General features: G+C 63.2%; 132 protein-coding genes (1 of these 132 running past the window's edge). 87 read left to right on the top strand and 45 right to left on the bottom strand.

Annotated elements, in window-relative coordinates:
- The 4 genes from RFM41_RS24950 to RFM41_RS24935 form a co-directional block, all read right to left on the bottom strand.
- On the bottom strand, positions 1-284 hold the 5' portion of the coding sequence (locus tag RFM41_RS24950) for an NIPSNAP family protein (RefSeq protein ID WP_320251850.1). The gene continues 13 nt to the left of window position 1, outside the view; the window shows 284 of its 297 coding nt (coding positions 1-284); its start codon is at positions 282-284; the stop codon falls past the left edge of the window.
- Between the two features lie 12 nt (positions 285-296).
- A complete protein-coding gene (locus RFM41_RS24945) occupies positions 297-611 on the bottom strand; it encodes a GYD domain-containing protein (RefSeq protein ID WP_320251849.1) in 315 nt (104 codons plus the stop codon).
- A gap of 209 nt (positions 612-820) precedes the next feature.
- Positions 821-1,561 carry a sulfotransferase family protein gene (locus tag RFM41_RS24940; RefSeq protein WP_320251848.1) on the bottom strand — a complete coding sequence of 247 codons (741 nt, stop codon included), beginning with the start codon at positions 1,559-1,561 and terminating at the stop codon, positions 821-823.
- Positions 1,562-1,738: 177 nt separating this feature from the next.
- Positions 1,739-2,014, bottom strand: coding sequence for a hypothetical protein (locus RFM41_RS24935; protein WP_320251847.1), 276 nt, complete (start codon positions 2,012-2,014; stop codon positions 1,739-1,741).
- Positions 2,015-2,314: 300 nt separating this feature from the next.
- On the opposite strand from RFM41_RS24935, the gene RFM41_RS24930 reads away from it, so the two are divergent.
- Positions 2,315-3,484: an aminotransferase-like domain-containing protein gene (locus RFM41_RS24930; protein ID WP_320251995.1), complete on the top strand. Its 1,170-nt coding sequence runs from the start codon at positions 2,315-2,317 to the stop codon at positions 3,482-3,484.
- 290 nt (positions 3,485-3,774) lie between these two features.
- The gene (locus tag RFM41_RS24925; protein WP_320251845.1) at positions 3,775-4,320 is read left to right on the top strand and encodes a YbhB/YbcL family Raf kinase inhibitor-like protein; all 546 of its coding nucleotides are present in this window, start codon (positions 3,775-3,777) and stop codon (positions 4,318-4,320) included.
- A gap of 31 nt (positions 4,321-4,351) precedes the next feature.
- On the opposite strand, the gene yghU is transcribed toward RFM41_RS24925, so the two are convergent.
- A complete protein-coding gene (yghU, locus tag RFM41_RS24920) occupies positions 4,352-5,221 on the bottom strand; it encodes a glutathione-dependent disulfide-bond oxidoreductase (protein WP_320251843.1) in 870 nt (289 codons plus the stop codon).
- Positions 5,222-5,421: 200 nt separating this feature from the next.
- Here yghU and RFM41_RS24915 point away from each other — a divergent pair, with 200 nt between their 5' ends.
- Entirely contained in the window at positions 5,422-6,324 is a 903-nt protein-coding gene (locus RFM41_RS24915) for a S1C family serine protease (RefSeq protein ID WP_320251841.1), read from the top strand.
- Positions 6,325-6,337: 13 nt separating this feature from the next.
- Positions 6,338-7,279: a LysR family transcriptional regulator gene (locus tag RFM41_RS24910; protein WP_320251839.1), complete on the top strand. Its 942-nt coding sequence runs from the start codon at positions 6,338-6,340 to the stop codon at positions 7,277-7,279.
- On the opposite strand, the gene RFM41_RS24905 is transcribed toward RFM41_RS24910, so the two are convergent.
- Positions 7,230-7,952, bottom strand: a complete 723-nt coding sequence (locus RFM41_RS24905; protein WP_320251838.1) for an SDR family oxidoreductase — start codon at positions 7,950-7,952, stop codon at positions 7,230-7,232. The genes RFM41_RS24910 and RFM41_RS24905 overlap by 50 nt on opposite strands.
- A gap of 333 nt (positions 7,953-8,285) precedes the next feature.
- Here RFM41_RS24905 and RFM41_RS24900 point away from each other — a divergent pair, with 333 nt between their 5' ends.
- From RFM41_RS24900 to RFM41_RS24890, 3 genes are all read left to right on the top strand, one after another.
- Positions 8,286-9,101 (top strand): transporter substrate-binding domain-containing protein, encoded by an 816-nt coding sequence (locus RFM41_RS24900; protein ID WP_320251837.1) that lies wholly within the window; start codon positions 8,286-8,288, stop codon positions 9,099-9,101.
- Positions 9,102-9,228: 127 nt separating this feature from the next.
- A complete protein-coding gene (locus RFM41_RS24895) occupies positions 9,229-9,897 on the top strand; it encodes an amino acid ABC transporter permease (protein WP_140681658.1) in 669 nt (222 codons plus the stop codon).
- Positions 9,884-10,606, top strand: a complete 723-nt coding sequence (locus RFM41_RS24890) for an amino acid ABC transporter ATP-binding protein (RefSeq protein ID WP_320251836.1) — start codon at positions 9,884-9,886, stop codon at positions 10,604-10,606. The genes RFM41_RS24895 and RFM41_RS24890 overlap by 14 nt, the downstream gene beginning before the upstream one ends.
- Before the next feature lie 41 nt (positions 10,607-10,647).
- Here RFM41_RS24890 and RFM41_RS24885 read toward each other — a convergent pair whose 3' ends face one another.
- Positions 10,648-10,992 (bottom strand): VOC family protein, encoded by a 345-nt coding sequence (locus RFM41_RS24885; protein ID WP_320251835.1) that lies wholly within the window; start codon positions 10,990-10,992, stop codon positions 10,648-10,650.
- Between the two features lie 260 nt (positions 10,993-11,252).
- Here RFM41_RS24885 and RFM41_RS24880 point away from each other — a divergent pair, with 260 nt between their 5' ends.
- The gene (locus RFM41_RS24880) at positions 11,253-11,855 is read left to right on the top strand and encodes a YdeI/OmpD-associated family protein (RefSeq protein ID WP_320251833.1); all 603 of its coding nucleotides are present in this window, start codon (positions 11,253-11,255) and stop codon (positions 11,853-11,855) included.
- A 115-nt stretch (positions 11,856-11,970) separates the two neighbouring features.
- On the opposite strand, the gene RFM41_RS24875 is transcribed toward RFM41_RS24880, so the two are convergent.
- Positions 11,971-12,303 (bottom strand): hypothetical protein, encoded by a 333-nt coding sequence (locus RFM41_RS24875; protein WP_320251832.1) that lies wholly within the window; start codon positions 12,301-12,303, stop codon positions 11,971-11,973.
- 382 nt (positions 12,304-12,685) lie between these two features.
- Here RFM41_RS24875 and RFM41_RS24870 point away from each other — a divergent pair, with 382 nt between their 5' ends.
- The 6 genes from RFM41_RS24870 (at position 12,686) to RFM41_RS24845 (ending at position 18,561) form a co-directional block, all read left to right on the top strand.
- Positions 12,686-13,744, top strand: coding sequence for a GSU2403 family nucleotidyltransferase fold protein (locus RFM41_RS24870; protein WP_320251830.1), 1,059 nt, complete (start codon positions 12,686-12,688; stop codon positions 13,742-13,744).
- 237 nt (positions 13,745-13,981) lie between these two features.
- A complete protein-coding gene (locus RFM41_RS24865) occupies positions 13,982-15,190 on the top strand; it encodes an ABC transporter substrate-binding protein (protein ID WP_320251829.1) in 1,209 nt (402 codons plus the stop codon).
- The gene (locus RFM41_RS24860; RefSeq protein ID WP_320251828.1) at positions 15,187-16,002 is read left to right on the top strand and encodes an ABC transporter ATP-binding protein; all 816 of its coding nucleotides are present in this window, start codon (positions 15,187-15,189) and stop codon (positions 16,000-16,002) included. The genes RFM41_RS24865 and RFM41_RS24860 overlap by 4 nt, the downstream gene beginning before the upstream one ends.
- On the top strand, positions 15,995-16,699 hold the full coding sequence (locus RFM41_RS24855; RefSeq protein WP_320251826.1) for an ABC transporter ATP-binding protein: 705 nt from the start codon (positions 15,995-15,997) through the stop codon (positions 16,697-16,699). The genes RFM41_RS24860 and RFM41_RS24855 overlap by 8 nt, the downstream gene beginning before the upstream one ends.
- A 7-nt stretch (positions 16,700-16,706) precedes the next feature.
- A complete protein-coding gene (locus RFM41_RS24850) occupies positions 16,707-17,594 on the top strand; it encodes a branched-chain amino acid ABC transporter permease (RefSeq protein ID WP_320251824.1) in 888 nt (295 codons plus the stop codon).
- Position 17,595: 1 nt separating this feature from the next.
- A complete protein-coding gene (locus RFM41_RS24845; protein WP_320251822.1) occupies positions 17,596-18,561 on the top strand; it encodes a branched-chain amino acid ABC transporter permease in 966 nt (321 codons plus the stop codon).
- A gap of 242 nt (positions 18,562-18,803) precedes the next feature.
- On the opposite strand, the gene RFM41_RS24840 is transcribed toward RFM41_RS24845, so the two are convergent.
- Positions 18,804-19,277, bottom strand: a complete 474-nt coding sequence (locus tag RFM41_RS24840) for an Lrp/AsnC family transcriptional regulator (protein ID WP_320251820.1) — start codon at positions 19,275-19,277, stop codon at positions 18,804-18,806.
- Positions 19,278-19,379: 102 nt separating this feature from the next.
- On the opposite strand from RFM41_RS24840, the gene RFM41_RS24835 reads away from it, so the two are divergent.
- The 6 genes from RFM41_RS24835 (at position 19,380) to RFM41_RS24810 (ending at position 27,558) form a co-directional block, all read left to right on the top strand.
- A complete protein-coding gene (locus RFM41_RS24835) occupies positions 19,380-20,582 on the top strand; it encodes a diaminopropionate ammonia-lyase (RefSeq protein ID WP_320251818.1) in 1,203 nt (400 codons plus the stop codon).
- Positions 20,579-21,814, top strand: a complete 1,236-nt coding sequence (locus RFM41_RS24830; protein ID WP_320251816.1) for a Zn-dependent hydrolase — start codon at positions 20,579-20,581, stop codon at positions 21,812-21,814. Before RFM41_RS24835 ends, RFM41_RS24830 begins: the two co-directional genes overlap by 4 nt.
- A 215-nt stretch (positions 21,815-22,029) precedes the next feature.
- Positions 22,030-23,226: a diaminopropionate ammonia-lyase gene (locus tag RFM41_RS24825; protein WP_320251814.1), complete on the top strand. Its 1,197-nt coding sequence runs from the start codon at positions 22,030-22,032 to the stop codon at positions 23,224-23,226.
- 14 nt (positions 23,227-23,240) lie between these two features.
- Positions 23,241-24,398: a M20 aminoacylase family protein gene (locus RFM41_RS24820; protein ID WP_320251813.1), complete on the top strand. Its 1,158-nt coding sequence runs from the start codon at positions 23,241-23,243 to the stop codon at positions 24,396-24,398.
- Between the two features lie 287 nt (positions 24,399-24,685).
- Positions 24,686-26,782, top strand: coding sequence for an EAL domain-containing protein (locus RFM41_RS24815; RefSeq protein WP_320251812.1), 2,097 nt, complete (start codon positions 24,686-24,688; stop codon positions 26,780-26,782).
- 299 nt (positions 26,783-27,081) lie between these two features.
- Positions 27,082-27,558: a hypothetical protein gene (locus tag RFM41_RS24810; RefSeq protein ID WP_320251811.1), complete on the top strand. Its 477-nt coding sequence runs from the start codon at positions 27,082-27,084 to the stop codon at positions 27,556-27,558.
- Positions 27,559-27,564: 6 nt separating this feature from the next.
- On the opposite strand, the gene RFM41_RS24805 is transcribed toward RFM41_RS24810, so the two are convergent.
- Entirely contained in the window at positions 27,565-27,864 is a 300-nt protein-coding gene (locus tag RFM41_RS24805) for an AzlD family protein (protein WP_320251809.1), read from the bottom strand.
- A complete protein-coding gene (locus tag RFM41_RS24800; protein ID WP_320251808.1) occupies positions 27,861-28,604 on the bottom strand; it encodes an AzlC family ABC transporter permease in 744 nt (247 codons plus the stop codon). The genes RFM41_RS24805 and RFM41_RS24800 overlap by 4 nt, the downstream gene beginning before the upstream one ends.
- Positions 28,605-28,798: 194 nt before the next feature.
- Between RFM41_RS24800 and RFM41_RS24795 the strand changes: the two genes are divergently transcribed.
- A complete protein-coding gene (locus tag RFM41_RS24795; protein WP_320251807.1) occupies positions 28,799-29,257 on the top strand; it encodes an Lrp/AsnC family transcriptional regulator in 459 nt (152 codons plus the stop codon).
- Positions 29,258-29,513: 256 nt separating this feature from the next.
- On the opposite strand, the gene RFM41_RS24785 is transcribed toward RFM41_RS24795, so the two are convergent.
- From RFM41_RS24785 to RFM41_RS34140, 3 genes are all read right to left on the bottom strand, one after another.
- Positions 29,514-29,732: a hypothetical protein gene (locus RFM41_RS24785; protein ID WP_320251806.1), complete on the bottom strand. Its 219-nt coding sequence runs from the start codon at positions 29,730-29,732 to the stop codon at positions 29,514-29,516.
- Between the two features lie 27 nt (positions 29,733-29,759).
- A complete protein-coding gene (locus tag RFM41_RS24780) occupies positions 29,760-30,254 on the bottom strand; it encodes a hypothetical protein (RefSeq protein WP_320251805.1) in 495 nt (164 codons plus the stop codon).
- Between the two features lie 147 nt (positions 30,255-30,401).
- Positions 30,402-30,617 carry a KGG domain-containing protein gene (locus RFM41_RS34140; protein WP_347344041.1) on the bottom strand — a complete coding sequence of 72 codons (216 nt, stop codon included), beginning with the start codon at positions 30,615-30,617 and terminating at the stop codon, positions 30,402-30,404.
- 327 nt (positions 30,618-30,944) lie between these two features.
- On the opposite strand from RFM41_RS34140, the gene RFM41_RS24770 reads away from it, so the two are divergent.
- Positions 30,945-31,169: a hypothetical protein gene (locus tag RFM41_RS24770; RefSeq protein WP_320251802.1), complete on the top strand. Its 225-nt coding sequence runs from the start codon at positions 30,945-30,947 to the stop codon at positions 31,167-31,169.
- Between the two features lie 98 nt (positions 31,170-31,267).
- Here RFM41_RS24770 and RFM41_RS24765 read toward each other — a convergent pair whose 3' ends face one another.
- Positions 31,268-31,567, bottom strand: coding sequence for a DUF982 domain-containing protein (locus RFM41_RS24765; RefSeq protein WP_320251800.1), 300 nt, complete (start codon positions 31,565-31,567; stop codon positions 31,268-31,270).
- A 573-nt stretch (positions 31,568-32,140) separates the two neighbouring features.
- On the opposite strand from RFM41_RS24765, the gene RFM41_RS24760 reads away from it, so the two are divergent.
- Positions 32,141-32,458, top strand: coding sequence for a hypothetical protein (locus tag RFM41_RS24760; RefSeq protein WP_320251798.1), 318 nt, complete (start codon positions 32,141-32,143; stop codon positions 32,456-32,458).
- A 24-nt stretch (positions 32,459-32,482) separates the two neighbouring features.
- Here RFM41_RS24760 and RFM41_RS24755 read toward each other — a convergent pair whose 3' ends face one another.
- On the bottom strand, positions 32,483-32,668 hold the full coding sequence (locus RFM41_RS24755) for a hypothetical protein (protein ID WP_320251797.1): 186 nt from the start codon (positions 32,666-32,668) through the stop codon (positions 32,483-32,485).
- A gap of 274 nt (positions 32,669-32,942) precedes the next feature.
- On the opposite strand from RFM41_RS24755, the gene RFM41_RS24750 reads away from it, so the two are divergent.
- Positions 32,943-34,055: a YihY/virulence factor BrkB family protein gene (locus RFM41_RS24750; protein ID WP_320251796.1), complete on the top strand. Its 1,113-nt coding sequence runs from the start codon at positions 32,943-32,945 to the stop codon at positions 34,053-34,055.
- Positions 34,056-34,066: 11 nt separating this feature from the next.
- Here RFM41_RS24750 and RFM41_RS24745 read toward each other — a convergent pair whose 3' ends face one another.
- The 5 genes from RFM41_RS24745 to RFM41_RS24725 form a co-directional block, all read right to left on the bottom strand.
- On the bottom strand, positions 34,067-34,279 hold the full coding sequence (locus RFM41_RS24745; protein WP_320251794.1) for a hypothetical protein: 213 nt from the start codon (positions 34,277-34,279) through the stop codon (positions 34,067-34,069).
- Positions 34,280-34,417: 138 nt separating this feature from the next.
- Positions 34,418-34,615 carry a hypothetical protein gene (locus tag RFM41_RS24740; protein WP_320251792.1) on the bottom strand — a complete coding sequence of 66 codons (198 nt, stop codon included), beginning with the start codon at positions 34,613-34,615 and terminating at the stop codon, positions 34,418-34,420.
- 80 nt (positions 34,616-34,695) lie between these two features.
- Positions 34,696-34,983, bottom strand: coding sequence for a DUF982 domain-containing protein (locus RFM41_RS24735; RefSeq protein WP_320251790.1), 288 nt, complete (start codon positions 34,981-34,983; stop codon positions 34,696-34,698).
- A gap of 21 nt (positions 34,984-35,004) precedes the next feature.
- On the bottom strand, positions 35,005-35,307 hold the full coding sequence (locus tag RFM41_RS24730) for a DUF982 domain-containing protein (RefSeq protein ID WP_320251788.1): 303 nt from the start codon (positions 35,305-35,307) through the stop codon (positions 35,005-35,007).
- Between the two features lie 318 nt (positions 35,308-35,625).
- A complete protein-coding gene (locus RFM41_RS24725; protein WP_320251786.1) occupies positions 35,626-36,138 on the bottom strand; it encodes a YciE/YciF ferroxidase family protein in 513 nt (170 codons plus the stop codon).
- Positions 36,139-36,307: 169 nt separating this feature from the next.
- Here RFM41_RS24725 and RFM41_RS24720 point away from each other — a divergent pair, with 169 nt between their 5' ends.
- Positions 36,308-37,330: an NAD(P)-dependent oxidoreductase gene (locus tag RFM41_RS24720; RefSeq protein ID WP_320251785.1), complete on the top strand. Its 1,023-nt coding sequence runs from the start codon at positions 36,308-36,310 to the stop codon at positions 37,328-37,330.
- 29 nt (positions 37,331-37,359) lie between these two features.
- Here RFM41_RS24720 and RFM41_RS24715 read toward each other — a convergent pair whose 3' ends face one another.
- Positions 37,360-37,902 (bottom strand): inorganic diphosphatase, encoded by a 543-nt coding sequence (locus RFM41_RS24715; protein WP_320251784.1) that lies wholly within the window; start codon positions 37,900-37,902, stop codon positions 37,360-37,362.
- 226 nt (positions 37,903-38,128) lie between these two features.
- Between RFM41_RS24715 and RFM41_RS24710 the strand changes: the two genes are divergently transcribed.
- On the top strand, positions 38,129-38,422 hold the full coding sequence (locus RFM41_RS24710; protein ID WP_320251783.1) for a hypothetical protein: 294 nt from the start codon (positions 38,129-38,131) through the stop codon (positions 38,420-38,422).
- 98 nt (positions 38,423-38,520) lie between these two features.
- On the opposite strand, the gene RFM41_RS24705 is transcribed toward RFM41_RS24710, so the two are convergent.
- The gene (locus RFM41_RS24705) at positions 38,521-39,831 is read right to left on the bottom strand and encodes an Nramp family divalent metal transporter (RefSeq protein WP_320251782.1); all 1,311 of its coding nucleotides are present in this window, start codon (positions 39,829-39,831) and stop codon (positions 38,521-38,523) included.
- A gap of 125 nt (positions 39,832-39,956) precedes the next feature.
- Between RFM41_RS24705 and RFM41_RS24700 the strand changes: the two genes are divergently transcribed.
- Entirely contained in the window at positions 39,957-40,340 is a 384-nt protein-coding gene (locus tag RFM41_RS24700) for a hypothetical protein (RefSeq protein ID WP_320251781.1), read from the top strand.
- Here RFM41_RS24700 and RFM41_RS24695 read toward each other — a convergent pair.
- Positions 40,310-41,029, bottom strand: coding sequence for a Crp/Fnr family transcriptional regulator (locus RFM41_RS24695; protein WP_127237977.1), 720 nt, complete (start codon positions 41,027-41,029; stop codon positions 40,310-40,312). The two genes, RFM41_RS24700 and RFM41_RS24695, sit on opposite strands and share 31 nt — an antisense overlap.
- Positions 41,030-41,334: 305 nt before the next feature.
- Here RFM41_RS24695 and RFM41_RS24690 point away from each other — a divergent pair, with 305 nt between their 5' ends.
- The 4 genes from RFM41_RS24690 (at position 41,335) to RFM41_RS24675 (ending at position 44,073) form a co-directional block, all read left to right on the top strand.
- Entirely contained in the window at positions 41,335-42,585 is a 1,251-nt protein-coding gene (locus RFM41_RS24690) for a trimethylamine methyltransferase family protein (protein WP_320251778.1), read from the top strand.
- A gap of 295 nt (positions 42,586-42,880) precedes the next feature.
- Positions 42,881-43,279, top strand: a complete 399-nt coding sequence (locus tag RFM41_RS24685; RefSeq protein ID WP_320251776.1) for an HD domain-containing protein — start codon at positions 42,881-42,883, stop codon at positions 43,277-43,279.
- 255 nt (positions 43,280-43,534) lie between these two features.
- Positions 43,535-43,744: a cold-shock protein gene (locus RFM41_RS24680; protein WP_040980758.1), complete on the top strand. Its 210-nt coding sequence runs from the start codon at positions 43,535-43,537 to the stop codon at positions 43,742-43,744.
- A gap of 107 nt (positions 43,745-43,851) precedes the next feature.
- The gene (locus RFM41_RS24675; RefSeq protein ID WP_320251773.1) at positions 43,852-44,073 is read left to right on the top strand and encodes a hypothetical protein; all 222 of its coding nucleotides are present in this window, start codon (positions 43,852-43,854) and stop codon (positions 44,071-44,073) included.
- A gap of 35 nt (positions 44,074-44,108) precedes the next feature.
- Here RFM41_RS24675 and RFM41_RS24670 read toward each other — a convergent pair whose 3' ends face one another.
- Complete coding sequence (locus tag RFM41_RS24670; protein WP_320251771.1) at positions 44,109-44,444, bottom strand: hypothetical protein; 336 nt, start codon at positions 44,442-44,444, stop codon at positions 44,109-44,111.
- Positions 44,445-44,712: 268 nt separating this feature from the next.
- On the opposite strand from RFM41_RS24670, the gene RFM41_RS24665 reads away from it, so the two are divergent.
- From RFM41_RS24665 to RFM41_RS24635, 7 genes are all read left to right on the top strand, one after another.
- Positions 44,713-44,958, top strand: a complete 246-nt coding sequence (locus RFM41_RS24665) for a hypothetical protein (protein WP_320251770.1) — start codon at positions 44,713-44,715, stop codon at positions 44,956-44,958.
- A gap of 57 nt (positions 44,959-45,015) precedes the next feature.
- Positions 45,016-46,083 (top strand): sensor histidine kinase, encoded by a 1,068-nt coding sequence (locus RFM41_RS24660; RefSeq protein WP_430691557.1) that lies wholly within the window; start codon positions 45,016-45,018, stop codon positions 46,081-46,083.
- A 121-nt stretch (positions 46,084-46,204) separates the two neighbouring features.
- Positions 46,205-46,558 (top strand): SPW repeat protein, encoded by a 354-nt coding sequence (locus tag RFM41_RS24655; protein ID WP_320251767.1) that lies wholly within the window; start codon positions 46,205-46,207, stop codon positions 46,556-46,558.
- Positions 46,559-46,702: 144 nt separating this feature from the next.
- Positions 46,703-46,873: a hypothetical protein gene (locus tag RFM41_RS24650; protein WP_320251765.1), complete on the top strand. Its 171-nt coding sequence runs from the start codon at positions 46,703-46,705 to the stop codon at positions 46,871-46,873.
- Between the two features lie 183 nt (positions 46,874-47,056).
- A complete protein-coding gene (locus tag RFM41_RS24645; RefSeq protein ID WP_320251764.1) occupies positions 47,057-47,434 on the top strand; it encodes a hypothetical protein in 378 nt (125 codons plus the stop codon).
- Positions 47,418-48,323, top strand: coding sequence for an HTTM domain-containing protein (locus RFM41_RS24640; protein WP_320251762.1), 906 nt, complete (start codon positions 47,418-47,420; stop codon positions 48,321-48,323). Before RFM41_RS24645 ends, RFM41_RS24640 begins: the two co-directional genes overlap by 17 nt.
- Positions 48,320-49,492, top strand: a complete 1,173-nt coding sequence (locus tag RFM41_RS24635; RefSeq protein WP_320251760.1) for an SdrD B-like domain-containing protein — start codon at positions 48,320-48,322, stop codon at positions 49,490-49,492. The genes RFM41_RS24640 and RFM41_RS24635 overlap by 4 nt, the downstream gene beginning before the upstream one ends.
- A 100-nt stretch (positions 49,493-49,592) precedes the next feature.
- On the opposite strand, the gene RFM41_RS24630 is transcribed toward RFM41_RS24635, so the two are convergent.
- Positions 49,593-50,414, bottom strand: coding sequence for a hypothetical protein (locus RFM41_RS24630; protein WP_320251758.1), 822 nt, complete (start codon positions 50,412-50,414; stop codon positions 49,593-49,595).
- A 160-nt stretch (positions 50,415-50,574) separates the two neighbouring features.
- Positions 50,575-51,045, bottom strand: a complete 471-nt coding sequence (locus RFM41_RS24625) for an Lrp/AsnC family transcriptional regulator (RefSeq protein ID WP_320251756.1) — start codon at positions 51,043-51,045, stop codon at positions 50,575-50,577.
- A gap of 141 nt (positions 51,046-51,186) precedes the next feature.
- On the opposite strand from RFM41_RS24625, the gene RFM41_RS24620 reads away from it, so the two are divergent.
- Complete coding sequence (locus RFM41_RS24620; protein WP_320251754.1) at positions 51,187-51,942, top strand: tryptophan 2,3-dioxygenase family protein; 756 nt, start codon at positions 51,187-51,189, stop codon at positions 51,940-51,942.
- Between the two features lie 289 nt (positions 51,943-52,231).
- Positions 52,232-52,654 (top strand): DoxX family protein, encoded by a 423-nt coding sequence (locus tag RFM41_RS24615; protein ID WP_320251752.1) that lies wholly within the window; start codon positions 52,232-52,234, stop codon positions 52,652-52,654.
- Between the two features lie 312 nt (positions 52,655-52,966).
- On the opposite strand, the gene RFM41_RS24610 is transcribed toward RFM41_RS24615, so the two are convergent.
- From RFM41_RS24610 to RFM41_RS24595, 4 genes are all read right to left on the bottom strand, one after another.
- Positions 52,967-53,272: a hypothetical protein gene (locus tag RFM41_RS24610; RefSeq protein ID WP_320251750.1), complete on the bottom strand. Its 306-nt coding sequence runs from the start codon at positions 53,270-53,272 to the stop codon at positions 52,967-52,969.
- 74 nt (positions 53,273-53,346) lie between these two features.
- The gene (locus RFM41_RS24605) at positions 53,347-53,616 is read right to left on the bottom strand and encodes a hypothetical protein (RefSeq protein ID WP_320251748.1); all 270 of its coding nucleotides are present in this window, start codon (positions 53,614-53,616) and stop codon (positions 53,347-53,349) included.
- A 237-nt stretch (positions 53,617-53,853) separates the two neighbouring features.
- Positions 53,854-54,327, bottom strand: a complete 474-nt coding sequence (locus tag RFM41_RS24600; RefSeq protein ID WP_320251746.1) for a hypothetical protein — start codon at positions 54,325-54,327, stop codon at positions 53,854-53,856.
- Between the two features lie 139 nt (positions 54,328-54,466).
- On the bottom strand, positions 54,467-54,787 hold the full coding sequence (locus RFM41_RS24595) for a hypothetical protein (protein ID WP_320251744.1): 321 nt from the start codon (positions 54,785-54,787) through the stop codon (positions 54,467-54,469).
- A 353-nt stretch (positions 54,788-55,140) separates the two neighbouring features.
- On the opposite strand from RFM41_RS24595, the gene RFM41_RS24590 reads away from it, so the two are divergent.
- The 14 genes from RFM41_RS24590 (at position 55,141) to RFM41_RS24530 (ending at position 64,415) form a co-directional block, all read left to right on the top strand.
- Positions 55,141-55,509 (top strand): hypothetical protein, encoded by a 369-nt coding sequence (locus RFM41_RS24590; RefSeq protein WP_320251742.1) that lies wholly within the window; start codon positions 55,141-55,143, stop codon positions 55,507-55,509.
- On the top strand, positions 55,502-55,918 hold the full coding sequence (locus RFM41_RS24585) for a hypothetical protein (protein ID WP_320251740.1): 417 nt from the start codon (positions 55,502-55,504) through the stop codon (positions 55,916-55,918). The genes RFM41_RS24590 and RFM41_RS24585 overlap by 8 nt, the downstream gene beginning before the upstream one ends.
- Positions 55,866-56,552, top strand: coding sequence for a terminase large subunit domain-containing protein (locus tag RFM41_RS24580; RefSeq protein ID WP_320251738.1), 687 nt, complete (start codon positions 55,866-55,868; stop codon positions 56,550-56,552). Before RFM41_RS24585 ends, RFM41_RS24580 begins: the two co-directional genes overlap by 53 nt.
- 356 nt (positions 56,553-56,908) lie before the next feature.
- Complete coding sequence (locus RFM41_RS24575; RefSeq protein WP_320251737.1) at positions 56,909-57,385, top strand: hypothetical protein; 477 nt, start codon at positions 56,909-56,911, stop codon at positions 57,383-57,385.
- The gene (locus RFM41_RS24570; protein ID WP_320251735.1) at positions 57,375-57,788 is read left to right on the top strand and encodes a helix-turn-helix domain-containing protein; all 414 of its coding nucleotides are present in this window, start codon (positions 57,375-57,377) and stop codon (positions 57,786-57,788) included. The genes RFM41_RS24575 and RFM41_RS24570 overlap by 11 nt, the downstream gene beginning before the upstream one ends.
- Complete coding sequence (locus RFM41_RS24565) at positions 57,785-58,201, top strand: hypothetical protein (protein ID WP_320251733.1); 417 nt, start codon at positions 57,785-57,787, stop codon at positions 58,199-58,201. The genes RFM41_RS24570 and RFM41_RS24565 overlap by 4 nt, the downstream gene beginning before the upstream one ends.
- 255 nt (positions 58,202-58,456) lie before the next feature.
- Positions 58,457-58,810: a hypothetical protein gene (locus tag RFM41_RS24560; RefSeq protein WP_320251731.1), complete on the top strand. Its 354-nt coding sequence runs from the start codon at positions 58,457-58,459 to the stop codon at positions 58,808-58,810.
- A gap of 191 nt (positions 58,811-59,001) precedes the next feature.
- Positions 59,002-59,757: a phage terminase large subunit family protein gene (locus RFM41_RS24555; RefSeq protein ID WP_320251729.1), complete on the top strand. Its 756-nt coding sequence runs from the start codon at positions 59,002-59,004 to the stop codon at positions 59,755-59,757.
- Positions 59,758-60,120: 363 nt separating this feature from the next.
- Positions 60,121-62,463 (top strand): hypothetical protein, encoded by a 2,343-nt coding sequence (locus RFM41_RS24550; protein ID WP_320251727.1) that lies wholly within the window; start codon positions 60,121-60,123, stop codon positions 62,461-62,463.
- Entirely contained in the window at positions 62,463-62,891 is a 429-nt protein-coding gene (locus RFM41_RS24545; protein ID WP_320251725.1) for a hypothetical protein, read from the top strand. Before RFM41_RS24550 ends, RFM41_RS24545 begins: the two co-directional genes overlap by 1 nt.
- A 141-nt stretch (positions 62,892-63,032) precedes the next feature.
- The gene (locus RFM41_RS34215; RefSeq protein ID WP_430691556.1) at positions 63,033-63,185 is read left to right on the top strand and encodes an HNH endonuclease; all 153 of its coding nucleotides are present in this window, start codon (positions 63,033-63,035) and stop codon (positions 63,183-63,185) included.
- Between the two features lie 27 nt (positions 63,186-63,212).
- Complete coding sequence (locus RFM41_RS24540; RefSeq protein ID WP_320251723.1) at positions 63,213-63,467, top strand: hypothetical protein; 255 nt, start codon at positions 63,213-63,215, stop codon at positions 63,465-63,467.
- A 6-nt stretch (positions 63,468-63,473) separates the two neighbouring features.
- A complete protein-coding gene (locus RFM41_RS24535; protein ID WP_320251721.1) occupies positions 63,474-63,788 on the top strand; it encodes a hypothetical protein in 315 nt (104 codons plus the stop codon).
- Positions 63,789-63,848: 60 nt separating this feature from the next.
- A complete protein-coding gene (locus tag RFM41_RS24530; RefSeq protein ID WP_320251719.1) occupies positions 63,849-64,415 on the top strand; it encodes a hypothetical protein in 567 nt (188 codons plus the stop codon).
- 372 nt (positions 64,416-64,787) lie between these two features.
- Here RFM41_RS24530 and RFM41_RS24525 read toward each other — a convergent pair whose 3' ends face one another.
- Positions 64,788-65,408 (bottom strand): class I SAM-dependent methyltransferase, encoded by a 621-nt coding sequence (locus RFM41_RS24525; RefSeq protein WP_320251717.1) that lies wholly within the window; start codon positions 65,406-65,408, stop codon positions 64,788-64,790.
- A gap of 294 nt (positions 65,409-65,702) precedes the next feature.
- Between RFM41_RS24525 and RFM41_RS24520 the strand changes: the two genes are divergently transcribed.
- The 8 genes from RFM41_RS24520 to RFM41_RS24485 all read left to right on the top strand — a co-directional run bounded on the left by RFM41_RS24520 (position 65,703) and on the right by RFM41_RS24485 (position 73,112).
- The gene (locus tag RFM41_RS24520) at positions 65,703-67,514 is read left to right on the top strand and encodes a portal protein (protein WP_320251716.1); all 1,812 of its coding nucleotides are present in this window, start codon (positions 65,703-65,705) and stop codon (positions 67,512-67,514) included.
- The gene (locus RFM41_RS24515) at positions 67,511-67,834 is read left to right on the top strand and encodes a Bbp19 family protein (protein WP_320251714.1); all 324 of its coding nucleotides are present in this window, start codon (positions 67,511-67,513) and stop codon (positions 67,832-67,834) included. Before RFM41_RS24520 ends, RFM41_RS24515 begins: the two co-directional genes overlap by 4 nt.
- A gap of 312 nt (positions 67,835-68,146) precedes the next feature.
- Complete coding sequence (locus tag RFM41_RS24510) at positions 68,147-70,876, top strand: hypothetical protein (RefSeq protein ID WP_320251712.1); 2,730 nt, start codon at positions 68,147-68,149, stop codon at positions 70,874-70,876.
- A complete protein-coding gene (locus RFM41_RS24505) occupies positions 70,876-71,496 on the top strand; it encodes a T6SS immunity protein Tdi1 domain-containing protein (RefSeq protein WP_320251710.1) in 621 nt (206 codons plus the stop codon). Before RFM41_RS24510 ends, RFM41_RS24505 begins: the two co-directional genes overlap by 1 nt.
- Before the next feature lie 147 nt (positions 71,497-71,643).
- Positions 71,644-71,952, top strand: coding sequence for a hypothetical protein (locus RFM41_RS24500; RefSeq protein ID WP_320251708.1), 309 nt, complete (start codon positions 71,644-71,646; stop codon positions 71,950-71,952).
- A gap of 51 nt (positions 71,953-72,003) precedes the next feature.
- Entirely contained in the window at positions 72,004-72,480 is a 477-nt protein-coding gene (locus tag RFM41_RS24495) for a hypothetical protein (RefSeq protein WP_320251706.1), read from the top strand.
- Positions 72,481-72,528: 48 nt separating this feature from the next.
- Entirely contained in the window at positions 72,529-72,918 is a 390-nt protein-coding gene (locus RFM41_RS24490) for an SMI1/KNR4 family protein (protein WP_320251704.1), read from the top strand.
- Positions 72,919-72,920: 2 nt separating this feature from the next.
- On the top strand, positions 72,921-73,112 hold the full coding sequence (locus RFM41_RS24485) for a hypothetical protein (protein WP_320251702.1): 192 nt from the start codon (positions 72,921-72,923) through the stop codon (positions 73,110-73,112).
- A gap of 195 nt (positions 73,113-73,307) precedes the next feature.
- On the opposite strand, the gene RFM41_RS24480 is transcribed toward RFM41_RS24485, so the two are convergent.
- Positions 73,308-73,628: a YMGG-like glycine zipper-containing protein gene (locus RFM41_RS24480; RefSeq protein WP_320251700.1), complete on the bottom strand. Its 321-nt coding sequence runs from the start codon at positions 73,626-73,628 to the stop codon at positions 73,308-73,310.
- 361 nt (positions 73,629-73,989) lie between these two features.
- Here RFM41_RS24480 and RFM41_RS24475 point away from each other — a divergent pair, with 361 nt between their 5' ends.
- From RFM41_RS24475 to RFM41_RS24430, 10 genes are all read left to right on the top strand, one after another.
- Positions 73,990-74,562 carry a hypothetical protein gene (locus tag RFM41_RS24475; RefSeq protein WP_320251698.1) on the top strand — a complete coding sequence of 191 codons (573 nt, stop codon included), beginning with the start codon at positions 73,990-73,992 and terminating at the stop codon, positions 74,560-74,562.
- A 246-nt stretch (positions 74,563-74,808) separates the two neighbouring features.
- Complete coding sequence (locus RFM41_RS24470) at positions 74,809-75,714, top strand: hypothetical protein (protein ID WP_320251696.1); 906 nt, start codon at positions 74,809-74,811, stop codon at positions 75,712-75,714.
- 35 nt (positions 75,715-75,749) lie between these two features.
- Positions 75,750-76,739: a Coat protein gene (locus RFM41_RS24465; protein ID WP_320251694.1), complete on the top strand. Its 990-nt coding sequence runs from the start codon at positions 75,750-75,752 to the stop codon at positions 76,737-76,739.
- Positions 76,740-76,960: 221 nt separating this feature from the next.
- On the top strand, positions 76,961-77,560 hold the full coding sequence (locus tag RFM41_RS24460) for a phage connector family protein (protein ID WP_320251692.1): 600 nt from the start codon (positions 76,961-76,963) through the stop codon (positions 77,558-77,560).
- A complete protein-coding gene (locus RFM41_RS24455; RefSeq protein WP_320251690.1) occupies positions 77,560-80,040 on the top strand; it encodes a phage tail protein in 2,481 nt (826 codons plus the stop codon). Before RFM41_RS24460 ends, RFM41_RS24455 begins: the two co-directional genes overlap by 1 nt.
- A 179-nt stretch (positions 80,041-80,219) precedes the next feature.
- A complete protein-coding gene (locus RFM41_RS24450) occupies positions 80,220-80,864 on the top strand; it encodes a hypothetical protein (protein ID WP_320251689.1) in 645 nt (214 codons plus the stop codon).
- Between the two features lie 3 nt (positions 80,865-80,867).
- Positions 80,868-81,389, top strand: coding sequence for a hypothetical protein (locus RFM41_RS24445; protein ID WP_320251688.1), 522 nt, complete (start codon positions 80,868-80,870; stop codon positions 81,387-81,389).
- A 44-nt stretch (positions 81,390-81,433) separates the two neighbouring features.
- The gene (locus RFM41_RS24440; protein ID WP_320251687.1) at positions 81,434-81,652 is read left to right on the top strand and encodes a hypothetical protein; all 219 of its coding nucleotides are present in this window, start codon (positions 81,434-81,436) and stop codon (positions 81,650-81,652) included.
- Between the two features lie 130 nt (positions 81,653-81,782).
- Entirely contained in the window at positions 81,783-84,089 is a 2,307-nt protein-coding gene (locus RFM41_RS24435) for an autotransporter outer membrane beta-barrel domain-containing protein (RefSeq protein ID WP_320251685.1), read from the top strand.
- A 2-nt stretch (positions 84,090-84,091) separates the two neighbouring features.
- Positions 84,092-84,379, top strand: coding sequence for a hypothetical protein (locus RFM41_RS24430; RefSeq protein WP_320251683.1), 288 nt, complete (start codon positions 84,092-84,094; stop codon positions 84,377-84,379).
- Here the strand turns inward: RFM41_RS24430 and RFM41_RS24425 are convergent.
- A complete protein-coding gene (locus RFM41_RS24425; protein ID WP_320251681.1) occupies positions 84,368-85,123 on the bottom strand; it encodes a hypothetical protein in 756 nt (251 codons plus the stop codon). The two genes, RFM41_RS24430 and RFM41_RS24425, sit on opposite strands and share 12 nt — an antisense overlap.
- A 207-nt stretch (positions 85,124-85,330) precedes the next feature.
- Here RFM41_RS24425 and RFM41_RS24420 point away from each other — a divergent pair, with 207 nt between their 5' ends.
- From RFM41_RS24420 to msrA, 6 genes are all read left to right on the top strand, one after another.
- On the top strand, positions 85,331-86,056 hold the full coding sequence (locus tag RFM41_RS24420) for a glycoside hydrolase family 108 protein (RefSeq protein WP_320251680.1): 726 nt from the start codon (positions 85,331-85,333) through the stop codon (positions 86,054-86,056).
- On the top strand, positions 86,053-86,256 hold the full coding sequence (locus RFM41_RS24415; protein WP_320251678.1) for a Pam3-gp28 family putative phage holin: 204 nt from the start codon (positions 86,053-86,055) through the stop codon (positions 86,254-86,256). Before RFM41_RS24420 ends, RFM41_RS24415 begins: the two co-directional genes overlap by 4 nt.
- 108 nt (positions 86,257-86,364) lie before the next feature.
- Positions 86,365-86,604 carry an ABC transporter permease gene (locus RFM41_RS24410; RefSeq protein ID WP_320251676.1) on the top strand — a complete coding sequence of 80 codons (240 nt, stop codon included), beginning with the start codon at positions 86,365-86,367 and terminating at the stop codon, positions 86,602-86,604.
- Positions 86,589-86,783 carry a hypothetical protein gene (locus RFM41_RS24405; protein WP_320251674.1) on the top strand — a complete coding sequence of 65 codons (195 nt, stop codon included), beginning with the start codon at positions 86,589-86,591 and terminating at the stop codon, positions 86,781-86,783. Before RFM41_RS24410 ends, RFM41_RS24405 begins: the two co-directional genes overlap by 16 nt.
- Complete coding sequence (locus RFM41_RS24400) at positions 86,783-87,106, top strand: hypothetical protein (protein ID WP_320251672.1); 324 nt, start codon at positions 86,783-86,785, stop codon at positions 87,104-87,106. The genes RFM41_RS24405 and RFM41_RS24400 overlap by 1 nt, the downstream gene beginning before the upstream one ends.
- 126 nt (positions 87,107-87,232) lie before the next feature.
- Positions 87,233-87,754 (top strand): peptide-methionine (S)-S-oxide reductase MsrA, encoded by a 522-nt coding sequence (msrA, locus tag RFM41_RS24395; RefSeq protein ID WP_320251670.1) that lies wholly within the window; start codon positions 87,233-87,235, stop codon positions 87,752-87,754.
- Positions 87,755-87,859: 105 nt separating this feature from the next.
- On the opposite strand, the gene RFM41_RS24390 is transcribed toward msrA, so the two are convergent.
- A complete protein-coding gene (locus RFM41_RS24390) occupies positions 87,860-88,036 on the bottom strand; it encodes a hypothetical protein (RefSeq protein WP_320251668.1) in 177 nt (58 codons plus the stop codon).
- 187 nt (positions 88,037-88,223) lie between these two features.
- Between RFM41_RS24390 and RFM41_RS24385 the strand changes: the two genes are divergently transcribed.
- The gene (locus RFM41_RS24385; RefSeq protein WP_320251666.1) at positions 88,224-88,484 is read left to right on the top strand and encodes a hypothetical protein; all 261 of its coding nucleotides are present in this window, start codon (positions 88,224-88,226) and stop codon (positions 88,482-88,484) included.
- A 26-nt stretch (positions 88,485-88,510) separates the two neighbouring features.
- On the opposite strand, the gene RFM41_RS24380 is transcribed toward RFM41_RS24385, so the two are convergent.
- The 3 genes from RFM41_RS24380 to RFM41_RS24370 form a co-directional block, all read right to left on the bottom strand.
- Positions 88,511-89,149: a hypothetical protein gene (locus RFM41_RS24380; protein ID WP_320251665.1), complete on the bottom strand. Its 639-nt coding sequence runs from the start codon at positions 89,147-89,149 to the stop codon at positions 88,511-88,513.
- Positions 89,150-89,597: 448 nt separating this feature from the next.
- Positions 89,598-90,038: a GFA family protein gene (locus RFM41_RS24375; RefSeq protein WP_320251663.1), complete on the bottom strand. Its 441-nt coding sequence runs from the start codon at positions 90,036-90,038 to the stop codon at positions 89,598-89,600.
- Positions 90,039-90,158: 120 nt separating this feature from the next.
- The gene (locus RFM41_RS24370) at positions 90,159-90,590 is read right to left on the bottom strand and encodes a hypothetical protein (protein WP_320251661.1); all 432 of its coding nucleotides are present in this window, start codon (positions 90,588-90,590) and stop codon (positions 90,159-90,161) included.
- Between the two features lie 71 nt (positions 90,591-90,661).
- On the opposite strand from RFM41_RS24370, the gene RFM41_RS24365 reads away from it, so the two are divergent.
- Positions 90,662-90,826 carry a DUF3309 family protein gene (locus RFM41_RS24365; RefSeq protein WP_320251659.1) on the top strand — a complete coding sequence of 55 codons (165 nt, stop codon included), beginning with the start codon at positions 90,662-90,664 and terminating at the stop codon, positions 90,824-90,826.
- A gap of 22 nt (positions 90,827-90,848) precedes the next feature.
- Here RFM41_RS24365 and RFM41_RS24360 read toward each other — a convergent pair whose 3' ends face one another.
- Entirely contained in the window at positions 90,849-92,714 is a 1,866-nt protein-coding gene (locus RFM41_RS24360) for a CHASE3 domain-containing protein (protein ID WP_320251658.1), read from the bottom strand.
- 698 nt (positions 92,715-93,412) lie between these two features.
- Between RFM41_RS24360 and RFM41_RS24355 the strand changes: the two genes are divergently transcribed.
- The gene (locus RFM41_RS24355; RefSeq protein WP_320251657.1) at positions 93,413-94,636 is read left to right on the top strand and encodes an anion transporter; all 1,224 of its coding nucleotides are present in this window, start codon (positions 93,413-93,415) and stop codon (positions 94,634-94,636) included.
- 50 nt (positions 94,637-94,686) lie between these two features.
- On the opposite strand, the gene RFM41_RS24350 is transcribed toward RFM41_RS24355, so the two are convergent.
- Positions 94,687-95,277 carry a TetR/AcrR family transcriptional regulator gene (locus tag RFM41_RS24350; protein WP_320251993.1) on the bottom strand — a complete coding sequence of 197 codons (591 nt, stop codon included), beginning with the start codon at positions 95,275-95,277 and terminating at the stop codon, positions 94,687-94,689.
- Between the two features lie 83 nt (positions 95,278-95,360).
- Here RFM41_RS24350 and RFM41_RS24345 point away from each other — a divergent pair, with 83 nt between their 5' ends.
- On the top strand, positions 95,361-96,242 hold the full coding sequence (locus tag RFM41_RS24345) for a crotonase/enoyl-CoA hydratase family protein (RefSeq protein ID WP_320251655.1): 882 nt from the start codon (positions 95,361-95,363) through the stop codon (positions 96,240-96,242).
- Between the two features lie 2 nt (positions 96,243-96,244).
- On the opposite strand, the gene RFM41_RS24340 is transcribed toward RFM41_RS24345, so the two are convergent.
- From RFM41_RS24340 to RFM41_RS24320, 5 genes are all read right to left on the bottom strand, one after another.
- Positions 96,245-97,324: an HPP family protein gene (locus tag RFM41_RS24340; protein ID WP_320251653.1), complete on the bottom strand. Its 1,080-nt coding sequence runs from the start codon at positions 97,322-97,324 to the stop codon at positions 96,245-96,247.
- A 327-nt stretch (positions 97,325-97,651) separates the two neighbouring features.
- The gene (locus RFM41_RS24335) at positions 97,652-97,960 is read right to left on the bottom strand and encodes a cupredoxin domain-containing protein (protein ID WP_320251652.1); all 309 of its coding nucleotides are present in this window, start codon (positions 97,958-97,960) and stop codon (positions 97,652-97,654) included.
- Positions 97,957-98,481: a DUF4142 domain-containing protein gene (locus RFM41_RS24330; protein ID WP_320251650.1), complete on the bottom strand. Its 525-nt coding sequence runs from the start codon at positions 98,479-98,481 to the stop codon at positions 97,957-97,959. Before RFM41_RS24330 ends, RFM41_RS24335 begins: the two co-directional genes overlap by 4 nt.
- A 108-nt stretch (positions 98,482-98,589) precedes the next feature.
- Complete coding sequence (locus tag RFM41_RS24325) at positions 98,590-99,288, bottom strand: RNA polymerase sigma factor (RefSeq protein WP_320251648.1); 699 nt, start codon at positions 99,286-99,288, stop codon at positions 98,590-98,592.
- Between the two features lie 140 nt (positions 99,289-99,428).
- Positions 99,429-100,601 (bottom strand): cystathionine beta-lyase, encoded by a 1,173-nt coding sequence (locus RFM41_RS24320; RefSeq protein WP_320251646.1) that lies wholly within the window; start codon positions 100,599-100,601, stop codon positions 99,429-99,431.
- 486 nt (positions 100,602-101,087) lie between these two features.
- Between RFM41_RS24320 and RFM41_RS24315 the strand changes: the two genes are divergently transcribed.
- The 5 genes from RFM41_RS24315 to RFM41_RS24295 all read left to right on the top strand — a co-directional run bounded on the left by RFM41_RS24315 (position 101,088) and on the right by RFM41_RS24295 (position 106,177).
- Positions 101,088-102,116, top strand: coding sequence for an amino acid ABC transporter substrate-binding protein (locus RFM41_RS24315; RefSeq protein WP_320251644.1), 1,029 nt, complete (start codon positions 101,088-101,090; stop codon positions 102,114-102,116).
- Between the two features lie 62 nt (positions 102,117-102,178).
- Positions 102,179-103,366 (top strand): amino acid ABC transporter permease, encoded by a 1,188-nt coding sequence (locus tag RFM41_RS24310; RefSeq protein ID WP_320251643.1) that lies wholly within the window; start codon positions 102,179-102,181, stop codon positions 103,364-103,366.
- 4 nt (positions 103,367-103,370) lie between these two features.
- Positions 103,371-104,528 carry an amino acid ABC transporter permease gene (locus RFM41_RS24305; protein WP_320251641.1) on the top strand — a complete coding sequence of 386 codons (1,158 nt, stop codon included), beginning with the start codon at positions 103,371-103,373 and terminating at the stop codon, positions 104,526-104,528.
- Positions 104,529-104,602: 74 nt separating this feature from the next.
- Positions 104,603-105,406 (top strand): amino acid ABC transporter ATP-binding protein, encoded by an 804-nt coding sequence (locus tag RFM41_RS24300; protein WP_320251639.1) that lies wholly within the window; start codon positions 104,603-104,605, stop codon positions 105,404-105,406.
- 102 nt (positions 105,407-105,508) lie between these two features.
- Positions 105,509-106,177 carry a TIGR02117 family protein gene (locus RFM41_RS24295; RefSeq protein ID WP_320251637.1) on the top strand — a complete coding sequence of 223 codons (669 nt, stop codon included), beginning with the start codon at positions 105,509-105,511 and terminating at the stop codon, positions 106,175-106,177.
- The last annotated feature ends 265 nt before the right edge of the window (positions 106,178-106,442 follow it).

Here is a 106,442-nt window from a genome sequence, read left to right as displayed (position 1 = left end):
GCGACGACCGTCCCCGACACGGGATCGGTGACACCGAGATCGCCGCCGAGATCCTCGAGCATGTCGCGGAACGTGTCGAGAATGCCGATCATCATCGGACGCGCCGCGGCGAGACTGTCCATGCTGTTCCATTCGCCGACCATGCAGAATGTGCGCTCGCCGGTCTTGATCAGGGCGCCCTTGCGAAAGCCCTTGGCGTTCAGAGCGATCTTCTGATGCGCGTCGACGAAGTCCTTTTCCTTGCCGGGCTTGGTGCGAAAGCGGACGACGTTGTAGGCGGTCATGGCTTCCTCCTGTCAGCCGGCCGGCTTGTAGGCGCCGGCGGCTTTCTTGGCGGCCGCGATCACCGCCTTCATGTCGAGCTCTTCCAGGATGACGAGATCTCTCACCGAGCCGCTTGCCCGCACCGCGAGCGCCAGGCCCATCCCCGCGGCCTGATCCGGCACCTCGCCATGGACGATGACGTCATACTTGCCGCGCGTGAACATAAGTCCGGTCATCTTGCCGCCAACGCTTTCATAGAGCGCCTTGATCGCGGCCTCCCGGTCGGAGCCTTGCATCAATCCCCTGGCGGCGTGGGGTTCGTAATTCGCCAACACAGTGACTTTCATGAGATCCTCCTCCAGATATCATGCCTCGGGCTGCCCACTCCCGTGGGTCAGCGCGGACTTCTTCTGACATGACGTGGTATGCGGACCGCCTGGGCAATACGGCAAACGGGCGGTTCAGCCGGAGCACGGGCTACAGCTTCATATAATATGCGCTTTTTCTAATATAACGGCAATCCCGTGATATTCCGGGTCTGGCCGGCCGTCCTTCGTTACCCGAGCCACCACCAGAGTCCGCCGATCGCCAGCGCAACCGCCAGCGCCACGCCTGCCAGCACTACATAGGAGCCGATCATCATATTGCGGATGATCTTCTTGATGCTGGCACGGTCGTTGAGATTGGGGAAGGGCTCGTTGGGCAAGGCGACGCCGAGGAAATTGCAGAGCGGCGCCCAGCCGTCGCTGACCTTGAACACCAGGAGCTTTTCCGGCGGCACCGCCGCCTTCACCTCGTCGATATAGGCATTGTAGCGCGCCACCGCCTTGTCGCGGTCGTTCATCACGCCCTTCAGCGTGCGGCCCCAGACCAGCTTGCGCGACATGTCGCCGAACTTGCGGCCGAAGGGCGTCAGCCATTCCAGCACCTTGAACTGCCAGACGTTCTCGGTGAAGTAGATCGTGTCGATGGTGCTGTCATACCAGGCTTCTGCGCCGCGCGGGTGTAGCGTCAGAAGCACCTTGGCTTCCGGATAGGCGACCATCAGCTCGCGCCATACGCAGCAGCCCGGATTGTCGACGGTTGCGCGGTAATTGGCGAAGACACGGTTCCAGTCTTGCTGCGCACCGGGCGGGCTGTTCGCCACCTTTCGCCAGAAATCGAGATGGCCCTTATTGGCCTTGTTGATGATGACTTCCTGCATGTGATAGCTCGGAAAACCGAGCCGGTTCAGGGCGGCGAAAGTCGACCACGTGCCGGTGCGGCCGAAGCCGGCCCCGATGACCTCGAGTGTCATCGTCCCCTCCCATGTCCTGGGCCGGTGTTCTTCTTCTGGCCGGCCATCAGGAACGAGGTTGCATCCGCTCACGCTTTCGCGCAACGGCTTTCCATGCGTAATCGCTAAAATATTCAGATTGACCGGCTGGCCAGGTGGCGGTCCTCTCCGGTCCGCCACCCACGGTTGGAAACTATGTCAGGCGTGGCCGGCCAGCGCGTTCAGCTTGGCGCAGAACTCGGCATGCGGCTTGCTCATCGCCTTGTCCTGGCACTCCTTCATCATCGACGTTTGATGCTTCTTGGACATCTTGGCCCAAGCCTTCTTCATGTCGGCATCCGACTTCATCGTCTTCATGGTCTTGTCGGTGAAGAAGGGAGCCATCATCTTCGGCTCGTCGAGTATGCCGGCAAAAGCCGTGCCGGCGATGACCGATGCCGCCAATAGGCTCAGAAATGCGACCTTTGTTTTCATGGCCTTTATCTCCCATCGTTGCAGCCCCGTAGCAGGGGGCGCCCTTTATCAGTAGCACCGACGGGAAATGAATTAGAGGATGCTGATATTTGTGCGGTGTCACGTTTCGGTGAGCGGGGCAACCGATGGCGCCGGCCTGACCGGGACCGGGTTGGCCTGTGCGCGTTTTCGCGGCTGGGCTATTCAACTCGGCCAAAAAACCTGATAATAGGTCAGTAAAGTTGACCTAAATGCCCTGATTTGCCGCTCGGGAGGCGCGCCTTGACCCTGTTGAACCTTCTGGCCTCGCGCTCCTCGCGCATGAAGGCTTCGGAAATCCGCGAGCTGTTGAAGCTGCTCGACCAGCCGGACATCATCTCCTTCGCCGGCGGCATTCCCGACCCGTCGCTGTTTCCGGCCGAAGCGATCGGCGATGCCTACCAGGCGGTGCTCGGCGGCAGGGAGGCGGGGGCTGCGCTGCAGTACCAGGTCAGCGAAGGTTACCTGCCGCTGCGCCAATGGCTGGCCGCCTATATGGGCAAGCTCGGCGTCGCCTGCGACGAAGGCAACATCTTCATCACCTCCGGCTCGCAGCAGGCGCTCGACTATCTGGGCAAGCTGTTCCTGTCGCCTGGCGACACGGCCTTGGTCACCTGGCCGACCTATCTCGGCGCGCTGCAGGCCTTCAACGCCTATGAGCCGCGTTACGACCGGCTGAACACCGCAGGCGGCAACATGACACCGGAGGCTTACCGCGCCGCGGCGGGCGCGAACGGCGGCAAGGTGAAGTTCGCCTATCTCGTGCCGGATTTCGCCAATCCGACCGGCAACACGCTGGATACCAAGCAGCGCGAGGCGGTGCTCGACCTTGCCGGCGAGCTCGACATCGCCGTCATCGAGGACGCGGCTTATCGCGCGCTGCGCTATGACGGGGAAGGCGTGCCGCCGATCCTGGCGCTCGACTGCGCCCGCGCGGGCGGCATCGATCATGCGCGCACGCTCTATTGCGGCTCCTTCTCGAAGATCCTGTCGCCCGGTATGCGCGTCGGCTGGGTCTGCGCCCCGCGTCATGTGGTGGAAAAGCTGGTGCTGATGAAGCAGGCGTCCGACCTGCACAGCCCCTCGATCAATCAGATGGTCATGCACCGCGTCGCCGAGACCATCTTCGACGCCCAGGTGGACAAGCTGATCGGCGCCTACCGCAAGCGCCGCGATGCGCTGCTTGGCGCGCTGGAAGCCAACATGCCGGACGGTATTTCCTGGAGCCGTCCGGACGGCGGCATGTTCGTCTGGCTGACGCTGCCGGAAGGCACTGACGCCACCGAGCTCCTGGCGCGCTCGGTCAAGGAGGCGCGCGTCGCCTTCGTGCCGGGCAACGCCTTCTATGCCGACGGCACCGGCCGCAACACGCTGCGCATGTCGTTCACGCTTGCCGACGACCGCGCCGTGAACGAGGGCGTGCCGAGGCTGGCGAAATTGCTGCGGCGCTGATCGTCTTCGAGGAGGGAATCAGCAGCCTTCTATCACCTCCAATCGCGCAGGCGTGATTGGTAATGCGCAGGCGTGATTGTCCGCGCGGCCGATTCCTCGGCTAGTGTCGAGACTGATCCAACACCCCCTGGATCGACTCGACCGTGGGGTCCCACCTTCATGGTCCGAACGAAGAGCCCCGACGGCCTCCACCGGCGGGGCTTTTTCGCTGTCCAGGCAGGCAGTCGCGTCAGCTTGCCCTTTTTTCGGGCCGCTTTTCCGCTACGCTAATGTTGTCCAGGGAGGATCAAATGACCTTGCGCGCCTGCTTCACCATGCTTGCCCTAATCGCCTTAGCCACTCAGGCGCAGGCCTTCGAGATCTCCAGCCCGTCGGTTTCCGACGGCAAATGGGATGCGAAATATCTCGGCGACAAGGCCGGCTGCGGCGGACAGAGCGTCTCGATCGCGCTGGCCTGGAAGGACCCTCCCGCCGGCACAAACAGTTACGCACTCACCATGTTCGACACCGATGCCAATGGCGGCAAAGGGTTCTGGCACTGGCTCGCCTGGAACATCCCTTCAAGCGCCACAGGGCTGCGCGAAGGCGCCGGCGCGCAGAACGGCAAGCGCATGCCCAAGGGGGCGGTGATGGGCAAGGGCGGCGTCGGCCGCGCCGGCTATTTCGGTCCGTGCCCGCCTCCCGGCAGCGGCGACCATCACTATGTCTTCACCCTCTATGCGCTTGGCGAAAAGACACTGCGCGTTCCGGCCAATCCCTTGCCCGAAATGGTGTCGGTGGCGGCGAAGAGCTCCGCGCTCGGCCAGGCGACGGTGACGTATACTTATGGGAGGTAGCTAATCTCCCCCCTTGATGGGGAGATTACCCTCACTCCGCCGCTTCCAGCTTATCCTGCGTCTTTGTCTCGAAGTCGCTGGCGTCGTGGCGCTCGCGCAACTGGAAGGCCGGATCGCCGGACATGCGGTTGACCATGCGCCCGCGGCTCACCGCCGGCCGCGCATCGATCGCATCGGCCCAGCGCTGCACGTTCTTGTATTCATGCACGGACAGGAACTCAGCGGCATTGTTGTAGCTGCGGCCCTTGGCGAGCCCGCCATACCAGGGCCAAACCGCAATGTCGGCGATCGTGTAATCGGGGCCGGCGAGATATTCGCTCTCCGCCAGCCTGCGGTCGAGCACGTCCATCTGCCGCTTGGTCTCCATGGCGAAGCGGTCGATCGCATACTCGATCTTGTGCGGCGCATAGGCGTAGAAATGGCCGAAGCCGCCGCCAAGATAGGGCGCGGAACCCATCTGCCAGAACAGCCAGGAAAATGCTTCCGCGCGCGCCGCGCGCTCGGTGGGCAGGAATGCGCCGAATTTTTCCGCGAGATAGGTTAGGATCGAGCCGGACTCGAACACGCGCACCGGCTTCGGCTCGCTGCGATCCATCAGCGCCGGGATCTTCGAGTTCGGGTTGACCCCGACGAATCCGCTGCCGAACTGGTCGCCGTCGCCGATCTTGATCAGCCAGGCGTCGTATTCCGCGCCCTTGTGGCCGAGCGCCAGAAGCTCCTCCAGCATGATCGTCACTTTCTGGCCGTTGGGCGTAGCCAGCGAGTAGAGCTGCAGCGGATGCTTGCCGACCGGCAGTTCCTTCTCATGCGTCGGGCCCGCGATCGGCCGGTTGATCGAAGCGAACTCGCCGCCATTCGGCTTGTTCCAGGTCCAGACTTTCGGCGGGATATATTCGTCCATGTGCGGAGGCCTTGTTGGTTCAGGGGCTGCGACGTTGCTGATGCCGATAGACTTAGGCGCGGTTCCGCGTGCGTCAAAGAAAAAAGTTCAATCTTCGTTGAACTAGCGCTTGTGCCAGTCCGGCAAGGCGGAAATCCGCCCTTGCGCCGCGCGCCTCCGGCCATACTTATAGGCAAGGACCCGCAATGCAGGATGGATTGATGACCATCGGGAAAATTTCGCGCTCCGTCGTTGCCGTGCGCGCCATGGTGCCGGACGACGCTTTCACCGCCAATGCGCTGGGCACGCGCCGCGAAGGCAGCGGCGTGGTGATCCGCGACAATGGCCTTGTCCTCACCATCGGCTATCTCATCACCGAGGCCGAGGAAGTGTGGCTGACCGACCAGGACGGCCGTGTGGTGGCGGCACACGCGCTGGCCTATGACCAGGAAACCGGATTCGGCCTCGTCCAGGCGCTGGCGCCGCTCGGCTTGCCGGCTGTGCAGTTCGGTAACGCCAGGAAGGCCAATATCGGCGATGCGGTGACGCTCGCCGACGGTGTCGGCCAGCAGGTCGACGCCCACATCGTCACCAAGCAGGAGTTCGCCGGCTACTGGGAGTATCTGATCGACGAGGCGATCTTCACCGCGCCCGCGCATCCGTCCTGGGGTGGTGCGGCATTGTTCGACCGTGACGGCAAGCTGCTCGGTGTCGGCTCACTGCGGCTGCAGATGAGCCGCGCCGGCGAGGTGGCCGATATCAACATGGTCGTGCCGATCGATCTTCTGACGCCGATCCTCGACGATCTCATCAAGCGCGGCCAGACCGCGACAGCGCCGCGTCCGTGGCTCGGCGCCTTCTCTGCCGAGTCGAACGGCATGGTGGTGGTGATGAGCGTGGCAGAAGGCGGGCCCGCGGCCAAGGCGGGTCTGCGCCAGGGCGACATAATATCCGACGTGCGCGACGGCGAGGTCGACGGTCTGGCGGATTTCTATCGCAAGCTCTGGCAGAACCCGGCGGGCTCGGAAATTCCGCTGCGCGTCGTGCGCGACGGCCGCGAGACCTGGCTGCGCATCAAATCCGCCGACCGCAACTCCTTCCTGAAGAAGCCGCAACTGCAGTAGGCTTGAAGCGCCAATGCATCCCAGGCTGCTGAAGACCTTTCTGGCGGTCGCGCGCACCCACAACGTCACGCACGCCGCCCGAGAGGTCAATCTCGCCCAATCGAGCGTCAGCGACCAGATCCAGGCGCTGGAGACCGAGCTGGGGGCAAGCCTCTTCACCCGCTCGCGGCAAGGGCTCACCATGACGCCGGCGGGCGAGGCGCTGAAACCCTATGCCGAAGACCTGCTGGCGCTCGCCGACGATGCCCGCGCTGCCATCGATGCCACCCGGGCCGGGACGGCCGGCACTCTCTCGATTGGCGCGCTAGAGACGATCGCCTCGGCAAGGCTTGCCGGCTGGCTCGCCGGGTTCCGTGCCGCGCATGCCGGCATCGACATCAAGCTCAAGGTGGCCGGCAGCGGCGAGTTGCTGCGCCGGCTGGGCGACGGCGAGATCGACGTCGTTTTCTGTTTCGAGCGATCCAATGCCAGTGAGCCGGATCCGCGCTTTGCCAGGCGCGTTGTCGCAGTCGAGCCGCTGGCGCTGATCGCGCCGCCGGGCGACAACCGCGCGGATGTCGATCTGGCAGCGCTGGCCGAAAAGCACTTCGTCGCCACCGAGACAGGCTGCGTCTATCGCGCCATGGTCGACAAGGCGTTTGCCGAAGCGGGCCTGGACAAGCCAAGGCTGGCCGCGGAGGCCGGCAGCATCGATGCCATAGCCGGGTTGGTGGCGGCTGGCGCCGGCTTTGGCCTTGTGCCGCGGCTCGCGGTCGCCGCCGCGATCGAGCGCGGCGAGGTGGCCGAGCTTGCCTGGCCCGGCCCGGTCCGCTCGGCGGACGTGGTGATGACTTGGCGTCGACGGCGCGTCCAACCTCCGGCGCTGAAAGCGTTGCTCACCGCTACAGGGGAGGGCTTCGCGCCGGTCACACCAACCGGTGCCCTCCCTCGACATGGAGCGTCTCTCCCGTCGTGAAGCCATTGCCCATCAGGAAGTGAAGCGCGTCGGCAATGTCCTCGGGCCTTCCGACCCGCCCCGCGGGCAGGCGCTCCGCCATCGCGGCCAGGGTCTCGGCCTTTCTGTCGCCCGCGACGAACTCCCAGATCGGCGTATCGACCCAACCCGGCGAGACGGCGTTGACGCGGATCGGCGCCAGCTCGACGGCCAGTGCCCGCACCAGCCCTTCCAGCGCCGCGTTGACGGCGGCAACGACCGCGCCGCACGCCGCCGGCCGGTAGGCGGCAATGCCGGAGACGAAGGTCAGCGAGCCGGTTGGCGGCAGCCTCGGCGCGCCATGCTTGGCAAGCAGCAGCGGCCCGTAGAGCTTGCTTTCCACCACGCGCCGCGCGGCCTCCAATTCGATGTCCGGCAGCTGCCGGTAGGCGCCTTCGATCGCGGCGGCGGTGCTGACGATATGGTCGAGCCGGCCGATGCGCTCGAAAATTGCCGCCACCTCGGCCTCGCGGCCGATATCGGCCACCGCCGTTTCCAACGCCGCCGGCCGGCCGAGCTCGTCCCGCGCGGCGCTCAGCTTTGCTTCACCGCGCCCGGCGATGATGACGTCGGCGCCTTCCGCGAGGCATCGCCTGGCAAGCGCCAGACCCATGCCCGAACTGCCGCCGACGATCAGGATTCTCTGCTTGCCCATGTCCGTGCCTTTCCTTGCATGGACATTGGTTTGGCAGGCCGCCGCGCGAAGCGGAAACGGAAGAAACCGATAGCGGCATCGGAAACGCCGATGGAAAGGCCGACGGGCTTGCCGACTGATACCGCAAACTCTGGCATAACCGGTCACGAGACCTGGCCGCGCGTGAAATCCGCCGCCCGCGCTCCTTCCCGAAGGCAGCCGCAGTTGTGGCAACCTTGACTTGAGCGCCGCCCGATCCAGATGCTCAGTACGGGCTCCGAGTTCATGCTTTGCGCACACTCCTGATCGTCGACGTGTTTCAGGCTGACGCATGCCCGCCGAAAGGAGACATCTGTGAACAACAAGTCATTTATCATGCTGGCCGCGTCGCTGGTTTCCGGCCTCGTATTGTCGTTCGGCGCAACGCCGATGGCGGCGGCGCAAAGTGCGGCAACCAACATAGTGGTCGGCGCTGATACGACCTTTCCGCCATTCGAGACCGAGACGAATGGCGAGGTGACCGGCTTCGACATCGACATGATCAAGGCGATCGCCAAGGCCGAGGACATGACGGTCACCCTTAAGACACTGCCGTTCAACGGCATTATCCCGAGCCTGCAGGCAGGCTCGATCGACGCCGCGGTTGCCGGGATAACGATCAAGACCAGCCGCATGCAGAATGTCGATTTCAGCGACGCCTACTATAAATCCGGCTTGTCGGTGCTGGTGAAGAAGGACTCCGGCATCAAGGGCTTTGACGATCTCAAGGGACACGTGGTCGCAACCAAGAAAGCAACCTCGTCCGTCGACTATCTGACCAGCCACGGCTTCGCGCCTGATTATGTGAAGCAGTTCCAGAGCATCGATGCAGCGTACCAGGCGCTCGAGACCGGCGGCGCGGACGCGGTCATCTTCGACAATCCCGTCAACGTCAACTTCAAGGCCGGCCACGACAACGTCGAGACCGTGGGCCCGTTGCTGACCGGCGAATTTTACGGCATCGCCATCAGCAAGCAGAAGCCGGAGCTGGTCGAGAAGATCAATGCCGGCCTCGCCAAGATCAAGCAGAACGGCGAATACCAGAAGCTTTTCGAGAAATATTTTGGAGGCGACACCAGCGGCGTCGTCAAAGAGGTGCAAAAACCGGCCTCCGTTGCGATTTCGGGCTGAGAGCCGTTCGGTTCAACCGAACGACGGATCCCCTCGGCCTTTCCGACCAGAGGCTACGCATGGCGCGAGCCGTGCCATGTGTTCCTCCGGCGGGGCGGGCGGGAAATAGCGTTCCAAGGCACGGTGCATGGGCTCCATCTGGCAAAACCTACCCGTCATCCTCGATGGCCTCAGGCTTACCATCCAGTATTCGATCGTCGCCATCCTCCTGATGGTGGTGATCGGCCTGTTCGCGGCGCTGATGCGCCTGTCGACGGTGGCGCCGCTGCGCTGGATCGCCACCGGCTATGTAGAGATTTTCCGATCCACACCGCTCCTGGTGCAGCTCTTCTTCATCGTGCTCGGCCTGCCCGCGATCCTGCCCGTCAACCAGTGGTTCGGGCAACTGACATATCCCATCCTCGCCGCCGCCTTCACGCTCAGCCTGAACGAAGGCGCCTATGTCACGGAGATCATTCGCGCCGGCATTCTTGGTGTCGACCGGGGCCAGAAGGAAGCGGCGCAGTCGATCGCCATGAACGGCTTTCAGACGATGCGCTATATCGTGCTGCCGCAGGCGTTCAAGCGGATGATCCCGCCACTGGTCAACCAGGCGGCCCAGACGATCAAGGACACCTCGCTGCTGGCGCCGGTCGGCATCGCCGAGCTGGTCTACAAGGGCGAGATCGTGATCGCCGAGACCTTCGCGTCCTTCGCTATCTGGGGGCTGATTGCCGCCCTTTATTTCGTCCTCATCTTCTCGCTCTCGAAGTTCTCGTCCTACCTGGAGAGGAGGCTTCAAGTTGATAAACGTTAAGGACCTTCACAAGTCCTTCGGCCACAACGAGATCCTCAAGGGGATAACCACCCATGTGGAGGAAAAGGAGGTCGTCGTCGTCATCGGCCCTTCGGGAAGCGGCAAAAGCACGTTCCTGCGCTGCCTGAACGGGTTGGAGAAGGCGACCAGCGGCGAGATCGAAATCGCCGACATGGTGCTGACCGACCCGAAGACGAACATCCACCAGTTGCGCCAGCATGTCGGCATGGTGTTCCAGCAGTTCAACTTGTTCAAGCACCTGACCATCCTGGAGAACGTCACCATCGGCCCACGCAAGGTCAAGAAGATCCCGACCGAGGAGGCCAACAGGGTCGCGCGAGAATTGCTGGCCAAGGTCGGCCTCGTCGGCAAGGAAGCAAGCTATCCCGATGAGCTTTCGGGTGGCCAGCAGCAGCGCGTGGCCATCGCCCGCTCGCTGGCGATGGGACCGGCGGTCATGCTCTTCGACGAGCCGACCTCCGCGCTCGATCCCGAAATGGTGGGCGAGGTGCTTCAGGTCATGAAGACCCTCGCCGTCGAGGGCATGACGATGGTCGTCGTCACCCATGAGATGGGTTTTGCCCGCGAGGTTGGGCACCGGGTGATCTTCATGGATGATGGCCTGATCGTCGAGGAGGGGGCGCCGAAGGCGCTTTTCTCGGATCCGCAAAGGGAACGCACGAAGAGCTTCCTGGCGAAGATACTGTAGCTTCTATCACAGGATCGCCCGGAATCCTTTGTCGGCCATCCTCAATTCAGCCTGGCGCTGGCGAAAACGACGAGATTGTCGTCCGGATCGCGCATGCGCATGATGTAGAAGTCCTTCGCATCTTCGACCGGGCCTGGCTCGAGCCCGGCATCGGCCAGGCGTTTGCGCTCGGGTTCCAGCGGCAGCACGCCGATGGTCAGCGTGCTTGCGCCGGCCTTGTCCCTGTTCTCGAAGAGTTGCACTTCCGCGCTGTCGGTGAATTGCCATTCGACCAGCCCGGCCATCGGCCGCCGTGCCGGCGGCCTGCCGAACAGCTTTTCGTACCACTTCATGCTGACCTCCAGATCGGAACAGCTGACATGCGCGAAGATCGTTTCGATACCCATTGGGTAACTCCTCGGTTGTGGTTCAAGCAGGAACGCAGCGCCGGGTGGTCCGTTCCGACGGGTATATCGGCTGGTCTCTGCTGACAGAAACCGGCACCAGGCCTCGCTACAAGAACAGCAGAATCGTTCAAACTAGTGCGTCTCACCGTTTCACGGAAACGGCGAAACGCACTATCTCTTTGTTTTTACCCAATTCCGGACGGAAAACCGCTCACACTTTTCCTGGAATTGCTCTAACTGCCGCAAAAGATGAGGTAACGATGGCCCCGATCAAGGTCGATCCGGACAAGGTGCGCGAGTTCCCGGATGCGGAGAGCTTCTATGCGTGGCTCTCCGGCAACCACGCCGGCGAAAGCGAGGTCTGGATCAAGGTCCACAAGGTGGGCTCGGGGCTCGCCTCGATCACGCCGAAGGAGGCGATCGACGTCGTGCTCTGCTTCGGCTGGATCGACGCGGTGCGCAAGTCGCTCGACGACAAGAGTTTCCTGCAGCGCTACACGCCGCGCGGCAAGAAGAGCATCTGGAGCAAGATCAACATCGACAATGTCGCGCGGCTGATCGAGGAGGGCCGCATGACCAGGCACGGCCTCGAGCAGGTCGAGGCGGCCAAGGCCGACGGCCGCTGGGACCGCGCCTATGGCGGATCGAGGGAGATGACCATCCCGCCCGACCTGCAGGCCGCGATCGATGCCGAGCCAAAGGCGAAGGCGATGCTGGAAACGCTGTCCGCGCAGAACCGCTTCGCGCTCGCCTTCCGCACCCACAACATGAAGACCGAGGCAGGGCGCAAGAGGAAGATCGCCGATCTGGTGGCGATGTTGAACCGCGGCGAGACGATCCATCCGCAGAAGAAGAAACCGTAGACGCAAGCAAAAACGCCGCCCGGAAGGGAGGGCGGCGTTTTCGGAAGCGATGATCCTGAACCCTTTGATAGCGGTCCCGGATCATCCGGTCATGAAGTTCGAAACGCGTCGGGCCTTATGCGGCCTTCTTCGCAACATGCTTCTTCGCATGGTGCTTGCGCACGTGGTGATGCTTCTTGGCATGATGCTTCGAATGCTTCTTCACGTGATGATGCTTACGGGCGTGGTGACGATGATGCTTGCGGTGATGCTTCTTGTGCGGGCCATTGGCGGCGGGCTTTGCCGTTTCGGTGGCAGCGGGAGCAGCGGTGGTCGTGGCCGGAGCAGTGGTGGTCGCCGCCGGAGCGGTGGTCGTCGTGGAGGTCTGGGCGTTGGCGGTGTCGAGAGCCGGCACCGCGAAAGCGAGCGCGACGGCCAGGCCGAGAACGGAGAGGAGGGTCTTTTTCATAATCGGCATTCCTTGGGTTAGGATCGGTGTCTGTTTGTCGCGCGCCGCAATCGTTCGGCTGCTCCGGGTACCGTTATGACACCCGCTCTTTTCGCGAGTTTTTCCGCATTGTTGAATCTTGTTTCCCGATTGTTTCCGTCGGCGGACGGCCCTCAGCGCAGGGATTCGGGACCGTCATCCGCCTTCGACACGACGATCTGCCGTGTGTGATGCCGGGATTGGGTAATCTATGCGGTATTGTCATATTTAAAATGTTGTTTTTATGATATTTTCCACTGAGGTGGTGAAAATATGCCGCGAGGGTGGAAAATTATACATAAGCGATTGTTTAATAATAATTTTCCACTATCTAATTAATTGTCGAACCGGAAAGTGGAAAACGATGCTGGAAGAGCTGACGAGCGAGCAGCGCCGCCAACTCATAGACACCCAACAGGTCTATGAGGCTTGGCTCGGCGCGGATGACGAGCGCCAGAGGCGCTTCGCGGGCAGCATGCGCTGGGCCGAGCGCAACGGCACCGAATATCTGTTGCGAAAATTCAGGCAGACGGAGAATTCGCTCGGCCCCCGAAGCGGAGAAACCGAAAAATCGTTTGCTGCCTTTTCCGAGGGCAGGGAGCGCAACAAGGACGTGTTGGTCGGCCTTTCCGATCGCTTGAACAGGCTTGCCAAGGTCAACGTCGCTATGGGGCTGGGAAGAGTGCCGGCGATCGCCGCCCGGATATTGCGGCGCTGCGCTGACACGAATCTGCTCGGCAGGCAATTGCTGGTCGTCGGCACGAACGCCCTGTTTGCCTACGAGGCCCTTGCGGGTGTGCGGATTGCGAGCGGCCTCACGGCGACCGGGGACATCGACCTGCTGTTCGATTCGCGCCGCCGCATCAGTTTCGTCACGAGCGAGAAGATAACGCAGTCCGGCCTGATCGGTGTGCTGCGCAAGGTCGATCGGTCCTTCAGGCCGCTCCAGCCCAGGGCCTTCAGGGCGACGAACCGAGATGGCTACCTGGTCGACCTCATTCGACCGCAGGCAAGGAATCTCCTTAAGGACAATGCTCCGACGTCCATCACCTCGCTTGAGGATGGCCTCGATGGCGCGCCCATGGACGGGTTGCAGTGGCCCGTCAACGCGCCGAAGACGGAAGCCATCGCCATTGACGAGCGGGGCTATCCGGTCAGGATGCCGACGATCGATCCAAGGATGTTCGCGCTTCACAAGGCATGGCTTGCGCGGCGGCCCGACCGGTCTGCGGTGAAGGCGACCCGGGATCGCGAACAGGCGGAGGCGGCGGCGCTCATCGCCACCAGCTATCTGCAGCTTCCGTTCGACGGCAGTTACCTCCAGGGCTTTCCTGCATCTCTGAGGGAGGCCGCCATGCCAACACTGGCCGCGGCCAAGCCGCCGGGGTTTTCAGAAGATTCTCCTCTCGAGCCCGACTGGTAGCCGCGCCGGGTGCCGCCAGGGTGCCCCGCCCAACCTGCCCATGCGCCATGCTACGAAAATAGCATTCCAGGCTTGCGAAATGCGATGCTAGGTTCGAGCATCCAGGGCGGTGGTGTGGTCGGGCAGAGGAGGGCAATCGGGGCACGCGCCCGCATTTTCCAAGATATCGGACACAACCATTGAACCATCGCGAGGCCGCCGCGTTTCCTGTGGTTGGCCACCAGGGAGGAACCACCAGTGAAAGCATCCTATCTCGTCTCGGCCGCGCTGCTCGCGGCGTCCGCAATGCCGGCGGCGGCCGGCCAGATTTCCGACGGCAAGGTCAAGATCGGCATCCTCAACGACCAATCGGGCGTCTATGCCGATTTCGGCGGCAAGTGGTCGGTCGAGGCCGCCAAGATGGCCGTCGAGGATTTCGGCGGCAAGGTGCAGGGCGCACCGATCGAGATCGTCAGCGCCGACCATCAGAACAAGCCCGACATTGCCTCCAACATCGCGCGCCAGTGGTACGACACCGAACAGGTCGATGCGATCATGGAGCTCACCACGTCCTCCGTGGCTCTGGCCGTCCAGGGGCTTTCCAAGGAAAAGAAGAAGATCGACATCGTCACGGGTGCTGCCGCCACCGACCTCACCGGCAAGCAGTGCTCGCCCTATGGCTTCCACTGGGCCTATGACACGCATTCGCAGGCCGTCGGCACCGGCGGCGAGCTGGTCAAGCAGGGCGGCGACAGCTGGTATTTCATCACCGTCGACTACGCCTTCGGCTATTCGCTGAAGGACCAGACCGCCAAGCTGGTCGAAGCGAGCGGCGGCAAGGTGCTGGGCGAGGTGCGCTATCCGCTCGGCTCCACCGACTATTCCTCCTTCCTGCTGCAGGCGCAGTCCTCCGGCGCCAAGATCGTCGGGCTCGCCAATGCCGGCCTCGACACGTCGAACTCGATCAAACAGGCAGCCGAGTTTGGCATCGTCGCCGGCGGCCAGCGGCTGGCCGCACTTCTCTTCACGCTCGCCGAAGTGCATGGGCTGGGACTCCAGGCGGCGCAGGGCGTGGTGCTGACCGAAGGCTATTACTGGGACCGCGACGACAAGAGCCGCGAATTCGCCCAGCGCTTCTTCAAGCGCACCGGCCGCATGCCCAACATGATCCAGGCCGGCACCTATTCGGCCGTGCTCCAATATCTGAAGGCCATCGACAAGGCCGGCACCGACGAGACCGAGGCGGTGGCCAAGGAGCTGCATGAAATGCCGGTCAACGACGTCTTCACCTCGAACGGCAAGGTGCAGGCCGACGGCTCGATGGTGCACGACATGTATCTCTACCAGGTCAAGAAGCCGGCAGAGTCGAAGAAGGACTGGGACTACTACACCTATCTGGCGACCATTCCGGGCGACAAGGCCTTCATGAAGGCCGAGGACAGCGGCTGCCCGCTCGTCACCAAGTGACGCTCGAAACCGCCACCGCCGTCCGGCCGGATGGCACGGATAAGACGCCGCGGGTGGTGCTTTCCGCCCGCGGCCTCAGGCGCGACTTCGCCGGCTTCGTCGCGGTGAAAGATGTCGACCTCGACATCCATCACGCGAAGATCCATGCGCTGATCGGCCCAAACGGCGCCGGCAAGACCACCATTTTCAATCTCTTGACCAAGTTTCTGCAGCCGACCAGCGGCAGGATCGAGCTGCTCGGCACCGACATCACGCGCACGCCGCCGGCAAAAGTGGCGCGCATGGGCCTCGTCCGCTCCTTCCAGATATCGGCGATCTTTCCGCACCTTTCCGTGCTCGACAATGTACGCGTGGCGCTGCAGCGGCCAAGCGGGCTTGGCTACCAGTTCTGGCGCCCCGTCGCGGCGCTGGACCAGTTGACGCCAAGAGCGCGCGAGCTGCTCGCCATCGTCGGCCTGGACGACGCGGCGCATCGGCTCGCCGGCGATCTCTCCTATGGCAGGAAGCGCGTGCTGGAGATCGCCACCACGCTGGCGCTCGACCCGAAGGTGCTTCTGCTCGACGAGCCGATGGCCGGCATGGGGCATGAGGATGTAGGCATGATCTCCGGCATCATCCGCTCGCTGGCGAAGGACCGCGCCGTGCTGATGGTCGAGCACAACCTCACCGTCGTCGCCGATCTCTGCGACTGGATCACTGTCATGCAGCGCGGCCAGGTGCTGGCGGCCGGCGACTACGCCACGGTCAGCCAGGACGAGCGCGTGCGGGTCGCTTACATGGGGACGGAGCATGAAGGGAGCGGGCATGAGTGAGTCGCTGCTTGCCGTGCGCGATCTCCACGCCTGGTATGGCGAGGGCCATGCGCTGCATGGCGTAAACCTTGATGTGATGCGCGGCGAAACCGTGACGCTGCTCGGCCGCAACGGCGTCGGCAAGACCACGACATTGCGCGCCATCATGGGGCTGATCCGCAAGCGGACAGGGAGCGTCACCTTCAACGGCAAGGAACTGATCGGCCTGCCGCTGCACCGCGTCGCCCATCAGGGCATCGGCTTCGTGCCGGAGGAGCGCGGCATCTTCGCCACGCTGACCGTCGACGAGAACCTGATCCTGCCGCCGGTCGTGGCCAAGGGTGGCATGAGCGTGGAGGAGATCTTCGAGCTCTTCCCCAACCTCAAGGAGCGCCGCAACAGCCAGGGCACGAAACTGTCCGGCGGCGAGCAGCAGATGCTGGCCATCGCCCGCATCCTGCGCACCGGCGTCGATATGCTTTTGCTCGACGAGCCGACGGAGGGCTTGGCGCCGGTCATCGTCCAGCGCATCGGCGAATTGCTGGCGACGCTGAAGAAGCGCGGCATGACCATCCTTCTGGTCGAGCAGAATTTCCGCTTCGCCGCCCGCATCGCAGACCGCTTCTATTTGATGGATCACGGCAAGGTGGTGGAGGGCTTTCCGGTGGGAGAGCTTTCCGCGCACACCGACAAGCTGCACGAGGTGCTGGGGGTATGATCGCGCCATGACGATGATCTTCGGCATCCCCATCCAGGCGCTTCTCGGCCAGCTCCTCGTCGGCCTGATCAACGGTTCGTTTTACGCCATGCTCAGCCTCGGCCTTGCCGTCATCTTCGGCCTCTTGCGCATCATCAACTTCGCCCATGGCGCGCTCTATATGCTGGGCGCCTTCATCGGCTACCTGCTGCTGGTGCGTCTCGGCATCGGCTACTGGCCGGCGCTGGTCCTTGTGCCGTTGATCGTCGGCCTGTTCGGCATGCTGGTCGAGCGCCTTGCCTTGTCGCGGCTCTACCGTCTCGACCCGCTTTACGGCCTGCTCTTCACCTTCGGCCTCGCCTTGGTGATCGAAGGCGTGTTCCGCTATTACTACGGCGTCTCGGGCAATCCCTACGCCGTGCCGGCGCTGCTTGCCGGCGGCACCAATCTCGGCTTCATGTTCCTGCCCAACTATCGCGGCTGGGTGGTGGTGGCCTCGCTCATCGTCTGTATCGGCACCTGGCTTTTGATCGAGAAGACAAGGCTCGGCTCATACCTGCGCGCCGCCACCGAGAACCCGGAACTGGTGCAGGCCTTCGGCGTCAACGTGCCGTTGCTGCTCACGCTCACCTACGGGTTGGGCGCGGCGCTTGCGGGGCTCGCCGGCATCCTTGCCGCGCCCGTCTACCAGGTCAGCCCGCTGATGGGCTCGGACCTCATCATCGTCGTCTTTGCGGTCGTCGTGGTCGGCGGCATGGGCTCGATCCTGGGCGCCATCGTCACCGGCTACATGCTCGGCCTCGCCGAGGGCCTGACCAAGGTTTTCTATCCCGAGGCCTCGAACCTCGTGGTCTTCGTCATCATGGTGGTTGTGCTGCTCTTGCGGCCGGCCGGCCTGTTCGGGAGGGACGCCTGAGATGAGCGAGGCGACCCTTCATGAGCAGCAGCAGGCGGTCTCGGTGCGGCTGGAGCGCGTCCTTGTCGCGCTGGCGGTGCTGGCGCTGATCGCCGCGCCTTTCTTCGTCTATCCGATCTTCATCATGAAGATGCTGTGCTTCGCGCTCTTCGCCTGTGCCTTCAACCTTTTGCTCGGCTACACCGGCCTGCTGTCCTTCGGCCATGCCGCCTTCTTCGGCGGCGCCGCCTATTTCTGCGCCTACGCCGTGAAAGCCTGGGGCTGGTCGCCCGAGGCCGGCATCCTGCTCGGCACCGCAGGTGCGGCGCTGATGGGCCTCGTCATGGGCTTCCTCGCCATCCGCCGGCAGGGCATCTATTTCTCCATGATCACGCTGGCGCTGGCGCAGATGTTTTATTTCTTCTGCGTCCAGGCGCCCTTCACCGAAGGCGAGGACGGCATCCAGGGCGTTGCACGTGGAAGGCTCCTCGGAGTGATCGACTTGAGCGTCACCATGAACATGTATTTCTTCGTGCTGACCGTCTTCCTCATCGGCGTCTTTGCCATCTGGCGCATCGTCAACTCGCCCTTCGGCATGATCCTGCGTTCCATCCGCGAGAACGAGAACCGCGCCATTTCGCTGGGCTATTCCGTCGGCCGCTACAAGCTCGCCGCCTTCGTCATGTCGGCGGCCCTTGCCGGCTTTGCCGGCGCGACAAAGGCAATCGTCTTCCAGTTCGCCACGCTGACCGACGTCACCTGGCAGATGTCGGGCGAGGTGATCCTGATGACGCTGCTCGGCGGCATCGGCACCATGGTCGGCCCGGCGGTGGGAGCGGGCCTCGTCGTGGGGCTGGAGAACACGCTCGCCACCTCCGGCTTCCCGGTGACCATCGCCACCGGGCTGATCTTCATGATCTGCGTGCTGATCTTCCGGCGAGGGATTGTCGGAGAGGTTTATGCGCGGTGGCTGGGGCGAACGAGGTAAGCGCGCAAATTGTTGGCGAAGGCGCTGGCGACAGCTGATCTCCCCCCCTGTGGGGGAGATGTCCGGCAGGACAGAGGGGGGCGCTGTCCCGCCGACGTTGCCACGCTTGGATTCTTTCCTACTTGGTCGAGTCGAGCGACCCTCATTTTTAAAAGCCGTGATCCTTCGCGCCCCCCTCTGGCCTGCCGGCCATCTCCCCCACGAGGGGGGAGATTGGCAGCTTCCGCGCCGCGCCTTCGCTATCACCCCACCGGCACCTCCAGCCCCACCTTCACCCGGTCCATCGCCACGAACGTGCGAAACCTTTTGACGTTGTTGTTCTCGAAGAACAGCCGCCTGGTCAGCGCCTCGTAGTCGGCCATCGTCGCCACGGTGACGACGAGGATGAAATCGGCCTCGCCGGTGACGTAGTAGCATTGCTGCACTTCGGGGACCGCCGCGAAGCCGCGCTTGGCCGCGTCGATCAGCTCGGCGCGCTCGCTCTCCACCTCCACCTCGACAAAAATGGTGATCGGGTGGCCGACCTTGGCTGGGTCGACCAGCGCGACATTGGCGCGAATGATGCCCGTCTCCTCCATGCGCTTGATGCGCCGCTGCACCGCCGGTGCCGAAAGGTTCACCGCCTCGCCGATGGCGCGTTGCGGCGTGGCGTTGTCCTTCTGCAGGATAGCGAGGATGGCGCGGTCGAAGGCGTCGAGTTCGGGCGAAATGGACATCGTAGTGTTCCAAACGAAACAAACTTGCATTTGAAGCGCCAAAACAGAGCGCCTTTCTCACTCGTCTTGCAATAAATTTCAGTCATCAAGACGGAGATACCCATGTTCCTGCTCAACCGCCACCCGGACCATCGCCAGCCGCTGACGCCCGAGGATGCTGCGACGCTCGGGCTCGCCGGCGCCGGGGAGGCCGAGCGCTTCCTTGCCGCGCGTGACAGCCATGCCGAGACGCCGCTGCACGCCGTGCCTGCGCTGGCCGGCGAGCTCGGTATCGGCGCGCTTCACATCAAGGACGAGGGCAAGCGCCTCGGCCTCGGCAGCTTCAAGGCGCTGGGCGGTGCCTATGCCGTCATGCATCTGGTGCTGGAGGAGGCCGGCAGGCGGTTCGGCCGCGCCGTCGCGGTCGAGGACCTGCACAAGCCTGAGGTGAAGGCGATCGCCGCGCAGATGACCTTCGCCTGCGCCACCGATGGCAATCATGGACGCTCGGTGGCACAGGGTGCCGGCCTTGTCGGCGCGCGCTCGGTCATCTTTGTCCATTCGGGCGTCAGCAACGAACGCGTGGCGGCCATTGCCCGCTTCGGCGCCGAGATGGTGCGCGTCGCCGGCGATTACGACCAGTCGGTCAGGGAAGCCGCTCGCGTCGCCGCCGAGCGCGGCTGGACCGTCGTCTCCGACACGTCCTGGCCGGGCTACGAGCGCATTCCGGGGGTGGTGATGCAGGGCTACACCGTGATCGTGCGCGAAGCGCTGAAACGCTTGCCCGAGCCGCCCACCCACGTCTTCCTGCAGGCCGGCGTCGGCGGCTTCGCCGCAGCAGTGGCGGGCCATTTCGCGATCACGCTCGGTGAGGACCGGCCGATTGTGACCGTGGTCGAGCCGGCGCGGGCGGCCTGCGTCTATGAGACGGCCAAGGCCGGACGCCCGGTCACGATCGCTCACAGCAAGCCGACCGTCATGGCGATGCTCGAATGCTACGAACCCTCACTGGTCGCCTGGCGGGTGCTGTCGCGCCTCGGCGACGCTTTCATGACCGTGGACGAGGAAGATGCTATCTCGGTCATGAATCGCCTGGCGCGGCCTTCCGGCAATGACCCCGCGATCGTCTCCGGCGAGAGCGGCGGGGCAGGGCTCGCCGGCCTGATCCGCGCCGCCGCCGACAAGAAGATGCGTGCGGCGCTCGGCCTCGACGGTAACTCCCGCATTCTCATCATCAACTCCGAAGGCGCCACCGATCCGGGCCGCTACACCGAGCTGGTCGGCATGGCGCCGGACGAGGTCGCAAACGCGAGGCAGCCGGCATGAGCAATCTGACGATCAACGCCGATCGGCTTCTTCATCGCATCGAGGAGCTCGGCAGTATCGGCCGCGACGCGCAGGGGCGGCTGGTGCGCGTCGCCGCCTCCGACATGGACAAGCTCGGCCGTGATCGCTTCGTCGGCTGGCTGGAGCAAGGAGGGCTGGAAGTCGCCATCGATCGCATAGGCAACATTTTCGGCATCTGGCGGGACGACGCCAATGCCGGCCAGGCGCCAGTCATGCTCGGCTCGCATATCGATACGGTGATCGACGCCGGCATCTATGACGGCTGCTATGGCGTGCTCGCCGGCCTCGAGGCGATCGAGAGCCTGAAGGAGGCCGGCTTCGCGCTGGCGCGCCCGATCGTGGTTGCCGCCTTCACCAACGAGGAGGGGGTCCGCTTTTCGCCCGACATGATGGGCTCGCTGGTCTTTGCCGGCGGCCGGAACCTCGGCGAAGCCCTGGCCTCGATCGGCACCGACGGCACGGTGCTCGGCAAGGAGCTCGAGCGTATCGGCTATGCCGGCAGGCACGAGCCCGGCTTCTTCAAGCCGCATGCCTATGTAGAGCTGCATGTCGAACAGGGGCCGGTGCTCGAGCGCGAGGGCATCGCCGTCGGCGCGGTCGAAAACCTGCAGGGCATTTCCTGGCAGCGCATCACGATCGACGGTGAGGCCAACCATGCCGGCACCACGCCGATGTCGATGCGCCGCGATGCCGGCGTCGCCGCCGCCCGCGTGATCGGCTTCCTCGCGGACCAGGCGAGCGCTTCGTCGACGCGCACGGTCGCGACCGTCGGCACCATCGCTTTCGAGCCCAACGCGATCAACGTCATTCCGTCGCGCGCGACTTTCACCATCGATCTCCGCGATCCGAACGAAACGCACCTTCGCAAGATGGAAGCAGCGCTCGCCGCCTTCCTCGAAAAACTTGCCGCGAGCGCCGGCGTCACCATCCATGCCGAAAGCCTGGCGCGTTTCGAGCCGGTGACCTTCGATGCCGGGATCGTCTCGTTGATAGAGGATGGCGCCAGGGCCGCGGGCCTTTCGTGCCGGCGCATGACCTCGGGCGCCGGGCACGACGCCCAGATGATCGCGCGCATCGCGCCGTCGGCGATGATCTTCGTGCCGAGCCGGGGCGGCATCAGCCACAACCCAGCCGAGTTCACCGCTCCCGACGAGCTGGTCGCCGGCGCCAACATCCTGCTCGGCGTCGCTGCCAGGCTGGCGGCTGATTGATCGAGGTAGGAATGCAGATGGGCATCGCCGACACCCTGCAACCGGGGCGAAATACCCCCAAAAATAGTCAAGTTGGCTGGATCGAGTCGCTGCGAAGCGAACATTCGGCGACATCCAATCGAAACAAACTTCAATCACTTAGCCAATTAAAGCGCCCAGAATCGCGCTTGAATCGCGCCCACCAACAGAATTCAGTGCCTCGCAGGAAGACTAGCATGCTGCTTCTCAACCAACGTCCCGAACACAACCAGCCGTTGGTTGCCGCCGATGCAGAATCCCTCGGCGTGGCGGGAGGCGAGCGGGCCGAGCATTATCTCAAGGCGCGCCACAACCATGCCGAGACACCGCTGCACGCCTTGCCCGCGCTGGCCGGCGAGCTCGGCATCGAGGCGCTTCATGTCAAGGATGAAGGCCAGCGTCTTGGCCTTGGCAGCTTCAAGGCGCTGGGCGGCGCCTATGCGGTCATGCGGCTGGTGCTGGAGGAGGCCGGCAAGTGGCTCGGGCGCGATGTCGATATCAGCGAGATGAACGACGCCAGAGTGCGCCAGATCGCGTCCGGCATGATCTTCGTCTGCGCCACCGACGGCAACCATGGCCGCTCGGTGGCGCAGGGCGCCAGCCTCGTCGGCGCGCGTTCGGTGATCTACGTCCATGCCGGCGTAAGCCGCGAGCGTGTCGCGGCCATCGCCCGCTTCGGCGCCGAGATTGTCGAGGTCGAGGGCGGCTATGACCATGCGGTGCGCGAAGTCGCCCGCGTCGGCGCAGAGCGCGGCTGGAAGATCGTCTCCAACACGTCCTGGCTGGGCTATGAGCGCGTCCCCGGACTGGTCATGCAGGGCTATACGGTGATCGTGCGCGAGACGCTGCGGCGCATGGCCGAGCCGCCAACGCATGTCTTCCTGCAGGCCGGCGTTGGCGGCTTCGCGGCGGCGATCGCCGGCCATATGGCGATCATGCTCGGCTCGCGGCGGCCGAAGGCGGTGGTGGTCGAGCCGCGGCGCTCGGCTTGCGTCTATGCTTCGGTCGAGGCTGGACGTCCGGCAACGATCGCAAATCAGGAGCCGACCGTGATGGCGATGCTCGAATGCGCCGAGCCCTCCCTCGTCGCCTGGCGCGTGCTGGCGCGCGTCGGCGATGCCTTCATGACGGTGGACGAAGAGGATGCGGTCGCGGTGATGAAGCGGCTGGCGCGACCCCTGGGCAACGATCCGGCCATCGTCTCCGGCGAGAGCGGCGGGGCAGGTCTCGCCGGGCTGGTCCGCGCCGCGGGCGACAGGCATATGCGCGCGGCACTCGGCCTCGATGCCGGTTCCCGGGTGCTCGTCATCAACTCGGAGGGCGCGACCGACCATGGCCGCTTTGCCGAACTGGTCGGGATGGCGCCGGAAGAGGTGTTCCTGCAGACTGCCTGAGACAAGGGTCACAGATGGCCAAACTCGACCATGAGACACTGCACCGCGAGATGACGGCGTGGCGGCGCGACCTCCATGCCCATCCCGAGTTCGGCTTCGAGGAAAAACGCACGGCGGCGTTCGTGGCGGAAAAACTCCGTGCGTTCGGGCTGGAGGTGGCGGAGGGTGTCGGCGGCACCGGCGTCGTCGGCACGCTGACCAGGGGCAGCGGCAACCGCGCCATCGCGCTGCGCGCCGACATGGATGCGCTGCGCATCGCCGAGCAAGGCACGCAGACCTGGCGCTCGCAGACGTCCGGCACCATGCATGCCTGCGGCCATGACGGCCACACCTCGATGCTGCTCGGCGCCGCCAGACTGCTTGCCGGTGAAGGCGGCTTCGACGGCACGGTGCGCTTCATCTTCCAGCCGGCCGAGGAATGGGGCAAGGGCGCGCTGGCCATGCTGGACGACGGCCTGCTCGAGCGCTTCCCCTTTGAGGAGATCTTCGGGCTGCACAACATGCCAGGGCTGCCCATCGGCCATTTCGAGACCCGGAGCGGTCCTGTCATGTCGGCCGAGGATAATTTCGAGATCGTGCTCAAAGGCCTCGGCGGCCACGCGGCGCGCCCGCATGCCGGCCGGGAGACCCTGGTCGCCGCCTGCGCGCTGGTGGTCAACCTGCAGACCATCGTCTCGCGCCGCCTGAGCCCGACCGATATCGGCGTCGTCTCGGTGACCGAGCTCATCACCGACGGCACCCGCAACGCGCTGCCGGGGCTGGCGCGCATCCTGGGCGACTGCCGCAGCTTCCGGCCCGAGGTGAGCGCCGCGATCGAACAGGAGATGCGCCGCATCGCCGAGGGCACGGCCCAGGCCTATAACGTTGCGGCTGAAGTCACTTACACCCGCGAGTTCGTGCCGTTGATCAACGACGCGACGCTTGTCGACGAGGCGCTCGCGGCGGCCAGGACGGTGCTGGCCGACGATGCTGTTCGCATCGCGGCTGAGCCGATGACCGCTTCGGAGGATTTCGCCCGCTTCCTCGATCATGTGCCCGGATGCTTCTTCTTCATGGGCAATGGCGAAACCGCGCCGCTGCACAACCCTGCCTATGATTTCAACGACGAAGGCCTGCTGCACGGCGCGCGTTTCCATGCGGCGGTGGTGAGGCGGAGGCTGGCGCTGGGCTAGAACATCGGCGATTGGGGAAGGCGGTCGAGCGCTGATCTCCCCCCTTGTGGGGGAGATGCCCGGCAGGGCAGAGGGGGGCGCTGTCCCGCCAGCCTTTCAGGCCTTCACAGTCGAACGGTGGGCCTGCGGCCCCGATCGAAATTCGAGCAACGCCGCGATCCTTCGCGCCCCCCTCTGGCCTGCCGGCCATCTCCCCCACAAGGGGGGAGATCAGCACTTCACCCCCGGTAACCCTTTCTTCTCTGCTTTCATGCAGTATTGCCGGGACAGGACGGCAAGAACAAAGAATGGCGGACGACAATAAACGCAACGGCAAGTTCTGGGCGCTGGCGCTTGACCGCGCTCAACTCGGCCTGTGGGACTGGAATCTGTCGACCGGCGATTGCTATTATTCGCCGACCTGGTCGAAGATGCTGGGCTATGAGGCGGGCGAACTCGCCAACACGCCCGATCTCTGGCTGAAACTTACCCATCCCGACGACCGCCAGCGCGCGCAGGAAAGCGGCGACCGGCATATTGCGGGCCTCGCGGACTCCATCGAGACGGAGTTGCGCCTGCGGCACAAGGACGGCCACTGGGTCTGGGTGCTCGATCGCGGCGGCATTGTCGAGCGCGGCGCCGACGGCAAGCCGCTCAGGCTGATGGGCGTGCAGACCGACATCACCCGGCAGAAAGAAGCCGAGGCCGCGCTCGAGCAGGTCAATGTGCGCTTCCGTCTCGCGCTCGCCGCCAGCGGCACCGGAATCTGGCACTTCGATGTAGGCACCCAGAAGAGCTATTGGGATGCCCGTACGCGAGAGATATTCGGGCTGGTGAGCGATATCGACGAGGTCACCGCCGGCCTCTGGCACACCTACCTTCATCCGGACGACAAGGAGGCTACGGAGCGGGCTCACCTGCCGCCGCCGGACTCGCAGAGCGTCACGGCATCGCAGTACCGCATCATCAGGCGCGACGGCGAGATCCGCCACATCGAGTCGCTCGTGCGGTTTATCGCCGATGTCGGTTCGGCCGGCCAGATCCTCGGTACCGTGCGCGACATCACCGAGGAGAAGATGCGCGCCGAGGGGCTTGCCTTCGCCGCGCGCCACGATGCGCTGACCGGACTGCTCAATCGCTCGGCCTTCGACCGGCTGCTTGCCGAAAACATCGCCATGGCCGAGCGCCTGCCGCTTGCCGTGTTCTATGTCGACCTCGACTACTTCAAGGCGCTCAACGACTATGCCGGCCATGCCGCCGGCGACCTGGCGCTGAAGAGTGTTGCGGCGGGCATCCTCGCCAGCCTGCCCGCGTCGGCGTATGCGGCACGTCTCGGCGGCGACGAATTCGCGCTTTTGGTGCCGAACTGCAAGGACGCCTGCGCCGAGCGTCTTGCCCGCGCCGTGCTTGCCGCCGTGCGCGACGCCGATCTCGGCCCGGCTATTAGCTCGCGCAGGCTTGCCGCCAGCATCGGCATCGCCTTTGTGCGCGACCGCAACATGAGCGTGCCCGATGCGCTGGCCTGCGCCGACGATGCCTGCTACGCCGCCAAGGCCGGCGGCCGAGACCGCTTCGCCGTGTTCTCGCCGGAGACGACGTCGGGCGCCGGTGGCCTCAACGCCGCGCGGCTGGCCGCCGACCTGGTGGATGCGATGGAGGACGGCCGGCTGAAGCTGTTCGGCCAGGAAATCCACCGGCTCGGACAGCCGTGGGAAGACAGTCGCCATGTCGAAGTTCTGGCCAGGCTCGAGGCCCGCACCGGCAACATGATCCCGCCCGGCGATTTCATGCCGGTCGCCGAACGCTTCGGCCTTGCGGCGAGGCTCGACCGCTGGATCATCCGCACCGCGCTGACGCGCCATGGCGAGGCGATGCGAGCGGGGGCCATCGCGCTCGACTTCAACCTGTCGGCGCAGACGCTTTCCGATCCGCAGCTCTGGGACTTCGTCGACGATGCGATTGCCGAGAGCGGCGCTTCGCCGTCGGCCATCGGCTTCGAGATCACCGAAACCGCCGCCGTCACCAATTTCGACGCGGCGGAAGAATTCGTACGCAAGGCGAGGCTCCGCCATTGCCGCGTCAGCCTCGACGACTTCGGCGCCGGCATGAGCTCCTTCGAATATCTCAGGCGCTTTCCCATAGATGCGATCAAGATCGATGGCTCCTTCGTCGAGCACATCGCCGACAGCCGCTTCGATCGCGAGATCGTCTCAGCGATCACCGGCATCGCCCGCTCAATGGGCGCCGCGGTGGTGGCCGAGAAGATCGAGGAGAAGAACGCGCTGGAGATTCTGCAGGGCATGGGCGTCGCCTATGGCCAGGGCTATTTCCTGCACCGGCCCGAGCCGCTGGAGGCGATCGTGGCGAGGGCGACGGGCCGCGCGCTGGGGATGCGGGTTGGCTGATATGGCCAAGTTCCCATGTGGAGAAGCCGCCTAGGCAGGGGCGGAGCTGCCTTTGCCGGGACGGGCGATCGTGCATAGGGCTCCGCCCGGGATTTTGCCAAACAAAGCGATAGGCCTGTTCACCATTTCGTTAAATGATGAACGGTTGCTCTGTCGAATTCTTAGGACAACTGGGTTACTGCCTGCGAACTGTTCCGCTCCGGACATGATGTCTTGGGCCGACCGCCCGGCGTCCGAACCATGATGGACGGGCGCCTGCGAGACCGGCAATGTCTTCACCGCTCAACAGCACCACGCTTGTGATCCTGCAGCAGCAACGCCTGCCGTCGACTCCCAGGGCGGCGGCAAGCATCGGCATCGCCTCCAGGGCCGCGACTTCACCGCTGATACAGGTCGAGCCCGCAGTATCGCCATCCATGTTCAGCGTCGAGAACCTCAACATCACAGCCATCAAGGTCCGGCTGATGGAGCGCGCTGGGAAGGAGTTTGGCGTCGATCAGGCCGGCTATGAGTCCGTGTCTTCCTATGGGTCGGCGATCAAGAACGCCGTCGAAGCGTTGAAGGGGCAATCTCCGTCCGCGGTCGTCGAGGTCGAGAGACAACTTGGGCTGGATCAACTTGGCGTTTCTCTCGATACGCTTCTCAATGCCATAGCCGATCCGCAAGGCAGCAACAGCGAAAGGCTGGATGCCGCGCTGAAGCAGCATGAGGGCGGACAGGGCGGAGGCGACGTCGCTTCGGTCCAGCCGGACGAGCTGGGACTCTACGGCGGCTGAGGCCTGCTAGCCGATCAGCCACCTCAACGCTCCCGCCGAGCCAACCCCGATCACCACCGTCGGCAGCATCGACAGCCTTGTCGCGGCGAGGATGGTGATGGCCAGCGCCGCGAGGTCGGCCGGGTTCTTCGAGACGAAGTCCGGCGCGATCACCGAGATCAGCACGCAGCCGGGCGCGGCCTCCATCACCGCCGTCGCGCGTGGGCTGAGTGCCCTGTTCCTCAGCACCACATAACCGCCGATGCGGGTCAGATATGTCACCCCGGCCATCGCCAGGATGGCGAGCACGGTCACAGGATCGATCATTTGTCACCTGCCAGAAACCAGGCGGCGAGAAGGCCGGACAGGGCGCCGGCGGCCACGTACCAGGCGCCGGGCAGGACAAGATAGGTGATCGCCGCCACCGCCAGGCTGACCAGCCAGGGCCGGGCCGCGGCAAAGCCCTTCCACATGCCGCGCAGCAGCACCAGGAAGACCGCCGGGAAGGCCATCGCGAAACCGTATTTCCCGACGTCGCCGAGCACCGGGCCGAGCGCCGCGCCGCAGGCCGTGAACACCACCCAGGCGAGGTAGAAGGGCAGCCCGGCGCCCAGATAAAAGGCCAGGCTGAAGGCCGGCCGCATGCCGCCGGCGGCACGGCGTTGCGCGTCTGCCAGGCCAACCGCCCAGCTCTCGTCGCACATCAGGAACAGCGCTGGAAAGACCTGCCGCTTCGGCAGGTGCTTGATGAAGGGCGCAAGCGCGGCACCCATCAGGAAATGCCGGCTGTTGACCAGGAAGGTGATGCCGGCGATCAGCAGGATATGCGGCGGCGAGGTCCAGAGCTGGATCGCGGCGAATTCGGAGCCGCCGGCGAAGTTGAGGCCGGTCATCAGCGGCACCTCGACGACGGAAAGGCCCTTCTGCGCGGCCTGCGCGCCAAGCACCAGCGCGTAGGGGATGATGCCGAGCAGCACCGGCGTCGAGGCGGCAAGCCCGCGCCGGAACTCGGCGCCGCGGCCGTTGCTGCTTTGCTCCCCGGCGAGGGTGATCTCGGAAACGCTCATGGCTTTGCCTTCGGAGGCCTCGCGGCCGCCATTCTCCCGGTCGGTTATGTGGGTCGGTTATCTGGGTCGATTGTTGGCTATCAGGGGCAGGACCATAGCCGAAATGCGGCGCAATCGGGTTGCGAAGATGCGATGTTTCGGTCAAAATTTGGCACCGAATAGCGATATTAGGAAGAAGATTGGAATTGTGAGCTATGAAACTGGATGAGATCGACAGGCGCATCCTGCGCGCCTTGCAGCGCGACGGCCGCATGGCCAACAACGATCTTGCCAGGGAGGTCGGCCTGTCGCCGTCGCCCTGCCTGCGGCGCGTCAAGCTCTTGGAGGAGGCGGGCGTCATCGACCGTTATGTCGCGGTGCTCAACCCGACCAAGATCGGCCGCGGCCAGACCTTCTTCACCCGCATCTGGCTGAAGCAGCAGGACGAGGACACGATCGAGCATTTCGCCGCCGAGGTGGCGAAATTCCCGGAAGTGATGGAGTGCTATCTGATGCTGGGCGATTGCGACGCCATGGTCCGGATCGTCGCCGCCGGCATCGACGACTACCGCCGCTTCCAGTCGGAGCATCTGAGCCGCATCAAGGGCGTGCAGAACGTCAAGACGGATGTGCCCAGCCAGACGATCAAGCAGACATCGGAGATGCCGCTGTAAGGGCTTCTCCCCTTCTCCCCGTGCAACGGAGGGCCGGCGCTTGCGCCGCGACGATAAACTCGCGGGTTCGGCTCTGCCCCTCATTGCCCTGCCGGGCATTTCTCCCCGTATAGTGACGGCGAGAAAGGACGGCCGCCGCCGATTTCGCCAATCGCGGATGTCTGGCTCTCATTGCGCTTGCGCAACGCAGCCGCCTTCTTGGCCGACGCCGAACGCGCGGCCGCGGATCGCCCGCCCGATGCCTTGTCGCCCACCGTCAGCCCTCCGCCTTCATGGTTCTTGCAATCTTCAAGAGCTTTCCGCGGTCATGCCCATGCTCGCGGATCAGCTCGCGCGCCTGCTTTGGCGACAGATCGGTGTTCTCCGCCAGGAACCAAACGTCAGGATCGTCGCCTCCCTCGGTCGGCAGGTTGCCCCTGCGCGGCGCATGGGCCGCGCCCGGACGATGGGGGATATTGTCCTTTGCCTGGGTCATCGCGGACCTCCTTCGATTTCCTTGCCGTCAGCCTGCCGTTTCCGACTGCTTGCGGCGCGGTTGCTTCTTACGCCGCAGCACCTCGTCTGTGCCGACGATGTTCTTCGTGCTGCCGGTGATCGCGGTCGACACGACCGCCGGCGGGTCGCTTGCCGGAAAGCTGCCCTCGAGGCCCGACTGCAACTGCTCTTCCAGCGTGTTCTGATCCTCGGAACGGCCCTCGGTGCGCCGTTCGTCGGTCTCCTCCAGGTCATGCTTGGCGTCTGGATGCTCGCGCACGTTGCGCAGCGTCGACACGACGAGCTCGACCGCGAACTCCTTCATCGCCTCGGCGTGCGGAGCGGTAACGTCGGTCTCCTCGACCAGGCGAACAAGCGATTGTTCGAGCTTGTCCAACTCGCGCATACCCTGGCGGTGCGCCAGTTTCTGGGCCAGCGCATGGATCAGCAAAGGACCGAAGGTCGAATAGGCATGCATGCGGGTTTCGTCGACACGTTCGGGATGAAGCGTATGCAGGGACATTGGTTTGCCTCCATTGAACATCGGGCGGCTGCCTGTTTGCGGCAGCCGGTGCTAGGTGAACTGGAGGGGGCGGGAGATGTTCCATCGGGGTTGGAGCTTGCGGCAAAATGAAATGGCGTCCGTGAAGGACACGGACGCCATTTGAACTCAGCGCTGGCCGCCCTTGCGACCGGCTTCCGAGGCACGCTGTCGGTCTTCGGCGAAGTTGCCGCTGCCGCCCCTATGCTGGCCCGCGCCCCGCTGACCCATGTTGCGGTCCTCGGCCTGCTGCTGTCCGCTGCCGCGATGTTGCTCGTCGCGGTTCTTGTGGCTCTGCTGGCCGGCCTTGACGTGCTGTTCGTGGGTTCCGCCTTGATTGGGCATATCGAATTCTCCGTTGGTTCGGATTTTTCTTCGGGGTGAATTCAAGGACGCGCTCGGCATCCTTGAATAAGGGGAACAGGTGCCGGCATTCGATGTTCCGGCCGAAACATTTCGTGACCCGCCTCAGACTGAAGTCCGACTTAGCCAAGGCATTGGGCCGGCTTATGCAACCAATGTGCTCTCCGCGAATTGGTGAGCGGCCGTCGAGAAAGCCCCCTCCATCGCCGGCCGTGCTGGTGCTCGCCGATCGCCCCGCGCAATTTCGGCGGGCACCAATGTTCTTTCAGCAAAAAGGCCGCCTAACCGGCTTCGGAGTGAGACGACGTTTTGACCTGTATCTCTGCAAAGCCCGCCCGGCAGGACGCCGAAAGCCTGCCTGCCAACGATAATCAACGTGCCACCCTTGCCGATCTTTCGTTCCTCGATGTGATCAACGACGAGAACGAGATCGCCGACATAGCCAGGCGCGCGGAGCGTCTCGGCCACGCCACGCTCATTGCAATGGCGGTCGGCCTGACGGCCTTGCCGCTGCTCTACCTGATGCTGGCGTGAGCCGGGCCAGCCCTGGGCTGGCCCGCCCCCCGGAAAGTGCTGTTTCGTCCTTGTACCACTTGGCAAGCGTCCGTGCTCAGCGCCAACTCAGCCTGCCTCTAGCCAGGCGGCTTCTTGGAGCGCGACGAGAGCTCGTCCAGCATCGTTAGTGCCGCACTTGGCTGCGCGGATTTCAGCAACCCCTGCTGCGCGGCGGCCTTCTTGAAGGCGGCAAAAGCGATGGCCGGCCGGCAGGTGCCCGCGATCGCGTCGTCCACCAGCCGCGCCGCCTTGAGATAGTCTGGCGCTTCCTTGTTCTTCCAGGATCCTGCAAGCGCCTTCTTGGCCTCGGCGACCGTGGTGACCACCATCGTGCCGCCGCTGACGAAGCGGATGGTGAGCGGCAGGAAACGGCTCATCGGCTTGTCACCATCCAAACCATTCGCGCGTCCGCCAGGCAAGGCCGACAAAGGGCGCGGCCGTGATCATAGCGGCGACGAGGACGAGGAGCGGATTCATAGGCAAGGATTTCATGGTGCACCACAAGATTAGGAATGGCCGTAAACGATGACTTGGCCAGTCGGTTGCATTCGCCCGGCGGTTTGGAGACTACATGTTGCTCGCGGGCCGGATCGGTGGCGCTGGCCGATGCGGCGACCGCGGGCGGGGCGTGGGCGGCACATCCGCGAGCGAGGCGCGGATCACCCTGACGGGGACCGGTGGTGCGGCAGCACGTCGGCGCAGCAATGCGGCCGAGAGATTGCCGATAAAAGTTCGAACGTCCATAGGACTCCTCCTCGAGAGTCCCCCCAATAACGCAGCGTTAGCACCACGGCCGGGCGTCCGCATTTAACTTTGACGCAGGCCGAAGGCGTCTCGGCAAGGCGCGACGAACCCGGCCAACCTTTTCTGACGACATGCGTTGTCCCCTGAAAGGAGATCACCATGCCGACCAGCTGCCGAACGAAATCCGACGCAGCGAGGAGGATCCCATGAAGAAAGCGCTTCTCATCGCAGCCTTCGCTCTGATTCCGGCCCTGCCGGCGGCTGCGCAGACCGACCAGCAGCAGGACGAGCAACCGAAGGATCAGCAGACGCAGAACTGCCAGGCCAAGCCCGACGCCAACGACCAGCAGCAGAAACAGAAGCAAGAGGCCGATACGGATGAACTGTCGAAACAGCTCGGCAATTGCGGCGGTGTCCTCAAGCCGCCGCCGACCGGCGACAAGAACGCGACGACGCCGCCGCCGACCGGCAGCGACATGCCGGTGATCAAGCCGGGTCAGGTGCCGCCGCAGACGGGCCAATGAGACCCCGTAATCGTCAACCGAGTGTCAGTGCTTGCCCTTCCCGCTCTCAGCCGGCTTGACGGCCGGCAAGCCGTGGGCTTCGCGGATCATCTGCAATGCCTCGTCGCGGGTGAGGCCGCATTTGCGGGCGAAGTAAGCCGCCTCATCGATCTCGGCGCGCGAGGCCGCCGCGATCCCCGAACCAGCCTGTCTGTCCTTCTTCTTGGCCATCGATTCACCCCCATGAATCACTTAGTCAGCTAATTATATGTCTATGAGTTCCCAGTGCAAAATTCGCCGGCAATTTTTTTAGGGGGCCTGCCGTCAACCTGCGCTTATCGGGGAACCATTGCGCCGGCCCCGGATTGTGATTTGCGGGCCGCGTCAGCCGGACCTGGTGGCAAAGAGAACAGGGCTGGTTTCTCCGGCTTCACGCCCTGGCCAACGAAAAGGCAGTCGAGCTCTTGTCCCACCCCGGCCCGCTCCGTATCGGGCTGGGCACCAAATGGCAGAGCAGACACAACCCACTAAAGCCGGCTCCCAAGTCACGGCTGAAACTGCGCCGGGCTGGGTCGATGAAGGCTGGATACTGCTGAAGGAAAGTATCGCCGGCTACAGCAACGACAATGCGCTGAGCCACGGGGCGGCGATCGCTTTCTACGCCACGACCTCGTTGGCGCCGATCCTGTTGATCGTCGTGGCCGTCGCTGGTTTCGTCATCGGCAACAACGCCGCTCAACTGGCTCTCTCGGCCGAGATATCGGGCGTGATGGGGCCACAGGGCGCGGACCTTCTCAAGGCAACCGTCGAGACCGCCTCGCATCGCTGGTCAGGCACTTTGGCCACCTTGATCGGGCTGGTCACGCTTTTGATCACTGCATCCGGCGTCTTCGGCGAGATGCAGCAGTCGTTGAACGAGATCTGGAAGGTCAACCCCACCAGCGTATCGTTCTCGCGCTTGGTGCGGGCGAGGGCGGCGAGCCTCGGTCTCGTCGCGGCGCTCGGCTTCCTGCTTCTGGTGTCGCTGGCGGCAAGCACGGCGATCTCGGCGCTCGGCGCATTGATCAATCGGCGCCTGCCGTTCGGTGGCGTGATCGTCAGCGGCGTCAACACGATCGTCTCATTCGTGCTGATCGCGCTGCTCTTCGCCGCGATCTACAAGGTCCTGCCGGACCGCACGCTCAAATGGCGCGATGTCGGCGTCGGCGCGCTGGTGACCGCGCTGCTCTTCACCATCGGCAAGTCGCTGATCGGCTGGTACATCGGCACCAGCGCTATCGCCACCTCCTACGGTGCCGCCGGCGCTCTGATGGTCGTGCTTGTCTGGGTCTACTACTCGGCGCAGATTTTCCTCTTCGGCGCCGAGATCACGCGCGCCTATTCGGTCCGGCGCGGCAGCCGGCGCGACCTCGCGCCGGTCGTGGCAGACACACGCGACCGGGCTGCGCCGCGCCATGCCGGGGAAGCCGTATCCGAAGCAACGGTGCTGGCCAACGCTAGGGGTGTCGGCACGGCGGCGCCTCGTCCAACGGCATCCGGCGGCGAGATCATCGTATGGATTGTCCTCAGCAGCCTGATCACTTTGCTTATGACGCGGGTCATGCGCCGCGGAGACTGATACCGGACGCCTTACCGCCGCTCTTCCTGCCGTTTCTCGATTTCGTAGGAGAGCCAACGGCAGAACATGCCGATGATCGAGGTTGCGGCTCCCCCAAGCAGACAGGCCATCAGCAACGGACTTTTCGATGCGCTGTCCCAACTGACCACTGCCAGCAAGGTCACGCTCACCGTCGAGATCAGATAGCCTGTCCCCTTGAGCAGATGAAGCGATGATCTGGTCATGTTGGCTCGCCTTCGGATGGAACAGACAACCGGCATTGAGGTTCCATTTGCCAATGTCCGTCCACGACAGCAGCGGCCCGACACGCTGCATCGCATCTCAGCTTGGCATCAAGGCGGTGTTCGCTGCTCGCGGTCTCACTAGTTCTCGGCGCGTGCGTGGAGGCGCTTTGCAGCAAGGTACATTAATGCCGATGCAGCACGGTTCCTGTCCCAGCCGGCAACTTCAGCCTGTGCTAGCAGGCCATCGAGAGAGCCAGCCAACGCCTCTTGGCAATCGCTGTCGTAGCGGGCGGCGTTGACCTCATGGACGGGTTTTCTAATGGCTAGTTCTGCCATCGAAGGTTCCTCATCAATTTATCCAGGCAGATAGGTTTGGAATGAGGCGCCCTCGGCATTAGGCGCGGGCGCCCCGATCGTCATCGGTGATGTGACGGCTGGGCTTTTCCGATGGCGGGAGGGATAGCTCCGTCCTCGACAAGGATATCCTTCTTGCGCGCGAATGCGGCGAAAACGCCTCGCGCGGTTTCCGCTTCGACGTCACCAACCAAAGCCGCCTTGCAGGCACGGATAGCCGCTTTCTGCTCCGGGCTATTGCCGCACCAGTCGATCGCGAATTGATAGGCATCGACGACGGTGTTCAGTTGCCGGGGAAAACCCAGTCCGACCCAAACGCGAAGGGGTTTCTCGAAAGGTTTGGAAAGCATCGCGAACTCCCCGCGATACTTTCAAGCAGTGAGTCCGCCGCCGCGGCTGCCTTTGCCGGTCATCCATGGCAAGGGGATACTCACATCCTCAAGAATTTTGACCGACTTTGCGAAACCGCAAAAGGCATCTCTGGCGGCAGTCAGCGGATAGCCGCTGTCGAATGCCCGCTGGCAGGCACGAAGAGCCGTTTCATAGATGGTTCCACGCCTGTTCTTGGGCCACGCGTAGAGAAATTCCAGGGCATCTTCCAGGCACGCGATTTCCTGGATGAGGCTGTTTCCGCTCTTCACGAAAACAGGGCGGTCAAACATCCGATCGTTCATAAGGTCCTCCAATCGAACGAACAGTTGAGTTCAGGGGGGCTTGGGACCGACAGCGGCCAAACCCAACGGCGATATGGGTTTGTAGATTTTGACCGTCAAGAGCTTCCCCGGTCGCTACAAGAACGGGCGCCAGAGCTCCCCACGCATAGGCCAAAAGCCAACAGTCTGCCGGTGGCATGAGCGACGGCCGCCGCCATGCGGTTGAACGCTTTTTCCATGAGGGTGGTACTCTGGGAAATGACGGCAACGAGCCCTGGCAACTTGCCAGGGCTCGGCGGAAGCCGGACCGAGGAAGATCCGGCCGCCCGCTGATCGCCGCTAGGCAGCTTCGGCGGCGACGTTCACCGCAGATTCGGCAAGCTGGGTGAGTGCGGCGTCCGTTTCCTTCTCTTCGGTCAGCGTCTTGTCGAGCAGGCTGACGGCTCCGGTCAGGCCGAGTTCCTGCGCCCAGGTTCTGAGGGTACCGTAGCGCGAAATCTCGTAGTGCTCGACGGCTTGGGCTGCGGCCAGCAGGCCGGCGTCGAGCGAGGGCGAGCCCTTGTACTCATCCATGATCTCGGCGCCTTCCTCGGTGATGCCCATGATGGCGGCGCAGGTCTTGCCGACCGGCTTCTTGTCGATCACCTCGAAGATCTCCTCAAGACGCGCGACGTGCCCTTCCGTCTGGTCGCGATGCTTCTCGAACGCCATCTTCAGGGCGTCGTCCTGCGCCGCCTTTGCCATCTTGGGCAGTGTGGCGAGAATTTTCTTCTCGGCGAAATAAATGTCTTTCAACGTGTCGTGGAAAAGTTCATTGAGGCCTTTCTTCGAGGCCGCTTTCGTCGTCGCCATGTGCGCATCTCCTGGGTGAGCTGGATCATCACCAACACGGCCCGATCAAACTTGTTCCAGAAAGAAATTCAGGCGGCGACGCAGCTCGAAGCATCAATTGTTGTTGACCGTGGCGGAGCACCAGCGCCGCCTCGGGCCGGTTGGCCGGACCGACGCATGAGTCCGGCTTATGCAGCTGACAAGATTTTTCCCTGGTCACGAAGACCCCGGGCCTGGGCTAGCTCTGCGAGCGTCGTCGCGCGTCGCGGCCGGGTCGGAGGAAGGGCACATGAAGGTTGGCTTTATCGGCTTGGGCACCATGGGTCGCAATGCGGCGCTCAACGTGGCGCGCGCCGGCTTTGACCTTGTGGTCTACGACGTGAGGCCGGAAGCGCTGAAGCCATTGCTGGAACGCGGTGCCAGGGCGGCGAGCAGCCCAGCCGACGTGCTCGACCGGTCGGACGTGGTCGTGACCATGGTGTTTGGGCCGAAGGAAATCGACGCCGTGGTTCGCGGCGACAACGGCTTCCTGTCAACCGGCTGCCAAGGCAAATACTGGATCGATCTCACGACAAGTAGCCCCAATCTAATGCGAGCGCTCGGCACGCAATTCGGGAACAAGGGTGGCGCAGCGATCGATGCGCCGGTCACCGGTTCGGTCGATGCCGCCATTCGCGGCGACATGCCGATGTTCGTCGGCGGCGAGGATGCCGACATCGAGCATGTGCGGCCGGTGATCGAGGCCATGGGCGAGCTGCGCAAGGTCGGCAGGCACGGCAACGGCTATGTCGCCAAGCTCGTCAACAACCAGCTCTGGAAGATCCATGCCGCGGCGATCGGCGAAGCGATGGTCACCGCCAAGCTCGCGGGTCTCGAACCCGAAATCTGGTGGTCGGTGATGAAAGGCGGCGCCGCCGACAGCTTCGTCATGCAGCATGACGTGCCCTCGATCTTCGCCGGGCATTACGACCCCTCGTTCCCGCTGGCGCTCTGCCTGAAGGACCTCGGCCTGATCGAGGAATTGATGAACGAGACGGGCACCCGCAACGAACTCACCCGAGCCACACACGACAGGTTCAAGGAGGCCGAAGCCCGCTATGGCAAGGGTGCCGGCGAGATGACGGTCTGCCGGGTGATCGAGGACGATGCCGGCGTGGCGCTGCGGGTCGCCGGCGACTGGGTTGCGCCCTGGGATGTCAAGGCGCCCGCTTGACGATAGGGCGGGAGACAGGCATGCGCCGTTCACTGGTCGGCGAATTTTCGCTTGAAGGATTTCATCCCCTTCGCCAGCGAAACCTTGGCCTCGGCTGCGTTCTGCCAGCCCTTCAGCTTGATTTTCTTGCCGGTGCCCAGCACCGACGACAGGAAGAATTGCTCTATTTCCCGGCGAAGATCCTGTGGGACGTCGGCGGCGGCTACCGGCTCATCCGGCGCGTCTTCCTTGTGTGGGTAGAAAATATACCTGTCGTTACGAACCTTGGCACCTCCCGGATCACGCTGCTTCACCCTCAATGCGCCCATCAGGTCGCACTTGATGACGACGCCCGGCGCCGCGGCCGCCTGGTGAATGACCAGACCGTCCAGCGGGTCGCCGTCGTCGCCTAGCGTCGAAGGCACGAAGCCCCAATCGTAGGGATAGGTGTTGCCCACAGGAAGAGGCCGGGAATATTCAAACACGCCGGTCTTCGGCTCATAGGCGAACTTTGCCGCGGACCCTCGCGGCGTCTCGACGACTACACGAAACAGACTGCGGCAGGTCGCCGGAAGTTTCAACAAGTCGGTCATGGCCAAGCTCGATCCCAGTCATGCTTTCGCAAGGAACTTTGCAACGGTGTGAATGTTCCGGACCATGTTATTGACGCGCGAGGTTTGTGAATCAGGCGGGTTTTTTGAACGCTGAGCGGCGATATCATGATCTCTCGCCATAGCTTATTTCATTCCCTGCGGAACTTTTTGCTGAGAGGCGCGCTTCCATTGGGCAATTATTTCAACCATGGCAGGGAGCAGGCAAATGACGACCAAAATGCTTTGCATGAGCGCGATCGCGTTCTCTATCATGACCGGTGCCGCCTTGGCAGGCAACTCAACCGGCACGTCGGCACTCGACGATCCGGCGAAAATGTCGCCCTTCTTCACCGATGCCGGTATGAAGACGATGAAATCGGGCGATGAATTCAAGAAAGCCTGGATGGCAATGACCGCAGAAGACCGGGCATCAATGAAGAAGGACTGCGGTGACAAAGCGATCGCCAAGGCGCACGACAATTTCTGCAAGATGACCAAGGAACTCGGCGGGGCCAACTGACGGATCTCACGCGCAACGGAACGAACGGCGGCTGCTTGGCCGCCGTTTTATTGCGAAGAATCGGGTCAGGCCATCTGGCGCTTCATTCTGCCTGGCGCTCACAAAAACCACTGGGCAATGAGGCCAACAGACGACATTCCCATTATCAACGTCGACAACCAACCCAGGCCGCGCAGCCAGCCTTGAACCAGGAATTCTCCCATAACATCCTTGCGGGACGCCATCAGCATCATGACGATCATCACGGGTACGGCGCATACGCCGTTGATGACGGCGCTCCAGTAAAGCGCCTTGATCGGGTCGATGGGGGTGAACATGATCCCGCTACCAAGAGCGGTTGCGGCTGCAAGCGTTCCGTAAAACGCCAGCGCTTCCTTCGGCTTTCGCTGCAGTCCGACCGGCCAGTGCAGAGCTTCGCCGACAGCGAAAGCCGCTGAACCTGCCAGCACCGGCACCGCCAGGAGTCCGGTGCCGATGATCCCGGCCGAGAAGACGATGAAGGCAAATTTTCCGGCCGCTGGCTCCAGCGCCTTTGCAGCGTCGGTGGACGAAGCAATGTCCGTCACCCCCGCCTTGTGGAGTGTCGCGGCCGTAGTGAAGATGATCGCGACGCCGATCAGATTGGAGAAGGCCATTCCGACCAGTGTGTCGGCGCGTATCCGCCGGAATGCCTTGGACGCCTGCCACGGCGCCCATCGCAGGGGCTCGGCGGCTGGCTTGAGTTCCTCTTCCTCGACTTCCTGCGAGGCCTGCCAGAAGAACAGATAGGGCGAGATCGTAGTGCCGAGAATGGCGAGCAACGTGGTGGAGAAGGTGCCGCTCCATTCGATGTGCGGAATGAGCAGCCCCTTCGCCGCATCGGCCCAGGGTACATTCGCGGCGAACATGGCAACGACGTAAGCGAACAGGCTCAGCGTGGTCCATTTGAGGATTTTCACATAGCGGGTGTAGTCGAGAAAGACGATCGCGCCGACACAGATGATTGCGAAGGCGACGACATAGAGCGGCCTCGGTCCGCCGATGAGAAGGTTCAGCGCATCCGCCATGGCGCTGAGATCGGCGCCGATGTTGATGACGTTGGCAACGAAGAGCAGAACGACCACGACATAAAGCAGCGCGGCCGGATAGTGGCGGCTGAGATTGCCGGAAATACCCTTGCCCGTGGTGCGGCCGATGCGAGCCGAGATCTCCTGGATTGCCGCCATCAGCGGGAAGGTGAACAGCATCACCCAGCCGATATTGAAACCGAGCTGGGCGCCCGCCTGGCTATAGGTTCCGATGCCGGACGGATCGTCGTCAGAAGCGCCGGTGATGAAGCCAGGCCCGATCGTGCGAAGGAACCGCTGGTAAGGACCCTTCGCCAGCGTGTTGCTTTGTTCTCGCTCGATTTGGGAACCGGCTTCGCTCATCGACCCGTCAGCGAAGCGAGTGGGATGAACATTGCAAGTTGCGTGAGAGAGTCCATTTTTCGTATCACATAAGCAATGACTAACAGAGACATCAGGTAATCGGCGGACAGGAGATTGGTTCCACGATGACCGTCACCGTCGCATCGCGGGCCAAGGGCCTTCATAGCCGCGTCGCTTTAACTTCTGTGGCCGACAACCTTGAACTCGAAGACGCCGGGGCGCAGCCGAGTCGGCGGCTTGTCGGTCAGCTCGACGACCCGGATCCATTTGTTGTCGGCATCGCCGCGCAACGTCACTTGAACGCCGAGCACCTTTTGGGCAGCCTCGAAGGGCGCCATCGCCTCGACAGCGTGGCATGCAAGGACGGTTTCGCCATCCATCTCCTCGACGCGGTAAACCCTCAATCCTCGCGCTCCTCGGCACGGTCAGTCTGGCCGGAAATGCGAGGTGGCGAAATTACATTTGATAACAGCGGCGATCAGCGCGGCTCGCGCGTCATCGAGAGATAGGTCGGGTCGAACTCGGCGATCTGCTGCAGCTTCTGCCAGTCGAGGATCGTCACTGTATGGTTCGCCCAGGCGATCACGCCGCTGTTGCGCAGCGCGCTGATGACACGGTTCATATGCACCACCGAAAGGCCCAGCACGTCGGCGAGCTCGGCTTGCGAAACGGGCAAATGGAAGCTCATGCCGTTGGTGTGCTTCACCACCTGCAGCCTGACGAACAGCTCGCAGAACAGATGTGCCAGATGGGAGACTTTCGAGCGCCGCCCCATGGCGACGATCCATTCGCGGTGGATGGCGCCGTCGATCAGCGTGTCGAGCCACAAGAGCCGCGTCAGGTGCGGCGCCCGCTCGGTGATGCTGCGCAGCTTCGAATGGTCGGCCAGGATAACGCGGCAGGGCGAGAGCGCGATGACGCCATGGTCCATCGTCTTCAGCAGAAAGGCATAGAGGTCGACGAAATCGCCTGGAACCTGCAGCGAGGTGAATTGCCGGCCGCCATCGGCAAGCACCTTGTAACGCGCGGCGAGCCCGTCGAGGATGAGCGTGCTGTAGGCCGGACGCGATCCGGAAGCGACGATGTCCTGCCCGGCGGCGAAGCTGCGCTCGCCCGCCATCAAATTACCGAGCAGGGATTGCTCATCATCCGACAGGCTGTCGTGCTGGCCGAGATTCAGGAAAAGCGATTCAAGCATTCATGTCTTCCATGAGCGGGCCGAGCGGCCCGGTCACAGGGGATGTCACAAGTGATTCAAAACAGGCGCGTTTGACGAGGTATGGGGTTGTTAGACACAGTGCGCTAACATTTGATAACTCGGCGCTTTTTCTCTCGCGAAATGTCGAGGAACGCATTGCGGCTGGTGTGGCCGGATCGCCCGGCGGGCGCGCCTTTCTGGAAGCGACGCAAGGTGGCGCGCCGGGAGCGTCGCGAAGGCAAGCCGAATCCGGATACTTCGGCCTGCCGGCCTCATCGAACCTTTGTGCCGGCCGGGGGAGTTGCATGCCGGCTTCATGGCCAAGGGAATATCGCGCGGCGGCGGATTTTGTTGCCGCGGCCTATCGTCCCCAACACGACGAGGCCGGGCTGGAGACGATCGAGAAGGCGGCCGACCGGGTTCTCGAGGAAACCGGCATCCGCTTCCTGGACGATCCGCAGACCATCGATGTTCTCAAACAGGCCGGTGGCGTGGCGACCGGGGATGTCGTGCGCCTGGACGGCGCCGAGCTGCGCCGCATCATACGCCGGCATGCGCCGGCAAAGTTCCTGTTGCGCGGCAGGAGTTCCGCACGGGATACGCCGGTCGGCGGTGGCGCAACGCCCATCTTCGCGCCGATCTACGGCGCGCCAAATGTCGTGCTCGACGATGGGACGAGGGTGGCCGGCAGCCGACAGATCTATGGCGAGCTTGTTGCCGCCGCGCATGCCGCGCCGGGGCTCACCAACACCGGGCAGATGATCTGCGTCATGGAGGACGTCCCTGAAGACCGGCGGCCGCTGGAGATGCTGCTTGCGCATCTCAGCCGCTCCGACAAGCCGTTCATGGGCAATATCGCTTCGCCGGCGGCCGCCGAGGCGGTGATCGACCTGACCGCCGCCGCGGTCGGGCGGCCGGCGTCTGCCGGTGAGTGCAACCTTCTCCACCTGATCAACGCCACGCCGCCGCTCACCTATTGGCCGAACCCGCTGAAGTGCCTGCGGGCGATCGCGTTGAAGGGCGAGGCGAGCATGGTCTCGTCCTACATGATGATGGGCGCGACATCGCCCGTCACCGTGGCGGGCGCGCTTATCCAGGGCTATGCGGAGGTACTTGCCGGTCTTGCGCTGGCGCAGCTCTGGCGTCCGGGCGCGCCGGTGGTGATGGGCATCCTCGCCTATCCGTTCGATATGCGCCGGATGCTGCCTGACTTCGGCGATCCGGCCTCGCAACTCGTCCAGTTCTACGCAGCCGAACTGGGCAGGCGGCTCGGCGTGCCGGTGCGGGGCGACGGCGCGATCACCTCGGCCAAGATCGACGATGCGCAGTCCGGCGCTGAAGGGAGCAGGGTGCTCTCGGCCGCGGTGGCCTCCGGAGCGAGCTTCATCCTCCACGCCTCCGGTTGGCTGGAACAGGGCCGCACGGTGTCGTTGGCAAAATTCCGCCGTGATGCCGCTGCTCTGGTGGAACCCGGCCATGGTAAGCCCGCCGATTTGCCCACTCCGCTCGATCATGGGATCGAGATGGAGATACGCGGCCGCCTCGCGCGATCTTGAACGGCGCACGCAAAGGGCGCTGCCGTGAGGCAACGCCCTTCTAGCCTTGCATGCTGTACCAGTCGTCGACGCGCCATATCGAAGCGCGCCAAACGGCCCATCCTCGAAATTCGCCCATCTTCAAACTTCGCAAAGTGCGGCGGGAACATTCGGCGTTCGCCGATGTTCTGGATGCAGATGGCGCGCAGCCCCGCTCCCCCGCGCAAAGTGCGCCATTGGACCGGGTTCAGACCCGAGCAGCCCGCCTCGGCCGTCCCTCGCCGGGGCGGGCTTCATTGCGAGAACTGGAAGGATCATGCTTCACCGTGCAGCGAAGATCGCTGAGCAGGCCCATAGCGGGCAGAAGGACAAGACCGGACGACCCTATGTCGAACATCTGAGGCGCGTTGCCGACGCGGTCGAGACGCTGGACGAAAGGACCGTCGCCTATCTGCATGACGTCGTCGACAAAGGCGAGGGCTGGAGCCTCGAGCGGCTCGAACAGGCTGGCTTCAGTTCATCCGTTGTCGCGGCCGTCGACGCGCTCACGAAACGGATGGACGAAAGCGAGCACGGGTTCATCTGCCGCGCCGCCTCGAACGCGCTCGCCAGGTCGGTCAAGGAAGCAGATCTGAAAGATAATCTATGGCAGGCACATCAGGCCGGCTTTCTCCAGCCAGATATGAAACCGGCCTTGTGGTGCTCCATGGATTGAACGCCAGCGCCTAGGTTGCCGAGGAGCGAAATCGCTCGCCATTGCCACATGACATTCCTTCTAGTGCAACGAGTATTATTTCGGAATCCCTTGCGAATGTCCGAATTAAGCGCTATCTATCAACAATCGATCTTGTTGAACGAACGTTGTTTTTGCGCCCGAGCGCCCGACGATATTCCCTCTCAATTTCGAAGAACACGGCGTTTGGCAGGTGCTAAGCGGCGGTAATTTACGTCGATTTGAAAGGAAATCGCAATGAGCTCTGGGACTGTGAAGTTTTTCAATGCCACTAAGGGTTTCGGTTTTATCGAGCAGGGCGGCGGCCAGCCCGATGTGTTCGTTCATATATCGGCGGTGGAGCGCGCAGGGCTGCGCTCTCTGGTCGAGGGCCAGAAGGTCAGCTTCGACATCGTGAAGGATGCCCGCAACGGCAAAAGCTCCGCTGAGAATCTGCAAGCCGCCTGATCACAGCGCCTCGGGGGCCTTTGACCACGGATGTACTGGCATCGGCCGTGGAGGCGCATTGGAGAAGGTCGAGCTGTGCTCGGCCTTTTTTGATTAAGGAGAAAACTATGAAGTCGCTACCGGATACCGGCCTGTTCAAACCGGTCCCATCCCGCACGGAAGCCAAGACCGATACGACCTCTCGCATCGCTCGGCAGATTCAGGACCTGGAAGCAAAGGAGCGAGCCGCCAAAACTGAGCGATTGCGCGCCGCCAGGCTGGCGCAGGAAGCCGAAGCTCCGGCGGCGCTGCCGAAGAAAATCGCCGCGAAGCGCCAGAAGAAAGGGTGAGCGAGATCGTGTCGTCCGTCCCGAAGGGCGCGGCGCTACCGCTTCAAATGAAGCACGTCGATCGTGACATCACCGCCCAACGTGCGCACGTCCAGCATCTTTTCGAGATCGTTGCGATTGTCCGACTCCAGGGCCTCCGGCAGGTCGAGCGCCGTTAGGGCTTGGTCGTCGAACTCGATCGGTGCCCCGTAAAGCTGTGCTATCTCCATCACCAAGTTTTCAAAGTCCTCGCGGGCGATGTTCTCGGCAAGGTTCTTGAGCCTGATCTCTTCCGCCAATCGGATAATGTTGACGATGCCGTTGGTCCGCAAGGCGTGCTGAACCTTGCAATGGGCGTCATCGCGCAGCCGATTGGAAAATCTTCGTAGCATTGGATGCCTCCTTTCCCGGAGGTTATCCCTCATCCGCCACCATGCGCTCGTCGCCGGCCAATAGCAACACACAAATTTTAAAAGACATAAATAAATCAATAAGTTAGTATAAGGTATCAAATGTGGTTTCGCCACAGGGTTGGTACGGTTAGCTTCGCCCACTTTTCACGACTTGTGCATTCTTGACGTTTTGTGGTGACAAACCTACTTTCCCTCATAATGAGGCACTTACTCATTCGTGGCATTGTAGTCTCAAGGGGAGGCTGGTGTGGCGGAACTGGAGCGGCCGCAAAGGCTGCAAATCATGCTGACCGATGAGGAGTTGGCGGCGCTGGAAAATTGGCGTTTCGAAAAGCGCATGCCGAGCCGATCGGCGGCGGTAAGGGAACTCCTGCGCCGAGGGCTTTCGTCGGATGGGTTTTTGACCGCCGACGCAGGCGCGAGGTCGCAGGATTTCGGCGTGATATCGCTGGACAGGAAGGTCGGCGATGATTCCAGCGACCAGAAGCCTTAAGCAGATGCGACCCCTCCGAGATATTGTCCCAATTTCCGCTGGCCCTAATTAATGCGTATGATCAATCCGGGGGGGATTTTCCGACAGGATGCCGATGCCGACGCGCGCCTCGCGGCGATCGTCGACTCCTCTTACGACGCCATCATCGGCAAGGACCTCAACAGCGTCATTACCGATTGGAACCATGCGGCCGAGCGCATGTTCGGCTACAGCGCCGAGGAAGCCATCGGCCAGTCGATTCTGGTTTTGATCCCCGAGCATATGCACAACGAAGAGACGGAAATCATCGGCCGCATCCGCCGGGGCGAGGGCGTGGGGAGCCTGGAGACGACGCGCAAGCGCAAGGACGGTTCGCTGATCGCCGTATCGATCACCGTCTCGCCGATCAAGAACAGCGCGGGCGAGATCGTCGGCGCTTCGCAGATCGCCCGCGACATCACCCCCGCCAAGGAAAGCGAGCGCCGCATCCGGCTCTTGATGCGCGAGGTCAACCACCGCGTGAAGAACCAGTTCGCGGTGATCCTGTCGATGGTCAGGGAAACCAGCAAGCGCTCGACCGATCCCAGCGAGTTCGAGGAAATGATTCGCGCTCGCATCATGGCGCTATCGCGTTCGCACGACCTTCTGGTCACCTCGGAATGGGCCGGCGCCAGTCTGTTCGACCTTGTCCAGGAGCATTTGAAGCCCTTTGGCCATGAAGACCGCATCTCGCTTTCCGGACCGCTTCTGACGCTGCAGTCGAATGCCGTGCAGAATCTCGGCATGGCCTTCCACGAGCTCGGCACCAACTCGTCCAAATATGGCGCGTTGGCCTCGGAGGGTGGTCGTATCGAAATCACCTGGAAGGTCGAGACCGGCCCCGAGGCGCAGCGGCGCTTTCATCTTCTCTGGCATGAGATATCCGGCACGGTCGCACCCGCACGGAAGGCGCCCGAGCGCAAAGGCGTTGGTGAGCGCAAGGGTTTCGGTACGGTGGTATTGCAGCGGGTGGCACCTCAATCGCTGAGTGGTTCCTCCAGCCTGGAGCGCTCGCCCGACGGCCTCAAATGGACGCTTGACGCACCCCTCGAAGCAATTGTCGTGCCGCAGCTCGGCGCTGAAGACGGAAGCGATTTCAAGGGCTAAGGCGCCTGTGCGGCCGGCTCTCCCTTGCAGGTCTGTAAAAATGCATTACATCATGTAACGGAGCGTGTTATTGCACGCCTCAAGCGGTTGCTTTGGTCAAACTTCATCCATGGAGGTTGTCATGGCAATGATGGAAGCAAGAAAGAGTCTGGACTGGATCACTCTGGTTCTCGCGATCTGCCTGTTCATCTCACCCTGGGTCATCGGATTCACCGCGGCGATGGTGCCCGCGTGGAACGCCTGGATTGTCGGCGTTCTCCTCGGCGCGCTGGCGCTGGCGACGCTTTCGGTGTTCGCCGAGTGGGAAGAGTGGGTAAGCGTGGTCCTCGGGCTCTGGCTGATCGTGTCACCCTGGTTGCTACACTTCGCGGCTGACACGCATGTCATGGCCACGCATGTCGTCCTCGGCGTGCTCGTGGTCGCGGCATCGGCCTGGGCCGTCTGGGACTTCCGTCATCCCCACGCGCATGCGTGAGCGGTGGCCGAATGGGAGCCCGCCGCGCGAGCGGCGAGCTCCTTGGGTTTGATCTATCGGGCATGGGGTAAGGCGGCTGTTGCGGCGGCTTCACGCAATTGCTGCAACCGGAAACCTTTTCGTGCATTCTTGGGAATGGCCCCGATGCTCCACCCCGACACCCCCGCCAAATGCTGCTCCTATTGCGGCGGCCGCGATCATGATTTCGAGGAATGCCCGAAACGCAAGGCCGACGCCGAGAAGGAGCGCGAGACGGCGGAGGCGGCCGGCGTTAAGGCTCCGCTCGCCAGCGAAGATTCATCGGTAAAGTCCTGAGGTCACGATCCTTCGCGCCCCCACTGTCCCACCGGCGTTTCGATCATTCGCGCCTGACTTTTTCTGGGATGATCGAAGAACGGCATTGAACCGGTCTATAGTCCCGGCGGGGGTACGCGGGTGGCGGATATCGTCTCAATAGGAACGGGTGCGGAGTCTGCCTGGCGGCTGTCGGCGGGACGCTTGCGATTTGTCGCCTTCATGGCGATCACCAACTTCATGATCGCCGGTCCGGTCGCCGAGCAGGTCTTCGGCGTGCGAGCGGCGTTGCTGCGCTCCTGGACCATGTTCAGCGCGATCGGGCTCGGCGTGATCGACGCTTCCTTCGAAATGCGACAGACCGACGGCACGCTTGTTCCGCTCGACCGGTTCGAGATGCTTGGCGCTCCTCGCAACGGCGGGCTGAAGTGGATCAAAAGCCGCGAGGACCTGGCTTCCGTCATCAAGCGGCTCTGCACGGCAGCCGGGCAGGGCGCCGACATTCGTGTCCGCGCCCGGCTGGGCGCGCGCAGCGGCTGGCAGACCATCCATACCGATGCCCAAAATGCCTGCGCCGAGTGACGCGATCGCCGACTGGCCAAACTGGCGTTCGGCGCAAGCCTGGGCCGCGCGCTTCGTCGCCTGGGCGGTCGATACGGAGGGCTCGTCGCGCTCGTCCGCCTTGATCCGTATCGGACTGGCAATGCTGTTCTGGTCGCGCTGGGCGGGCGAGTTGCTGCTCTATATGGACCAATCGCCGGCCGGTCTGCTTCTGGCGGTCAACTTCTTCGTCGCCACCGCGCTGCTCTTCGTCGGCTATCATAGCCGCTTCGCCGCCGTCTGGACGGGCGCGGTCGGACTGGCGATGTACTATTATTTCGGCTTCCAGCTCGGCCGCGAGCCCTGGACCCACCATCACACCTATCTGCTTGCCGTCGCAGCGCTGCTCATCGCGCTCACCCCCTGCGACCGCTCCTATTCGCTGGACCGCTACCTGGCGGTGATGCGCGCCGAGCGCGCGGGCCTTGCGCCGCCGGCGGAGCGCGGCAATCTGTGGGGGTTGCGTCTGATCGTGGTGCAGCTCTCGGTGCTCTATTTCTTCGCCGCCTTCGACAAGTCAAACCACGCTTTTCTCAGCGGCGCGCGGATCGAGCAGATATTCCTTTGGTATTACGCGGGCTCGGATTACCCGGTCGGCCTTGCCTGGCCTGCCACCATCGTGTCCGTCGCGGTGGTCGCGCTCGAATATTGCCTGGCCTTTGGCCTGCCGTTTCGCCGCAGCAGGCGCTATCTGGTCCTGCCGGGCCTGGCCTTTCACGCCATCATCTACCTGACGCTGCCGGTCTATACGTTCAGCGCCACCATGGCGTTGCTTTATCTCGCCTATTTCGATGCGGATGCCGTCGACAAGGTCATCGCGCGTCTCCAGGGGACCGGATCGACAGCGACCGCCAGAGGGGGAATTTCGTGAAGCGTGGTTTGTTGTTCTCGGGCGCCGTCATCGTCGCGGCGGCTGTCGGCCTGGCCGCTATCCGCGGCTCGGCGCGTGCCGGGACTGCCGAGGATTATTATCCCAAGCGCGTATGGGGTTCCTTCGAGGGTGGCCAGATGAACACATCGCTGCTGGTGTTCCGTGACCTCAACAGGAACGGCGTCTACGATCTGGGCGACCGGCCGATGTCGCGCGTGGCTGTCGAGCTCGACAAGCCGAACGGCAGCACCATCATGCGACTGACCAATGCCAGCGGTTTCGCCAATTTCCGCATGTCGGTCACCCAGCGCGATTTCGAGGTCGTCGATCCCGGGCACTATGCGTTTCGGGTCGTGCCGCCGCCAGGCTTTTCCGTAACCACCGGCAACGCCTCGCAGGAAAGCGACTATGTCGTTTCGCCCGGGTCGCCGGGCGACATGATCGCAAAGACCACGACGCATCCGGTCGGGCTTGCGGCGGACCTGACGATCAGCGGCGTGGCTGCCGCCGGGTCGCGCGTTTCCCTGACAGGACCGGACGGCGTCAGCGCCGCCGCCAAGGTCGGTCCGGACGGGCGTTTCAGCGCACCCGTGGCGCCCGGCAAATGGCTGGTGGATTTTTCGGCCGGCGGAGCGACTGAGCGGCGGCATGTTGTCGTCGCCACGGCGCCGGTGGTGCTATCGGCGTTTTCGGGCAAAAGCGGATCTGCCGATCCGCCGCTGCCCGTGGAGCATGTCGTCGGCTTCGACGATCTGATGACGTCGCCCGGCGTGTTCGAGATTCCGTCGGGCTATGGCGGTCTCAACTGGTACAATCTCGTTGCCATGCACCAACGCTTCACCGACGGCCCGGGCTACACCAACACCACCATGTCGGGCGAGTTCATCGCCTACAACAGCTCAGGCCATCCCGCGCAGGTGTTCAGCGACAAGCCGTTCGATTTCACCGGCGCCTATTTCGGCGCCGGCTGGGACGACGCGGAGGGCGAGACGCTTATCCTCAGGGCCTGGCGGGGCGATGAGCCTGCCTATGAGGATCAACTGGCGCTGTCCGCCAACGGTCCGGTCTACTTCGCGGCCGACTACAGGCGCATCACACGGCTCGAGATCCGCACGCAGCATTACTGGCAGGCCGCGATCGACGATTTCGCCTACCGCACCGGCCCGTAAGATGGTTGACCGCTTCACGGAACCGGCGAACCGGAACTGAGAGCTTAAAGCGCGTTACCTTGCGCCGCTTCAGCGCGCGGCGCTTCAAGGTCAAGCGGCGTCAGCAAGACGATCGTGGGGAGCTTCCGCAAGAACGGGGACCGCCATCCGAATGGCCGACGCTGGAGTCATGATGGCCGCTGCCGTGGCCGCCGGAACTACCGTTTCCACCGGAGCTGCCATTGCCGCCCGAGCTGCCGTTCCCTGTGGAACCGCCGTTTCCGCCGGTGCCGCCGCCATTGCCGGCCGAGCCGCCGTTTCCGCCTGTGCCGCTGCCATTGCCGGCTGAGCCGCCGTTTCCGCCAGTACCACCGCCATTGCCGGCCGAGCCGCCGTTTCCGCCTGTGCCGCTGCCATTACCAGCCGAACCGCCGTTTCCACCCCCATTACCGGCCGAGCCGCCATTGCCCGCGGAGCCGCCGTCGCCTCCATTGCCACCGTTGCCGCCCGCGGAGCCACCGTTGCCGCCATCACCACCGTTTCCGCCCGCGGAGCCGCCATTGCCGCCATTGCCACCGTTTCCGCCATTGCCGCCCGCGGAGCCACCGTTGCCGCCGTTACCACCGTTTCCGCCCGTGGAGCCGCCATTGCCGCCATTCCCGCCATTACCGCCTGCGGCCTGAGCCAGGAGAGCGCGCTTGGCCTCCTGCAGCATGGCTTTCGCATCCATCTGCCGGTGGAGCCCGTCTCGCGGCTCCGGCAAGACCGACGCTGCGCGAGCTACGGTCGGCAACAGCATGGTCGACGCGAGCAGCGCCGCCGCCAGAATGCTCCTGAATTGCGGGAAGGTGTGGCGCGGGATATCGGCATTCGCCGCGAAAATCCGCGAACGTCCCGCCGACCCGGCAAGCTCCGCACCGATCCTGATCGAGACGAGACCCATTAGCGTACCCCCGCCCCGGTATAGACCGGTTCGCTGCCCGTTCCCCGACCGTCCCAGAAAAAGTCAGGGCTCGGACGCCGTGCCGGCGCGGCCGGCGTCCACGGCACGATTGCCGGCAAGGATACTGTCGAGCCGAGTCTCAAATCATTTGGCGCTCGCCTTATCTTCTCGGCGCACGCACCGCCGCCTCGGCGAAGGAGATGTCGCCCTTGATCTCGCGCATCGCCATCGAAGTCACCGTGCGGCGCACGCCGGGCAGGCGGCTGAGCTCCTCACGCAGCATGCGGTCTAGCGCCATCATGTCGACGGTGACGATCTGGAGCAGATAGTCGGCTTCGCCCGTGGTGGCGTAGCAGCGGCGGATCAGCGGGTGCTCCTTCACCGCCGCCTCGAAGGCGTCCGACACCTCGAAGTCGATCGACACCTGAATGAAGGCCTCGATGCCGAAGCCGATCCTGGCCGGATCGATGCGGGTCGAGTACCCGCGGATAATGCCAGCCTCTTCCAGCGCCTTCACCCGTTTCCAGCAAGGCGTCTTGCTCAAGCCGACCTCCTCGGCAAGCGCGCCGAATGAGATACGCGCGTCGCGCTCAAGCGCGGCGACTATTCTGCGGTCGAGGGCATCCAGCACAACCCGTTCTCCGAAATATCATATTAAGTCGGTGATCGTCCTTCGTTTCATGCCATTTGGATAACAGAAAGGAACAATGTTCAAGCCGAAAGCGCTATCCTTGTCGCCAGGTCGAAAACCTGCCCACGAGGAGGATGAGCCATGGACAAGACGGACTATCACGCCCGCATCGAGGCGCCCGAGATGCGCGATTACGGCGTCTATCTGAAATGCGATCGGCTGCTCGCTTGCCAGAAGCCGCTTGCCGAAATGGTCAATGCCGACGAATTGCAGTTCCAGATCGTGCACCAGGTCGAGGAACTTTGGATGAAGCTCATCGCCTACACGCTGGTTGACGTCCTCGACTATCTCGAAAGACAGGACACCCACCGCATCGTCACCCTGATGGGCCGCGTGCACCGGCTGATGCGCATGATGACGGCGCAGCTCGATCTCCTGGAGACGATGTCGCCCAAGGAATACCAGCAGATCCGACTGCAGCTCGGCAATGGCAGCGGCCAGGAATCGCCGGGTTTCAAGCTTTTGCTTCGCCTGCCGCCGGATCTTTGGCGGGCCTTCAAGCATGCCTATCTCGACGGCCGTGGGCTGACCGTGGAGGATATCTATGACGCGCATTACGACCACGGCGATCCCTATGTCGTGGCCGAGGCGCTGATCGAGTTCGACGAGCTGTTCCAGAAATTCCGCGCCAATCACCTCTATCTCATCCACCGTTCGATCGGGCTGGGCGCCAAGTCGCTGAAGGGCAGGCCGGTGGAAATCCTCGAAGGCGGCGCCCGCCATCGCTTCTTCCCCGAGCTCTGGGACATTCGCTGCGACATGACCGACCGCTGGGGCGCCGAATACGGCACCGTGCGGGAGTCGATCAGCCACCCGCCGCAGGCGAAGGCGGGCTGAGCCTGCTTCCTCGCCCCGCGCGAAGCGGGGGGAGAGGTGGCGCGGCGAAGCCGCGACGGAGAGGGGCTTTCGTAGAACGCCAAGCTCGACAGCGGGGTTCGTCGCACGGCGTTTAATCCTGGATCGCCGGCGCTACCCCCTCTCCGGCCGCTTCGCGGCCACCTCTCCCCCGCCTGAGGCGGGGGCGAGGAAAGGGCGTCGCGAACAATTTTCCCCGCCCCCTGTCGGAATCCTCTCCCTTCGCCCGTCCTTGGGGCATCGACCGCTTCAACAACCCGGAGGGACACTCGTGGAAAACACTCAATCGACCTGGCAGACCGTCGCCATTCTCATCGCCCGCCTGATCTTCGCCGCCATGTTCGCGATGGCGGTGGCTTTCAAGTTCATGGATATGGGCGCCACCGCCGGCTACATCGCCGCCGCAGGCTTTCCATTCCCGCTGTTCCTGGCCTGGTGCGCGGCGATCCTCGAGACGCTGCTGGTGATATCTTTCCTCACCGGCGCTTATCTGACCCCGCTAGCGCTGATCGGCGCGGTCTACGTCACATTCCTTGGCTTTGCCTTCCATGGCCCGTCGCACTGGGCCGGAAACCAGGCCGAGTTCGGCGCCTTCATGTCGCACTTCCCATTCGCCGCCGGGCTGCTCTACGCCGCAGTGCATGGCCCGGGCAGTGTGCTCGCGCTCAAGCAGGGCTGGCCGGGCCGGGCGTAAGCATTTCCTTCTCCCCGCAAATGACAGGGCAATCGCATATGGCAGCGCTGGCCCCCTCTCCGTCTCGGCGCTGCGCGCCGAGCCACCTCTCCCCCATTTCATGGGGGCGAGGAAACGCCGATCGCCAAAGGCGCAGCCTTCGCAAGCCTGGGTTCCTCTCCCCCGCCAGAGGCGGGGGAGAGGTGGCTCGGCGAAGCCGAGACGGAGAGGGGGAGCGCCATATGCGATTGCTCTGCAGCTCACGGGGAGAAGGTGCCCCGAAAGGGCGGCGCCCGGTGACCCGCGATTGGCGCCTTAATCAGCCGAGGACCTTCACATCTGATCGTTATACGGCTCCTTCATCTGCCCGACCATGCGCGCCAGCTTGGAGAAGGACGGCATGTCCGCCTCGGGCTGGCACTGGTTGGCGAGCTCGAGCAGCCGGATCGGGAAATTGATGGCGTCGCGGTTCGAGGCGGAAATCGCCTCGGAGCGCTCCTCGCTGGTCTCGCCGGCTTCGGCCTTGCGCAGCGCGATGTCGATCTCCTCGACGCTGAGCACACCTTTCTTGACCAGCAAATGGTTGATCGCGGCGACGGCCATCAGCAGGCCCTCGAGTTGGAGATTGGCGACGTTCATGGCGTTCCTCCCATTGACCTCGCCTCAAGAACGCATGAAGGGCGTTTCCGATCCGGGCGGGAAGCCTGTGCCGGCTAAGCCTCCATCCACCGCTCGCCATACTCGCTCCAGAGCTGTCTGATCTCGCGATTGCCGAGCGGCGGCGTCTGGCGGTCGCCATACGAGACGGCGACGGCGCTGAGATCATACTGCCCCTCGGCCTGGGCGATGAAGCGGATCGCCTCGCCGAGTGGTCTCGAATGGAAGATCGGATCGGCCTGGCCCCGGCCAAGGCTGCGAACGCCCGAAATGCTTGCTGGCACATGCCGCATCCGAAAGACGGATGCCATGGCAGGTTTGTCCATGCCCGCTCTCCGCGATTCCCCAAGGGAATGATCCCATAAGCGCCAGCTAATGACCAGCCCGGGGGACGCCCGAACACGGCAAATAGCGCAAGGGCACCACAACCTTGAAAGGAAAGCCGGCGGGGAAAAGAAAAGGCCGGGCACGACGGCCTGGCCTTTCCTTCCGCGCGGCCGCCGCAAGGCGGCCTGCGCTTACCGTCGTTGATTGGTCCGGCGCTACAGCCGGACCGGAAATGTCTACCTGTGCCAGCGGCGCAGCCAGTCCGGCTCCGGGTCGGAACTGCGGCTGATCGCCATGCCGGCCAGCAATCCGACCAGGCCGCCGATCAGCATTGCCGTTGAGAAGGTGCCGGGGTTCTGCTGCACCGTTTCCGAAACGCTATGCGCCTGGGTGCGCAACTGGCTCGCCGCGCGCGACGCGCGATCGGAGGCGCCGCTGTAGAGATTCGACGCGCTGTCGGCCGCGCTGCGGTACCAGCCATGAGCGGTCCCGGCAGCTTCCTCGGCCTGCTCGGAAAGCGCCCGGTTGAGCCGGTTCACCTCGCGCTTCAGCTCGGCGATCTGCTTCTTCATCGCGTCTTCGGAAGCTTTCGCGGCCCGCGTGTTGCCACGCGACGCGGCGCTGCCGCGCGATGCGCTGCTGCTGCGCGCGGCCCTGGTTTTCGCGTTGCCGTCGGCCGAATTGGCGGTGCTGGTGTCGTTGTCTGCCATGGGTCTCTCCTCTTTGCCTCCTGGAACGGCCAAGGCGTCGCATGGTTCCGCGCCGCACGGTTCCCTCAAGCCGCCCACCCGACCAGAAAACAGGGTCGCGGAGCATGCTCCGCGGCCCCTGCTTCAAGCCCGACGCCCGTTACTTGCCGCAATTCTTGTCGTTGACGTTCGGCGCCATCGTGCCTGCGGTCGAGTTGTTCGCATCGCCCACCGAGCCCTGAGGGCTGTTCGGGCAGTTCTTGTCGGCGTTCGAATTCATGTCGCCGCCGCTGATGCTGCCGGTCGTGCCCATGTCCGGAGGTGCCATCTGGTCAGCCGGCGGCGTGGCCGGCGTCTTCGGGTCGACGGTAATGGTCTGGCCGCTGCCGCCATCATTTCCGGCGGTGCCGGCGGCCTGGCCCATCGCCGCGGTGGCGAGACCGATCGTCAGGGCCGAAGCTGCAAGGATTTTCGTAAGCATGATCTTCTCCTCTGTGCGAGACGGTTCGTCGCGTTGCGACTAAGGGTGGAACCCCTCGGACCAAGGTTGGTTCCGACAAATTTCCTCCGGCTTTCGGCTGGACGGCTGGATCTATGGCTGTGGCGAGGCGCGCCTCTCCCAAAGGGTTTCGGGCAAGGCAGGCTTTCGTAAAGGTAGGAAAATATACCCAATCCCCATTGCGGGGTGAGGGCAGCTATGCTACTATCTTGTCCATGGTGCTGATTTGCGCCAACGACCCGCCGCAAGGCGGGTTTTTTGTTTCAGCATTGGCGGAACGGAGGGGGCGCGAAGGAACGCCGCCTTATCCATTCCATCTGCAGATCGAGGCCCCCATGCCACGTTACGCCACCATCGTCACCGCCGATGACGGCGCCGAGATCGTTAGCGCCATCGGCGAATTCGAGAGCGCAAGCTTGCCGCCCGGCTCAGGCCGCGCCGAGCAGGTCGCGCCCGGCGTGCGCATCGGCATGGTGCGCGGCGGAACGGTCGACCCCGTCGCCGGCTTCGGCTTTCCGCCCCGGGGCCTTGGCCCTTCGGCAGCGCGCGCCGCCATCGCGGCGTTGAAGGCAATGGCCGCGCCGGCGGCCAGCGGCAAGCCCGCCAAGCCGGCACGTGCCAGGCCGCGCAGGAAACCCGCACGCAAGCTCCGCAAGACGAAGGCGGCAAAGGCCGCGCCATCTGACGCGGTAGCCCATGGCTGACGAGAACAAGGCCGTGCGGCGCAAGCCCGTCGGCGCGAAGCGGGCGGGGCGAAAGCCGCAGCCTCCCCGTATCGATGCCGCTCCGCCCACCCGCCCGAAGCGCATGCGAAAGACGCTCGTCGACGACTTCGCGGCCGCCCTTCGCGCCGACTTCCGCGCCCATGGCGCCGGCGTCATCGCCGCGGTCAGGGCGGAAAAGCCGGAGCAGTATCTGAAGGTCGTGCTGACGCTGCTGCCCAAGGATTTTTCGCAGGATTTCGATGCCGATAAGAACAGTCTCGAGCAATTAAGCGATGAGGAGATCCGCAACCGCATCCGCAGCCTCGAAACGAGCCTCAGGCCGCTCCTCAACAGCGATGCAGACCTATCTGGCGCTGCTCGAGGAACTGGATCGAAGACGACGCGGTAATCATCTCGCCGCTTACAGGCCGTACGAACGACAGGCCGAATTTCACGCAGCAGGAGCAACGAACCGCGAACGCCTGTTCATGGCCGGCAACCAGCTCGGCAAGACCAGGGCAGGGGGCGCGGAGTGGGCCATGCACCTCACCGGTCGTTATCCCGATTGGTGGGTGGGCAAAATGTTCGACCAGCCGGTGCGGCTCTGGGCCGCCGGAGTCACCGGCGAAGGCACGCGCGACAATCCGCAGCGCGTGCTGGTCGGTCCGCCGCAACAGCAGGGCGAATGGGGCACCGGCATGATCCCGGCCGATGCCATTGCCGACACGGTAATGGGCCGCGGCGCGCCCGGAGCGCTGGACAGCGTCGTCGTGCGCTGGGGTGGCGGCGGCGACGTGCAGGCCGGCGAAAGCGTGCTCTCGTTCAAAAGCTACGAAAAAGGCCGCGAGAAATGGCAGGGCGAGACGCTGCACGGCGTCTGGTTCGACGAGGAACCGCCGCTGGACATCTATTCCGAAGGGTTGACCCGCACCAACGCGACGGATGGCATTACGATCGTGACGTTCACGCCGCTGCTCGGGATGTCAGACGTGGTGCTGAGGTTTTTGTCGGCGGGCGAGGTGGAGAGGATGGTGAAGGAATGATTCCTCTTTCCGTGGCTGTCATGCAGACGGGTCAGCTCCCAAGCCGAACGCCTGGGTTTGATTTGCCGATACCTCCCAACCACGCAGCACAGGGTCGAAGTGTCAAGTTGACCACACCCCAATGGTAGTGTTGCAACGTGCCTGTTTGAGGGCCGAAGATTATTTGAAATTTTTCCCATATGCATTTAATGGCATGCCAGCCAACATGTCTTGCCTCCTGCCGTTATTTGCGCAATTCTGCCCACTTGGGTGGGAAAAGGGTGGGGACTATACTGTGGGGCGAAGATTGCAGCGCACGCGCGCGTGGCGGCTCTCAAAAAAGTTAACGTCTTGTTTAAAGAAATGTGTTGACTTATATGGCAACACTTGATGAGCTTGCCGACGCAGGACTGCTGGTCAAGATCGATGGGGGGCTTGATGACGCCGAGCAGCCGGAACGGCGGCTTTTCGCGTATCCGCATGTCATTGACTGGTTCGAGAACGTTCTCCCAGGGGCTGCGGCCGACATGGGAGACGGTAGCCAGACGCCCATCCAGCAACTTGATGATCTCCTTCATCTATATGTTTCGGGCGCTGATCTCTCATTCTTTGAAAGATCGCACTCGATGCAACCGGATGACCGTGGCGTTTGGGAACTCAAGACGACGGACTTACGTTTGTTCGGGTGGTTTCGACGAAAGAACGCGTCCGTGATCGCAGAAGTAGACACTGCCTATCGATGCAAGCTCCATGGTCTTTATGGAGGATATCGCGACAGCGTTGAAAGGCGAAGGCAGAATCTTGACTTGGATGAGCCGAAGTTCATCATTGGGAAGTATGACGATGTCCTATGAACTGAAGATTAGTCAAAAGGACCGCGCGAGTGGTCGCTTCATGGGCAAGGTCCACAGAGCTTTGGTAGAGGCTGCGATTCGTGAGAAGCACGAGTCAGGCGTCAGTCAACGTGAGATCGCAGCTAAGCTCGGCGTCAATCGTTCGATGATCAACCGGATCCTCAGAGGTGATACGAACCTTACGATTAAAACCATCGCCGAGGTCGCCTGGGCTCTCGGCTGGGAACCCGACTTCTCTATGAAGCGGAAGACGGCGCCGAAAGCTGGTCACAATCATTTCAAATCATCGCGGTCCGCCGTTGATCGACCGCGTACAACTTTCCCAAACACGGTAATCGTTAATCAACCTCGCCAAGACATTGAAACGTCCACGACCAGTGTTAACCTTGAGGTGGTATCGTGAGCGAAGATCTTCGCTCAGAGTGCATTTTCTGTGACGACATCAGAGTCGCGAGCGGCGGGAAGCATATTCTGATCGGGATCTACGGGGGAAACATTATTCTACCAAGTCTTCCAGCTTCCTTTCAAATTTCGCTGTGGGTCCGGATTTTCGGACTGCCTCTCGGTGAACACAGCTTCCAGGCACACGTTGGTGGCTCTGACGGCAAGTTCGGTGCTGTATTTGAAGGGTCTGCGATTGTGCAAGACGACAGAGATCCTGCCGTATTTACCTTTGAGCGTTTTCCGTTGCATGTCGAAACTGCGGGGCACATCGCGGTCACCTTCTCCTTTGATAATGAACCCGCCTTTGAAGTTGGCAATTTGCGCATTGGAAATCCTGTGCCGCAGTCGAATGAAACGTCTGCAAATCATTGAAAATTCTTCCTTTAGGCGCCGATTTCTTATTGCTAGCCTCGCCAATCACTCCTCGCTCATCATCAGATGCGTCGGATTTTCTCAAGCCTCCGCCACTCTAGCAATGCCGTTGATCTAGATGGTAGCTTCCTCTGCGCCGTCTCGTAGGGGCGAGGAACTGGAGCTGCGCGAAACCGCGCCGAAACCATGATTTGCGATGCCGCTTTGGCCGCAACCGAAGGTCGCGTAGTTTCCGGTCGCGATCCGGGGCCAGCCATGCGACCGATACCGAACCTGCTTCTTTTCTGCGCGCTGCTCTCGGCCTGCTCCGGCTCCAGCGGCGACTGGCGCGCCGATGCGATCGCGGCGGCCGAGGCCAAGATGCGCGGCCTGATCAATAATCCCGCTGCGACTTTCTCGCATCTCGATCTCACCGGCGACAGCGTGAGCGGCCAGACCTGCGGTGTCGTCATAAGCAAGGTCGGCATCTTCACCAAGGAAGCGCGCTTCATCGTCTATATCGACGGCGCCGGCCCTTACGTCGAGCCGGGCCTCGGGTCGTCCATGTCGCAGGCCGATTTCGACTGGGCCTGGAAGAACGATTGTGTGAATGAGGGGTACAAGGGCTGAGCCCTTTCCTCGCCCCGCGCGAAGCGGGGGGAGAGGTGGCCGCGCAGCGGCCGGAGAGGGGCCTTCGTAGGACGACAGGCTCAACGAGCAGTCGCCCACTTTTTCATCAAAGCCGGCGTCGTCCCCTCTCCGTCGCGGCTTCGCCGCGCCACCTCTCCCCGCTCTCGCGGGGCGAGGAACTGGAGCATGCCATGTCCCGACACGTCACCTTCATGACCATCGACGATGCCGGGCATTATTCGCCCGAGCAACGCGCCGAGATCATCGCGGCCTATCCCGACCACGAGCGCGAAGCCCGCGCGCGGGGTATACCGGTTCTCGGCTCCGGCCGCATCTTCCCGGTGGCGGAGGAGACGATTGCCTGCGAGCCGTTCAAATTGCCGCGCTGGTGGCCGCGCATCGGCGCGCTCGACTTCGGCTGGGACCATCCGTCCGCCGCGGTCGAGCTCGCCTGGGATACCGAGGCCGATGTCGTCTACGTCACCAAAGTGCACCGCGCCTCCCAGCAGACGCCGGCGATGCAGGCGCTGGCGCTGAAGGCCTGGGGCGAGTGGCTGCCCTTCGCCTGGCCGCGCGACGGCCGCCGTGAAACGCTGGAAGGCGCCTGCGTGGCCTTGGCAAAGCAATATGCCGCGCATGGGCTGTACATGCTGACCAGCCACGCCCGTTTCCCCGACGGCTCGGTCTCGGTCGAGGCCGGGCTGATGGACATGCTCGACCGCATGCAGTCCGGCCGCTTCAAGGTGTTTTCGACGCTTGTGCAATGGTTCGAGGAATTCCGGTTGTTCCATCGCAAGAACGGCCAGGTCGTCAAATTGCGCGACGACCTGATGGCCGCAACGCGCTACGGCGTGATCATGCTTCGGGAAGCGACAGTGCACCCGGCGGAGTTCAAGGCGGCGCGCCGGCCGGTGGGACAGAGCGACCCGCTGGGGGCTTTCAGGTGAGGCGCCGTCGCCTCTCACTTCGTCATACTCGGGCTTGACCCGAGTATCCATGCCGTAACTCCTGCCGCGGAGTGCGGCGGCACAGAATTCTGCAACCTTTGCAACGCCTTAGCGTAGCGGCATGGATCCTGGGGCCTGCGTTCGTCGCTTCGCCCTAGGATGATGAGCGGGCGACTCTGGCCGCCTGCAATTCCAGCAATCCCGGCCCCTCCAGCCACGGTTCTAGCCACTCGCAATGCCGGGCGATCCCGGCCTCTCCAAAACCTCAGTCCGATCAGCCGCGAACGCCGCCCGACGCGCTTGCGATCGGCCGCGCCGTGATCGCCCGCGCCTCTTTCCAAGCCAACCGTGCCGGAGCAGCCGATGGTCCACATCATCCCTCTCTTCGCCGATCAGCGTCGGCCCGATCCCGGCAATGCGGCGCCAGCTGAGGCGGCCGCCCCGCCGCTCGATCCCTACTGGCAGGAGGTTGCCGATCACTATGCGCGGCGCATGGCGCGGCAGCAGGCGTTCGACACCGAGATCGCGGCGCGCAGGCTGGAAGGCGAGATCGCCAGCGCCGAGGCCGATGTCGCGGCCAACGCGCCGGCCGACGGCGAGGGCCTGCACCACGCCATGTATGGCGAGGTCGATCCGCACACCGGGCGCGTCGTGCTGAAAGGCCGGTTCGACACGCTGTTCGACAATTTCCTGAAGCAGGCGCCGCCCGAGCTGCGCGCTGGCCTCGCCAGCCGCAAACCAGCCCTGCGAGAGGCAGGCTCGGTGCGCATGGCGATGCAGCAAAATCAGCGCCGCGCCCAGTATGAGCAGGACCACCTGGCGGCGGCCCAGGCCGAAGAGCTCGACACCATCGCGAAGAGCGACCCGGACGACACCGCCACGTTCGATGCCTCCCGCCACGCCGGCCTCGATCTCATCGCCAAGATGAACCTGGACCCCGGGAGCCGGCAACAGGCGGAAGCCGTCTGGCGTGAAAGCACGGCAAGGACGCGCATGGAAGCGCTGATCGCGCGGGATCCTGGGCGGGCAACCGAGATGCTCAGCCCCGGACCAGCGGCGGGCGACCGCCAAGCCGGCGATCCCGCCGTCGATCCTAATGCCGATTTGTCGCCCGACGGTATTCGGCAACTGCTCCGCCAGGCGCGCGCCGCGACCGTGACCAGGCTGATCGACGCGCGCGCCAACATCGATCTCGCTTCGCAGAATGCCCCAGACGCGATTGCCAATACGGGCAGCTACTCCGGCACCATGCCAAGCCCTGCGGATTTCGCTGCGGTCTATGGTGTCGAGGAGGGTGGCAAGCAGTATCAGGCGTTCGGTCGAAAGATTGACGCTGGTCGCCAAGCCTTTGGCATGCGGACCATGCCCAACCAGGCGATCCACGCAGCAATGCGTGATGTCGAACCGGGCCCGGGAAGTTCCAAAGAGGACCACCTCCGATATCAGGTTACGGCCGCCGCCGCGCTCAAGACGCTGCGCGAGAGGTGGGTAGATCCTGCAGGCTATGTTCGCGATGTCTTTCCCGATGTCGAGGCCGCATGGGGCGCCGTCACTGACCAAGCCGGCAAGCCAGGAATCGACGATCGGGAGTCATACAAACGGGCGATCGCTCTCTCTGTGGCGGCGCAACGAGTATTAGGCGTCGAAGATCCCCGGCCTCTTCCAAGGGCTATTGTTCAACGCATTGCGGATGGCTTCAGCAACGAAAGCATACCGCAGGCGGATATTGACACCGCCGTAAGTGATTTTCTGGCGGCAGCGCCCGACCCAGGGACCCGAGAAGCCTTATCGCTGCAGCTAGACCAAGCTGGCCTCAATCAGCCAGCCGACATCGATCGGATCACCACCGCGGCGACAGGGGAGCAATCGCCTTCTTCGGCGGCTCCCGGCGAACCCAAGTCTGCGGTTCGACAGGCCGCAGAGGATTTCGGCAATTACCTCAGCGAGGGCTTCGAGTCCCTGGCCCGCGCCCCGCACGACATTGGGCTGGCTCTCCGGGACTTGCACGACTCCACGTGGGACTTCCTTGAACAACTGCCGGTCACCCCCGGCTCGGGAGCGGTTGCCGACGGGCGCTTAGCATCAGAGGCAGTCGGCGAAGCTGTTGCAAGAGGCTTAGCGATTGTCCGCGACGGTACGGCCAAGTTTGCTAGGCCGCTCGAGAAGTTCGCGACGAGTGGTTCGCGCGCCAAGTCGGGGCTCGCCGCTGATGCCGCAGTGGCTCGCCAAGCGGTTGAGACGAAATCTCTGGTCAAAGCCGCGGAGGATGCTGCCTCTCGTGTTCCCACCGGCGCCAAACTCGAGAAGGCCGAGGTTCTTCAGATCATAAAGTCGATCGCAAGAGATCCTTCCAAGGTAAAGTATCAAGGGGCATCGTTGGGGAGGGCTGCCTCCAAAAATTACCGCAAAACATTTCTTGATGCGAACCCGAACCTCGAGGGGGAGGTTGTCGTACACCATGCTGCGGAGCGACAGATATGGAACAGGTTTCCAAGCATCGTCGCAGCAGACGAGGAGCACTCTCTTCAAAATCTCCGCGGCATCCCAAAAGGATTGGATAACCTTTTGCACAAGGTTATTTTCCGGTACGAGTGGGATCAATTTTACACCTCCCACCCACAGCCAACACGCCAGCAAGTGCTAGATTACGTGAGTTACATCGACAAGAAATACGGGCATTTGTTCAAACCTCCAATAGGTGAGTGATGCGATTTTTTAAAATATGGCCAAACGTGGCTGGTGGGATTGGCGAACGCACGGTTCTCGACTCGAGCGTTCATCCACCAATCGTGACGAAACTTCACTACGAGGTAGAGGGCTGGTTTGGGGATGTCATCGTTACGACTTTCCCCTGTTTCCTCGTCACAGAAGAAACCCAGCGTGCGCTACAGAAGATGGGCTTTTCGGGTGCCACGTTCGCCGACGCGGAGGTGACTATCTCGGAAGACTGTCAAGAGGACCAACCTGGGCTGGAACTCCCACATTTTGTTTGGTTGAAAGTGAATGGGAAGGCGGGTCAAGACGACTTTGGCATCGCTGTACCCTTTCGCTTGGTCATTTCGGAACGCATTCTCGATCTGCTTGAATCGCTGGGCATTCCGTTTGCGATAGTCGAGCCTTTCGACAACGAATAGGATCGGAATTGGGGTGTCTGCGCAACCGCTCCCTGATGTCTCCGCTTGTTGAAGTCCGCTATCGTTTTGGATGGGCAGAGAGTAGTGCACTATCACCGCAATTCGAGAAGGCGGGATTAGTCTTCAGCGCACGAAGAGGGGCTGGTTCCCCGGACTGCTCCTCCCGGCTATACATGGCATCATGCCGACGAACCCGGTGTGACGCAACTCGTCCCTAGATACGATCTTGGCACTATCTTCCAGAAAACCCTTCATCCGAATCACCGAGGAGGATTTTCCATATGGGGAAAATAATGAAGTTACTGGACGTCGTTGGGAGGTTTGTCGGATTTCGATGAAGAAGACACGATCTACGTGTCGGAGCCTTGGACCGAAGATTCCGATGCAATGGTTGCGACCGCGCCCGACGATACTATGGTGCCGCCAAAGGCGGCAGCCAAAGCGGGTCTGACCTATTTCATCGAAATATTCATTGCGATTGAGGTCACAGAGGGATGGATCGGGTCGCAGAAGGAAAAGCCCAGCCTGTCGGCAATCTGTGACAGGCTGATTTATTACGCCATCAATGACGCGTGAGGGAAAATGCCGACCGAAAAGCGTTATGAAGGAAAGCCGCTGCTCAGGCTCCTTGAGCTCTATGTGCTGAAAGCGATTGGAGAACTTTCTCGGGAGTCGGAAGAATCGTTGAACGCCATGGCTCCCAAGCTGCAGGCCATCTATGGCGGCGACGGACGGTGGGAAGACGCGATCGCCAAGGCTCTCCACATGCCCGACACGATGCCGGAGGCAATCCGGGATATGTGGAAGAAGAACCTCAAAATCGCGCACGACAACAAGGTGACGCTCACGGCTCAGCAATTTGCGGAAATGTTCGTGGACAACAACTTCGCCGGTTGAGATTTGCGGTAACGGAGCCTCCTAGCGACTGCTTCGCCGCCGTCCAACGAAAGTCCATCCATGCCCACCCGCATCGTCCCCGCCACGTTGCGGGACCTCTCCTACATTGCCGCCAATCTTCGCCCACAGGATCGGGCCGAGATCGACTGCCAGCTCGACCATTGGTCGCCGGCGCTGCTCGCGCTGACCGCCCTGCAGGGTTTTGCCTATGTCGCCGAGCTCGACGGCAATCCGGAGGCCGGCTTCGGCGCGGCCGAGCAGCGGAGCGGGTTGTGGATCGCGTGGAGCTGGGGCACGCACCGCATGAAGCGCTGCGTGCCAGGGATCACGCGCTTCTTCCATGATGTGCTCGGGCCTCAGGTCGCGGCGCGTGGCGCCTGGCGGGTCGAGGCGAGGGCGCTTGCCGAGAATGCGCTTGCGCTGCGCTGGCTGGACCGGCTCGGCGCCACCCAACGCTGCCGCCTGCCGGGTTATGGCAGGAACGGCGAAGATTTCTTCCTCTATGACTGGACAAGGGAAAGCTATGTGTCTCTTTCAACCGAAACCACCGGAACTGAAGCCGCTGCCGCCGGCGCCGACCGTGCAGGACAAGGATGTGCAGGCGCGCGAAGCAGCGCTGCGCGCTGAGCTCGAGCAGCGCCAGGGCACTCTCTCCACCATCAAGACCGACCTGGCGCCCAGCGACGTCGCCGGACAGCGCCGCGTGCTGCTCGGAGTGTGACGCCATGACCGCGATGAAGCGCAGTTTTCGCCGGCGCGTCCTGGACTGGTGGTATTGGCGCAGGCACGCGCGGTTGGTGAAGCGGCGGTAGCGATGGGCTGATCTCCCCCCTTGTGGGGGAGATGGCCGGTAGACCAGAGGGGGGCGCTGTCCCGCCAGCCTTTCCGCCTTCCTTCAAAGATCGCAACTCGATTGGAAACTCGAGAGGTTGGCGTTCCTTCGCGCCCCCCTCTGCCCTGCCGGGCATCTCCCCCACAAGGGTCCCACAAGGGGGGAGATTAGCTAGGCCCCTTCTTCTTCGCGAAGGCCCACACCATCAGCGGGTATTCCTCGTCGTTGCTCAAATCCCGCCACATGCCGTAGGCGCGCACCGGGCCGCCGATGTGGGCCTTGGCGCAGGCTTTGTTGCCCCAGCCGAAGGCCTGCACGTCATCCGCGGCAAACCCGCCTTCAACCATCAGCTGCGTGAGGCCAGCGGGCGTCCAGCGGTTGTAGTCGTGCGGGCGGGCATGCACCCGAAACAGGAAGGGCGTGGCCACCATCGCCCAGCCGCCAGGCTTCACCATGGCGTGGATGTTGGCGGCGGCCGCCATCGGGCGCTGCACATGCTCCAGCACCTGGTCGGCGATGACGATGGAATATTGCTCCTCGGTGCGATCCTTGCAGATGTCGAACTCCGGGAAATCGACCGAGCGGTAATCCGGGCACAGCGCCCGCCAGTAGCGGTTCCAGCCCGGCGAGATCTCGATCACGTCGCGCGACTTGCGGTTGGCCGCCTCGAGGAATGTGGTGAAAGCTTCGATCTGGCGGATACGCAGCCAGTTGCGGCTGTCGTAGCGCAGCAGCCGCTTGGCTGCTTGTTTACCGCGATTTTTCAGCGCGCCGGCAAGGCTTGTCATTCTTTCTCGACCTCCTCCTGCCCGCCGCGATCGGTGTGTAGCACCGAGAAGTGCGCAAAAGATGACAAGAAAAGGTGATCTCCCCCCAAGTGGGGGAGATGCCGGGCAGGGCAGAGGGGGGCGCTGTCCCGCCAGCGCTTCCAGCAAGCTTTTTCTATCCACCCGTTAGCCAAATTCATCGGCTGCACCCTTCGCGAGGTTGGCGCTCTACGGCGCCCCCCTCTGTCCTGCCGGACATCTCCCCCACGAGGGGAGCTGGCAGCTTCGGCGCCGCACTCAACAAGCGAGATCCCCATGACCGATTCCCGCGCCCGCGATATCCTGTCGCGACAGGCCGAACTCGAGACCGAACGCGCCGCCTACGAGCCCGTCTGGGAGGCGGTGGCGGAGTTCTGCGATCCGGATGCGCCCGACATCTGGTCGGGTCGCCGCACCAGCCGCACAGACAGCCAGGCCGAGCGGCAGGAGCGGCGCGGCTCACGCGTCTACGCCAACACCATCAACTCGGCCGCCAACCGCCTCGCCGCCGGCCTGGAGAGCCTGATCATCCCGCAGTCGGAGAAATGGCATGGGCTGACCACGGCCGAGATGAACGACGAGGAGACCGACGAGGAGAAGGAATGGGCCGAGGCGCTGCGCGATTTCCTCTTCGCGCTGCGCTACTCCGCCAACTCCAACTTCGTGCCGGCCACGCAAGCCTGCCTGCGCAACGTCGTGCGCTATGGCCCGGCCTATCTCTATGCCGAGGAAGGTTTTGGGGGCACGCTGATCCGTTATGCCTCGATCCCCGTGGTGGAGGGGTACCTGTCGCGCAACCGCTGGGGCCAGGTCGACACCTTCCACCGCCGCTACGAGCGCACGGCGCGCCAGGCGGCGCAGCTGCTCGGCTACGAAAAGCTGCCGCCGCGCATCAAGGCGCTGGTCGACGACCCTGCCAAATGCGAGGAGAAGATTTCGCTGATCCAGTGCGTCGAGCCGCGCGACGAGCGCCGTATGTACCGCTCTGGCGGAAGCTACCAGTATCTCGACCAGGCTTTTGCCTCCTACCACGTCGTCGAGGACGAGGAGGAGATCGTGAAGGAGAGCGGCTTCCGCACCTTCCCGGTCTCGACCTTCAACTGGCGCCGCTATGAGGGCGACGCCTATGGCATCTCGCCGGCCATCGAGGCGCTGACCACGGTGCGCGAGGAAAACGCCGTGCGCCGCTCCGGCCTGCGGGCCCTGCAACAGATCACCGATCCGCCGACGGCATCGAAAGCCAGGCTCGACTATGTGCCGGTGCTCAATCCCGGCGAGAACTATCCGGGCCTGATCGACGACAATGGCCGGCCGCTGATCCAGCCGATCGCCACCGGCCAGAACCCGAGCTACGCCTTCGACTACGCGGCGAGCCGCGCGGAGGAGATCCGCGACATGATGTTCGTCAACCTGTTCCAGACGCTGGTGCAGAACCCGCAGATGACCGCCACCGAGGCGCTGATCCGCCAGGAAGAGAAGGGCGCGCTGCTCGGTCCGTCCGGCTCGATCATCCAGGCCGGCTTCGCCGCCAATCTCGACCGCGAGCTGTCGATCCTCGAGGACAAGGGTCTCTACGACCAGGACAGCCGCTTCCGCCCGCCGGACAGCCTGTCGGGCAAGGCGGTGCGGCCGACCTTCACCGGTCCGCTCGACGTGCTGCGCCGCTCGGCCGAAGCGCGCGACACCATCCAGGTGGTGACCACCGCCATGCAGATGGCGCAGTTCGATCCCGGCGTCATGGACAATATCGACGGCGACGAGGCGATCCGCGTCGTGCAGAGCGCCGGCCGCAGCCCGCAGCGCATTTTCCGGCGCAAGGACGAGGTGGAGGGGATGCGTGGGGCCAGAGCGCAAGCCCAGCAGGCACAGGCCGGCATGGCCGCCATCGCCACCGCCGGTAAGGTGGCCAAGGACGCGGTTCCGGCCGCCGTTCAGGCGCGCGATAGCGGCCTGCTGGATAGCCTGCAGGCGATGATGCAGGGCGCGCAGGGTGGGGCAGGGGGCGGCGCTGCCGCTCCGGCCGGCACACAAGGTGCGATGCCCGGCGAGCAGGGCGCTGTGCCGGTCTCTCCGGGCGGCGCCGCATGAGCCGCAAACGCTTCGCCCGATCATCGGATGCCAACGGCCCGCTCGCCGCGCGCGAGGCGCTTACGAAAGCATATCGCCGGGTCTTCTCCGGCGAGGATGGCGAGTTGGTGCTGGCCGACCTCACCGCCACCACCGGCTACTACCGCCGCCCATCCTACGGCGACTGGCTGGCCCGCACCAAGACGCCGGAAGGTTTTGAGCTGCACAGCGCGCTCTCCAACGCACGCGCCGAAGTTGTGCAGCACATTATGGGCTTCCTGGCGCTGGAAGACGCCGACCTCGCCGCGCTGGAGAAAGCAGCGCGCGCCGAGGAGAGGTAGCGCCTCTCCTTCTCCCCTTCTTGTGGGAGAAGGTGGATCGGCGCGCCAGCGCCGAGACGGATGAGGGGTGCTGGAAGAAACGAGGCATCGCCAAACCTGGCTCCCGCCTCACAATGGGATGAGTTGCCGCCAAGCTGGAGCACCCCTCATCCGGCCGCTTCGCGGCCACCTTCTCCCACAAGGGCGCCTCTCGCGCTCCTCCCGCCATCGGACCTCCAGCCGAAACCCACCACCCGCATCGCCCTACCGGCCGCCGTCCCAGCGGCGCGTCGCCGCGCGCGCTCCCGAAATCCGCCAGGCCAGGAAACACCAATGGTCCATATCATTCCCATTCTGACCGGCGAGCGCCGGCTCGATACCGGCAACGCGGTGCAGTATCCGGACTCCTCACCCGTGGGCGAGGCGATGCAGCAGCTCGGCGACCGGTGGCAGGCCGCCGCCGAGCGCTACGAGCAGCGCAAGGCGCAGCAGCAGGCCTTCGACACCGAGATCGCCGCGCGCCGGCTGAATGGCGAGCTCGCCCAGGCCGAGGCCGAGGCGGTGGCCAATTCCCCCGCCGACGGCGCCGGTCTGCACGAAGCCATGTATGGCCAGGTCGATCCTTACACCGGCCAGGTGGTGAAGGCCGGCCTGTTCGACACGCTTTTCGGCAATTTCCTGAAGCAGGTGCCGGACGAAATTCGCCCCGGTCTTGTGGCGCGCAAGGAGGCGTTTCGCGCTGTCGGAGGGCGGCGCATGGCTGGGCAGCAAAATCAGCGCCGCAAGCAATATGAGCAGGATCAGGTGGCGGAGGTTCAAACCGCCGAGCTCAGCAACATCACACAAAGCGACCCGAACGACACCGCCGCCTTCGATGCCTCCCGGCAGGCCGGCCTCGATCTCATCGCCAAGATGGACCTTGACCCGCGAGCCAAGGCGCTGGCCGAAGCCGACTGGCTCGCCCGCTCGGCAAAGGCGCGAATGCAGGCCCTGATCGCGCAGGATCCACGCCGCGCCGCCGAGATGCTGAGCGCCGGCCCGGTGGCCAGCGACGGCATGGGCGAGACGGTGCGCTCGCAGCTTGCTGGCGGCGCCCAGGGCAAGGAAGCGGCGGCAAAAGGCCAAAAAACGCCGGACGAGATGGTGGCGCAGGCGTTCGGCGAACGCTCGTCGCCGGATAGCGACACAACCATACCTCTCGATGCCATCACTTATCTGCAACCCGGCGATCTCGCTGCGCTGAAGGCCCAGGCCAACAACGCCACCGCGGCCCAGATGATCGGTGCGAATGCGCGGGTCATGCTTGCCGAACAGAACGCGCCGGCCGTCATCGCGGCCACAGGCAAATATCCCGAGGAAGACCCGACCGCGCAAGACTTCGTCCAGGTCTACGGCGCCGACCTGGGCCCAGAACGATTCAAACTATTCCGGATCAACACCGGCATCGGCAAAGCCTATTCCGACATGCATGCGGCGTCGAACCAGGCGATCCACGCAGAGCTTCGCGATGCAGAACCTGGACCCGACGGCTCGTGGGAAGAGCGTAGGCGCTACGAGATCAAGGTCGGCGCCGCCCAGTTGATCATGGCCGCCCGCGAAGCCGACCCCGCCGCTTACGTCAGCCAGCTGTTTCGCGGTGACGCTCCGGACTGGAGCAAGGTCAAGACGCCGCAAGAAATTCAAGCGGCCATCAACTGGGTCTGGGCTGCCCAGAAGCAATTAGGTTTCACCAGGACCTTAGCCGTCCCGCAGGATCTCTCAGACAGCCTTGGCGCAAGATATGTCGATGAGAGCGTGCCATTGCAGCAGCGCACCATCGAACTGAGCGAGACTCTAAAGGCAATACGCAACCCCGAGGCGCGCTTCACCTTTGCCGGACAGGTCTTCCAATCTGCCTTGGCTCGCATCCGGCAGAACGCGGCGAACGATCCAAAGATTTCCCCCGCGGAGCTGGAAGCCCAGGAAAAAGCTCTCCAGGTTAATTTGCTCGAGATGGCCGAGCATCCCGCTCGGGTACGGTTCGACGCCGGCTCATGGTGGCAAAAGCCACTTGCGGCTGCGAACGACACCGTCAGGCTGATGGCCAACGGCGCGACCTTCGGTCAGGCTGACAAGTTCTCCGCCGGCATGAACTCGCTCTTCTCCGACAAGAGCTATGACGAGCTGCTGGCAGCCGAACAAGCTGAAACCGAAGACGCCGAGGACCGAGCCGGCTCGGCCGGTACGGCCGCAAACCTGCTTGGCGGTTTCGTCACCGGGCACGGCCTTCAAAGTGCGGGCCTTACTTTCACCGGAAAATTCGGAGCTGAGGCCTTAGGGGGCCTGCGAGGTGTGTTTGCGCGAAGCGCTACCGCAGCCGCCGACGGCGCCGTGTTCGGTGGCGTCGATGCGGCGCTCAACGGCCGGGACATCGTGCCGGGGGTGGGCTCCGGAGTGGTTTTCGGCTTGGGCGGCAATGCTCTCGCTGAAGGCCTTAATGCGATTGGCGGGCAGGTCGCAAGAAAGCTGTTCGGCGGCCCTGCCTCGGACACCGTCGTAAACAGCTCAAACGCCTATCCCTTCCAGCAGCGTGTTGGTCAGAAGGCGGCTGCCGCGGATGGCCTTTCGACCCGGCAGCCGTCAAAGCCACCAACCCCGGAAGGTGCATCGGACCAACCGGTCGCAGAAGGTAGCCCAGGCTTAGCGACGGAACGCGACCTAACCAACGAGGCTTCCGGCGGCCAAGATCTACATCTAACCTATATGTCTCATTGGACCGCTGCGCAGCGGGCGGCAGCAGACTTGAAGGTAAAAATATTGACGGAGGCCGCCACCGTGGTTAGCCATGCGGTCCGCGCCGGGAAATCTGCTAGGAAAATCTTCGAGGACGCCAGTGTGTTGATTCCATTCGGCAGCGATATCGATCATATGATTGACCTGCAACTGGGAGGCCTTCACGAGCTGTCCAATTTTATGCCGCTGGACGCGAGTGTAAATCGAAGTCTAGGCGCACAGATTTGGCATCAAATAAAAGACTTACCCATCGGAACCGTGATTAATAAAGTCACAATTGGAGAGCGGTAGTGTTCGAAAAATTCCGAAAGAGCTTTGCGATAGACAGCAAGGTAGCCGAAGATCCAGGGAAGGCCGGCCCAGACACCGGGATCGCCAGCTTGAACGTGCTCTTGCGCGATTTTGGAGGGAGCTCGTTCAAACAAGGCCTGTACCGCATCATCCGTGGGCAGGATATTCCGGTCTGGAACGCCAGGATAAACTTGGGATTTCCGGAGACTAATGGACGGGTCGCTTGTTTTGGCTACGACTGGCAAGGTTCTGCATTCGCCATCGACAATCAGAGGCTGGAACAGGGGCAGCCTGGTGTCGTCCTGTTTGAGCCGGGCACCGGCAAGGCTCTCAAAATACCAGCCAACATCGAGACTTTTCACAATGCATTGGTGATTGAAAATCCTGATGCGGCTCTGGCTGCGAACATATATGCGGAGGACTGGTTGCCGAGTGGTGGAGCACAGCCGGCTTACAACGAATGTATCGGCTACAAGAAGCCGCTTTTCCTCGGCGGCGAGGACGACATTTCCAACATGGAAATAACAGATCTGGAAGTCTACTGGCACATCATGGGCCAGGTTATAGCCAAGGTAAAAGGTCTGCCGCCGGGGACGCCCGTTAACCTCAAGGGTGGCTGAGACGGATCGCAGTGAGATACATCTTGACCGACGGGCAGTTCGACCCGCCGGCTGAACCTGCAGATCGGCCGTAACGCCATCCCCGCACAACGAGGTTGCACACAACCAAAAATGTAGTTACGGTGATAGAATACAATCGATGGTTGAATGAAGCTGACAAAGGGGGATTACATGGGTGCGGGTTCTGCCGCGATGCTGCTCGGGGCGTTGGTTCCGACATTTTTGCTGAGCCGCTTGTTGCTCTTGATCACAAAGCGCTGGAACGGCGGCGTGCAGCGCCTGTTGCTGGTGCATGTCATTTGCGGCGTGCTCGCCGTTGTCGCCGCGGCTTATGGCTACTCACACACCGGGGCGCCGGACTGGTCTAACAGCACACTTTACATTGTCGCTCAGTTGGTCTGGCTGGTGGTGGATTTTGTTCGCGGCCGCCGCCGCCAGAGCCAACCTGTGAGTTGACGAGGCATAGACCCATTGCGAATCCCAAGCGCCTGGATTGATTCCTAGCCAATGGACAACGTTGCAAAGCCGGACTTCAGCAGTGTCACGCGCTTGCCTCCTGCTGATGTCAGCGCTGGAGACGACGATCTCGATTCCGCCCGGGTCGAGGCCCGTCAATATCTCGAATTCTACAACTGGGTCCTATCCATCAAAGGCGAATATTTTGGATATGGAGCCGAAGGAATAATCTACATTTTCCTGTTCGAGATAGAGCCTGGGCGTCCGGAGGTGAACCGATGGATTTGGGCGATCGTCGGCGATGTGCCGCTGGCATTTCTCCCTGCCGATGACGCCACCACGCCCTTCGAGGTCCTCGACAGTTACATCGGTGCCCTTGAAGAATGGGTCGAGGCAGCGCGCGAGGGGAAATCGGTAGCGGAATTGATACCGGTCAACGTCGATGCAACTCCCGCCAATGCGGAAATGCTGGCCGGCCGCCTCAAATTTCTCGACGAGAGGATCTTGCCGGAGCTCAAAAGTAATTGACCGATGTCGGCCGTTTCGGCTGAGTCAGTTTCGACTTGGTGAGGAGCAGTGAGATATATCTTAACCGAGGGACAGTTCGACGCGCCCGCCGAATCCGCGGTCGTCGATGGACTGTCTGCACGCTTGGGATTCGAGTTGCCCAAGGACTATACCGACTTCCTCAAGGAGCATAATGGGGGCGAAGGTTTCGTCCGCGATAACTACATTATTTTCTTCAAAGCCGAAGAACTGGCCGACTTCAACCGAGAATATGAAGTCGAAAAATATGCGCCAGGCATCCTCTTGTTCGCGTCGAACGGAGGAGGTGAAGGCTACGGCTTTGACACTAAAGATCCAGCCATGCCAATCGTACGCGTCCCATTCATCGGTATGGATCGGCAATTCGCGGAGACAATAGCGCGTGACCTCGCCGATCTATTTTCTTGGTTGGCGGAATGAATATGAGTGATCAAAGCGGATATTCGCGCCCTAAGGGCATGGAACTGTTTGAGGTTACGCCCATCGCCGTTGGTGGTGATCCAGTCAGCCTGGAGAACAAGATCTGGGTGACCAGGCAAGAGCACTTTGAATTGGTTCGCTTCTGGAATCGAACTATCGGTGCATGGCGTAGCGCGGCGCGGGCAGAAGCGTAGGCGGCGGAGAGACTGCCGAACCCCTAATTACGACTTCCGTGACAGTGCACTGTTTCCGCGATGCGGTCATGTACGCAGGGTTTCCGCTCTTCGCGGCCCAGCCCTCGAAAGCACCAGCATTTCAAACCCTGGCGCCGCCCCTCATCCCCCTGCCGGGACCTTCTCCCCGTTGAACGGGGAGAAGGCGGCTGACGATCAATAATTGCGGTTGTAATACCGGTCGTCGCAAGGCGCGGTGTAGATGCGGCCGTAGCGGTCCTGGTAGCGGCAGAGCTGCCCGCCGCGCGGCTCCTGCGGGGTGGTGGCGGAGCCGACGACGGCGCCGAGCAGCGCGCCGCTCGCCGCACCGATCACCGTGCTCTTGGTGTTGCCGCCGATCGCCTGGCCGACCAGCGCGCCGCCGGCGCCGCCGAGCAATGCGCCGGTGGTGGCCCGCTGCTGGCCTTCGGTCTGCGTCTCGCAGCCGGCAAGGGCCGCGGTCATGAGCACGGCCAGAATAGCCTTCTTGATGATCATCACTAGAACTCCTCTGAAGCCCCAGGGACTGACGACGGGGGCGAACGAAGCTGAACTGCGGTCGCATTGCGGCGGAACGGCGGCGGAGGCCGCTCACGAAGTGAATCACGGTTTCGCGTCGGTTGAACGCCATGGTTTCCAAACCGGAAAGACCGCGCAAACAGTGGCTTAGCGACGCCTGGCACAATCGGCCTGGGAAGATGCCCCTGGGTCGCGTCCATAAGCTGGTTGCACCATGTCGATCGGCGCCAGGCCCTTCGCTGCCGCTGCGGGCGTTCGTCGTTTGGAAAGCCAGGCTTCCCGTCCGCTGCACGGACCACGCCTTAACCCCAGGAATTCCCCCCAAGAATGGAGAAATGACATGACCCGAGGACTTCCCCGGACCCTTGCCCGCGCCGCCGCTCGCGAGGCGGGCCTTGCGCCGCCCAGGCTCGGCCTCAAGGCCGTGACCAGCGGGCAGGGCGGCTCGTACCGCACCGTCTTCACCTTCACTGGCATGCAGGTGCCGGTCACCGACGCGCTGGCCTATGCCTCGCAGAAGATCTTCGATTTTTCCGACGGCAAGGTGCGCATCAAGGGCGGCACGGCGAGGCTGCAATTTTCGGTGCTGACCACGCGTGCCTCGACCATCAATGACAATGCCGCGCTCACCTGGTCGCTGGGTTCGGCGGCGGCGTCCAGCGCCACGCTCGCCGGCACCATGGTCAATGTGCTGGCTTCCACCGGCCGCACGCTGGACGGCGCGGGCGCCGCGCTCTCCACGGCCTCGACCGCAGACATTGCCGCCGCCTCGACGCTCGACGGGACGGTGACGCCGGTCGACCTCTACCTCAACCTGGCCTTCGCCACCGGCACGGATATCGACGCTGATGGGACGGTCGCGGTGACGGGCACGGTGACGCTGCTCTGGGAGAACTGGGGCGATAACGCATAGGTCCACGAACTGCTGATCTCCCCCCAAGTGGGGGAGATGCCCGGCAGGGCAGAGGGGGGCACTGTCCCGCTGGCTTTGCCCGTTGATCGTAATGGATCGCCTCAAAGGGGCGCGTGCAGCAAACGCAAACGTCGCGTTCCTTCGCGCCCCCCTCTGGCCTGCCGGCCATCTCCCCCACTTGGGGGGAGATTGGCAGCTTCGGCGTCGGCGCCACTTTTCAGAGCTCTCAAACAAAGGACAAATCACATGACAGATCTGGCAGAGGCCGGGTCCGTGGCTTCACGGCCGGCGGGCAACCTGGCGACGCCTCCGGTTTCCGGGGACAACGGGTCCGCCCCGGCGGCCGGCAGAAGTTGGTTTGACGGTCTTTCCGAAGGCAACCGCAAGCTCGCTGAAGCCAAGGGCTGGACGAGGCCCGAAAGCCTCGATCGGGTTTTCACATCCTACGCGGAGCTGGAGCGCCAGCAGGGCGAAAGCCTGCGCGTTCCCGGCAAGGACGCGCCGAAGGAGGAATGGGACAGGTTCCATTCCAGACTGCCAGAGGCAATGCGTCCGCTGACCGCGGCCGAGAAGGTCGAGTACCGGCGGCCGCAAAACCTGCCGGAGAACTTCGCCTATTCGGACGAACTCGCCAATGCCTCGAAGGCCTGGGCGGTCGAAGCGGGCGCCAGCCCGAAGATCGCTCAGGCCTATCACGACCGCTTCGTCGGCTATATGGCCGAGCAGGCTGCGCAGCAGCAGGCAGCGCTTTCCCGCTCGGTCGAAGCCACCCATGACGAGTTGGTGCGCGACTGGGGGCCGACCGGCAGCGATGGTTTTCGCCAGAAGCTCGAGGTCGCCAACCGGGCGATGAAGAAGCTCGGCCTGGTCGACGCCTACAAGCAGAAGGGCATCCTTCTGCCCGACGGCGCGCTGACCGACCCGCAGATCGCGCGGGCCTTCCACGCCATCGGCGAGGCGATGTTCCGCGAAGACACGATCGACGCCGACGGAGCGCCGAGGGGCCACAACCCCTTCCGGCGCAACGCCGCCGGCGAGCGCAACATTTCGGCCATCTCCGCCCTTGTCAAAAGCGACCCTCAACGCGCCCGGCGGCTCGCACGGGATGCGGGCGAAAACCCGGATCTCTGGATGCCCAACAACCCACTTTAGTTCGCCGCCTCAACCAACCTCAAAGGAACAAAAGAATGGCAGACGCCTATACCCGCATCGCGGACGCGATCGTTCCGTCCGTCTATGCCCAGTACTCGTTCGAGGAGCATGTCCAGTCCCTCGAAATCTACCAGGCCGGCATCCTGTTTTCGGATCCGGCGATTTCTTCGAAGCTGTCGATGGGCGGCCGCTCGGTCGACATGCCCGGATGGAAGGATCTCGGCAACGATCCGTCTGAGCCGGTCAATGACGACCCGGCCGACTCTATCGAGATGAAGAAGATCGGCTCGCGCCGCGAGGTCGCCGCCCGCAACGTCCGCGCCCAGGCCTGGGGCGTTCCGGACCTGACCGCGATCCTTGCCGGCGACGACCCGCAGAAACTGATCGTGCGCCGCCAGACCGAATACTGGCAACGCGCCAACAAGCTGACGCTGCTTGGGATACTGAAGGGCGTGTTGGCCGACAATATCGCGAATGACGGCGGCGACCTTGTGCGCACCACCAACGCCTCGATAGTCGACACCGACATCATCGAGGCCGCCTACCTCATGGGCGACCGCGCGGACAAGTTCCGCACCATCTGGATGCATTCCAAGCAGATGAAGGCGCTGAAGCTCGCCGACCTGATCGACTACGTGCCGTCCTCGGAGCAGGGCGGGCCGCTGATCCCCTATTACATGGGCCTGCGCTGCGTGGTCGACGACGACATTCCGGTCGCGACCGGCGTGTACACGGCCTTCATGTTCAAGGACAAGGCGATCCTGTGGAACGAGCTGCCGGTCAACTCCGAAGGCGGCCCGCTGGAATTCGACCGCAAGCCGCGCCAGGGCCATGGCGGCGGCGTCACCGAAATGGTCGGCCGCCGGCATTTCGTGGCGCATGTGCCCGGCACCCGCTTCCTCGACGCCTCGTCGGCCGGCGAATTCGCCACCGACGCCGAGCTGGCGCTGGCCGCCAACTGGGACCGCACCGCCTCCAGCGTGAAAAACATGAGCTTCATCGCGCTGAAGACGACCGAGGCCTGACGCTCCCGGTTTCCTCGCCCCACGAAAGTGGGGAGAGGTGGCCGCGAAGCGGCCGGAGAGGGGACGCCGTTCGCGACGTGCGAAGGGTCAAGTCTTCAGCCGGTTCTGATTTCGCACAAGGCGTTCCCCTCTCCGTCTCGGCTTCGCCGAGCCACCTCTCCCCCGCTCTGCGGGGGCGAGGAACCCAAGTTTCACCCATCCCACCACGGATCACCGACCCAATGGCCATCACACCGCTCGACATCGCCAACATGGCTCTAGCCGTGCTTGACGAGGCGCCGATCGACAGCCTCGACCAGGACGTCAAGGCGGCTCGCCTGCTCAACCTTCACCTCGACCTCACCCGCGAGGGCGAGCTCGCCAAGCATGCCTGGGTCTTCGCCATCTTCTCGGCGCAACTCGCAGGCGCCGACACCGACAGTGGCGATTGCACGCTGAACTATGCCTATGAATTGCCGGCCGACTGTATCCGCCCGCTGCCGCTGACCCAAAATGGCGAGCCGGACGGCCAGCCGGTCTCCTGGCGCCAGGAGGCGGGGCTGATCTACTCGGATCAGCCCGGGCCGCTGACCGTCCGCTACCTCGCGAATCTGACCGACCCGACCGACTGGGACGCGCTGTTCACCGAAGTGCTGGTGGCAGCCCTGGCGATCAAGATCGCGCATCCGCTGACCCACAAGGCCGGCATGATCGACATTGCGCGGGCCGCCTATGACCGCGCGCTCGACGCGGCCTTCAACGCCAACGCCATCCAGCGCGGCGGCCGGCTCTATACCGGCGCCTGGGCGGTTCAGCGTGGCGATCTCCGGAGTCTTCTTTGATGACTGCGCTCTACCCGGTCCAGGACGTCTTCACCCGCGGCGAAATCTCGCCGAGGCTCCATTCGCGCGCCTCGCTCGACCTTTATCGGGCGGCGCTCGCCAAATGCGAGAACTTCGTCACGCTCCCGCACGGCGGCATCCGCGCCCGCGGCGGCAGCTACTTCGTCGGCGAGGTCAAGGCGTCCGCGAAGAAGACGAGGCTCATCCCGTTCATCTTCTCCTCCGACCAGGCCTACTGCCTGGAATTCGGCGACCAGTATATCCGCGTCTATGCCTATGGCGCGCGCGTCGGCACAGTGGAGATCGCCTCACCCTATCTCGAGGCCGACCTGTTCCAGCTTGCCTATGTGCAGTCGGCCGACCAGATGTGGATCACCCATCGCGACTACCTGCCCAAGGTGCTGACGCGTGCGGCGCACACGACTTGGACGCTGGCTGATTTCGAATTCCTCGACGGCCCTTACGATCCGATCAACGACACGGCCACCACGCTGACGCCCTCCGATACGGGGCATCTGACGCCGAAGATGACGTCGAACATCGCGCCCTCGGGGACGGCCTCGAACGGAGGCGCCACCGCCGATGCCTACAAGATGTTCAACCGGTCGCTGATCGAGGACGTGACCGTCGACAGCGGTTCCTCCGGCTTCATCCGCTACAGGAATGCGGGCGGCGCCAGGCGCATCGTCGATGCGTACTGGATCGCGACGTCGAACACGATCGACCCCAGCAACAACGCGAACAATGCTGACCAGTTCACCGCCTGGGAGCTGCAGGGCTCCAACGACGGCGTGAACTGGACGACGCTGGATTCAAGGACCGGCGAGATCGGCTGGTCGAACAGCGAGAAACGCTTCTACGAATTCACCAATAAATCGGCCTATGAGTACCACCAGCTCCTGTTTACCGGCGGCGGCGGCGCCGACGCCGCTCCAAGCCGGTCGGCCGAGCTTGCCCTTCACATGGCGGCTTCGGATCAGACGCCGTTCGACCTCACCGCGTCCGACACCGCCGGCATCAATGACGGCGCCGGTTTCCAATCCACCGATGTCGGCCGCGCCGTCCGGCTGCTCGGTTCCGACGGCGTCTGGCGCTGGGCCAGGATCACCGGATACACCAGCGCCACGGTGGCCAAGATCGTGCTCTACGGCCATGCGCTTCCGAACACCAACCCGATCGTGCGCTGGCGGCTCGGCACCTTCGTGCCGGGCAGGTATGTCGAGAGCAGTTCGCTGTTCGAGGAGCGGCTCGCCTTCAGCCGCAGGTTTTCCGTCTATGCCTCGGCCACGGGCGACTTCGATAATTTTACCCTCGGCGAGAAGGACGACGACGCGCTGGAATTCGTCCAGGCCGGCGGCGGCCAGGCCAACGACATCGTCTGGATCGCCGATTCCGACGGCGCGCTTCTGATCGGCACTTCGGGTGGCATCCGCGCGCTGTCGGGCTCCGGCATCGACGAGGCGCTGACGCCGTCCTCCTTCAAGAATCGCCGCTCGCGCACCTTCGGCTGCGCCCGCATACGGCCGGTCGATGCCGGCCAGTCCTTCCTCTATGTGACGCGCTCACGCCGGGCGATCGCTGAGCTCACCCAGGTCCAGGCGAACAAATTCACCTCCGACGATATCGGCCAGGTGTCCGAGCACATTCCCAAGAAAGGCGTGGTCGAGATCGCCTACCAGACCGACCCCGATCCGATGTTGTGGTTCCCGCTCGATGATGGCGAGCTCGGCGGCTACACGCACCAGCCGAGCCAGGACGTGCGCGGCATGCACCGCCACCGGTTCGGCGGCGCCGCCGCAGGCCTGGAATGGGCCGCGGTGGAGAGCGCCGTAGTCACGCCCGGCCAGAACGGCGTCGACGACATCTGGCTGGTCGTCAGGCGCACCATCGGCGGCATGACGAAACGCTACATCGAGGTTATGCAGCCACCCTTCGAATACGGCGCGCTGGAAGACGCCTTCCAGGTCGATTGCGGGCTGACCTATTCCGGCGCGCCGGTGAATGTCGTCTCCGGCCTCGGCCATCTCAATGGCGAGAAGGTCGACGTGCTGGCCGACGGCAAGGTCTTTCGCGGGCTGACGATCGCCTCCGGCCAGGTGACGCTGCCCGCCGGCGCCACCGCCGCGAAATGGCAGGTCGGGCTGCCGTTCCAGGGCAAGGCCGATACGCTGGAGCTCGATGTCGGCGGCCAAGACGGCTCGCTCATCGGCCGCCGCAAGAAGGTGGCGAAGCTGATCCTGTCGTTGCTGGAGACCGACATGACGGGGCTTCAGGTCCAGTCCTTCATGCGCGGCCGCTGGGAAGCCGTGCGCATGCCTTCGATCGTCGCGTCCGACGGCAAGGCGAAGCTCTACACCGGCAATGTCGAGGTGCCGATCGACGACAGTTGGGAAGGGCAGGGCAGGGTGAAGATCCGTCACGTCAATCCCACGCCCTGCACGATCCGGGCGTTCACGCCTGTGTTTGATGCGGAGCCGTAATCTCCCCCCTTGAGGGGGAGATGTCGCCGGAGGCGACAGAGAGGGTCGCCGCGCGTGAAGCGCCGACCTCCTCGCTTCCGCAAGGCGTCGGCGCTCTACGTGAGACGACCCCCTCTGGCCTGCCGGCCATCTCCCCCTCGATGGGGGAGATTCCCATTTCCACAAGGAACCCATCTCTCATGACACCCCATGCCGAAGCTCTCGGCAGGGCGCGGACGGCTGCGGATTTCGCCGCCGTCATTGCCTTGCTCGACATCGACCTCTCGGAAGCCGTCGCCACCCGCCAAGGCCTGAAGCAAGCGGAAGACCGCGCCATTTTCGGTGATGGCGATCTGGCCGCCGCGCGGGTCGCGCTCGACGACTGCAACGACAGGATCGCGATGCTGGAACGAGCAATCGCCGCCGCCGGCAGCCGCCGCGCTAGCGCCGCGGAACGCGAAGCCCGCTCGGACATCGAGGCGCTTGCCGAGGAGATCGAAGGCAAGGCCGCACTGCTCGGCACCCGGTGGTGCGCTGTTCGCAGGCTGGTCGAGGAATTGCGCGAGGAATTGTTCGAGGCCGATGCGCTGTCGCGCGCCATTGCTACCGCCAACGGCCTGTTCGACGCCGCTGGCCTGCCGCGCCTGAAGGTGAGCCTTGCCGCAACCCGCCGCGCCGCCATGGCCGGCCCGCGCGCGGCAGTTCCCGCGCGCCTCAGCCGCGCGGGGCTTACGGCTGACCGGCAGCTTCTTGCGCTCATCGCCACCGGCGGCGCGCTCGACCCGCGCCCGGCGCTGCGCGCGCCCGTTGGCGCAGCCAAGAAACCCAAGACCCGGCGAGGCTGAACCATGTGCACATTGGCTCTTCTTGGACTGGCAGGCACGGCCGTGTCGGTCGGCGGCGCCCTGATGCAGGGCGCCCAGCAGCAGCAATTGGCCAACTACCAGGCCAAGGCTTACGAGCAGCAGGCGCAGGCGGATGCGCAAAGCGCCGCCTTCGAGCAGAGGCAGGAGCGCCGCAAGCAGGACCTGCTCGAGGCCCAGGCGCGCGCCCAGGCCGGTGCCTCCGGTGTCGGCATTGCCGGCTCGCCCACCGAGGTGCTGGCGGCGAATGCACGGCAGGGTCAGGTCGACCTCGATGCGACTCTGTACAACTCACGCCTGCGCCAAAACAACCTCAACACCCAGGCCGCCATCTCGCGCTTCCAGGGCAAGCAGGCAATGACGGCTTCGATCTTCAAGGCAGGCAACAGCCTCATCGATGGTCTGTCGGGCCTCTACGATCCGGCCAGGTCTGTGACCTTCGGCGGGTCGTCGCTCTCGCCTCGGGCGAGCAGGGCCATCATCGGCGGCTACACGGGGCTCTACTGAGATGGTCCACGCCGCTCGTCCATAATATTCGCAATCATAGATTGATGGCGGAAGCCATTCGCGCCTACATGGCAAACCCCAGCTATATGAAGACCGTCGCGCCAAAGACGGCTGCCCGCATTCGCGCCTATGTGAATGAACACAAAGATCTGAAACACATCATTCAGTTCAACAGCGTTGTCGGCACCGCCGGCGGGGCGGCCGGAGCGGGAGCGGCTCTGGGTTCAGATAGCCCGGATTCCGAGCGCGGGCAGGCTCAGTGAAGTTGGTGAAGTTGGCGAAAATCGCGGTGACAATGAACTGATTTCCGGCGCGGCTACAAATCTAGCCCGCGCGCTAATCCCAATCTTTTCAAGCCTCGCTTTCGGGGGGCTTTTTCATGGAGCAAGCCTTATGGCCCGACCTGCAACTGCCGCCGTTCGCCTGCTGACCGGCGAGCGCGAACCCGTGCGCCTGGCGACGATCGCGAACATCACCCTTTACGGCCTGCAGACGATCGACGGCGTGGCGGCCGAAGTAGGCGACCGCGTGCTGGTCAAGGACCAGGCCGACCAGGCCCAGAACGGCATCTACACCGCGAGCGAGGGCCAGTGGTTCCGCGCTGCCGACGCCCGCACCGCGCGCACGATGCAGAAGGGCACCACCGTGCATGTGCAGGAGGGAGCGGTTTCGGCCGATCGTGTCTATGCGTTCGAGACGCTGGATCCTGTGATCGGCGCCGACCCGATCGTGCTCAGCTTCTATCTTTCGCAAGACACGCTGGGCGACGCGGTGAACGCGGCCAGTGCCGCCGCCGCCAGCGCTGCAGCGGCACTCACCTCCAAGAACGCGGCGGCCACCAGTGTCACCAATGCGGCCGGCTCGGCCACGGCCGCCTCCGGCTCGGCAAGCGCGGCGTCCACATCAGCTGCCAATGCCGCGACCAGCGCCACCAATGCCGGCACTTCGGCAACGGCTGCAGCCGGCTCCGCTTCCACCGCTGCCGGTTCGGCCACCAGCGCCGGCACCTCGGCAAGTGCTGCCGCCGGCTCGGCTTCGGCCGCTTCAGGCTCGGCCACGACCGCCTCCGGCTCGGCGACCAGCGCCGCTACCTCGGCCACCAACGCGGCGGCGAGCGCCGTCGCTGCCGCCAATGCCGTGGCGGCTCTTGGCTACACCTTTTCCACCAGCACCGCCGATGCCGACCCGGGCAACGGCACGCTGCGGCTGAACAGCGCCACCGCCGCCTCGGCCACTGCCGCCTATATCGACAATCTCGATTCCAGCGGCGCCACGGTGAGCGGCATCCTGGATACGTTCGACGACAGCACCAACACGATCAAGGGCCAGCTCACGCTGCGCTCAAAGGCGTCGGCGGCAATCGCCTATGTCTACAACGTCACCGGCCCAGTGGTGGACGGGACGGGCTATCGCAAACTGACGCTCGCCTATGTCAGCGGCGCCGGCACCTTGCCGACAAGCGCGGATGGCATCTGGCTGATCTTCACCCGCGCCGGCGACAAGGGCGCGGATGGGCTGGGCAGCGGGGACTTCACCGGCCCGGCCAGTTCGGTGACGGACAACATCGTGACCTTCGCCGGCACCACGGGGAAGGCCGGCAAGGATAGTGGCATAGCGGTGGGCAGCCTTGTCGCAGGGCCGGCCTCGGCCGCGGCCGACAACATCGCCACGTTCAACGGCACGACCGGGAAGCTGGTGAAGGACAGCGGCGTGGCGGTGGGAAGCTTGGTTGCTGGGCCTGCATCGGCCGCGACCGACAACGTCGCCGCGTTCAATGGCACGACCGGGAAGCTGGTGAAGGACAGCGGCGTGGCGGTGGCGAGCCTGGCGACTGGCCCAGCATCCGCAACGTCAGGCAATCTCCCCAGCTTCAACGGAACCGGCGGCAAAGCGCTTCAGGACAGCGGTATTGCGGCAAGCAATCTGGCGAAACTCAATGCCAACAATGCCTTCTCATCAGCTCAGATGATCGGTCTTTCTACCGGTCAGGCCATCGGCGTCAGCGGCAGCCCTGCGGCGAACACTTCCGGGCTGACCATCAACACCGTTAGTCCCGCAACCGGCGCCGGCGCCTTCATTTCATTCAACCGTATCGGAGCCTACGCCGTCAACTTCGGTCTCGATACCGACAACAAGCTGAAAGTCGGCGGCTGGTCGATGGGGGCAGTCGCCTATGAAATTCTTAACCAGAACAATTATCCCACTTATCTGGACACCCGTTACCTACAAAGCACTGCAAATAATGCAACTGTCCAAGCTGCTTCCGGCACTGCGATCACGTTCACTGGCATTCTTGCCGGCGTCAAAGAGATCAAGATCATGGCTCGCGGCATCAGCTTTGCAGCGACCGGCAGCTTGAAAATGCGAATTGGCCCGACCGGCGGCCTTGCGGCTACCGGCTATGAAGGCGGCTACGGCTTGTTCCAAGGCGCCTCAAACGCGATTGCAGTCACAGATGCAATGTTTTGCGCTCAAACAAATAATGCTGCAGGCACGGTCATGTGTTTCGGGAAGCTGGTGTTGATGGATGCCACTAACAATGTGTGGGGTTGGTTTGCGACCGGATATTCCCCCGGTGCGAACGCGTTTGTTCTTTCCAGCGCGATTGCTCTTTCTGGCCCGCTTTCGCAGATCAGCTTTTATGAGTCGGGGGGCAGCACGTTCGACGCTGGCACCCTCAACATTGCTTGGAGCTTGTAGCCATGGAACGCACCCTAGATGTCATGACGGGCAAGGTTACGGAAAACCCCGATTGGGTTTTGGAAAATCCCGCTCCCGCGCCGCGCCCGACCGCGCTCAAATCGATCGTGCAGGCGCGCATCATCGCCGCCGGCAAGATGGGCGATGCCTATGCTGCGTTGATCACCAACCCTATCTATTTCGCTCGGTGGTTCGCTCCCGATCATCCCGTCGTTTATTGCGACGATCCGGACGCCGTGTCGCTTGTCACCGCGCTCGGGCTGGATCCTGCGGTGATCTTAGCTCCGTGATCCTTCAAGCGCTGAAAGCATATTTGCGGTGTGTTGCCTTTTGAGAAAGAGCAGGCGTTGACGGCGCGCGGCGTCCATATGAATTGCCATTGACGTTGAGTGCCGGCTTTCGTGAATCCAATCATCGTCAATCCGATCAAAGAGAGCATCTTCGATAGGGATATCATCCGAGATCGGTGACTGTAGTAGGCTGGCCTCGTGCAACTCGTGGCGCTTGAGTGACCGGTAAAGCTGTCTCCAATTCAGACCGCCGGTGTCCATATCGTCGAGCCAGTCCTTGCCGAAGTTCAATCGAGCGTGGGGCAATCTATCAAAATTGAAAAAGGCAAAGCCCGGCCAAAGATACCACCGACCATCGGGAAGCGGCTTCACGGTGCCCCCTACGGTATAGCCTTCCAGCAGATGGAAAGGGTCTGTTTCCTTCACCGGGAAGATATCGTGATCGAGGACGCCAACCATGGAGGGTCGGTTCGGAACTACGATGTTGGCCCACGCCCAATTGAGAGCGTAGCCGTGTGATCGACTGCCGTCGTTGCCATCCGTCTTCTTTTTCACCCACGGATTGCCCGTAACAACGAAATAGCGAATTCCCGCCGCTGCACAGACATCCTGGATGGAGGCTTTCGCAGCAGTGTTATTCGAGTTATCAACGACAAGATGAACTGCCCCTGGAACGTAGTGTGCGATGAGCTTTGTCTGCCACTCAATGACTTGAGGGTCATTGAAAGCGACTGTGATCAGCACATTTCGGTTCCGAATATCAGGAATAGCTGCCCGATTAACATTCCGGGCGAGCGCTAACCTCTCCCCGATTTGGTAGCGAGCATGGTTCTTACGGTCGACCAGCGGGCGAAGATGTAGCCATTCACGGCGAGAGTATTTCGAAAGGGAGCGAGGCATTGCTCACTTCTATACTCTTGCCGCCTAATCCACAATCAGAGGAGAAGTCCCATGGACCGCAATTTCGCGCGTGCCCTTTCGCTCGTGCTTAAATCCGAGGGCGGCTGGTCGGACAACCCCGCCGATCCCGGCGGAGCGACCATGAAAGGCGTCACGCTCGTCAATTTCCGCCACTACGTCAAAGGTGATGCCACCAGAGCTGACCTTCGCGCCATCAGCGACGACCAAGTCGCCACGGTCTATCGTCGTTTCTACTGGGACACCGTAGCCGGCGCAGAGCTTCCCGACGGCATCGACTATGCCGTCTTCGACTTTGCCGTGAACAGCGGGCCGGGAAGGGCGGCGAGATATCTGCAGGCGGTGCTCGACGTTGGCCAGGACGGCCGCATCGGTCCGGCGACGCTCGCGGCGGCGAGGGCAAAGCCCGCCGGTGTCGTCATCGATGCGCTCTGTGACTCGCGGCTCGCCTTCCTCGAAAAGCTGCCGACCTGGCCGAGCTTCGGGCGGGGTTGGAGCGCCCGCGTCGCCTCGGTGCGGCGGCAGGCCCTGCTGATGTCCGCGTTGCCGGAGCCTGCATCGGGCGATGACGTCGCGCCAGCGGCAACGCCCGTCGACGCTGGATCGCCGGGCGTAACTGACGCACCCACCGCGCCACTCAAATCCGCATCGCCCGGCAACGCCGCCGGCATCCTCGCGCTGATAGCGCTGGCGCTCGGCTCGCTCGCCGCCTGGGCCACGCATCTTCCCTGCAATCTTTTCGGAGTGTTCTGCCAATGATTGCCGTCATCATCCGCATCGCCTTGCGCTATGGCGCGGGTGTGCTTGTCGCCCGTGGCCTTCTGGGTGCCGACGACGCCGCGGCGTTTTCCGCCGATCCCGACATCCAGATGGCGCTGGAGACCGGTCTTGGTCTCGCCATCGGCGCCGCGGCCGAGTGGTGGCATCTGCTCGCGCGCCAGTTCGGCTGGGAGCACTGAAATGGAGAACCTCAAGTCCGTCCTCACCCAGCTGATCGAGCAGGCGAGGCTGTATGTGATCGTCGGCGGCGTCTGCTTCATCGCCGGTCTCCTCATCGGAGCACTGCTATGAGCGCGCTTCTGGCATGGTTTCTCACCAATCCGACAGTCCTGGCGATCGGCGTGGGCATTATCGGCGCGCTTGGGTGGGGGTTCCACCAGCGCCTCGCCGGCGCGCGGGCCGAGCGCAGCAAGCAGGCTGAAGCGGAGGACGCGGCCCGGAATGTCGCCGACCAGATCGACAACGACATCGGCGCCTTGCCGGATGGCGCGGTCAGGAAGGAGCTAAAGTCATGGGCAAGGGACTGATTGTCGCCGTCATAGCTACCGCACTTGCCGGTTGCACGACGGCCAGGGGCGGCTTCTGCGCCGTCGCCTCGCCGATGCGCCTCTCCGACAGGGCGGTCGACGCGCTGTCGGATCAAGAAGCCAGGGCGCTGCTCGCGCACAACCGCAAGGGCGAAAAACTCTGCGGCTGGAGGCCGTGATGCATGACATCTTCGATCTTCTGGGCATCAAGGGCCAGGTCGTGGCGGCAGGTCTCGCCGGCGGCGTGCTGAGGGCGCTGTCGCGTCATCGCTACAAGCTGCGCGAGATGATTGCCTCGCCCATCTGCGGCGCTTTGGCCGCCGCCTATCTGACATTGCCCGTCGTTGCCTGGGTTCAGGCAAGTGACCTGCCGATCCCTGAAGCCGCCAACGACACCACCACGCTTGCCGCCGCTTTCCTGATCGGCGTCTCGGCGATGTGGATCTCGGACATTGTCTTCGAGCTGGTGGTGCGAAGATTCAGACAGACACCGGATTCCTAAGCGCAGCGGAGGCGTTGTCGACGATACGACAACACTTCGATCCCGGTGCCGGCGTTCACCCGTTCGAGCCGCTGGAAGAATCCAGGCGCAACGCCTATCTATGGAGCAATCCAAAGGAGGTATGACATGTCTTCTTCCACCGAGCGCGCGGTCCTTGCTGGCGGCTGCTTCTGGGGCATGCAGGATTTGATCCGACGCTTGCCCGGCGTGATCTCAACGCGAGTGGGCTACAGCGGCGGCGATGTTCCCAACGCCACCTACCGCAACCACGGCACCCACGCCGAGGCGATCGAGATCACCTTCGACCCGGCCAGGACCAATTTCCGTACGCTTCTCGAATTCTTCTTCCAGATCCACGATCCGACGACGAAGAACCGCCAGGGCAACGATATCGGCACAAGCTATCGCTCGGCGATTTTCTACACCAGCGACGAACAGAAGCGGATCGCCGAGGACACGATTGCCGACGTCGACGCGTCCGGCCTGTGGCCTGGCAAGGTCGTTACCGAGCTCGCCCCGGTCGGGCCCTTCTGGGAAGCCGAGCCAGAGCATCAGGACTATCTCGAGCGCTATCCCAACGGCTACACTTGCCATTTCGCGCGGCCGGGCTGGAAGCTCCCGGTCCGCCGACAGGCGGCCGCATCATAATCATCGCTGTTTGACTTAGGCTTTACGCACTTTGATCCGCCCGCCGTGCCGGAAGGCATGGCGGGCTTTTCGCGTTCCGGCCCTGTCGCCCCGGGACGGGCAGGCTCAGCCCTTGGCGCGGCGGCCTTCGTGTTCGTGGGTGCCGATCCAGTGGGCGCGGATGCGGTCGCTGGCTTCGAGATAAGCCATGTCGATCAGGTAGGTCAGAAGCTTTTCGCCATCGGCTTCGGCCTTCTGGCGAAGTTCTCGCAAGATCCCCTGCGCAAACTGCAGGTTTTCCATTTTGCTAGGCTGGTTCATGGGTGCCCCCCAAATGTATGCGCGGTAAGTTTGGCTCACTATGCTTGTATGAAGATTGTGGCCTCGCTCGCGGCGAAGCTGTGCTCGGTTGCACCGATGTCCGATCAACGAACCTGTTGGACATTGGGCGGAAATGTCGATATTTTACGCGCCCAATCGGATAGCGACCATGCACGAAGACGAGGGCAGCACTCCTGACAAGTTGCAAGCCATGCTTGACGTGATTGCCAGGAGCGGGCCTTCGAACGAGAGCGGGCAGGCCGATTTCGGTCGGCTGAGAGCCGATGCCGCCAAGGCCGCCAGCGTGCTGATCGAATTTTACGGCGATGCAGCCCTGGAGCGGGCCAAGCTCATTGAGCGCCGATCGCCCCAGTCGCAGTTCGCGCGCATGGTCACGGCTGAAGTCGGCAGGCGCGGCAAGCGAAGCTGACCTTGAAACAATCGGTGAAAGCGGCCTCAGGACGATCTTCGCCTCCCCGGTCTTCCGTCAAGCCGCTGCTCGACCTCTTCCTCGATATTATCCAGAAGATAGGACATCAGGTCGTGTCCGATCGATCGCGCTATGTCCTTGGCCTGCCCGACATGGCTGTGGATCTCGCGCAGCGCCTGCTCCTCGCACCCGGCACCGTTCGTTAAATCAACGAACCAGCCAGGATAAAGGGCCGCCTCGCCAACCCCGTCGACGTAACACTGGCCGACTGCCAGGATCTTGCGCAACCCCATCTTCTCGGAACGGACCCTATAGATTTCCCTGAAGCCGGACCTGCGCTCTACGGCCTTGCGGATAGCCAGCCGAACCCTTGAGCGGTCGTCCTGGTCGATGCTTTGCATGCATCGCTCCAGCGACGCGCCGTGCGAGAATTCGTCGAGTGTCAAACCGAAATAGTCTGAAAGATTGACGTCGCCATAGACGCGGTCACGCTTAATGTCCCAGGTCCAGAACCCGTCGATCGGTGGATACCGCATATGCATGTTGCGGCCGTGTTCAAGCGCCGATGTCATGAAAACCGCCCGTCCGGTTTCAAGATTCGGCAGTACTATGTAGCAAAAACGAAAAGAAACAAAGATGGCCTTTTGTACAGGGCCTAAAGTCATTACGCTTGCCGATCATGGCAATTTTAAACGTCATGTTCGCTATGGCCGGAAACAGGAGTGATTTTAAAAAATTCTTGAGCCGAAAGAATTTTCACCTTGGCGCCACAACTACAGCTTGTACTTCACGAGATAAGCACTGCAGGTGGGCAGGAGGAGCAACCTCGAAGGTTGTATTGTCATAGGAAACATGGTTGAAAATTCTTATATTTGTAGGGTGGGTAAAATTCTGTTGTCTGAAACCGCGCCGTCCACGACTCGTGTTTCGCCACGTTCCAAAATGCTAGCGGCAGCTGATTGGCCGGCAAACCGACCGCTGGTTGAAAAAGCAAAACTTCGAGGAAAGTCCGCGCATATCAATCGGTAGCCAAGCGCTTCCCGGGACTGCCCGGTGGCGACCGCTGGAGTGAGGGTCGTCGTCGTTCCGACCAAAGTCCGCCAAGAGTCCGACCTAAGCTGACTTTTGCTGTGGCTCCGCGCCGGGTTCATCGCCTGCAGCCGAATCATCGGCGACGCGGTCATGCTCGAATTGACGCGCCGCGGGTAGGGGATGCAACCAGGGCTCGCGGCGTCCGACCCAGAGTTCGTAGCTCGGCACCAACCCTTCGGTTGGCGCAACGTCCAGACTGCCGATCGTGACCTCTACCTCGTCATCGCCGACGAACGGAACGCGGCTTCCGCAGCTAGGGCAGAAGCTTCGAGTGCCATAGCTGCTGGTGATGCCGGTGGTTTCGAACGCTTGTAGCGGCCATACGGCGTAGGCGTGGAAGGCCGATCCGCTTGTCTTGCGGCAGTCCTTGCAGTGACAGAGGCCGACCCGGAGCGGCTCGCCAGTGACGCGGAACTGCACGCCGCCACACAGGCAACTGCCGCTGCGCGCGATTTCAGACATTGCCGTTCCTTCCTGCGGTTATGCGCGGAGCCAAGTCTCTCTCGCCTGGCAAGTCCCGCTGCCGGCTGCTAAAACCGGCGAGAGATTGTAATGGTTCCGTGCCGAAGCAAGAAGCAAAGGTCAGTCGGGAAGGTTGATCGGCTCCTCGCACCGATAGACGCGGCACTCGCCGTCCTTGGTCGGAACCGCCGTCGAGACTGGCACTTCCGGCCAGTCGCATTCGTTACCGAACTGCCGAACGAACCGGTCATAAGTGTTCGGACCCGTGGTCAAGACCGCGGCATGATTGCTTTTGATCAGCGCCTGCGTCTGCGCGCAAGTCATCGCGCGCGTGTCAGGCCGGGCGTAGGCGGCGCTCACGCTGCACAACATTGTGCCGGCCCATAATATCTGGCCTGCGGTAAATGCCATCGACTGGGTTCTCATGGACACCGGCTTCAGGTTTCCGGTGCCAATATGGATCACAGCTAGAACACCGCAAGATATTTGAGCAGCGAAATGGCCGCCATACGTGTCGACCGCAGACAGCGGTGTCAGCGTCGGGCGGAACATGCGCGCGGCTCGTGAGTTCACTTCCTCGATAACGAAGCGCGGTATCGCACAGTCAGAAAGAGGAAAAGACCATGGGCCTCGGCACGATTCTCGTCATCATTCTCATTCTCGCCTTGCTTGGCGGTTTCAGCGGCCTTGGCGGCGGACCTTTCTACGGAACCGGTTATTATGGCGGCGGCGGCCTCGGGCTTGTCCTGGTTATCTTGATCATCCTGGTGCTGCTCGGCCGCATCTGACAGCCCAACACGCGAGCAGGCCTCAGGGTGTCGCCAGCGCGTCCCTGAGCTTCGCTGCCAGTTGTTCCAGTGTGAACGGCTTGGTGATGAAGTGCACATCGTGGTCGAGCACGCCGTTATGCACAACCGCGTTGCGCGTGAAGCCGGTCATGAACACCACTCTCAGCGAATGGGAATGCCTGCGCGCCTGTTCGGCAAGCTGGCGGCCGTTCATGACCGGCATGACGATATCCGTCAGCATCAGGGCGATGGCCGGATGTTCGCCGAGCTTGCGCAGCGCCTCTTCGCCGCCCGCAGCCTCGATGACAGTATAGCCGAGTTCCTGCAGCGCGGCCGCCGTCGAGGCACGCACACGAGCATCATCTTCAACGAGCAGAACGGTTTCGGTTGCCGGGACATCGGTCCTGCCGCCTGCCTTCGCCGATGGTGCCGCTTCCCCTGCACCCGTGAAGCGAGGAAGATAGATCTTGATCGTCGTGCCTTCGCCTGGCTCCGAATAGATTTTGACGTGCCCACCGGATTGCTTGACGAAGCCGAACACCTGGCTGAGCCCGAGTCCTGTGCCTTTGGCCGCAGGCTTGGTGGTGAAGAACGGTTCGAAAGCCCTGGCCATGATGTCTGGCGACATGCCTGCGCCCGTATCGGTCACCGCAATCATGACATATTGGCCGACCTTCACCTCCGGATGCGCCACCGCATAGGCTTCGTCGAGAAAGCAATTGGCCGTCTCGATGGTAAGCTTGCCCCTATCCTCCATAGCGTCGCGCGCATTGACCGCCAGGTTGATGATGGCATTCTCGACCTGGCTCGCGTCGGCATGTGTTTTCCACAGTCCGCCCGCCAGCACCGTTTCGATCTCGACCGCATGGCCGAGCGTGCGGCGCAGAAGGTCCGACATGGCGGTGACAAGGCGGTTGGCGTCGACGACCTCGGGCGCCAGCGGCTGCTGCCTGGAAAAGGCAAGCAGCCTGGCCGTGAGATTGGCGGCGCGCGCCGCGGCATCGGCCGCCGCCTCGATGAAGCTCTGTACGTCGTGCTCGCCGCGGGCCAGCTTGCGATGCGCCAGGTTCATGGCGCTGGTGATGACGGCCAGCATATTGTTGAAATCATGCGCGATGCCGCCCGTGAGCTGGCCAACCGCCTCCATCTTCTGCACCTGGCGGAGTTGTGCTTCCGCCTTTTCACGCGTCTCGATCTCGTTGAGCAGCGCCACGTTTTTGGCGCTCAAAGCGTCCTGCGCCGTGGCGACGTCCTGGAAGCGGCGGCTGGATTGGCGGATCGTATAGATGCCGAGCAGGAAGATGCCCAGCAGCGCGGCGAACGAGCCGGCACGCAACCAGCCTTCGATCTGCTCCATTCGCTCCGCGCGGGTCGCCAGGCTCGCGCCATCGATGCGCCGGATCGCGTCGATATTGGCGCGGATCTGGTCCATGTCCAGCTTGCCCCTGCCGCCGCGCACGATGTCCAGCGCTTTTGCCGTGTTGCCCGTGTCGTAGAGCCTGATCGTCTCCGCGAGCTCGGTCTGCTTGCGCGCAAGCGCGTCCTTGATGCCGACGACCTGTTGTGCTCTGTCGCTGCCGGCCGGAAACATCTCGTCGATGCGCTTAAGCAGTGCCGGCAGCGCATCGACCGCATGCTGGTATGGCAGCAGGTAGTTCTTCTCGCCTGTCAGCAGATAACCGCGCTGGCCGGTCTCCTCGTCCTGGGCGAGCGATTGCAGGCTCGAGAGCAACTGCTGGGCCTCGATCGCTTCGCGGCTGGCGTCGCGGTCCGCGACCTGCACCTCGGCGAGGATGGCACGCACGGCGATGATCAGCGCGACAACGGCAAATCCGGCAAGGAGCGGAAGCGTTTGCCATCGCAGGGCGCGTCGCAGTCGGACGATCATTGCTTTGTTGGGCCCGGGGAAACCGTGAAGTTCAGCAAGTGGTAGGCGGCGGCAAAGCGCTAGGCAATAGCCAGGTCAATCACGCAACGAATGCAGCAAGTTAGCCGGGCTGGGCGTCAAACTTTGATGGCGGCAGGCCCGGCAGATGGAGCTACGGCAGCACTTGGCGGCCGCCCCCCGGGGTCTCGCTAGCCCCCTTGTTCTGCGCGATTCCGAACGGAAGGCTACGGCGAAGTCGCCGAGCTTAACCGCTCACACTTTTCCTGGAATTGCTCTATCTCTCGCGCCCGCTGCAGTCGAGGCAGACGATGCTGCGTCCCGGACAATTCAGCCGATGCGTGCCTTCCGGACAGCAATGGCCGTTCGAGCTCAGCCAGCGCTCGCAAACGAAAACCTTCTTGGCCCCGTGACAGCGGGAGCATTCCTGCGGACGCGTCAATTCCTCCCGTGACGGGATGCGATGCTCCGCTTCAACGACCGTGTTCATCCGTTTAGTCCCCAACGCCCTGGATTGACGGTCACATATGTTAATTAACCATTCTTTACATTAGAGTCTATGAATGTGAAAGCCACGAAACTGTCGTCGCGCTTTTCACGCCTGCACGCTTCCCCTTTGCATCGCCCCTGCTAGAAGTGATGCGCGTCCATGCGCCGGCAGATTCTGGCGAGCAGGGCAGGCAACGGGAACCTTCTTTGCAATGACATGGACTGGCGCGGGCGCGCTTTTCATCCTGGTCGCCACCTATGCCGGTGTGGCCGTCGGCCGCATCCCGGGCCTGCGCCTCGACCGCGCCGGCATCGCGCTGCTGGGCGGGGCCGCCATGATCGCCATCGGCGCGATCGGCATCGAGGACGCCTACAAAGCCATCAATTTCGACACCATCACGCTGCTGCTCGGCATGATGATCGTGGTCGCGCATCTGAAGGTTTCGGGGGCGTTTCGCGCGCTTGGCGGTTTTGCCATCGAGCATGCCCATGCGCCTTTCATGCTTTTGGTGATGGTGACGCTGTTGACCGGCGTGCTCTCTGCCTTCCTGGTCAATGACGCGATCTGCCTTGTGATGGCGCCGATCGTCGTCCATGTCACACGGGTCATCAATCGCAACCCCGTGCCTTACCTCATCGCCACCTGCACGGCCTCGAATTGCGGCAGCGTCGCCACCATCACCGGCAATCCGCAGAACATGGTGATCGGCGCGCTGTCGGGCATTTCCTATCCGGCCTTCACACTGGCGCTCGCGCCGGTTGCGTTGTTCGGCCTGTTCTGTGTCATCGTCATCGTTCGTTATGTCTACCGTGCTGAATTCTCCCGCCCCGCCGAACTCAGTCCGGAAGTCTATCGCGGCCGCATGCTGCCCGGGCAGGTGCTGAAGGCCACCGTCGTCTGCCTGCTGCTGGCGCTCGCCTTCTTTGCCGGCGTCCCCGTCGCCAAGGCGGCGCTGATTGCCGGCGCTTTCCTGCTGGTCACCCGGGCAATCAAGCCGAGACGCATCTACCGCGAGATCGACGGGCCGCTGCTTTTCATGTTCGCCGGCCTGTTCGTGGTGGTGGCGGGTGCCGAACGCACGCTGCTCACGCCCGATATGATCGCCTGGGCGAAGGGTGTCGGCCTCGACGATGTCTGGCGGCTCTCCGGCTTCACCGCGGTGCTTTCCAACATCATGAGCAATGTGCCGGCCGTGCTGGCGCTCCGCCCCTTCATTCCCGGGTTGGAGGATCCGCAGCGTGCCTGGCTGGTCGTGGCGATGAGTTCGACGCTTGCCGGCAACTTCACGCTGCTCGGCTCGGTCGCCAATCTGATCGTCGCCGAGCAGGCAAAGGCGGCCGGCAAGGAGCTTTCCTTCTCCGCCTTCTTCAAGGTCGGCCTGCCGCTGACGCTGGTGACGCTTCTAGCCGGCACGGCCTGGCTGGCTTTGTCCTGAAGATACTGCCTCTCGGACCGCTACAATCGACGCGCCGGGGCCGTCACGCTCTAAGCTTCGTGCTTGCCCGCCATCCTCGCCCGGATCAGCGTCGCGGCGGCATGGCCGGCGGCGTTGACGTAGTCGGGATTGTGATGGATCAGCATGCTGGAAAAGGCGCCGTCCATCAGAAGCACGATCTCGCGTGCCAGCATCTTCGCTGCGCCGACATCGTGACTTGAAAGAGCGCCGGCCAGCCATTTTTCGAAATTGGTCTTGTGGCGCGCTCCGGCCTTCACCGCTGGGTGCCCTGGCATCGCCGCCAACTCTGCCGCCGTGCGCAGGAAGCCGCAGCCCTTCCATTTGGGGTGCCGAGCCACCCGCGCCAGATTGGTGAAGATCGCCTCGACCTTTTTGTCTGCGCCGCCCTCCGCAGCGTTGAACCAGCCCGCCATCTGCTCGAGATTGGGTTGGTCGCGCCCATCGAGATAAGCCGCGATCAGATCGTCCTTGCTCTTGAAATGGTAGTAGAGCGTGCGCTTGGTGAGCCCGGCTTTCTCGGCCACGGCATCGACACTGACGCGGCCGATGCCTTCGGCATAGAAGAGCCTGGTCGCCGCGTCGACGAGACGTTTTCGGGTAGGGTTGACCTTTTCGCTCATCATGTAAGTATACCGACTAGTGAATATACAAGCAACCGCAAGTCTGCTCCTTATCCAGCTGAACCGCCGGAAAGGGAAAAGTCATGACCGAACTTGTGCTGAGCGAGACGCGCGACCGCGTGGCAATCCTCACTCTCAACCGCCCCGACAAGCTGAACGCGCTGAATTACGCGCTGATCGACCGGCTGCTTTCGCTCCTCGACCTGATCGAGACCGACGATAGCGTGCGCGCCGTCATCCTTACCGGGGCAGGGGAGCGCGCCTTTTCCGCCGGCGCCGATATCCACGAATTCTGGTTGAGCGTGGCCGAAGGCAGCGATGTCGCGTTGCGCGATTTCGTGACGCGCGGCCAACGCCTGACGGCGCGGCTGGAAGCCTTTCGCAAGCCGGTCATCGCAGCCGTCAACGGCCTGGCTTTCGGCGGCGGTTGTGAGATCACCGAAGCGGTACCGCTGGCGATCGCCAGCGATCGCGCCTTGTTTGCAAAGCCCGAGGTAAAACTCGCCATGCCGCCGACTTTCGGTGGCACCCAGCGCCTGCCGCGGTTGGCCGGCCGCAAACGCGCGCTGGAACTGCTGCTCACCGGCGATGCGTTTTCACCCGCGCGGGCGCTGGAGCTCGGCCTTATCAATCAGGTCGTGCCGCATGCGCAACTGATGCCGGCCGCGCTCGACCTTGCCCGCCGCATCATCGGCCATTCGCCGGCTGCCGTCTCCGCTATCCTCACCTCGGTCGCCCGTGGCATCAACCACAGCATTGCCGAGGGCTTGCTGGTCGAGGCCGAGCAGTTCGCGCGCATGGCCCCCACGGCCGACCTGCGCGAAGGCCTGAGCGCCTGGATCGAGCGGCGCAAGCCGAGCTATGACGGGACATGGACCCATGTCACCCGGCCGGCCGAGGTAAGACGAGCGGCGCGGCGGCTCGATCGAATGCCGAGCGGGGACATGCCGGATGGTCGGACCTAGCGCTATGCCACCGCTTTCAGCGGCGCCGGTGCCTGCACGCGCGCGGCCGCCGCCAGCAGGTCGGTCTGGGTGATCAGCCCAAGGATCTGCCGGCCGCCATCAACGATCACCACGGCATGGCTGTGGCCGTCGGTCAGCACCGGCAGCAGGCTCATCGCCGGCGTGTCGGGCGAGGCCGTGCCGGCTTTCGACATCACCCCTTTCACGGTGTCGGTCGCTTGTGTCAGCTCGCGCAAGCCGACTGCGCCGGTGAGACGGCCGTCCGTGTCGACCACTGGCAGGGTGCGGATGTTGTGGTCGATGAGCTGTTTGCGCGCCTCATCGGCGGAGGCCGTTTCCGTCACCGAGATCACATCGCGGGACATGATGTCCCGGCAAAGCAGCGTGCGCTGCGAGCGCATCATCGCCTGCAGTTCGACCTGCCGCAGCAGGCGCTCGAGGTCGTCACGGTCGATGTCGAAGGTCTCGTCGAGCGCCGAGAGCGCGGCGTCGACATCCTCGGGCCGGAAGCCGACGCGCTCTGCCGGCGGCCGGTCGGCGGTGCCGTGTCCGCTGGCGGCAGACACATGCACATGCGGATAGTTGCGCCGAGACAGCTTATGGAAGAGGAAGCCGAGCACGACCAGGATGGTCGAATTCAGCGCCACCGGCACGAAGGGAAACAGGAAGCCCGCGGCGGCAACCGCCGGCCCGCCGAGCACGCCGGTGAGAGCCGCGGCACCCCCCGGCGGATGCAATGAGCGTGTGAACGACATGGCGGCGATCGCCAGCGCTACGGCAAGGCCGGAGGCGATCACCGTGTCATGCACAAAATGCGCGACCGTCACGCCGACCAGCGCCGAAATCGTGTTGCCGCCGACGATCGACCAGGGCTGCGCCAGCGGGCTCGACGGAACGGCAAAGAGGAGCACGGCGGAAGCGCCCATTGGCGCCACCAGCATCGCCACAAGTGGGCCACTGCCCATTGCGAGCCCGCTGATCATGCCGGTGAGCGCGATGCCGATGGTCGCGCCGATGCAGGCAAGCAGCCGTTCGCGAAGCGTCGCACCGGCAAGGATCGGAACGAAAAGGCGAAACGCCATGTCAGGCCCTGTCAAACGGGGAGTTTTGTGCGATGGGCAATGCCGCCAAGGGCGGAAATTGGAAAGCCAAACCAATTCGTTTCGTCGGCGCTAAGGGGAATATTATTGCGCGACGCGGAGCCGTGTTATGCCGCCAACGGCCTCTACTTTGTCAATCGCGTCAATCCTTTACGGCCGTTTGCGGTATCGGCTCGGCAATTCGCCCGAATGTCCTGGCCTTGGCGAGAAGTGTGCTTGTGCAGCATACGCCAACCGGGCTGCTTCCGACATGAGAGGATTGCCAAGTTAAAGCGAGGCGCGGGTGCGCCTCGCTTTCCGGTGGGGTGATCAAGGGGCTACGTCGACGTGGCCCTTCATGTTGGGGTGGAAGCGGCAGAAATAGTCCACTGACCCCGCCGCCTTGAGCATGACCTTGCCCTTCGACTTTGCCGGGATCGTCACATCCCAGCCGCCTTTGACCGTGGCGGTGTGGGCGAGAATATCCTTGTTCGTCCACTCGATCGTATCGCCGACCTTGGCCTGAACGCTTGCCGGCAGAAAGACCATCTTGTCGATCGTCACCTCGATGGTCGCTGCGAGCGCCGGCGTCGCGATGAGCACCGACGCAAGCGCCGGCGCAAGAAGCAGCGGTCTCATTTCAACATGCCGGCGACATGTTCGGCATGCTGCTCATGCCCCTCGAAGATCTTGAGGCCAGTCTCCAACAGGCTCTTCAGCTCGGCATTGCTGGCCGAGGGGATGAGCAGGGTTTCGAGCGCGCTGTCAACCTGCTTGTGATAAGCCACTTCGTTCTCGATATAGGCCTTGTCGAAGGCAGCACCTTTCAGTTTCACCAGCTTCGCGCGCTCCTCCTTTGCGGCCTTGGCCAGGGCCTTGCTGGTGTCGTTGTCCTCGGGCGTGACCTTCAGCTTCTTTACCAAGTCGAGCGCTTGTTTGTTCACCGCTGCATGGTCGCGCTCCATGTCCTTGGCGAAGTCGACGACTTCCTTGTTCTCGGACTTCTTGATCGCCAGCTTGGCCGCTTCGATGTCGATCGTGCCGGCCGTATAGGCGATATGGGCGATCTGCGGGTCGGTGGGCTTTTCGGCGGCTAGGGCCAGCGGCGGCGTGCTCACGAGGAAAAAGGCGGCGAGGGCGGCGGTTGATCGCATAAGCATGGCATCTCCTTCGCCCGGCGGCGTTGGCCTCGGGCTTCATCTGGTGTTGACTGCCATTGGATGCGGGCGAGAATGAAACGTTCCCGGGAAAAGGTCGGGAGATCGAAATCAGGACTCGAATCCCAGCCTTTTCATCACCGCCTGCGTCAGCCGCTCGCAGCGCCGGCCGGCGAAGGGGAAGGCGTCGAGCAACACCGGGCCGATCTCGTCGTCCAGCGCCTTTCGCACCAGCGCTCGCGCCCGGTGCAGCCTGGTCTTCACCGTCTCGGGCTTCACGCCCAGCAGGTCGGCGGTTTCCTCGATGCTGAGGCCTTCGATGACACGGGCGACGAAGACGGTGCGATAGACATCGGGAAGGCTGTCGGTCGCCCGTTCGACAAGCCCGAGGATCTGCCGCTGCGCCATCGTCCGCTCCGGATCGTCACCTGGATTCAAGTCGTTTGGGTTCAAGGGAAACCGGATGATCTGCGCTTCCGGATTTCCGGGCATCGCCACGATTCGCTTGCGCTTTCGCAGCCGGTCGAGCGCTTCGTTGATGACGATGCGCGACAGCCAGGTGGAAAGCGAAGCCTCGCCGCGAAAGGCGCCGAGATTGGCGAAGGCGCGCATATAGGCCTCCTGCACGACGTCCTCGGCCTCGGCGTCGTTACGCACCACGCCGCGCGCGATGCGGTAGAGCCGCTGGTTGTGTGTCTTGATGATGGTGCGGAACGCATTCGGATCGCGTACAAGCGCCCGGCGTACCAGTGCCATGTCGCCGGCCTCGGCCGCACCGATTTCGGCCGCTTTGACAGCGGGCTTTCTCATCGCGCCCGATCTCCCGACAGCTGTTGCATCCGCGATTGGATGCGCCTGCCGACAAAAGGTTCCCGAGTTGGTTGCGCGGGGATGCTAGCGCTTCGACAGAGGTTTGTCTGCCGTGGTGGATTTCTCCGCCGGTCGGCCCGTCACCCGGCAGCGGCCGCCGCTGCGAGCCCGCGCACAATGTCGGCTTTTAGGTCTTCGACATCCTCAAGCCCGATCTGCAGGCGGATCAGCGAGCCGGCATATGGACCCTTGGCAAGCGTGCGGTCGCCGAGGAAGACCGGAACGGCGAGGCTCTCATAGCCGCCCCAGGAATAGCCGAGGCCGAAGATCTTGAGCGCATCGAGGAAGGCGTGCTGGGCCTTCTGCCCACCGCCGTCGAGCACGATCGAGAAGATGCCGCTCGAGCCGCAGAAATCGCGCTTCCAGAGAGCGTGGTCGGGATGGCTTTCCAGCGCCGGGTGCAGCACCTGCGCGACCCCCGGCTGCTCCTCCAGCCAGCGCGCGATGTCGAGCGCGCTCTTGCGGTGATGTTCGAGCCGCACCCCCATCGTGCGCAGGCCGCGTAGCACCTGGTAGATGTCGTCCGGACCGGAACAGCAACCCAGGGTGCAGAAGCCGTCGTAGAGCTGCTTCCAATAGGTCTCGTTGGCCGACACCGTGCCCAGCAGAACATCGGAATGGCCGGCCGGATATTTCGTCGCCGCATGGATCGAGATGTCGACGCCATGGTCGAGCGGCTTGAAATAGAGCGGCGTCGCCCAGGTATTGTCCATCATCACGATGGCGTTCGCCGCATGCGCCGCCTTGGCGATCGCCGGGATGTCCTGCACCTCATAGGTGTTCGATCCCGGCGATTCGGTGAACACCACCTTGGTGTTGGGCTTGATCAGCGAAGCGATGCCGGCTCCGATGCGCGGCCCATAGTACTCGACCTCGACGCCGAGCCGCTTCAGCATCGTATCGGCGAAGTGGCGGGTCGGGTTGTAGACGCTGTCGACGATCAGCAGGTGATCGCCCGCGGCAAGGAAGGCGAGCAACGGTATCGTCACCGCCGCCAGCCCCGAAGGCACCGCGATCGTGCCGGCCGAACCCTCCAGCGCATCGACGGCGAGCGTCAGCGCGTCCATCGTCGGCGTGCCGCGCGTGCCGTAAGTGTATTTCTGGCTGCGCCCGGCCATCGAGGCGGCGTCGGGATAGAGCACGGTCGAGGCGTGCACGACCGGCGGATTGACGAAGCCGAAATAATCGCGCGGGTTGTTGCCGGAATGGGCAAGCAGCGTGTTGATGCCCATTTCGATGCCGTCTTTAGCCATGGTTCGTCGCCAGCCAATTCATGTAAGGGGTCGAATGATGTCAGGGGACCAGCCATAAAGCGGCGGCAAAGCCCGCGCAACCGCGCCGGGCCCGCCAAAGGCCGGTCTTCCGCTAGGCCAATCCAACGGCGTGCGCGCCCAATAAAGCGCCGCTATTCCCGAAGCGGATTTTGCTACCCGGCCATGGATTCGCGCCGGCGAAACTTGGCTGATTTGTTTGCATGGCCTGCCGGTTTCATGGTGCTCTTGTCCGCAATTCAGGCATTTGCGGCAATTGCTTTTCAAACCGGTCCGGATTCGGTCATTTCCCTTGACCTCACAGGAATAATCGCCTTCGATGCGTTTCGTGAATGGGAGGCAGCGCATCGGCAAACCGATGCAGGTCCGGGAGTGGGCCTTGAAGTGGGAAGCTGCATTCACAAACGAAAAAAGATCAAGCGTCGCCTGGCAGCAGGGACGCCTGTAACAGAAAAGGGTCTGTGGGTCATGAAACACATTGCAACCGGCATTCTTGGCGCCGCCGCGCTCGGGTTCATGGCGTCCGCGGCTTCGGCCGGCACGCTCGATACCGTGAAGCAGAAGGGGTTTATCCAGTGCGGCGTCTCGACCGGCCTCGCCGGCTTCTCGGCGCCGGACGACAAGGGTGAATGGAAGGGCATCGATGCCGATTTCTGCCGCGCCGTCGCGGCCGCCGTCTTCGGCGACGGCACCAAGGTCAAGTTCACGCCACTCAGCGCCAAGGAGCGTTTCACCGCCCTGCAGTCGGGCGAGATCGACATCCTGTCGCGCAACACCACCTGGACCAGCAACCGCGACAGCGCGCTTGGCCTCAATTTCGTCGGCATCACCTACTATGACGGACAAGGCTTCATGATCAACGCCAAGAAGCTGCCGGGCGTGAACTCCGCGCTGCAGCTTTCAGGCGCCGCTGTCTGCGTGCAGAGCGGCACCACGACGGAGCTCAACCTCGCCGACTACTTCAAGAAGAACAAGATGGAGTACAACCCCGTCGTGTTCGAGAAGCTGGAAGAGGTCAACGCCGCCTATGACGCAGGCCGCTGCGACGCCTACACCACCGACCAGTCCGGCCTTTACGGTATCCGTCTGACGCTGTCCTCGCCGGCCGACCATGTCGTGCTGCCCGAGATCATCTCCAAGGAGCCGCTCGGCCCGGCTGTGCGCCAGGGCGACGACCAGTGGGCGCATATCGCGCGCTGGACGTATTTTGCGCTGCTCAATGCGGAGGAAGCTGGCATCACGCAGGCCAATGTCGACGAGATGAAGACGTCGACCGATCCGAACATCCAGCGTATCCTTGGAACCGAGCCCGACGGCAAATACGGCGCCGATCTCGGCCTGTCCAACGACTGGGTCGTCAACATCATCAAGGCTGTCGGCAACTACGGCGAAATGTTCGAGCGTAATGTCGGCTCGGGCAGCCCGCTCAAGATCGCGCGCGGCATCAACGCGCTGTGGACCAAGGGCGGCCTGCAATACGGTCCGCCGATCCGCTGATTGAAACGTGATCCGGGAGGCAGGTTGTCTGCCTCCCGGTTTCTCTTTCCAGGGGATGGTCCATGGCTTCGCAGGAAATCCTTCGCGAGGAGCCGAGCCGCGGCTCCTTCATCAATGACCCAAGAATACGCAGCCTGTTCTTTCAGACGCTCGTCGTGATCCTGCTGTTCGGCTCGATCTGGTGGATCGTCCACAACGTCATCGAAAACCTCCAGCGCCTGCACATCGCGTCAGGCTTCGGTTTCCTCAGGAGCAGGGCCGGCTTCGACATTTCCGACACGCCAATCGCCTACACATCCGACTCGACCTATTTTCGCGCGCTGGTCGTCGGCTTGCTCAACACGATCATCGTTGCTGTCGCCGGCATCGTGCTCGCCACGATCGTCGGCTTCACCATCGGCATAGGCCGCCTGTCGCATAACTGGCTCATCCGCAAGATCTGCACGGTCTATGTCGAGATCTTCCGCAACATCCCGCCGCTGCTGGTCATCTTCTTCTGGTATTCCGGCGTGCTGGCCGTGCTGCCGCCGCCGCGTGAGAGCATCCACCTGCCTTTCGGCTCCTTCCTCAACCAGCGCGGCTTCTATTTCCCGCGCGCCGTTTGGGGAGACGGCTCCTGGCTGATCGGCGTGGCATTGCTGCTCGCCATCGCGATGGCCTGGTTTGTCGCCCACAGGGCGCGACAGCGGCAGAGGGCGACCGGCCAGCAATTCCCGGTCTTTTGGACTTCCGTGGGGCTTATTATCGGCCTGCCGGTGCTCGCCTTCCTGCTCAGCGGCATGCCGCTCACCTTCGACTTCCCGAAGCAGTCGACCTTCAACCTGACCGGCGGCTTCTGGGTCAAGCCGGAATTCCTGTCGCTGTTGCTGGCACTTTCCTTCTACACGGCGGCCTTCATCGCCGAGATCGTGCGCGCCGGCATCCGGGGCGTCAGCAAAGGGCAGAGCGAAGCGGCGGCGGCGCTCGGCCTCCGCTCCGGTCCGATCCTGCGGCTGGTGGTCATCCCGCAGGCCATGCGCATCGTCATTCCACCGCTCACCAGCCAGTATCTCAACCTGACCAAGAACTCCTCGCTGGCCATCGCCATCGGTTATCCCGACCTCACCGCCACCGCCGGCACTGTGCTGAACCAGACCGGACAGGCGGTGGAAGGCGTGTTCATCATGATGATTGCCTATCTGGTGCTGAGCCTTGTGACGTCCTTTGTCATGAATATCGTCAACGCCAGAATGGCGCTGGTGGAGAGGTAGGGCCATGCAGGAACACGACATGTCCTGGGTGCGCACCGAGATGGCGCTTGCTCAGCCGGCGCCGCCTACCGAACGCGGCGCCTACGCCTGGGTGCGCAAGAACCTGATCGGCTCGGTCGGCGACACCATCCTCACCATTCTCGGCATTGCCATTGTTCTCTGGATTCTGCCGCAGGTCATCAACTGGGCCTTCATCAACGCGCAATGGACCGGGCCTGACCGTACGGTCTGCACCACCGTCGCGCAGGGCGGCATCCAGCCTGACGGCTGGACCGGTGCCTGCTGGGCCTTCGTCAACGCCAAGTTCGGCCAGTTGATGTTCGGCACCTACCCGATCGAGGAGCGCTGGCGGCCGATCCTGGTCGCTATCCTGTTCGTGGCGCTGCTGGTGCCGATGCTGATCCCGCGCGTGCCGCGCAAGGGATTGAATGCGATCCTGCTGTTCGTAGCGCTACCGATCGTGTCCTTCTTTCTGCTGGTCGGCGGCGTATTCGGACTACCGCATGTCGAGACCCCGCGTTGGGGCGGGCTGCTCGTAACGCTCAGCCTCTCCTTCGTTGGCATTGCAGTGTCGCTGCCTTTGGGCATCGTGCTGGCGCTCGGGCGCCGTTCGAAGATGCCGATCATCAAGGGGCTCTGCATCGTCTTCATCGAGACGGTGCGCGGCATTCCGTTGATCACGGTGTTGTTCTTCGCCAGCGTCATGCTGCCGCTGTTCCTGCCCGCGGGCGTCACCTTCGACAAATACTTGCGGGCGTTGATCGGCGTGTCGCTGTTTGCCGCCGCCTATATGGCCGAAGTGGTGCGCGGTGGCCTGCAGGCGATCCCGAAGGGCCAGTATGAGGGCGCCGACTCGCTCGGCCTTGGCTACTGGCAGAAGATGGGCCTGATCGTCCTGCCGCAGGCGCTCAAGCTGGTCATTCCCGGCATCGTCAACACTTTCATCGGCATGCTCAAGGACACCAGCCTAGTTCTGATCATCTCGATGTTCGACCTGCTCGGCGTGGTGAAGCAGAACTTCGCCGATCCGAACTGGGCAACGCCGCAGACCCCGAAATCCGGCCTGATCTTTGCCGCCTTCGTTTTCTGGCTGTTGTGCTTCGGCATGTCGCGCTATTCAATGTACACCGAACGCCGGCTCGACACCGGCTACAAACGCTGATGCATGTCGCCCAAAAGTGTGTAGCGGTTTGGGGTAACGACATGCATCAAATCAAAAGATAAGGGGAATTGGATATGGCCTCCGAAAACGCCGTCAGCGCGGAAGACCTCAAGGTCAATGCCGGCAAGATGCATGTCTCGACCACCGATGTCGCCATCGACATCGTCGGCATGCACAAATGGTATGGCGAGTTCCATGTGCTGAAGGACATCAACCTCAAGGTGATGCGCGGCGAGCGTATCGTCATCTGCGGTCCGTCCGGTTCCGGCAAGTCGACCATGATCCGCTGCATCAACCGGCTGGAGGAGCACCAGAAGGGCAAGATCATCGTCGACGGCAAGGAGCTCACCAACGATCTGAAGAAGATCGACGAGGTGCGCCGCGAGGTCGGCATGGTGTTCCAGCACTTCAACCTGTTTCCGCATCTGACCATCCTGGAGAACTGCACGCTGGCGCCGATCTGGGTGCGCAAGATGCCGAAGAAGCAGGCCGAGGAGATCGCCATGCATTTCCTCAAGCGCGTCAAGATCCCGGAGCAGGCCAACAAATATCCGGGCCAGCTCTCCGGCGGTCAGCAGCAGCGCGTGGCGATCGCCCGTTCGCTCTGCATGAACCCCCGCATCATGCTGTTCGACGAGCCGACCTCCGCGCTCGACCCGGAAATGATCAAGGAAGTGCTGGAGACGATGGTAGGGCTGGCGGAAGAGGGCATGACCATGCTTTGCGTCACCCACGAGATGGGCTTTGCCCGCAAGGTCGCCAATCGGGTGATCTTCATGGATCAGGGCCAGATCGTGGAGCAGAACACGCCGGCCGAGTTCTTCGACCATCCGCGTCATGAGCGCACGAAGCTCTTCCTTTCGCAGATCCTGCACTGAGCGATCTGACGCCGACTGGAAAAGCCCGGCCGTGAAACGGCCGGGCTTTTTTGTTATCGGGCGTTGAGAGTTAGCTCGATGGAACTGGACCGCCCCACCTTGATGAGAAAGCTCCGGCGTTTCCTGGCGATGCTGGTTGCCGCGGTGCTTCTTGCCGCCGCGCTCGGCACGTTGGTGCCGCGCCCGCTCTGGCCCGCGGCGATGGCCGAAGGCGAGGGGACTCGGCACATCCTTGTGCTGAAGAACCAGATCCACACCGACATCGCCGTGCCCTTCGACGATGGCGTGCGCCGACGCTTTGCTTTCCTCGCCGATGCCGGTCTGCCGATCGAGGCGCCGGAGGCGCGCTACATCGTCTTCGGCTGGGGTGGCCGCGCCTTCTATCTGGAGACGCCCACATGGTCGCAACTGAAGGCTGCGCCAGTGCTGAAGGCGCTGACGCTCGACGCCTCGGTGATGCATGTCGATGTTGCCGGCGCGATCAAGGAGGAGCTGCCAGACGTCATTGGCTTCTACGTCGACGACGAGCATTTTTCGGCCCTGCTCGATTACATCGCCGCGAGTTTCCAGCAGGGGCCCAACGGGCCAGTGGTCATCGAGAATGCCGGCTATTCAACCTATGACCGTTTCTACGAAGCCAACGGCCATTTCAACGCGCTGGTCGGCTGCAACACCTGGACAGCGGCCGCGCTGCGCACCGCCGGTCTGCGCACCGGCTGGTGGAACCCGCTGCCGGTGTCTCTGTGGTGGTCGATGAGGCTGTACAACTGAGGGTTCTTGTGACACGCCGCGATCCCTCGCGCCCCCCTCTGTCCTGCCGGACATCTCCCCCCCCGAGTGGGGAGATTGGCGGTTTCGACGCCCCGCTCCATCCTACAACGTTGGCGATTAGCGAAATCGTCGGCGAAAGCTAATCTCCCCCCAAGTGGGCATAGGCGCTAAGATAGGGATTGCGGCGCGGAATCGGTTGTGATTCTACGCTGGGGATGACACACGAATCGCTTGTTGATGACGGCTGGGCCGAGACGATTGAGTT

The sequence above is a fragment of the Mesorhizobium vachelliae genome (assembly GCF_033977325.1).
GTDB lineage: Bacteria > Pseudomonadota > Alphaproteobacteria > Rhizobiales > Rhizobiaceae > Mesorhizobium > Mesorhizobium vachelliae.
This window is presented reverse-complemented; position numbering and strand designations above follow the sequence as displayed.

Bases quoted from the DNA above. Each gene is read 5' to 3' on its own strand.
- RFM41_RS24605 (WP_320251748.1), bottom strand. From the start codon at position 53,616: ATGGACAAACCTGCCATGGCATCCGTCTTTCGGATGCGGCATGTGCCA.
- RFM41_RS24820 (WP_320251813.1), top strand. From the start codon at position 23,241: ATGGCCAAACTCGACCATGAGACACTGCACCGCGAGATGACGGCGTGG.
- RFM41_RS24825 (WP_320251814.1), top strand. From the start codon at position 22,030: ATGCTGCTTCTCAACCAACGTCCCGAACACAACCAGCCGTTGGTTGCC.
- RFM41_RS24815 (WP_320251812.1), top strand. From the start codon at position 24,686: ATGGCGGACGACAATAAACGCAACGGCAAGTTCTGGGCGCTGGCGCTT.
- RFM41_RS24875 (WP_320251832.1), bottom strand. From the start codon at position 12,303: ATGAAAAAGACCCTCCTCTCCGTTCTCGGCCTGGCCGTCGCGCTCGCT.
- RFM41_RS24660 (WP_430691557.1), top strand. From the start codon at position 45,016: ATGATCAATCCGGGGGGGATTTTCCGACAGGATGCCGATGCCGACGCG.
- RFM41_RS24910 (WP_320251839.1), top strand. From the start codon at position 6,338: ATGCATCCCAGGCTGCTGAAGACCTTTCTGGCGGTCGCGCGCACCCAC.
- RFM41_RS24870 (WP_320251830.1), top strand. From the start codon at position 12,686: ATGCTGGAAGAGCTGACGAGCGAGCAGCGCCGCCAACTCATAGACACC.
- RFM41_RS24300 (WP_320251639.1), top strand. From the start codon at position 104,603: ATGGCCTCCGAAAACGCCGTCAGCGCGGAAGACCTCAAGGTCAATGCC.
- RFM41_RS24390 (WP_320251668.1), bottom strand. From the start codon at position 88,036: ATGGAAAACCTGCAGTTTGCGCAGGGGATCTTGCGAGAACTTCGCCAG.
- RFM41_RS24630 (WP_320251758.1), bottom strand. From the start codon at position 50,414: ATGGGTCTCGTCTCGATCAGGATCGGTGCGGAGCTTGCCGGGTCGGCG.
- RFM41_RS24930 (WP_320251995.1), top strand. From the start codon at position 2,315: ATGAAGGCTTCGGAAATCCGCGAGCTGTTGAAGCTGCTCGACCAGCCG.
- RFM41_RS24590 (WP_320251742.1), top strand. From the start codon at position 55,141: ATGCCACGTTACGCCACCATCGTCACCGCCGATGACGGCGCCGAGATC.
- RFM41_RS24430 (WP_320251683.1), top strand. From the start codon at position 84,092: ATGGAACGCACCCTAGATGTCATGACGGGCAAGGTTACGGAAAACCCC.
- RFM41_RS24385 (WP_320251666.1), top strand. From the start codon at position 88,224: ATGCACGAAGACGAGGGCAGCACTCCTGACAAGTTGCAAGCCATGCTT.
- RFM41_RS24320 (WP_320251646.1), bottom strand. From the start codon at position 100,601: ATGGCTAAAGACGGCATCGAAATGGGCATCAACACGCTGCTTGCCCAT.
- RFM41_RS24560 (WP_320251731.1), top strand. From the start codon at position 58,457: ATGCGACCGATACCGAACCTGCTTCTTTTCTGCGCGCTGCTCTCGGCC.
- RFM41_RS24730 (WP_320251788.1), bottom strand. From the start codon at position 35,307: ATGAACGATCGGATGTTTGACCGCCCTGTTTTCGTGAAGAGCGGAAAC.
- RFM41_RS24675 (WP_320251773.1), top strand. From the start codon at position 43,852: ATGAAGTCGCTACCGGATACCGGCCTGTTCAAACCGGTCCCATCCCGC.
- RFM41_RS24460 (WP_320251692.1), top strand. From the start codon at position 76,961: ATGGCCATCACACCGCTCGACATCGCCAACATGGCTCTAGCCGTGCTT.
- RFM41_RS24800 (WP_320251808.1), bottom strand. From the start codon at position 28,604: ATGAGCGTTTCCGAGATCACCCTCGCCGGGGAGCAAAGCAGCAACGGC.
- RFM41_RS24680 (WP_040980758.1), top strand. From the start codon at position 43,535: ATGAGCTCTGGGACTGTGAAGTTTTTCAATGCCACTAAGGGTTTCGGT.
- RFM41_RS24880 (WP_320251833.1), top strand. From the start codon at position 11,253: ATGGCCCCGATCAAGGTCGATCCGGACAAGGTGCGCGAGTTCCCGGAT.
- RFM41_RS24420 (WP_320251680.1), top strand. From the start codon at position 85,331: ATGGACCGCAATTTCGCGCGTGCCCTTTCGCTCGTGCTTAAATCCGAG.
- RFM41_RS24620 (WP_320251754.1), top strand. From the start codon at position 51,187: ATGGACAAGACGGACTATCACGCCCGCATCGAGGCGCCCGAGATGCGC.
- RFM41_RS24335 (WP_320251652.1), bottom strand. From the start codon at position 97,960: ATGAGACCGCTGCTTCTTGCGCCGGCGCTTGCGTCGGTGCTCATCGCG.
- RFM41_RS24410 (WP_320251676.1), top strand. From the start codon at position 86,365: ATGAGCGCGCTTCTGGCATGGTTTCTCACCAATCCGACAGTCCTGGCG.
- RFM41_RS24600 (WP_320251746.1), bottom strand. From the start codon at position 54,327: ATGGCAGACAACGACACCAGCACCGCCAATTCGGCCGACGGCAACGCG.
- RFM41_RS24940 (WP_320251848.1), bottom strand. From the start codon at position 1,561: ATGACACTCGAGGTCATCGGGGCCGGCTTCGGCCGCACCGGCACGTGG.
- RFM41_RS24495 (WP_320251706.1), top strand. From the start codon at position 72,004: ATGGACAACGTTGCAAAGCCGGACTTCAGCAGTGTCACGCGCTTGCCT.
- RFM41_RS24780 (WP_320251805.1), bottom strand. From the start codon at position 30,254: ATGTCCCTGCATACGCTTCATCCCGAACGTGTCGACGAAACCCGCATG.
- RFM41_RS24520 (WP_320251716.1), top strand. From the start codon at position 65,703: ATGACCGATTCCCGCGCCCGCGATATCCTGTCGCGACAGGCCGAACTC.
- RFM41_RS24720 (WP_320251785.1), top strand. From the start codon at position 36,308: ATGCAGCTGACAAGATTTTTCCCTGGTCACGAAGACCCCGGGCCTGGG.
- RFM41_RS24745 (WP_320251794.1), bottom strand. From the start codon at position 34,279: ATGACCAGATCATCGCTTCATCTGCTCAAGGGGACAGGCTATCTGATC.
- RFM41_RS24840 (WP_320251820.1), bottom strand. From the start codon at position 19,277: ATGTCCATTTCGCCCGAACTCGACGCCTTCGACCGCGCCATCCTCGCT.
- RFM41_RS24415 (WP_320251678.1), top strand. From the start codon at position 86,053: ATGATTGCCGTCATCATCCGCATCGCCTTGCGCTATGGCGCGGGTGTG.
- RFM41_RS24350 (WP_320251993.1), bottom strand. From the start codon at position 95,277: ATGAGCGAAAAGGTCAACCCTACCCGAAAACGTCTCGTCGACGCGGCG.
- RFM41_RS24650 (WP_320251765.1), top strand. From the start codon at position 46,703: ATGCTCCACCCCGACACCCCCGCCAAATGCTGCTCCTATTGCGGCGGC.
- RFM41_RS24365 (WP_320251659.1), top strand. From the start codon at position 90,662: ATGGGCCTCGGCACGATTCTCGTCATCATTCTCATTCTCGCCTTGCTT.
- RFM41_RS24685 (WP_320251776.1), top strand. From the start codon at position 42,881: ATGCTTCACCGTGCAGCGAAGATCGCTGAGCAGGCCCATAGCGGGCAG.
- RFM41_RS24795 (WP_320251807.1), top strand. From the start codon at position 28,799: ATGAAACTGGATGAGATCGACAGGCGCATCCTGCGCGCCTTGCAGCGC.
- RFM41_RS24435 (WP_320251685.1), top strand. From the start codon at position 81,783: ATGGCCCGACCTGCAACTGCCGCCGTTCGCCTGCTGACCGGCGAGCGC.
- RFM41_RS24785 (WP_320251806.1), bottom strand. From the start codon at position 29,732: ATGACCCAGGCAAAGGACAATATCCCCCATCGTCCGGGCGCGGCCCAT.
- RFM41_RS24295 (WP_320251637.1), top strand. From the start codon at position 105,509: ATGAGAAAGCTCCGGCGTTTCCTGGCGATGCTGGTTGCCGCGGTGCTT.
- RFM41_RS24845 (WP_320251822.1), top strand. From the start codon at position 17,596: ATGAGCGAGGCGACCCTTCATGAGCAGCAGCAGGCGGTCTCGGTGCGG.
- yghU (WP_320251843.1), bottom strand. From the start codon at position 5,221: ATGGACGAATATATCCCGCCGAAAGTCTGGACCTGGAACAAGCCGAAT.
- RFM41_RS24370 (WP_320251661.1), bottom strand. From the start codon at position 90,590: ATGTTCCGCCCGACGCTGACACCGCTGTCTGCGGTCGACACGTATGGC.
- RFM41_RS24305 (WP_320251641.1), top strand. From the start codon at position 103,371: ATGCAGGAACACGACATGTCCTGGGTGCGCACCGAGATGGCGCTTGCT.
- RFM41_RS24945 (WP_320251849.1), bottom strand. From the start codon at position 611: ATGAAAGTCACTGTGTTGGCGAATTACGAACCCCACGCCGCCAGGGGA.
- RFM41_RS24835 (WP_320251818.1), top strand. From the start codon at position 19,380: ATGTTCCTGCTCAACCGCCACCCGGACCATCGCCAGCCGCTGACGCCC.
- RFM41_RS24705 (WP_320251782.1), bottom strand. From the start codon at position 39,831: ATGAGCGAAGCCGGTTCCCAAATCGAGCGAGAACAAAGCAACACGCTG.
- RFM41_RS24580 (WP_320251738.1), top strand. From the start codon at position 55,866: ATGCAGACCTATCTGGCGCTGCTCGAGGAACTGGATCGAAGACGACGC.
- RFM41_RS24330 (WP_320251650.1), bottom strand. From the start codon at position 98,481: ATGCTTATGCGATCAACCGCCGCCCTCGCCGCCTTTTTCCTCGTGAGC.
- RFM41_RS24765 (WP_320251800.1), bottom strand. From the start codon at position 31,567: ATGAGCCGTTTCCTGCCGCTCACCATCCGCTTCGTCAGCGGCGGCACG.
- RFM41_RS24340 (WP_320251653.1), bottom strand. From the start codon at position 97,324: ATGGCGTTTCGCCTTTTCGTTCCGATCCTTGCCGGTGCGACGCTTCGC.
- RFM41_RS24325 (WP_320251648.1), bottom strand. From the start codon at position 99,288: ATGAGAAAGCCCGCTGTCAAAGCGGCCGAAATCGGTGCGGCCGAGGCC.
- RFM41_RS24610 (WP_320251750.1), bottom strand. From the start codon at position 53,272: ATGAACGTCGCCAATCTCCAACTCGAGGGCCTGCTGATGGCCGTCGCC.
- RFM41_RS24380 (WP_320251665.1), bottom strand. From the start codon at position 89,149: ATGACTTTAGGCCCTGTACAAAAGGCCATCTTTGTTTCTTTTCGTTTT.
- RFM41_RS24885 (WP_320251835.1), bottom strand. From the start codon at position 10,992: ATGGGTATCGAAACGATCTTCGCGCATGTCAGCTGTTCCGATCTGGAG.
- RFM41_RS24375 (WP_320251663.1), bottom strand. From the start codon at position 90,038: ATGTCTGAAATCGCGCGCAGCGGCAGTTGCCTGTGTGGCGGCGTGCAG.
- RFM41_RS24735 (WP_320251790.1), bottom strand. From the start codon at position 34,983: ATGCTTTCCAAACCTTTCGAGAAACCCCTTCGCGTTTGGGTCGGACTG.
- RFM41_RS24500 (WP_320251708.1), top strand. From the start codon at position 71,644: ATGAAGCTGACAAAGGGGGATTACATGGGTGCGGGTTCTGCCGCGATG.
- RFM41_RS24465 (WP_320251694.1), top strand. From the start codon at position 75,750: ATGGCAGACGCCTATACCCGCATCGCGGACGCGATCGTTCCGTCCGTC.
- RFM41_RS24850 (WP_320251824.1), top strand. From the start codon at position 16,707: ATGACGATGATCTTCGGCATCCCCATCCAGGCGCTTCTCGGCCAGCTC.
- RFM41_RS24570 (WP_320251735.1), top strand. From the start codon at position 57,375: ATGTCCTATGAACTGAAGATTAGTCAAAAGGACCGCGCGAGTGGTCGC.
- RFM41_RS24935 (WP_320251847.1), bottom strand. From the start codon at position 2,014: ATGAAAACAAAGGTCGCATTTCTGAGCCTATTGGCGGCATCGGTCATC.
- RFM41_RS24710 (WP_320251783.1), top strand. From the start codon at position 38,129: ATGACGACCAAAATGCTTTGCATGAGCGCGATCGCGTTCTCTATCATG.
- RFM41_RS24905 (WP_320251838.1), bottom strand. From the start codon at position 7,952: ATGGGCAAGCAGAGAATCCTGATCGTCGGCGGCAGTTCGGGCATGGGT.
- RFM41_RS24480 (WP_320251700.1), bottom strand. From the start codon at position 73,628: ATGATCATCAAGAAGGCTATTCTGGCCGTGCTCATGACCGCGGCCCTT.
- RFM41_RS24595 (WP_320251744.1), bottom strand. From the start codon at position 54,787: ATGCTTACGAAAATCCTTGCAGCTTCGGCCCTGACGATCGGTCTCGCC.
- RFM41_RS24640 (WP_320251762.1), top strand. From the start codon at position 47,418: ATGCCTGCGCCGAGTGACGCGATCGCCGACTGGCCAAACTGGCGTTCG.
- RFM41_RS24670 (WP_320251771.1), bottom strand. From the start codon at position 44,444: ATGCTACGAAGATTTTCCAATCGGCTGCGCGATGACGCCCATTGCAAG.
- RFM41_RS24400 (WP_320251672.1), top strand. From the start codon at position 86,783: ATGCATGACATCTTCGATCTTCTGGGCATCAAGGGCCAGGTCGTGGCG.
- RFM41_RS24310 (WP_320251643.1), top strand. From the start codon at position 102,179: ATGGCTTCGCAGGAAATCCTTCGCGAGGAGCCGAGCCGCGGCTCCTTC.
- RFM41_RS24585 (WP_320251740.1), top strand. From the start codon at position 55,502: ATGGCTGACGAGAACAAGGCCGTGCGGCGCAAGCCCGTCGGCGCGAAG.
- RFM41_RS24925 (WP_320251845.1), top strand. From the start codon at position 3,775: ATGACCTTGCGCGCCTGCTTCACCATGCTTGCCCTAATCGCCTTAGCC.
- RFM41_RS24405 (WP_320251674.1), top strand. From the start codon at position 86,589: ATGGGCAAGGGACTGATTGTCGCCGTCATAGCTACCGCACTTGCCGGT.
- RFM41_RS24740 (WP_320251792.1), bottom strand. From the start codon at position 34,615: ATGGCAGAACTAGCCATTAGAAAACCCGTCCATGAGGTCAACGCCGCC.
- RFM41_RS24700 (WP_320251781.1), top strand. From the start codon at position 39,957: ATGACCGTCACCGTCGCATCGCGGGCCAAGGGCCTTCATAGCCGCGTC.
- RFM41_RS24545 (WP_320251725.1), top strand. From the start codon at position 62,463: ATGCGATTTTTTAAAATATGGCCAAACGTGGCTGGTGGGATTGGCGAA.
- RFM41_RS24755 (WP_320251797.1), bottom strand. From the start codon at position 32,668: ATGGCCAAGAAGAAGGACAGACAGGCTGGTTCGGGGATCGCGGCGGCC.
- RFM41_RS24515 (WP_320251714.1), top strand. From the start codon at position 67,511: ATGAGCCGCAAACGCTTCGCCCGATCATCGGATGCCAACGGCCCGCTC.
- RFM41_RS24530 (WP_320251719.1), top strand. From the start codon at position 63,849: ATGCCCACCCGCATCGTCCCCGCCACGTTGCGGGACCTCTCCTACATT.
- RFM41_RS24750 (WP_320251796.1), top strand. From the start codon at position 32,943: ATGGCAGAGCAGACACAACCCACTAAAGCCGGCTCCCAAGTCACGGCT.
- RFM41_RS24690 (WP_320251778.1), top strand. From the start codon at position 41,335: ATGCCGGCTTCATGGCCAAGGGAATATCGCGCGGCGGCGGATTTTGTT.
- RFM41_RS24450 (WP_320251689.1), top strand. From the start codon at position 80,220: ATGACACCCCATGCCGAAGCTCTCGGCAGGGCGCGGACGGCTGCGGAT.
- RFM41_RS24345 (WP_320251655.1), top strand. From the start codon at position 95,361: ATGACCGAACTTGTGCTGAGCGAGACGCGCGACCGCGTGGCAATCCTC.
- RFM41_RS34140 (WP_347344041.1), bottom strand. From the start codon at position 30,617: ATGCCCAATCAAGGCGGAACCCACGAACAGCACGTCAAGGCCGGCCAG.
- RFM41_RS24535 (WP_320251721.1), top strand. From the start codon at position 63,474: ATGCCGACCGAAAAGCGTTATGAAGGAAAGCCGCTGCTCAGGCTCCTT.
- RFM41_RS24360 (WP_320251658.1), bottom strand. From the start codon at position 92,714: ATGATCGTCCGACTGCGACGCGCCCTGCGATGGCAAACGCTTCCGCTC.
- RFM41_RS24315 (WP_320251644.1), top strand. From the start codon at position 101,088: ATGAAACACATTGCAACCGGCATTCTTGGCGCCGCCGCGCTCGGGTTC.
- RFM41_RS24805 (WP_320251809.1), bottom strand. From the start codon at position 27,864: ATGATCGATCCTGTGACCGTGCTCGCCATCCTGGCGATGGCCGGGGTG.
- RFM41_RS24655 (WP_320251767.1), top strand. From the start codon at position 46,205: ATGGCAATGATGGAAGCAAGAAAGAGTCTGGACTGGATCACTCTGGTT.
- RFM41_RS24525 (WP_320251717.1), bottom strand. From the start codon at position 65,408: ATGACAAGCCTTGCCGGCGCGCTGAAAAATCGCGGTAAACAAGCAGCC.
- RFM41_RS24440 (WP_320251687.1), top strand. From the start codon at position 81,434: ATGGCGGAAGCCATTCGCGCCTACATGGCAAACCCCAGCTATATGAAG.
- RFM41_RS24445 (WP_320251688.1), top strand. From the start codon at position 80,868: ATGTGCACATTGGCTCTTCTTGGACTGGCAGGCACGGCCGTGTCGGTC.
- RFM41_RS24855 (WP_320251826.1), top strand. From the start codon at position 15,995: ATGAGTGAGTCGCTGCTTGCCGTGCGCGATCTCCACGCCTGGTATGGC.
- RFM41_RS24695 (WP_127237977.1), bottom strand. From the start codon at position 41,029: ATGCTTGAATCGCTTTTCCTGAATCTCGGCCAGCACGACAGCCTGTCG.
- RFM41_RS24550 (WP_320251727.1), top strand. From the start codon at position 60,121: ATGGTCCACATCATCCCTCTCTTCGCCGATCAGCGTCGGCCCGATCCC.
- msrA (WP_320251670.1), top strand. From the start codon at position 87,233: ATGTCTTCTTCCACCGAGCGCGCGGTCCTTGCTGGCGGCTGCTTCTGG.
- RFM41_RS24470 (WP_320251696.1), top strand. From the start codon at position 74,809: ATGACAGATCTGGCAGAGGCCGGGTCCGTGGCTTCACGGCCGGCGGGC.
- RFM41_RS24355 (WP_320251657.1), top strand. From the start codon at position 93,413: ATGACATGGACTGGCGCGGGCGCGCTTTTCATCCTGGTCGCCACCTAT.
- RFM41_RS24485 (WP_320251702.1), top strand. From the start codon at position 72,921: ATGAGTGATCAAAGCGGATATTCGCGCCCTAAGGGCATGGAACTGTTT.
- RFM41_RS24455 (WP_320251690.1), top strand. From the start codon at position 77,560: ATGACTGCGCTCTACCCGGTCCAGGACGTCTTCACCCGCGGCGAAATC.
- RFM41_RS24915 (WP_320251841.1), top strand. From the start codon at position 5,422: ATGACCATCGGGAAAATTTCGCGCTCCGTCGTTGCCGTGCGCGCCATG.
- RFM41_RS24510 (WP_320251712.1), top strand. From the start codon at position 68,147: ATGGTCCATATCATTCCCATTCTGACCGGCGAGCGCCGGCTCGATACC.
- RFM41_RS24760 (WP_320251798.1), top strand. From the start codon at position 32,141: ATGAAGAAAGCGCTTCTCATCGCAGCCTTCGCTCTGATTCCGGCCCTG.
- RFM41_RS24895 (WP_140681658.1), top strand. From the start codon at position 9,229: ATGGGCTCCATCTGGCAAAACCTACCCGTCATCCTCGATGGCCTCAGG.
- RFM41_RS24555 (WP_320251729.1), top strand. From the start codon at position 59,002: ATGTCCCGACACGTCACCTTCATGACCATCGACGATGCCGGGCATTAT.
- RFM41_RS24575 (WP_320251737.1), top strand. From the start codon at position 56,909: ATGGCAACACTTGATGAGCTTGCCGACGCAGGACTGCTGGTCAAGATC.
- RFM41_RS24475 (WP_320251698.1), top strand. From the start codon at position 73,990: ATGACCCGAGGACTTCCCCGGACCCTTGCCCGCGCCGCCGCTCGCGAG.
- RFM41_RS24715 (WP_320251784.1), bottom strand. From the start codon at position 37,902: ATGACCGACTTGTTGAAACTTCCGGCGACCTGCCGCAGTCTGTTTCGT.
- RFM41_RS24725 (WP_320251786.1), bottom strand. From the start codon at position 36,138: ATGGCGACGACGAAAGCGGCCTCGAAGAAAGGCCTCAATGAACTTTTC.
- RFM41_RS24830 (WP_320251816.1), top strand. From the start codon at position 20,579: ATGAGCAATCTGACGATCAACGCCGATCGGCTTCTTCATCGCATCGAG.